We start from the raw sequence: 113,452 nt of genomic DNA on the forward strand, positions 1-113,452 counted from the left end.
GTCGGCGATCTCACCTGGCCGCCAGCCGAGCACGTCCCGCAGCAGCAGTGCCGCCCGCTGCCGCGGCGGCAGGTGCTGGATCGCCGCCAGAAAGGCCAGCTCGATCGTCTCCCGCTCGACGGCCGTCTCCTCGGGTGCCAGCCGGTCCGGGAACGGCTGCAGCCACGGGATGTCGGTCCGGGGCGGCAGCCCTTCGGTCGCATCCGACGGCGGCCGCAGGTCCTGGGGGAGCGCCCGCCGGGCCGTGCCGTCGAGGAAATCGAGACAGGCGTTCGTGGCGATGCGGTAGAGCCATGCGCGCACGCTGGAGCGGCCCTCGAACCCGTCGATCGCCTTCCACGCGCGCAGGAACGTCTCCTGCACCATGTCCTCGGCCTCGTCGAACGAGCCGAGCATCCGGTAGCAGTGCACGCGCAGCTCGCGGCGGTGGCGTTCGGCCATCGCCGCGAACTCGTCGTGGGGGACGGTCATTCGCCGCGCAGCAGCTGCTCGAACGGCACCGGATCCGCGAACGGGTCTGCCGCCGCGGCGGCGGGCCGGGCCGCGACGAGGTCGGCGAGCTCGCCCGCGGCGCGGGCGATCCGCCGGTCCAGCGCAGGCACGCCGGCTGCGCCGCCCGCCCAGTCCTCTGGGGCCGCGAACACCGCGGTGGGCACGACCACCGCGTGCAGGTAGGCCATGAGCGGGCGCACCGCGTGTTCGAGGGCGAGCGAGTGGCGGCCCGTGCCCCCGGTGGCTGCGATCAGCGTCGGCTTCCCGTCGAGCGCGCCGTCTTCCAGCGCGTCGAAGAGCAGCTTGAACAGGCCGTTGTAGGAGGCGGAGAACGTGGGCGTGACCGCGATCAGCCCGTCGGCGCCCACCACCGCGTCCACCACCGGGCGCAGGCCCGGCGCGACGAAGCCTGTGAGCACCGCGTCCACCAGCTCGTGGGCGTGCTCGCGCAGCTCCACGACCTCGACCTCGGCGTTCACCCCGTTCTCGGCCAGCGCCGCGGTGGTGGCCGCGGCCAGCCGGTCGGCGAGCAGCCGCGTCGACGACGGGACGCCGATCCCCGAGGTCACGACCGTGATCTTGCGCGTCATGCCGGCACCTCCTGGGCCGCCTTCAGGCTCTCGTGGGTCGGCGCGTCCGGGACGTGCGCCGGCGTGCGCGCGGCGAACTCCTTGCGCAGCACCGGGATCACGTCCTCACCCAGCATGTCCAACTGCTCCAGCACCGTCTTCAGCGGCAGGCCCGCGTGGTCCATGAGGAACAGCTGGCGCTGGTAGTCGCCCGCGAACTCGCGGAAGGTCAGCGTCTTGTCGATGACCTGCTGCGGGCTGCCGACGGTCAGGGCGGTCAGCTCGGAGAAGTCCTCGAGCGACGGGCCGTGGCCGTAGACCGGGGCGTTGTCGAAGTACGGCCGGAACTCGCGCACGGCGTCCTGGGAGTTCTTCCGCATGAACACCTGCCCGCCGAGTCCCACGATCGCCTGGTCGGCCGCGCCGTGGCCGTAGTGCTCGAACCGGCGCCGGTACAGGTTCACCATCCGCCGGACGTGCCCGGCGTCCCAGAAGATGTTGTTGTGGAAGAAGCCGTCGCCGTAGAAGGCGGCCTGCTCCGCGATCTCCGGGCTCCGGATCGAGGCGTGCCACACGAACGGCGGCACCCCGTCGAGCGGGCGCGGCGCGGACGTGAAGCCCTGCAGCGGCGTGCGGTGCTTGCCCTCCCAGTCGACGACGTCCTCTCGCCAGAGCCTGCGCAGCAGCGCGTAGTTCTCGACGGCCAGCGAGATGCCGTCGCGGATGTCCTGGCCGAACCAGGGGTAGACCGGCCCGGTGTTGCCGCGCCCGAGCATCAGGTCGACGCGCCCGTCGGACAGGTGCTGCAGCATCGCGTAGTCCTCGGCGATCTTCACCGGGTCGTTGGTGGTGATCAGCGTGGTGGCCGTCGACAGCAGCAGCCGCTTCGTGCGCGCGGCGACGTAGCCGAGCAGCGTGGTGGGGGAGGAGGGCACGAACGGCGGGTTGTGGTGCTCGCCGGTCGCGAAGACGTCCATTCCCACCTCCTCGGTCTTCAGCGCGATGGCGACCATCGCCTTGATCCGCTCCGCCTCGGTGGGCGTGCGGCCCGTCGTCGGGTCGGGTGTGACGTCACCGACGGAGAAGACGCCGAACTGCATCTCCATCTCGATCCCTGCCTCCGGTAGTTGCATCTGCAATCACCTGGCCCCAACGCGCGGGTCGACGAGTTCATGCCCGGACCGTGCTCGGTGCCACACCCCGCTCCCGCTTGAACGCCGCGCTGAACGTGAAGGCGTCGGAGTAGCCGACCCTGCGCGCCACCGCCCCGACCGTGACCTCGGGATCGGCGAGGTACTCGGCGGCGAGCGTCATCCGCCAGCTGCGCAGGTAGGCGAGCGGCGCGTCCCCGACGAGCTCGCGGAACCGCTTCGCGAACGCCGCCCGTCCCGACCCACCCCGCGCCGCCAGCTCCTCCACCGTCCAGCGCCGGGCCGGGTCGGCGTGCAGCGCCTCGAGGGCCGGGCCGACCACCGGGTCGGCCAGCGCGGTGAACCAGCCGGGCCGCTCCGGCGCGCGCCGCTCGAACCACGCGTGCAGGGTGCAGCTGAGCAGCCAGTCGAGGAGCCGGTCCCGGACCGGGGCGGGCCCGCCGCCCCCGCGATCGAGCAGCTCGAGCAGGGTCACGCAGTCCGGATCCTCCGCCGCGACGACGGCGATCGCGGGCAGGGCGCTGGTCAGCCGGGTCCCGCCGGTCCGCGTGCGGTAACCGCAGATGATCAGAGACGCGCCGCCGTCGCCAGCCCGGACCGTCACCGAAGGTCCGGGCTGGACCATCGCCATCCCACCGGGCGCGAGTGCCCCGCCCTCCGCGACGACCTCGCCTGCGAGCACGCCGCACAGCACCAGCGGCGAGCCGACGGGCACCGTGTACTCCTCGTCGGGGCCGAGCCGGGCGCGCAACACCGCGCCTTCGTGGGGCCGGACCCCACGGAGCAGGGCCTCCAGGACCGTCACGATCCCGGAGCCTAGGCCGTGTTTAGGAAGTCCGGGTCGATGGGCTTCGTGATCCAGGCGGCCGCTGGCAAGGCGGAGGCGCGAGCCGTTGTATTGGAATACCCGGTCGTGCCGACAACGCAGCCAGCGGTCGCCTGGGCGCGAAGACCGCGATCCGGACTTTCTAAACGCGGCCTAGTGCGGTGGACGCGCACACATCCCCCGCGGACGCGCGAGCATGGCCGCGGCGGGCGCCCGCGAGATCCACTGAACGGCATGAACGCAGATATCTCAGTGCTGGCCGCGAGCGGGAAGTCGGGCCGGCGGGTGGTCGCGGCACTGCGGGCGGCCGGGCACACGGTGCGGGCCGCGTCCCGGACCGCGGAGGTCCGCTTCGACTGGCAGGACCCGCGCACCTGGCCCGCGGTGACCGACGGGGCGGGAGCGCTCTACCTCGTCGCCCCCGAGGACCCCGCCCCGGTGCGGCAGTTCGTCGACCTCGTGCAGGAGTCGGGCGTGAAGCGCGTCGTGCTTCTCTCGGGCCGGGCGAGGGAGGTGTGGGGTGACCGTTTCGGGCACGCCATGGCGGCGGCCGAGGACGCCATCCGGGGCAGCGACCTGAGCTGGACGATCCTGGGGGCCAACAACTTCATGCAGAACTTCACCGAGGACCTCTGGTACGAGCCGCTGCTGGCCGGCAGGCTCGCCCTGCCCACCGGCGGGGTGCCCGAGCCGTTGGTCGACCTCGATGACGTCGCCGCGGTCGCGGCGAGGCTGCTCACGTCCGACGAGTACGCGGGCCGCACGGTCGAGGTGTCGGGTCCGGCCGCGCTGACGTTCGCCGAGGCCGTGGCCACCATCGCGGCCGCGGCCGGCCGGCCGATCCGGTTCGAGGAGCTCACCCCTGCGGCATACGCGGACGAGCTGCGCGCGGCAGGCCTCGATGAGGAGTGGGTCGCGTTGCTGGGCGGCTTGCTCGAGCTGATGCGCGAGGGACACGTCGCCGCCCCCACGACCGGGGTCGAGGACGTGCTGGGCCGGCCACCGCGCTCGTTCGCGGACTGGGTGGCGGAGATCGCACCCAGCGGGGTGTGGGGGAGCTGATCTCTGTCGGTGGGTCCGTGCATGATGCCCCCGGTCGAGTGAGGGGAGCAACGGATGACGGACGCACCGGCAGCGCTGTCGGAGCAGGACCTGGCGGCAGCACGCGCAGAGCTGGCGGAGGGCAGGCCGTTCCCGGTGTGGTTCACCGCGGCGGCCGTCGGGGTGCCGGTGGGCGGCTCGGCGAAGGTCGTGTCGATCGGCGAGCCGGCCGAGGGCGACTTCGTCGAGGTCCGGCCCACCGGCACCAAGGACACGGTGTTCTGCTCGCCGAACGAGCTCACCCGCACCCGGCCGCCGCGGCGGCGGGCGCAGAAGGCCGCAGACAAGGTGGCGGACATGCCGGCGGAGAAGCCGCTGCCTGCCCCGACGCCGCCTGCCCCGAGATCACCCGCACCGAGGCCGCAGGCCCGTCAGGAGAGCCGCGCCCCGTCGCCGGACCGCAACGGCTCCTCGCCTGCCGCCGAGGAGCAGAAGCCGGCGCGTCCCCGCACCGTCGCGCGCCCCGCCGAGGTCACCGTCACGCTGAGCAGCACGGTCGAGGGCGAGTGGACGGTGGAGGTCGTCACCGGGCGCAAGCGCACCGTGCGGCCAACGCCGGTGCAGTCCGCCGAGGTGGCCAAGGCCGCCCGGTCCCTGCCCCCTGCCGTTGCCGAGGCGATCGAGTCGTCACTCGCGGCGGCCCGGCAGCGCCAGATCGAGCGGGTGGAACGGCTGCGGGCCGAGCTCGACGCGGCGCAACGAGCTCTGCAGGACCTGTCGGGCTGACGGCGGCCGCGTGAGCGCAGGCGTCAGGACTGCGGGCCCACCGGCTTGCGCAGGACGTTGCCCGTGGCGCGCCCCTTGCGGGCCAGCCGGGCGGCCGTGCGCAGGGTGCGGCGCGGCAGTTCGAGCACGTCGACCACGGCCCGGTAGCGCCACCCCGGCACCGAGAGGGTGCGTCCCTTCGCGAGGTCGGTGAGGCAGGTGTCCACCACCGCCGACGGGTCCAGCCCGTCCCGGGACGCGTCCGGGGGCGCGGGGAACATCGCGTTCCGCAGCTGGCCCGCCACCAGCGCGATCATGCGGACGCCGGTGCCCTCGAGCGAGGAGGCGACCGTATCGGTGAACGACAGCACCCACGCCTTGCTCGCGGCGTACGCGTCGCCCTTCCCGGCGAGGTACCCGGCGAAGCTCGCCACGTTGATCACCGCGCCCCGGTGCCGGTCGATCATCCCGGGCAGCGCGGAGCGGGTGAGCCGCATCAGCGCCGTGATGTTGACATCGATCTCGGCCTGCAGCTTCGCGACGTCGGCCACCGTGAACTCGGTCTCGCCGCTGACGCCCGCGTTGTTCACGAGCATGTCGACCGGCCGGTCCCGGTCCTCCAACCGGGCCTGCACCGCGGCGAGACCCCTTTCGTCGGTCAGGTCGGCCACCAGCACCTCGACGTTCCTCCCCGGCCCGCGGAGGAACGTCGCGACGCGCTCCAGCCCTGTCTGGTCGCGGTCGACCAGCACGAGGTCGTGGCCGTCGTGGGCGAGCCGCGAGGCGAAGGCGGAGCCGAGCCCGCGGCTGGCACCGGTGACGAGGGCGATAGGCATGACCGGGAGGCTAATGCCCCGGGGCCGGAGCCCGGCTGTGCCCCCGCAACCGGACAACGACGACATGTGCCGCCATCACCAGCTGGACGACCACGTAGCCCACCGCCACCGGTAGCGCCGCCGTCGCGGCATCGTCCGGAGCACCGCCGGCCACCGGCACGAAGAGGACGGTCACCAGCACCAGGAACGTGCTGGTGAGGTGCAGCCGCGCGTACGCCATGCCGCGCCCCGATGCGGTGCGCACCCCGAGCTCGTGCACGACGATCAGCCGGAACGCCTGCCCGAGCAGCAGCAGGCGGAGCACATCGGCCGCCGCCGCATACCCCGCACCGAAGACCGACAAGCCCGGCCCCGCGAGCAGCGCGCCCACCGCGAGCAGCGGCAGGAAGATCACCAGGAGGCGCCTCCGGGCCGAGGACGCCAGCTCCGCGGCGCGTTCCGGCGCTCTGGCCCAGATGGCGGTGAGCGAATGCGTGTAGTAGGTGGCGGCGGTCTCCAGGACGACCGTTGCCTGCCACGCGACGAAGAACGCCGCACCGATCTCCGGCCCGAACCGCAGGATCACGACCAGCGGCACCTGGTTGAGCAGCAGGGTGTATCCCATCTGGGCCGCCGCCGTCGGTCCGAGGAAGCCCACCACCTCCGACCGGCCGGGCATGATCCCACCGCAGGCTTTGCGGCCGTAGCGGCGCACGGCCACCAGTAGGACGACGGAACCGACGGCGATCCACACCACGATCGGCCCGACCCACGACAGGACGACCCCCTGCGCGCCGAGCGCGGTGCCCAGCACGACGAGCAGGGTGATCCGCACGACCGCGAACAGGCCGTTGCGCCACACGCACCACCATGGCTTGCCGATCGCCACGAGGATGTAGTCGTGGACGACGAACGCGCCCCAGCCCGCGGCCGCGAGCGTGAACAGGCACACGCCGACGGAGAGCGACCCGTCCACACCGGCGGCGGTGCGAGCCAGCTCGGGTACCGCCAGCACATAGCCGAGGCCGACGAGCCCGGCCAGCGGCATGATCAGCAGCAGGCTCCGCCACACCAGCGGTGGGGCGTGGCAGCCCGCGACCGGGAGCCAGCGCATCAGCCCGAGGCCGAGGTTCAGCTGCGTGATGCCCGCGATCAGGATGAAGGCGGACACGACGGCGGCCGCGAGTCCCACTTCGGCCTGCGGCAGGAGGCGGGCGGCGATGAGCCAGCTCGCGAGTCCCGCCAGCGCGCCGAGCGCGGAACTGATCGACATGGCGGCGCCCCCGCCCGCCTGGCCCGTCGATTTCGTGCCATCGCCCGCCGCGCCCGGGAGTGCGAACACGATCGGCTGGGTCGGCAGCTCTGCGATCACGAACCCGCCGCGCTGCGCCGACGGCGAGCCCGCCAGTCGGAGGGGCGTGGTCGCCACCTCGGTGCACGGGAGCCCCGCAGGGCGCCGGCGTGATCGCGCCTGCGGGCGCGTTGGCAGCACGATCGGAACCGTCGGGCTCGGATCGAGAGGGGTCGCGTGTCGTTCCCGCTCTGTCACCGGGCCGCTCCCCATCGCGACGGCATTGATCGCTACCTCCCGCACCCGCAATAGCAGTTGCGTCACCCTATCGGGGTAGCAAATCGAGCGTTAGGGGACCCTTAGTTCTGCACGCAAGGTCCTGGTCACGCCGTTGAGGGGATGCCGGCATCAGGCTTTCGGGTTGACGACCGCGTCCAGCGCGGCCAGGGCCTCCCGCCGGGCCACCGAGATCGTGTCGGGGCGGGGGAAGCGGTGGGCGATGTCGAGCCGGTCGAGCGCGGCGCTGCAGACGCCGAGGACGTCGGCGCCTCTGGCCGGAGCGGATGGCCGCCAGTGCGGCTCGGCGCGCCTCGGCGTCGTACGCGCGATCAGTGTCGCGTTCGCCACCGACGATTTCCGCGACGCGCTGGTGCCCCCGGTGGGATTCGAACCCACACTGGACGCTGTTTGAGAGCGCGGCCTCTGCCGTTGGGCTACGGGGGCTGACCGGTCACAGACTTTAGCGCGTGCCTGCTGTTGGACACTTTCCACCCTGCCACCGGATCGGCGGGATCACAGTTCGGCCAGGCAGACGGCCGGTATTCTGAATCCTTCCGGTACAACCCCCGGCGAAGGAGAGCAGCCCTGTGAGCCAGCAGGTGTCCGAGCAGAACTCCGCGGACGAGGCCCGACCGGCCGCCGGTCTGCGCGTGCTCGTGGTGGAGGACGAGGCCCTCATCCGCCTCGACCTCACGGAGATGCTGACCGAGGAAGGCTACGTCATCGCTGGTGAGGCGGGCGACGGCGAGCAGGCCGTCGAGCTCGCCCGCGAGCTCAGGCCCGACCTGGTCATCATGGACGTGAAGATGCCGAAGGTCGACGGCATCGCGGCCGCGGGGTCGATCGTCGAGGAGAAGATCGCGCCCGTCGTCATGCTGACGGCGTTCAGCCAGCGCGACCTCATCGAGCAGGCGCGGGACGCCGGCGCGATGGCGTACCTGGTCAAGCCGTTCGCGCGGCACGAGCTGGTGCCTGCCATCGAGCTGGCGGTGTCCCGGTTCGCGGAGAAGCGGGCGCTCGAGGACGAGGTGGCCACGCTCACCGACCGGCTCGAGACGCGCAAGACCGTCGACCGCGCCAAGGGCCTGCTGATGACGCGGCAGAGCATGACCGAGCCGGAGGCGTTCCGCTGGATCCAGCGCACCGCGATGGACCGCAGGACCACGATGAAAGCGGTCGCGGAGGCCATCGTCGACGGGTTGGCCGCGCCGAAGTCCTGAGACTCATGAACGTTGCGGTCCGGTAAAGGACGTGCCGTCGATGATGACTCTGTCGCTCGCTTTCCCTTAACGTCCGCCCGTCTCCCGGAACGGGGGGCGAGCGTGGGCGGTCCCGCGGGGAGCCCGGGGGCGGTACGGAAGGACATGGACATGAGTCGGAATCGGAAGGTGCTCGCGCTCGCCGCGACACTGGCCGGAGCCATGGTGCTCGCGGCGTGTGGCGGCGGCGGCGGTGGTGACACCGGCGGTGCCGCGCCGACGCAGCAGCGTGCAGAGCCGACGCAGGCGCCGTTCACGCCGCCGGCCGACGCGGAGCTCCCGGCCGGTGACGGCCAGGGGCAGTGCAGCGGCGACCCGACGATCGCCTACGTCGGCACGATCGCGGGCGCGAACGCGGGGCTGGGCATCGCGATCAAGCAGGCGGTCCAGCTCGCCATCGAGGAGCACAACCAGGCCAACGCAGGCTGCCAGGTCTCCTACAAGGAGTTCGACACCGCCGGCTCCCCGCAGACCGCGCTCGCTCCCACGGTCGCCGCCATCAACGACCCGACGATCCTCGGGATCGTCGGGCTGCCCTTCTCCGGCGAGTCCGAGGCCGTCGGCCCGGCGCTCTCGGAGGCGGGCCTGGTCTCGGTCACCCCGTCCGCCACGCGGCCCGACCTCACGACGAAGGGGTTCACCCACTTCTTCCGCGGCCTGGGCAACGACGCGGTGCAGGGGCCCTCGGCCGCCCGGTTCATCACCGGCACCCTCGGCGCGCAGAGCGTCTGCGTGATCCGCGACGACAGCGCGTACGGCCAGGGTCTCGCCACCGAGCTGACCAACGCCCTCGGTGCTGCCGCCACCTGCCAGGAGGAGGTCAAGACCGGTCAGCGCGAGTTCTCCGCGGCGATCGGCACGATCCAGTCCGGGAACCCGGACGCGATCTTCTACGCCGGCTACTACGACGAGGGTGCCCCGCTCGCCCAGCAGCTGCGCGACGCCGGCATCGAGGCCGACATCGTCGTGCCGGACGGCGTGAAGGACCCGATCTTCGTCCAGAACGCGGGTGAGGCGTCCGACGGCGTCTACATGACCTGCCCGTGCCTGCCCGGCGACGTGTTCCCCGAGTTCACCGGGGCCTACAAGGCACGCTGGAACGTCGACCCGCAGACGTACTCGGCCGAGGCGTACGACGCCACGACGATCCTGCTGCGCGGCCTCGACCAGGGCATCGCCGACCGTCCGGCGCTGCTCGAGCACGTGCGCAACTACCAGGGCCAGGGCCTGACCAAGCGGTTCCAGTGGAACGCGAACGGTGAGCTGAACGAGACACCGGTGTGGAGCTATGTCGTGAAGGACGGCCAGATCCAGCGGCTGTCGCCGATCGAGTAGCGGCACGAGTCAGGCGTCAAGTAAAGCGGTGACTACGAGCGCGGCCCCGGACGGCTCCGGGGCCGCGCCCGTAGTCACTTGAAGACGGGAAACACCCCCTGTGATCACCCACGTCACGAGCGTGCTCGCGCAGGACCCGCTGATCGACTTCAACTTCGAGTTGCTGGTCGACCGGTTCTGGGCCAACACCATCGACGGCCTGTCCTACGGCTCCATCTACGCCCTGGTGGCAATCGGATACACCCTGGTCTACGGCGTCCTACGATTGATCAACTTCGCGCACAGCGAGATCTTCGTCATCGGCGTCTTCGCCGCCTACTTCGCGTTCGTCGCAATGGGGTTCAGCCCCGGTCAGTCGCCCGACCTGGGGATCGTCGCGCTGGTCGGGTCGCTGCTGCTCGCCGCGCTGGTGGCGATGGCCGCGTCGGGCGGTGCCGCCGTGCTGCTGGAGCGGATCGCGTACCGGCCGCTGCGGAAACGGGGCGCCCCCTCGCTGGTCTTCCTGATCACCGCGATCGGCGCGTCGTTCGCCATCCAGCAGATCTTCCTGATCACGCTCGGCGCCAACTCGCAACCGACGATCCGGCTGCTGCGCCCGACCGAGGTGTTCGAGGTCTTCGGCGCGCGGGTCACGAACATCCAGATCATGACGGTCGTCGCGGCGATCGTGCTGATGGTCGTCGCCGACACGTTCGTCAACCGCACCCGCCTCGGGAGGGGCGTCAGGGCGGTGTCCCAGGACCCGGCGACGGCCACGCTGATGGGCGTCAACCGCGAGCGCGTCTTCATGCTCACGTTCCTGCTCGGCGGCGTGCTTGCCGGCGCGGCCGCGCTGTTCTACATCATGACCATCCCGGCGGCGGCGGTGTACAACGGCGGCTTCCTGCTCGGCATCAAGGCGTTCACCGCCGCGGTGCTCGGCGGGATCGGGAACCTGCGCGGCGCCCTGCTCGGAGGGCTGGTGCTGGGCGTCGTCGAGAACTACGGCCAGTCGTTCTTCGGCGGCGAGTGGCGCGATGTCATCGCATTCGTGCTGCTGATCATCGTGCTGATGTTCCGGCCGACCGGCATCCTCGGTGAGTCGCTCGCGAAGGCGCGCGCATGAACGCCGCACACGCCGCCGCCACGAAGGTGCCGTTCGGCACGCGGCTGCGGGACTGGTGGGGTTCGCTGGACCGCTGGCAGCAGTGGGCGGTCATCATTCCCGCCGTCGTGCTCATCTACCTGCTGCCCGTGCTCAACCCGCCGCTGCTCACCACGGAGCCGGGCACCGACTTCCAGATCACGCTGTTCAACGCGGCGCGGATCGCGCTGATCGCGATCGGACTGAACATCGTGGTGGGGCAGGCGGGGCTGCTCGACCTCGGCTACGTCGGCTTCTTCGCCGTCGGCGCATACACGACGGCGGTGTTCTCGAGCCCCGACTCGTTCCTCGCCACCGAGTACCCGTGGCTGGCCTGCATCCCGCTGGCGATGTTCGTCACGGCGGTGTCCGGGCTCATCCTCGGCGCCCCCACGCTGAGGCTGCGCGGCGACTACCTCGCGATCGTCACCCTCGGGTTCGGCGAGATCGTCCGGCTGCTCGCCGACAACCTCGATCCGCTGCGCGGCCAGCGCGGCTTCAGCGCCATCCCCGGCCCCGAGGTCGCACGCGCGGACGGCTCGCAGATCTTCACCTCCACGGACGGCACGCCGTGGTACTGGCTGACCGTCACAGTGATCATCGTGGTGCTCATGTTCGTGGGCAACCTCGAGCGCAGCCGCGTGGGCAGGGCGTGGGTGGCCATCCGGGAGGACGAGGACGCCGCCGAGGCGATGGGTGTGCCGACGTTCCGGTTCAAGCTGTGGGCCTTCGCGATGGGTGCCACCGTCGGCGGGCTGTCCGGCTCGATCTACGCCGGGCAGATCGGCTTCATCAACAGCCAGGGCTTCGACATCATCACGTCGATCCTGTTCCTCGCCGCCGTGGTGCTCGGTGGGTCGGGCAACAAGGTCGGGGTGATCCTCGGCGCGTTCATCATCGTCTACATCCCTGACCGGTTCCAGGTGATCGCCCAGTACCGGTTCCTGATCTTCGGGCTGGCCATCATCGTGCTCATGATCTTCCGCCCGCAGGGCCTCCTCGGTGCCCGCCAGCGCCTGCTGACCTACGGCCGGCAGGCCTACCAGCGCCTGATCGGCAAGGGGGAGCAGATCAGCAGCGAGAGCGCGCTGGGCAAGCACGAGGAAGGGGTGCTCCGGTGACCCGCCCCGAGCCGCCCACCGAGGAGATCTCGGCCGAGCCGCCGGAGGGCGGTCTCGTCGCCGAGCTGCAGCGGATGACGCCGCAGGAGCGGGCGGCGCACGAGCGGGAGGTGGCGGCAGCAGCCGCCACCGATCGGGAGATCGCCGTCGGCGTCGGCGACACGCTGCTCGAGCTGCGCGACCTCACGATGCGCTTCGGCGGCCTGACCGCCCTCGACGCCGTGTCCTTCTCGATCCAGCGTGGCGAGATCCTCGGGCTGATCGGGCCGAACGGCGCGGGCAAGACCACCTGCTTCAACGCCATGACCGGCGTATTCCGCCCGACGTCGGGCGATGTGCTCCTCGAGGGACGCTCGATCAGCCGCCGCCACCGCTACGAGATCACCCGGCTCGGCATCGCGCGGACGTTCCAGAACATCCGGCTGTTCGGTGAGATGACGGCGCTCGAGAACGTCATGGTGGGCACGGACGCCCGCCACAAGACGAGCGTCCCGGGGGCCGTCTTCCGCATGCCGCGGCACTACGCCGAGGAGCGGGCGGGCGTCGAGAAGTCGATGGCCCTGCTCGAGTTCGTCGGCATCGCCGACCGTGCCGCGGAGAAGGCGCGCAACCTGCCCTACGGCTACCAGCGGCGGCTGGAGATCGCGCGTGCGCTCGCCACCGAGCCGAAGCTGCTGTGCCTCGACGAGCCGGCCGCCGGCTTCAACCCCGCGGAGAAGGACGACCTGGTCGCCCTGATCCGCAAGATCAGGGAGGACGGGTACACCGTCCTCGTCATCGAGCACGACATGAGGGTGGTGATGGGCGTCACCGACCGCATCGTCGTCCTCGAGTTCGGACGCAAGATCGCTGACGACGAGCCGGAGGCGATCCGCGAAGACCCCGCCGTCGTGGCGGCGTACCTGGGGGTGCCCGACGATGGCTCTGCTTGAGCTGGACGGCGTGGCCGTGCACTACGGGCGCATCCAGGCGCTCTCGGACGTGTCGGTCACGGTGGAGGCAGGCGAGATCGTGGCCCTGATCGGCGCCAACGGTGCCGGCAAGACCACCACGATGCGGGCCGTCTCCGGGCTGTTGCCGCTGAGCGCGGGCCGGGTGGTCTTCGAGGGCGAGGACATCACGCGGCTGCGGGCCGACCTGCGGGTCCGCCGCGGGATCTGCCAGGCGCCGGAGGGTCGCGGCGTGTTCCCGGGCCTCACGGTGCTGGAGAACCTCGACATGGGGGCCTACAGCCGCAAGGACCGGCGCACGGCCGCCTACCGCGAGGACCTGGACCACGTGTTCGAGCTGTTCCCGCGCCTCGCGGAGCGGCGCAACCAGGCGGGCGGCACCCTGTCCGGCGGCGAGCAGCAGATGGTCGCGATCGGCCGCGCGCTGATGGCGCGGCCCCGGGTGCTGCTGCTCGACGAGCCGTCGATGGGGCTCGCGCCGCAGATCATCCAGCAGATCTTCCGGATCATCAGCAGCATCAACGCCGACCGGGGCACCACCGTGCTGCTGGTGGAGCAGAACGCGAGCCAGGCCCTCGCCCTCGCGCACCGGGCGTACGTGCTGGAGACGGGGCGGGTGGTGCAGCACGGCACCGGCCGTCAGCTGCTCGACGATCCTGCCGTGCGCAACGCTTACCTCGGCGTGGCCTGATCATTCGGCCGTCCGGGTCAGAACCCGGACGGCCGGGTGTCCCGGTGCAGGCAGGTCAGCTTCGCCGTGCAGGTGCGCCTGCCCTCGGCGTCGGTGATCACGATCTCGGTGGTGGACGTGCTGCGGCCGACGTGGATCGGCCGGGCCACCCCGGTGACCAGCCCTTCTGTGGCCGATCGGTGGTGGGTGCACGCGAGCTCGAGGCCGACCGGGAACCGGTCGGGCAGCGCGTGCAGCGCCGAGAGCGTGGAGCCGAGCGTCTCGGCCAGCACGGCGTTGGCGCCGCCGTGCAGCAGCCCGAACGGCTGGCGGTTGCCTGCCACCGGCATGGTGCCGACCACCTCGTCGAGGCTCAGCGAGACGAACTCGATGCCCATCAGCTTGGGGAGCTGCTCGGGTGCGTCGGGAAGCGTGAGCTCGGCCGGGTCGATGGGCATTCCGGCACCCTATGTCAGCCCCATCCGACGCTGACGTCGGTAGCGCCGAGCAGGGCGGCGTAGCGCGCGGCGGGTGCGTGCACCGCCTCGCGGACCGCGGCGGGGAGCTCGCTGAACGGGCGGATGGTGACCGCGAGCTCCCCGTCGCGCCGCTCGTGCTCCCACACCGCGGCCACCGCCCCGTCGACGACGAGGACGGGGGAGATCCAGCCCGCGGTGCGCGACACCTCGGACGTGCGTTCCGGCGGTACCGCGCGCTCGCGGTGGGAGCGCGGCGCGATCACCCATGGGTCGAAGCCGGGGAGCAGCACGACGTCCCCTTCCGGGGAGTCGGGAACGGCGGCGAGCTCGTCGGCGTCCTCGGCGCGGACGACGAACCCGGCCTCGCCGTCGACCTCGACGGCGGTGAGCGCGTCGGCGTTCTCCCGGAACCAGCGCCGGGCAGGGGCAGGCTGGTCGCCCCACCAGCGGGCGACGTCGACCGCGGTGGCCGGCCCGTTGGCGGTGAGGAAGCGCAGCAGCACCTCACGGTTGGCCGCGGACGGGTCGATCGGCCGCAGCGGGCGCCCGAGCCATGCCGCCGGGTTGACGAACGAGACCGCGCCGTCCGTGGACGGCCCGGAGCAGAGCAGGCCACGGCTCGCCGCCGGTTTGAGCACGGCGCCCCAGCCGGTGGAGAGCGGGGCGGCGAGTGCCGGGTCGCCGAGCCGAGCGGTGATCGCGGCTGCGAGCTCGGCCCTGCTGAGCGGCTCGGCGCCGAGCACCTCGCCGACGGCCTCGGTGATCGCGTGCACCTGCTCCCCGGTGACGCCGTGCTCACGCTCGTACGAGGGCGGGAAGCGACGGCGCGACTCGTAGTCGGTGCGCGCACCCACCCAGACGTCGAGCTCGTCGGCGGGCAGCAGGTGCAAGGTGCCGCGCATGGCCCACGTGCGCACGAGCGACCGGTCGCGCCACAGCGCCGTGTCGAGGTCGGGCGGGGTGGCGCTGCGGATGCCGGCGATCAGCTCGGTGCACGACGCCACCTGCGCATGCAGCCCGCAGACCCGCCGCGCCACGGCGAGCGCGTCGGCCGCGGGCTCGACGAGGAGCTGCCGCCGCAACCGCCACCGCACCACTTGCCGCCATGTCACCTTCACGGTGCGATCCCAGCACAGGAGCCCGACCGGAAGGGAAGGGAGCTCGGGAGGCTACGGCTTGTGCGTCACGAAGATCGCAGTGCCGGGGAAGAGACGGCCTCGCAGGGGGGACCACTGGCCCCACACGGTCTCCCGGTCCTCCGGCCACTCCGGTTCCACCAGGTCGTCCAGCACCAGGCCGGCGGCGACGGTGTCGCGGACGCGGTCGCCCAGTGTGCGGTGGTGCTCCACGTAGGTGGCGTGGCCCTCGGCGTCGATCTCGACGTAGGGGGTGCGGTCGAAGTAGGACTGCTGGACGGTGAGCCCGTCGGGGCCGGGATCGTCGGAGAACATCCAGCGCATGGGGTGGTTGACGGCGAACACCCAGCGGGCGCCCGGGCGCAGCACCCGCGCGACCTCGCGCATCACTCGCTCCGGCTCGGCCACGAACGGCACGGCCCCGAACGCGGAGCAGGCGGCGTCGAAGGAGGCGTCGGCGAACGGCAGGCGCTCGGCGCCCGCCTGCACGAGTGGTACCGCCAATCCGGTGGCGGCACTCAGCGTGGCTGCGTGGCGCAGCATCCCGGCGGACAGGTCGAGCGCCACGGGGCGGGCACCCTGCGCGGCGAGCCACCGTGAGCACGGCGCCGAGCCGCAGCCGACCTCCAGCACCCGCAGACCGGTGACGTCGCCGAGCAGGCGGGCGTCGGCCTCGCGCAGGCCTTCCGGGCACCACATGAAGTCGGCCTCGCCGATGTCGCGGCCGTGTTCTGCCAGGTAGTCGTCGGCGTCGGCGTCCCACCACATCCGGCTCGCGCGCTCCGACTCGGCGCTGCCCACCTCCCGGCGGGCCACCCCGGCCGTCCCCAGCAACTCTTCGGCGCTCACCTGGGAATCATCAGGGAAGGTTGGCGGTTGAGCAGGGGGTACCCGCATTGCCCTGCTGATCGGGCGGCGCGTAGCATGATACTCGCGTTGTGGTCAACGTCGCGGGTACGACGCGCGCTTCGCTCCGACCACGCATCGCGATGTTTTCCACGATCCACGACTAAGGGTGACAGCACCACGTCACGAGACGTACCCAACACAGACCGCACCACCAGACCATCCACCACCGGAGCACCCCACTACATGTCCACCGACACCACCGCCGCCCCGACCACGCCGCAGGTCGCCGTCAACGACATCGGGTCGGAGGAGGATTTCCTCGCCGCCATCGACCAGACGATCAAGTACTTCAACGATGGCGACATCGTCGAAGGCACGATCGTCAAGGTCGACCGTGACGAGGTCCTGCTCGACATCGGCTACAAGACCGAGGGCGTCATCCCCTCGCGCGAGCTCTCCATCAAGCACGATGTCGACCCCGCTGAGGTCGTGTCGGTCGGTGAGTACGTCGAGGCCCTCGTTCTCCAGAAGGAGGACAAGGAAGGCCGCCTGATCCTGTCCAAGAAGCGCGCGCAGTACGAGCGCGCGTGGGGCACGATCGAGGCCCTCAAGGAGGCCGACGAGCCTGTCGAGGGCACGGTCATCGAGGTCGTCAAGGGCGGCCTGATCCTGGACATCGGGCTCCGCGGCTTCCTGCCGGCCTCGCTGGTCGAGATGCGCCGCGTCCGCGATCTGCAGCCGTACGTCGGCCGCAAGATCGAGGCCAAGATCATCGAGCTCGACAAGAACCGCAACAACGTGGTCCTGTCGCGCCGCGCATGGCTGGAGCAGACCCAGTCCGAGGTCCGCAGCGAGTTCCTCAACCAGCTGAAGCAGGGCCAGGTCCGCAAGGGCGTGGTGTCCTCGGTGGTCAACTTCGGTGCGTTCGTCGACCTCGGTGGGGTCGACGGCCTGGTGCACGTCTCCGAGCTGTCCTGGAAGCACATCGACCACCCGAGCGAGGTCGTCGAGGTCGGCCAGGAGGTCACGGTCGAGGTCCTGTCCGTGGAGATGGACCGCGAGCGCGTCTCGCTGTCGCTCAAGGCCACGCAGGAAGACCCGTGGCGGCTGTACGCCCGCACCCACGCGATCGGGCAGATCGTGCCGGGCAAGGTCACCAAGCTCGTCCCGTTCGGCGCCTTCGTGCGCGTCGAGGAGGGCATCGAGGGCCTGGTGCACATCTCGGAGCTGGCCGAGCGCCACGTCGAGATCCCGGAGCAGGTCGTGCAGGTCGGCGACGACTGCATGGTCAAGGTCATCGACATCGATCTCGACCGGCGGCGCATCTCGCTGTCGCTCAAGCAGGCCAACGAGGGCATGACGGTCGACACCGAGTTCGACCCCACCCGCTACGGCATGGCAGCCGAGTACGACGACCAGGGGAACTACATCTACCCCGAGGGCTTCGACGTCGACACCGGCGAGTGGAAGGAAGGCTTCGAGACTCAGCGCGAGGCCTGGGAGAAGGAGTACGCCGAGGCGCACACGCGCTACGAGCAGCACATCGCGCAGATCCGCAAGACCGCCGAGGCGGAGGCCGAGGCGGCCGCCGACGGCGGGGCTGCCAACTACTCGTCCGGTGGGGAGGCGGCCCCGGCGCAGACCGGCGGCTCGCTCGCCAGCGACGAGCAGCTGGCCGCGCTGCGGGAGAAGCTGTCCGGCGGAGCCTGATCGCAAGATCGCTATGACGGCCCCGGTGACCACTGGTCACCGGGGCCGTCCCGCGTTCGGGGCAAGGTTTGTCACGGTTCGGTGAGCGAGCGGGCGCGTCGGGTGATAACCGCCCTGTTCCGATCTAACGTGGAGACCATGCGCGGGGCGGGAGGCGGGCGCGCCGCGCGGGCGCTGCTCGCTGTCGCGCTCGCGCTGGCGATCGGTGGGTGCAGCACCTCTGAGGCCGAGCCGACGGCCGTGCCGACCTTCCCGACGGCCGCCGAGCAGGGGCCGGCCACCACGGCGGCCGACGACGGCCGCGTCATCCCGGTCGACTGCGGCCGCATCCTCGGCGCCCCCGATCTCGAGGCCGTGATGGGGCTCCCGCTGGGCTCGGTGTCCGTGCGCACCACCATCGGGGTCCCCCAGCCGGCCGTGGGCCGCGTCGAACGGGTCTCCTGTCGCTACACCCGCGTCGGCGACGGTGGCGGCAGGCCGCTGCTGGACCTCAACGCCACCGCCTACCGGGACGCCGCGGCCGCCTCCGCCCAGTGGCAGGTGAACGTCAGGGCGGAGTCGGGGGAGCGGCGTGACGTACCGCTCGGCAGCGCACCGGGTGTGCTCTTCGAGAAGCGGGGCCAGGCCGTGCTGATGGTCGCCCACTCCACGAGCAACCTGACGCTCGTGCTGCCGGACCAGCCGCTGCCCGGCGGGAAGACCCGCGCCGACGCGCTGGTGGACCTCGCCCTGCGGATACTCCCGGCCGTCTCGGCGGAGCCGGCGGCCGCACCCCCGCCGAACGAGCCGATGTCGCAGGCCGGCGCCGACCGATGATCCTGGCCGTGTCCCGCGGATCTCGACCGCGGGATTCGCGCCCAGATGGCCCCTGGCTGCGTTGTCGGCCCGACCGGGTATCTCGATACAACGGCTCGGGCCTCCGCCATGCCAGGAGCCATCTGGATCACGAATCCCATCGCCCGAGACCCACGGGACGCGGCCATGTAACCTCCCGCCGTGCTGCGCGTCGGCCTCACCGGGGGCATCGGATCGGGCAAGTCGACGGTCGCGCGCCGCCTGGTCGAGCGCGGCGCGGTTCTCGTCGACTCCGACGTGCTGGCCCGCGAGGTCGTCGCCCCCGGCACCGAGGGGCTCGTCGAGGTGGCCGCCGCGTTCGGCGACGGCGTGCTGGACGCATCCGGTGCCCTCGACCGGGCGGCGCTGGCGGCGGTCGTGTTCGGCGACCCGGCCGCCCTGCAACGGCTCAACGCGATCGTGCACCCGCGGGTGCGGGATCGGTCCACCGAGCTCATCGCCGCGGCTCCCGCGGACGCCGTGGTCGTACAGGACATCCCGCTGCTCGTCGAGAACGGCATGGCGCCGCTCTTCCCGCTGGTGGTCGTGGTGCACGCCGACGCGGAGGAGCGGGTGCGGCGGCTCGTGCGGCGCGGCCTGCCCGAGGCGGATGCCCGCGCACGGCTCGCCGCCCAGGCGAGCGACGACGCGCGCCGGGCGGCCGCCGACGTCTGGTTGGACAACTCCGGTGACGAGCGCGATCTCGACGCCGCGGTCGACGCGCTCTGGGAGCGGCGGCTCGTCCCGTTCGAGGTGAACCTGCGGGAGCGCCGGGCCGTCTCGGCCGGCGCGCCGCGGCTCGTCGGCCCGGATCCGGATTGGCCCGCCGCGGCAGAGCGCCTGCGGGCGCGCGTGGCCGCCGCGGTGGGTGAGCGCGGCCGCGGCGTGGCGCACATCGGGTCCACCTCGGTGCCCGGACTGCCCGCCAAGGACGTCATCGATCTGCAGCTCGGGGTCGAGTCGCTCGCCGACGCCGACGCCGTGCGCGACGACCTGCAGGACGCGGGCTTTCCGTGGCACCCGCGCATCGACCACGACAACCCGAGGCCGGCCGGCTCGCCGGTCTGGCCCAAGCGGGTGCACGGCAGCGCGGATCCGGGGCGGGTCGTGAACCTGCACATCCGCGAGATCGGCTCGCCCGGGTGGCGCTACGCGCTGCTCTTCCGCGACTGGCTGCGCGCCGACGCCGCGGCCCGCGCGGAGTACCTCGCCGTCAAGCTGACGGCGGCCGAACGGTACGCGGAGGACCCCGACGCCGACCGGTACGTCGAGGTGAAAGAGCCGTGGTTCGACGCAGCTTCGAGACAGGCCGACGATTGGGCCGCAACTTCCGCATGGGTCCCGTCGTTGGACTGAACGGAGGATGCTGCCGGTAACAGACCGGAGTAGTCCGTCGATGGAGGAGGCAAAGCATCTCCGTTCGGGTGAAGGGCGAGCTGTCGGGGAGGGGCGAGGAGTGACCGCTTCGGTCTCCCAGCGTGCCGATCTCGACGACGACGCGTCGGACGGCACCGAGCTGGTGCAGCGGCCCAGCCTCAGCACGCCTGCTGAGCTGCGTGTGGACTTCGGGGCCCACCTCGAAGCCAACTACCAGCGTCTCGTCGCGCAGCTGTACGCCATCACGCTCAACCCGGGCGAGGCCCACGACGTCGTGCAGGACGCCTACTCCCGGGCGTGGCGCAGCTGGGTGGCGATCGGTCGCACCCCCGACCCGAGCGCGTGGATCCGGCGCGTCGCGGTCCGTTCCACCATCCGCAGCTGGCGGGGAGCGCTGGCCCGCTTCGGGATCGGTCGTCCGCGGGCCATCGGCACCGGCGTCGACGACCGCACCCGGGCCATCCTCAGGTCGCTGGCTCGGCTGTCGCCCGCGGAGCGGCGCGCGGTCGTCCTGTTCCACATGGCCGGTGCCACGGTCGAGGAGATCGCGGCCATCGAGCAGGCGTCCGAGACGCTGGTCCACGCCCGGCTGACGCGCGGCCGCCACGTCGTCACGGAGGGGATGGCCGACGTGCTCCCCGACGTGCTGGGCGACGCCGCCGCCACCGGTTACGCCCCCGGCTACGGGCTCGACGGTGCCGGGCCGGCGAGATCCGATGACCACGGGCTCGACGACCCCGATGCCCACAATCCCGCTGCCCACGACTACGAGGGAGGTCGTCGGTGACGGACGGCTACGAGCGCATCACCGACGAGCTGCGCAGGCTCGACGACGAGCTGGCGACCGCTGTCACGCTCCCCTCGGTGGACACGGTCATCCGTCGGGCGCGCACGCTCAACCGGGCCAGCACCGCGGCCGCGGCGGCGGTCCTCACCGTCGGCGCGCTGGGCGCCACAACGGCGGTCGCCCAGCTCACGGTGCCGAGCCAGGCCATCGACCCGGCCGCAGCCATCTCGGCCGACACCGGGCCGTCCACGCGGGTCGGGGCCGGGGCGTCGCTGCCCGTCGAGGAAGAGCCCACGTCCTCCACCGAGGAGACGACCTCGGAGGACGCACCCGTCGAGGACCCGGTCCCGGCTCCCGCGCCCGGTCCCGACCCGGCGCTCGCCGCGCCGCCCCCGCCCGTGCTCCCCCCGCCGCCTGCCGTCGTCCCCACCACCGCGTCGTCGCCGCAGACCACCACCACGCGGAGGACGGAGAACAACGACGAGGGCGACGAGGACGAGACGTCCAAGCCGACGAAGCCGACCAAGCCGCCGAAGCCCACGTCGAAGCCCCAGCCGACCAGCGACCCGGACCCGACCAAGGACCCCACGGAGACGAACGACCCCGAGCCGACCTCGGAACCCGACCCCCCGACCTCGGGCTAGGGACGCTCCTTCCAGCTCAGCTCGATCCCGAACGTCGCGAGCCATGCGTTCAGGTCGTGGTCGTGGCTCGCCAGTCCGTCCACGGCGCGGTAAGCGGTGTGCATCGCCGACTCGGCCGCGGCGGGAGCGAGCAGGCCGAGCGCCACTGCCGCCACGAACTCGTCGACGTCCACCACGGTCGCGTCGTGGCCCGTGCGCACCACGATGTCCAGGTAGTGGTCGGTGAGCACCCAGCGCCCGCCGTCCCGGACGATCTGGCAGATGTCGAGGTAGAAGTCCTGCTCCCGGGCATGGCCCGGGTTCCACCACCAGTCCGTCACGCACAGGCCGAGATCGGGCAGGAGCCATGACTCCACCCAGTGCGCCGTGGGCCGGTTGACCATCGCCCGGCTCATGTAGAGGCCGAACGGCGTCTCGCGGAACTCGTCGACGGGGCGCCGGAAACCCTTGGTGTCGGTGTTCACGCGGGCCGGGACGTCGAAGGTCACGGTCTTCGGCGGGTGCACGGAAACCGATGCTGCCAGTTCTTGTCGGGCCCAGCTCGTACCCTGGACGGCGTGGCATTCGCGACTGAGGTTCCCGGCAGCGCCGCGCTCCCGGACGTGCCGGTGGCGCACTCGGAGTTCCGCCCCGTCGGGGAGATCCCCCGCACGGGCGGCCGCTTCGAGGTCGTCAGCCCGTACCGGCCCGCGGGCGACCAGCCTGCCGCCATCGAGGAGCTGGAGCGCCGGATCAATGCCGGTGAGCAGGACGTCGTGCTGCTCGGTGCCACCGGCACCGGCAAGTCGGCCACCACCGCGTGGCTGATCGAGCGGCTGCAGCGGCCCACGCTCGTGATGGCGCCGAACAAGACCCTCGCGGCGCAGCTGGCCAACGAGCTGCGCGAGATGCTGCCCAACAACGCCGTCGAGTACTTCGTCTCGTACTACGACTACTACCAGCCCGAGGCCTACATCGCGCAGACCGACACCTACATCGAGAAGGACTCCTCGATCAACCAGGACGTCGAGCGCCTGCGCCACTCGGCCACGATGAACCTCCTGTCCCGGCGCGACGTCGTCGTGGTGGCCTCGGTGTCCTGCATCTACGGCCTGGGCACGCCGCAGTCCTACCTCGACCGGTCGGTGAAGCTCGAGGTCGGTGCCACCGTCGAGCGCGACACGCTGCTCCGTGCGCTCGTCGACGTCCAGTACACCCGCAACGACCTCGCGTTCGCCCGGGGCACGTTCCGGGTCCGCGGCGACACCGTGGAGATCATCCCAGCCTACGAGGAGCTCGCGATCCGCATCGAGTTCTTCGGCGACGAGGTCGAGGCGCTCTACTACCTGCACCCGCTCACCGGCGACGTCCTGCGCCAGGTCGACGACGTGCGCATCTTCCCTGCCACCCACTACGTCGCCGGCCCGGATCGGATGGAGCGCGCCGTCCGCGACATCGAGGCAGAGCTCGAGGAGCGGCTCGCGGAGTTCGAGCGGCAGGGCAAGATGCTCGAGGCGCAGCGGCTGCGGATGCGCACCCAGTACGACCTCGAGATGATCCGCCAGGTCGGGTTCTGCTCCGGCATCGAGAACTACTCGCGCCACATCGACGGCCGCGGCGCCGGCTCCGCGCCCGCCACGTTGATCGACTATTTCCCCGACGACTTCCTGCTGGTCATCGACGAGTCCCACCAGACGGTCCCGCAGATCGGTGGCATGTACGAGGGCGACATGTCGCGCAAGCGCAACCTCGTCGAGTTCGGGTTCCGGCTGCCGTCGGCGGTCGACAACCGGCCGCTCACGTGGGAGGAGTTCACCGACCGGATCGGCCAGACGCTCTACCTGTCCGCCACGCCCGGCCCCTACGAGCTCTCCCGCACGGGCGGGGAGTTCGTCGAGCAGGTCATCCGCCCCACCGGCCTCGTCGACCCGAAGGTCGTGGTCAAGCCCACCAAGGGCCAGATCGACGACCTGGTCCACGAGATCAGGGAGCGCAGCGACCGCGACGAGCGCGTGCTGGTCACCACCCTCACCAAGAAGATGGCGGAGGACCTCACCGACTACCTGCTCGAGCTGGGTATCCGGGTGCGCTACCTGCACTCCGAGGTCGACACGCTGCGCCGGGTGGAGCTGCTGAGGCAGCTGCGGCTCGGCGAGTACGACGTGCTGGTCGGCATCAACCTGCTCCGCGAGGGCCTCGACCTTCCCGAGGTCTCGCTCGTCGCGATCCTCGACGCCGACAAGGAGGGCTTCCTCCGTTCCGGCACGTCGCTGATCCAGACGATCGGCCGGGCGGCCCGCAACGTGTCGGGCGAGGTGCACATGTACGCCGACAAGGTCACCGAGTCGATGCAGTACGCCATCGACGAGACCGACCGCCGCCGCGCCAAGCAGGTCGCCTACAACGAGGCCAACGGCCTCGATCCGCAGCCGCTGCGCAAGAAGATCGCCGACATCCTCGACCAGGTCTACCGGGAGGCCGAGGAGGTCCCCGTCGGCGGGTCCGGGCGCAACCAGTCCCGTGGCAAACGCGCCGCGGGCGAGCCCGGCCGCGCGCCGGCCGCCGCCAGCTCGGGCATCGTCGCCCGGCGCGACACCGCCAACATGCCCCGCGCAGAGCTGGCCGACCTGGTCCAGCAACTGTCCGACCAGATGCTCGCCGCGGCCCGCGACCTGCAGTTCGAGCTCGCCGCCCGGATCCGCGACGAGATCGCGGACCTCAAGAAGGAGCTCCGCGGGATGGACGCGGCCGGGATCCGCTGAGGCCGTCCCGGCTCCGGATGGGCGGTGGCCGCCGGGGGCGGGGCAGGCCGTGATCGTCGGGTGGGTGCGCCAACGGCCGGATATGGCCGTGTGCGCACCCACCTGGTGATCTTGCGCTCTCGTGTCGTCGTGATCGTCGCTCGGGTGCGTTGACGGCCGGATGTGGCCGCCTGCACACCGGGACGCTGATCATGGGTGCGGATGAGGGCCGGCGCCGCAGGGGTGGGCGTCGTGCGGGGCCACGGTCGGGCTACCGTGGCGGGGGAGCTAGGTAGGGGAGGGAGACAAGCGTGACGGTTGTCGGCGCGTCGACCGCACGCACGCCAGTCGCTCCGCGGCTGCTCCAACTTCTCCGCACGCCGTCGCGCGTCGTGCCGGTCACCGTGCCGCTCCTCGCGCTGGCGCTCGCGGGGCTCGTGGCGCACACCGGCGGCCGGCACATCGACCTGGAGGTCTACCGGTTCGGGGTGCAGGCCTGGCTGGCAGGCGGGGACCTCTACGGACCCTTGCCCGTGACCTCGGGGAACATCGCGCTGCCGTTCATCTACCCGCCGTTCGCGGCACTGCTGATGGTGCCGCTCGCGGTCGTGCCGTGGGTCGTCGCGTGGGTGGGGCTGCTCGGGCTCTCGGCGCTGTCGCTCGGCGCCACCCTGTACGTCTTCGCGCGGCGGCTGTGGCCGTCCGGCGGGCGGGCCGGCGCCCTGTCGGTCGCGTCGATCGCGCTGCCGCTCGCGCTGGTCGTTGAACCGGGGCGGGCCATCGACTTCGACCACCCCGTCCCTGGCCGTCCGGCGCTCGGGCTCGAGCCGGTGCTGCAGACGATCGAGTTCGGGCAGATCAACCTCGTGCTGATGGCGCTGGTCGCCCTCGACTGCCTGGTCGCCAGGCCGAAGTGGCCGCGCGGCATGCTCATCGGTGTCGCCGCGGCGATCAAGCTGACGCCCGCGGTCTTCGTGCTGTTCTTCCTCCTGCGCCGGGACTACCGCGCCGCTGCCACGTCTGCCGTCTCAGGGATCGTCGCCACCGTGATCGGGTTCGTCGTGGCGCCCACGCAGTCGTGGGAGTTCTGGTCCGACCCGGCCGGCGGGGTGAGCGGCTCGCCGTTCTTCACCAACCAGACGTTCGAGGCGATGCTGGTTCGGGCCGGGGTCGACGGCACGCCGCGCACCGTCGCATGGCTCCTGCTGTCGGTCGTGCTGCTCGCGCTCGCCGCCCCCGCGATCCGGCGGGCGCCCGCGCCGCTGGCGCTCGTCACGCTCGCGGCCGTCGGGCTGCTGGTCTCCCCGACGTCCTGGTCGCACCACTGGGTGTGGGTGGCGCCCGCGCTGCTCGTCGCCGCGGCCACCGCGTGGGCGCAGCGGTCGGCCGTGTGGACGGCGGTCACGGTGGCGATGGCGGCGGTCTTCGTCGTCGCGCCACACCAATTCGTCCACCCCCGCGGCGGGGAGCAGGAGCTGACGTGGACGCCGCTGCAGCAGGCCGTCGACGGTACCTACGTGTGGTTCACCGTCCTGCTGATCGTCCTGCTGTGGTTCTCGCAGCGGTCCCGGGCGAAAGCCTCCCCATGACCGAGGACACGGCGATGCACGACGAGCTCGTCGCGTACTGCCTGGCCAAACCGGGCGCCGTCGAGGACGAGCCGTGGGAGGGCGACGTCGTGGCCAAGGTCGGCGGGAAGATCTTCGCGTTCCTCGGTGGCGGTGGGCTGGGCGTCAAGTGCGGTGCGACCGAGGACGAGGCCGCGGAGCTGCGCCACCGCTACCCGGAGCACGTCACGGTGATGCCCTACATCGGCCGGCACGGCTGGAACAGCGTGCGGGTCGACGGCACGATCCCGGACGAGGAGCTGCGCGAGCTCGTCGACGAGTCCTACGACGCGATCGTCGCCAAGTTGCCGAAGCGGCTTCGCCCGACTGGGGGATGACGCGGCAAACTGCAACCCATGGCGATCCCCCTCCAGATCACTGTGGACGCGCGCGACCCCAGGCGGCTGGCCGCGTTCTGGGCGGTGGCTCTCGGGTACGTGCTGCAGCCGCCGCGGCCGGGATATCTCGTGAGCAGCGGCGACGGCGCGCGGGAGGAGCAGTACACCGCGATCGTCGACCCCGCGGGCATCGGGCCGCGGATCCTGTTCCAGCGCGTGCCCGAGCCGAAGAAGCTGAAGAACCGCGTGCACCTCGACGTCAACGCCGGGCACGGTGCCCTGGACCGGCGGGCGGCCGTGCGGTCGCACATGTCCCAGCTCGTGGCCGCGGGCGCCAGCATGGTGCGGGAGATGCGGGAGGAGAGCGGCTGGTGGATCGTGCTCACCGATCCCGAGGGGAACGAGTTCTGCCTGCAATGAGCGAGCGGAGCGAGCGCGCGAAGCGCCGGCTGAGCGTCAGCGAGGCCGAGCGGTGAGCGAGTCCGCCTCTGCGCGCAGCGCGTCGAGCACGCTCGCGACGGCGGGCCGTTCCGCCGTGCTCGTGCGCACCACCGCCTCCACGAGCCGGCCCGCGCGGACCCCGGCGAGCGGACGTACGACGAGCCTGCGGCCACCACGGTCGTCGGTGGAGTAGCGGGGCAGCAGCGCGATCCCGTGCCCGGCCGCCACCAGCTCCTCGGTGACGGCGAAGTCGTTGATCCGCTGCACCACCCGCGGCGTGGAGCCGGTGGCAACCGCGAGCGATCGCAGGATGTCGTCGACGGGCCAGCCGACGCCCACGCTGATCCAGTCCTCACCTGCGAGCTCCTCGAGCCGCAGCCGTCTCCGCCGCGCGAGCCGCTGCCGCGGTGGGAGCGCGACGTCGAGCGGTTCGCGCAGCAACGGGACGACGAGCCACCGGGTGGTGGGCGGCGGGGGCGCCGTCTCGTCGCGGTGGCTCACCACGACGTCGAAGTCGGCGGCGAGGGCGGGCACGTCGGTGGGGGTCATGTCGACGTCGCGGCACAGCAGATCGACGCCGGGCATCGCGTTCACGCGCCGCAGCAGCCCCGGGAGCAGCATCCGCGCCCCGGACGGGAACAGGGCGACCCGCACCTGTCCACGCGGCTCCGTGCGCAGCCGCTCCACCGCGGCCTCGGCCCGCGCGAGCGCGGTGAGCACCCCCTCGGTCTCGGCGACGAGCGCGTGCCCGGCGTCGGTGAGGCGCAGCCCGCGTCCCGCCGGCTCGGTGAGCGGCATGCCGACCTCCTCGGCGAGCGCCTTGAGCTGCTGGGAGATCGCGGACGGGGTGAACGAGAGCGCGGCGGCGACCGCCGTGACCGAGCCACGGTCGGCGAGCTCACGCAGCACCCGCAGCCGCTGGACGTCCATGAAGCGATCCTAAAGAGTCGTTTCAGAACATTTCGCTGGTCTGTGTGGTCGTCAGCCCGAAGACTGCGAGGACGTGACCATCCGCCACCGCCTGCTCGCGGGGTTCGTCGCCATCCTCTGGGGCGGGAACTTCATCGCGATCCACGTCGGGCTGGAACACTTCCCCCCGCTGTTCCTGGCCGGGATCCGGTTCCTGGTGCTCGCCGTGCCGACGGTCCTGCTGGTGCCGTGGCCCCGGGTGCCGCTGCGCTGGTTGCTGGGGTACGGGGTCGGGTTCGGCACCGTGCAGTTCATCTTCCTGTTCATCGCGATGGACATCGGGATGCCGACCGGGCTCGCGTCGCTGGTGCTGCAGTCGTCCGCGCCGTTCACGGTGCTGCTCGGGGCGCTGCTCCTGCGCGAGCGGATCTCGCCGCGGCAGGGGATCGGCATCTCGATCGCGCTGCTCGGGTTCGTGGCGATCGCGGTGTCGCGGGCACAGGTGGCCGCCGTGCTTCCGGTGCTGCTCACCCTGCTCGGGGCGCTGGGCTGGGCGTTCGGCAACCTCGCCAGCCGCCTTGCCGCGGCGCCGAACCCGATGCACCTGACGTTGTGGGCGTCGGTGGTGCCACCGATCCCGCTGCTGGCGATGTCGCTGATCTGGGAGGGCCCGGCAGCGGGCTGGGAGGCGGTGCGCGCCGCCGTCACACCCGCGGGCCTGCCCGGCGTCGTGGCGCTCGGGTACATCGCGGTGCTGGGCACGCTGATCGGATCGGGGCTCTGGGTCGGGCTGATGCGGCGGTACCCGGCCGGGGTAGTGGCGCCGTACTCGATGCTCGTGCCGGTGGTGGGTATCGGGCTGGCCGCCACGTTGCTCGGCGAGCGGCCGAGCGTGGTGGAGCTGGTGTCCGCGGCGGTCATCGTCGGGGGCGTGCTGCTGGGCACGCCACGTCCCGCGCCGATCGTGGTGTCGACGAAGAGCATCGCGCCTGCCTAGTGTGAGCCCGGGTGATGCTCATGAGTGCGGACGAAGGGGTCTGCGCGCTCCGGCCGGGCACGGATATCGGCCGGCACGCTCGCATGCTCGCCCGCGTCCACGACGCGCTGCTCTCCGGCGACCGGCCGCCTGCCGCGCCGCGCCGGCTCGTCGCGCGGTCCTGGGAGCGGGTGCGGGCGCAGGGCGTCGATCCCGACCTCGGCCATCCGTCCGGCCCGTTGCCTCCGACCGAGGTGGAGCGGCGCCGGGTGGGGAACCCGCTGCAGCGGGTGCTGCCCGAGCTGCGCGCCGCGCTCACGTCGGTGGCCGACGACGCCACGCACATCATGGTCATCACCGATGCCGAAGGCAGGCTGCTCTGGCGGGAGGGGGCGGCGCAGGTGCGCCGCCGCGCCGACCGGCTCGGCTTCACCGAGGGCGCCGACTGGTCGGAGGCCAGCGTCGGCAGCAACGCCATAGGCACCGCCCTCGCCGAGGCGGCCCCCGTGCAGATGTTCGCGGCCGAGCACTTCGTGCGGTCCCACCACGTCTGGACCTGCACCGCCTGCCCCGTGCACGACCCGCGCTCCGGTGAGCTGCTGGGTGTGGTCGACGTCAGCGGGCCTGCGCACACCGTGCACCCCACGACGGTTGCGCTGGTCGGCACCGCGGTGAAGCTCGCGGAGGCGAGCCTGTGGCGTCAGCACGAGGGTCGGCTCGAGGCGCTGCGCGGGCTCGCGGCCCCGATCCTCTCCCGCCTGCGGGGCGCGGGCCTCGTCGTCGACGAGCACGGCTGGGTCGCGGCCGCCACCGGCATGCCGAGCGTGGAGCGCGTCGCGGTTCCGCGGGCCGGCCGGCCGGTCTCGGTGCACGGCGTGGGCATGCTCGTGCCCGAGCCGGTGCCGGGCGGGTGGCTGCTGCGGGTGGAGGACGCCGCCCGGATCCGCCTCACCCTCGACCTCGACGCCCGCCCGCCGCGGGCCGTCGTCGACGGGTCGGCGCGCTGGGTGCACCCGTTGTCCACGCGGCACGCCGAGGTCCTCGTGCTGCTGGCCACCGCAGGCCCGGCGGGGATGGACGCCGGCGCGCTGTCGTCGGCGCTCTACGGCGATCGCGACCACCTCGTCACGGTCCGCGCCGAGATGTCGCGCCTGCGCCGGTCGCTGGGCGGCCTGCTGCTCGCCCGGCCCTACCGGATCGCTCCCGAGGTCGAGGTGTCCGCGCCCGACCCGGCCGCGTCGGCGCTGCTGCGCGGCTCCACGGCGCCGGGCGTACGCCGGCTCGCCGCAGGTCGCTAACCAGATTCCAGGCAGTCACGCATGCGGCGGAGATCGGCGGCGATGTTCCGGTGCACCTGGCGGGCGAGCAGCGGGGTGGCCCACCCGAAGAACCTGCCGGGGCTGCCGGTGGCGCGGATCGTCACCAGGGTTCCGTCGGCGTGTGCCTCGAGCTCGTAGCGGACGGTCATCGGGAACGGGCGGTCGACCTGCAGCTCGACCAGCCGGTCCGGTTCGTGCCGGGTGACGACGTAGCCGTAGGTGAACCGGCGGCCGAGGAACCGTGCGGTCCGAACGACGGTCGCTCCCTCGACGAGCGGGCCGGGTTGCGCCGGGGTGCTGGCGGTGATGCCGCCGGTCCACCGCAGATCGTTGGCGGGGTCGAACATGAACGCGGCGACCTCGGCCGGGGAGCGGTGCACCACCACGCTCGGCCGGACATCAACTGTCATGGCGGGCCCATCAGCGCTAGTCGGGGTCGGGGAAGTCGGACCGGCGCTCCTCGAGGTGGTCCTGGGAGATGAGTGTCCTCCGGCCCGCCCGGCGTTACGGGGCGAGCCGGGTGCAACCTCCGTGCAACTGTTGTCCTGCCGCCCAGATCAAAGTGAGGTGGATCACGCGGGGCGCCGGGGCCTCGCGGAGCCTCGGAGGCGTGGGTGCAGCAGGGCGGGTCGAACGGGCGGGTGCGGCCGTCCGGTGCGACGGGGCTGCCGGTCGTGGGGGGCTCGGCCGTCGGCATCGTCGCCAACCCGATGTCCGGGCGGGACATCCGCAGGCTCGTCGCGCAGGCCTCGGTCTTCCCGAACGCCGAGAAGACCAACATGGCGCTGCGGCTCATCGCTGCGGCCGGTGCCACGGGCGTCGGCCGCGTCCTGATGTCGACAGACGGCATGGGCGTCGCGGCCGGGGTGCTGCGGGCCCGGGACAAGCGCCGTCCGGGGGCCGCGCGGTGGCCCGAGCTGGAGTTCGTCGAGCTCGACGCGATCTCCGGTACGGCCGAGGACACCCGCGTGCTGGTGCGGCGGATGGTGGCCGCGGGGGCGTCGGTGATCGTCCTGCTCGGTGGCGACGGAACGGTCCGGGCGGCCGCCGCGGCGAGCGGGGACGCGGCGCTGCTGCCGCTGTCGACCGGCACGAACAACGCGTTCCCCGAGATGTGGGAGGCGACGGTCGCGGGCACCGCCGCCGGGCTCGTCGCGACCGGCCGGGTTCCGCTCGCCGATGCCAGCTACCGGGCGAAGGCCCTGCACGTGGTCGCGGGCGCGACCCACGAGCTCGCCCTCGTCGACGCCTGCGTCTCGACCGTGACGCACGTCGGCTCACGGGCGCTCTGGCAGCCGGCCACCTTGCGCGAGCTCTACTGCGCCTTCGCCGAGCCGCACGCCATCGGCCTGTCCAGCGTCGCCGGGTTGCTGCACCCGGTGAGCCGCACGGCGCCGGGTGGGGTGGTCGTCCGGCTCGCCGAGGACTCGACGCAGACCGTGCTGGCCCCGATCGCGCCCGGGGTCGTCGCGCCGATCGGCGTGCGGTACGCCGGCCCGCTCGCAGCAGGCCGGCCACATCCGGTCGAGCTCGAGCGCGGCACCGTCGCCGTCGACGGCGAGCGGGAGATCGAGTTCGGGCCGTCGACCCCCGTCACCGTCACGCTCGCGCCCGACGGGCCTCGCGTGCTCGACGTGCGCACCGTCCTGGCTGCCGCGGCGCAGCGGCGGCTGCTCGAACCAGGTGTTCTGGAGGTCACATGAAGGCGGCACGGTTCCACGGCAGGGGCGACATCCGCGTCGACGACGTCCCGGACCCGCAGGTCGGGCCCGGTCAGGTCGAGGTCAGCGTCGACTGGTGCGGCATCTGCGGCACCGACCTGCACGAGTTCCTCGAAGGCCCGATCTTCATCCCGAACAGGGGCGCGCCGCACCCGATCACCGGCGCCGAGTTGCCGGTCGTGATGGGGCACGAGTTCGCGGGCGTCGTGTCCGCGGTCGGCACCGGCGTGACGGGCGTGCGGGAGGGTGACCGGGTCGCCGTCGAGCCGTACTACGTGTGCGGCGAGTGCGTCGCCTGCGCGTCGGGGCGCTACAACATCTGCCGGAAGCTCGGGTTCGTGGGCCTCTCCGGCCCGGACGGTGGGTTCGCCGAGCGGTGCGTGGTGGACGCGCGCTGGGTGCACCCGCTCGGCGACATCCCCACCGACATCGGGGCCCTCGTCGAGCCGCTGGCCGTCGGGTACCACGCCGTGCGGCTCTCGGGACTGCGGCCCGGTGGGACGGCGGCCGTCTTCGGGGCCGGGCCGATCGGCCTCGTGACGACGGCGGCGCTGAAGGCAGCCGGAGCGGGAAAGGTCGTCGTGGTCGAGCCCGCGGCAGCGCGCAAGGCGAAGGCGGCCGGGGCGGGCGCGGACGAGATCCTCGACCCGGCCGGCACCGATGTGCCCGACGCGATCCGCGACCTCACCGGGGGCGGAGCGGACGTCGCGTTCGAGTGCGCGGGCGTCGACGCCGTGCTGGCGGCCGCGATCGGCTCCGTGCGGCCCGGCGGCACCGTCGTGAACGTCGCGATCTGGGGCCACGTGCCGCGGGTGGCGATGAACGACCTCGTGCTGTCGGAGGTCAGCGTGATCGGCTCGCTGGCCTACTGCGGCGACCACGCCGACACGATCGCCCTGCTCCGCGACGGGAAGGTCGACGCAGAGCAGTTCATCACCGGCCGGATCGGCCTGGCCGACCTCGTCGACGGCGGCTTCCGGGAGCTGATCGACAACAAGGAGGAGAACGTGAAGATCCTCGTCTCGCCGAAGGAGCTGTAGATGACCGGAACGCTGTCCACCCCCACGTCCCAGGAGCTCACGCCCGACCAGCTCCTCCAGGCCTACCGCGTGATGCGGACGATCCGTGACTTCGAGGAGCGGGTGCACGAGGAGTTCGCGGGCGGCGACATCCCCGGGTTCGTGCACCTGTACGCGGGTGAGGAGGCGTCCGCCGCTGGGGTGTGCGCCCACCTCGACGAGCGCGACGCCATCGCCTCCACCCACCGCGGTCACGGCCACTGCATCGCCAAGGGCGTGGACGTCGCGGCGATGATGGCCGAGATCTACGGCCGCAGCACCGGGTCGTGTCGCGGCAAGGGCGGCTCGATGCACATCGCCGACCTGTCCAAGGGCATGCTCGGCGCGAACGGCATCGTCGGCGGCGGCCCGCCCCTCATCTGCGGCCGCGCGCTGGCGTCCAAGCACAAGGGCGACGGCGGGGTCGCGGTCGCGTTCTTCGGCGACGGCGCCTCGAACCAGGGCACCACGCTCGAGTCGTTGAACCTGGCCACGGTCTGGAACCTGCCCGCGATCTTCGTGGCGGAGAACAACGGTTACGCCGAGTCGACGTCGTCGAGCTGGTCGGTGGCGAGCGACGACATCGCCGACCGGGCCGCCGCGTTCGGCATGCCGGGCGTGATCGTCGACGGGTTCGACTTCTTCGCCGTGCACGAGGCGGCGGGCGAGGCGATCGCGCGGGCCCGTGACGGCGGTGGGCCGACGCTGATCGAGGTCAAGTTCACCCGCTACTTCGGCCACTTCGAGGGAGACCAGCAGCTCTACCGCGGCGCCGAGGTCGCCGACGCCCGCGAGCGCCTCGACTGCCTCAAGCGGTTCCGCGCGCGCGTCACCGACGGTGGGCAGCTCTCCGCCGACCAGCTCGACGGGATCGACTCGGAGGTCGCCGCCGCCATCGACGAGGCCGTCGTTGCCGCCAAGGCGGCGCCGAAACCCGGCCCGGACGACCTGCTGACCGACGTCTACGTCTCGTACTGATCGGAGGGACTCGAGATGGCACGCAGCATCACCTACCGCGAAGCGATCAACGAGGCGCTGGCCCAGGAGATGGAGCGCGACGAGCGCGTGATCGTCATGGGCGAGGACAACGCGGGCGGCGAGGGCTCGCCCGGTGAGATGGACGCGTGGGGCGGGGTCCTCGGCGTCACCAAGGGCCTGTACGGGAAGTTCCCGGGGCGGGTGCTGGACACCCCGATCTCGGAGTCGGCGTTCATCGGCGCGGCGATCGGGGCCGCGACCGGCGGGCTCCGCCCGGTGGCCGAGCTGATGTTCATCGACTTCATGGGCGTCTGCTTCGACCAGATCTTCAACCAAGCCGCGAAGTTCCGGTACATGTTCGGCGGCAAGGCCGTCACGCCCGTCGTGATCCGCACGATGTGGGGTGCCGGCCTGCGGGCCGCCGCGCAGCACTCGCAGTCGCTGCTGCCGGTGTTCACGCACGTACCTGGCCTGAAGGTCGCGGCGCCGTCCAACGCGTACGACGCCAAGGGGCTGATGATCCAGTCGATCCGCGACGACGACCCGGTGATCTTCGCCGAGCACAAGATGCTCTACGACACCTCGGCGGACGTACCGGAGGAGAGCTACGCGATCCCGTTCGGTGAGGCGAACATCGTGCGCGAGGGGGACGACGTCACGATCGTCGCGATCGGGCGGATGGTGCACATGGCGCTGGAGGCGGCCGAGGAGCTGGCCGGTTCCGGCGTGCAGGCCGAGGTGATCGACCCGCGCACCACCAGCCCGCTCGACACCGAGACGATCCTGGAGTCGGTGGAGAACACCGGCCGCCTGGTCGTCGTCGACGAGTCGAACCCGCGCTGCTCGCTCGCCACGGACATCGCGGCGACCGTCGCACAGGACGCGTTCGGGTCGCTACGCGCGCCGATCCAGCTGGTGACCGGCCCGCACACGCCCGTGCCGTTCTCCGACTCGCTGGAGGACCTGTTCATCCCGGACGCGGCGAAGATCGCCGGTGCGGTGAAGAGGGCGGTGGACTATGCCCGATGACCGCATCCAGCGGGTGACGATGCCCAAGTGGGGCCTGTCGATGAAGACGGGCAAGATCGTCGACTGGTTCGTGTCGGAGGGCGACACGGTCGCCAAGGGCGACGACATCGTCGACATCGAGACCGACAAGATCGCCGGCACCCTGGAGTCGCCGGTCGAGGGGCCGGTGCGGCGGATCATCGCCGAGCCGGGCACGGACCTGCCGGTCGGGGCGGTGCTCGCCGTCGTCGCCCCGGCGGACGTGCCCGACGCCGAGATCGACGCCGTCGTCGAGGAGGCGAAGGCGGCCGTCGCGTCCGGGGCCCTCGAAGCCGACGACGAGCCGGAGCCGCAGCTCGTCGAGGTCGGCGGGCGGACGATCTCCTACCTGGTGCTGGGGCCCGATGACGCAGGTGATCCCGTCGTGCTCGTGCACGGCTACGGCGGGGACAAGAACTCCTGGTTGTTCGTGCAGCAGCCCCTCGCGGAGGAGGGGCACCGGGCGGTCGCGCTGGACCTGCCGGGGCACGGCGCGTCCACCAAGGACGTGGGCGACGGGTCGCTGCAGACGCTCACCGAGACCGTCTCCGGGTTCCTCGACGCGCTCGGCATCGGCCGGGCGCATCTCGTCGGGCACTCGCTCGGCGGGGCCGTCGTGGCGGCGGTGGCGAAGGCGGCGCCGGGGAAGGTGGCGTCGCTGACGCTGATCGCCCCGGCCGGGTTCACGCCGGAGGCCGACGCGGAGTACCTGCGCGGGTTCGCGGCGGCGTCCTCGCGGCGGGAGCTGAAACCGCTGGTCGGACGGCTGTTCGCGGACGAGGCCCTCGTCACGCGCCAGCTCGTCGACGACCTGCTGCGCTACAAGCGGCTCGACGGCGTCGACAAGGCGCTCACGGCCGTGCTCGGCACCCTCCTCGACGGCGACCGGCAGGCGATCGACACACCGGCGCTGCTGGCGGGCGTTGACGTGCCGGTGACGGTGGTGTGGGGCGCGTCCGACCGCATCGTTCCGCTGCCGGAGGGGGTGGAGCTGACCCGGGTGGCCGCCGGGCACATGCCGCACATGGAGGCTCCCGGCGAGGTCCTCGCGGCCGTCCGGGCTCGCCTCTGAAGGGTCGTGAGTGGATACGCGCGCTCCAGCACGCGTATCCGCTCACGACCTACTCGGCGAAGGCCTCCCGCAGGGTGTCTTCCTGGTCCTTGGACAGGTTGGTGAACAGCAGGTCGGCACGCTGGCCTGCGAAGGCGTCCTGCACCTTGTCGCGGACGGCGTCGGACGTGAGCACGAACAGCGCCGACGTGCCGGGCGTGATCTGGTCGCGGGTCCGTTTGATGAACTCGTCGTCGATGCCGACATCGGAGAGGGTGCCGACCAGCGCGCCCGCCGCGGCGCCGATCGCCGCGCCGAGCAGCGGCACCAGGAACAGCAGGCCGAACAGCATGCCCCAGAAGGCGCCACCGAGCGCGCCGGCACCTGCCAGGTTGTGCAGCTGGCGGGTCTTGGGCTTCTTCGCGTCGGCCGGCCAGGACACCGTCGCAGCGTCGTGGACCGTGATCAACTGCTGTTTCGACAGGCGCTCGAGGGTGTTGACGGCCTTCTCGGCGCCGTCGGGAGTGTTGAAGCGCCACACGGAAAGGGTGGACATCGCTCTCCTTCTTCGCCGGGCTCCGGGTGGCGCCGATCGTGTTGGTTGGGGCCTTCGGCCTGCCTCCTCCGGAGGGGGTGAGACGTCCTAGAAGTCGACCTCGTCCCGGATCAGCGGACAGGTCATGCAGTGCCCACCACCGCGCCCGCGGCCGAGCTCGGCGCCGACGATCGTGATGACCTCGACTCCTGCCTTGCGCAGGAGCGAGTTGGTGTAGGTGTTGCGGTCGTAGGCGAACACCACACCGGGCTCGACGGCGACGAGGTTGTTGCCGCTGTCCCATTGCTGGCGCTCGGTGGCGTAGGCGTCACCGCCGGTCTCGATCACGCGGAGCGCGGGCAGGTTCAGGGCTTCGGCCACGACGTCGACGAAGGCGAGCTTCTCCTCGGTGACCTCGACCGGGTCCCGGTCGCCAGGGCGCAGGGTGAAGGCGTGGATGCCGTCGACGATGTTCGGGAAGACCGTCACGCAGTCGCGGTCGGCGAAGGTGAAGACCGTGTCGAGGTGCATCGCAGCGCGCAGCTTCGGCATCCCCGCGACGATCACGCGCTCAGCCGCCTCGTTCTCGAAGAGGGCGGCGGCGAGCTGCGTGATCGCCTGTCGCGAGGAGCGCTCACTCATCCCCACCAGCACCACACCGTTGCCGACCGGCATCACGTCGCCGCCCTCGAGCGTGGCAAGGCCCCAGTCCCGCTCCGGGTCGCCCCACCAGATCGTGGCGCCCGCGAAGTCGGGGTGGAACGTGTAGATGGCCTTCATCAGCAGCGTCTCGTCCTGGCGGGCCGGCCAGAACAACGGGTTGAGGGTCACGCCGCCGTAGAGCCAGCACGTCGTGTCGCGCGTGTAGAGCGTGTTGGGCAGCGGCGGCATCAGGTACTCCGGCACCCCGGCGCTCTCGCGGGCGAGCGCGATGTAGCCCGGCCGGAAGCCGTCGGGCAGATCGACGGTGGACAGGCCGCCGATCAGGTACTCCGCCAGCGTCCGCTCGTCCAGGCTCTCCAGAAAGGCGCGGGTGTGGTCGACGAGGCCGAGGCCGACCTCGTTGGGGACGATCTTGCGGTCGAGCAGCCACGCCTTCGCCTCGGGGACCGCCATCGTCTCGCTGAGCAGGTTGTGCAGCTCGACGACCTCGACGCCCCGCTCGCGCATCTTGCTCATGAAGTCGAAGTGGTCGCGCCGGGCGTTCTGCACCCACATGACGTCGTCGAACAGCAGCGCGTCGCAGTTGGTGGGGGTCAGGCGGGTGTGGGCGAGCCCCGGCGCGCAGACGAGCACCTTGCGCAGTGTTCCCACCTCGGAGTGGACACCGAAGGTAGCTGCTTTGAAGGTTGTTGCCGAGTCGGGTGTCGGGATCGGGTTGGCCATGGGTGAGCTCCTCCTAGATGGTGATCAGGCCCGTGGCGAGCCCGGCGATTCCGAGGACGGCCAGTACGACGGCGACGATGAACAGGACCAGCTCCGCCGGGGAGAACACGCGCCGGTGCTGCTCGCGGCGCGCCATGACGAACAAGATCGTGCCCGGGGCGTAGATGATGAACGAGAGCAGCAGGAACTCCAGGCCCGCGGCGAAGATGAGGAACGTGGTGTAGACGACCGCGATCACGGCGAACGCCAGCTCCTTGCGGCGGGTGCCCCCCGCAGCGCCGATCTGCAGGGCGTATCCGGCGGCCAGCAGGTAGGGGATCAGCGAGAGCGAGCTGCAGAGCTTGAGCGTGAACGTGAAGGCGTCGTCGGAGAAGAGCGTGATCGCCAGCACGGCGGTGATGAGCACGCTGGTCATGACGAGCGCGGCCACCGGCACGCCGTGCGCGTTCTCGCGCCGGAGGAAACGCGGCATGTCGTCGTCCTTGGCGGCGACGAACAGCACCTCGGCCGCCATGAGCGTCCACGCCAGGTAGGCGCCGAGCACCGAGACGATCAGCCCGATGCCGATGAACCCCGCGCCCCACGGACCGACCACGGACTCGAGCACGCCCATCATCGACGGCTGCCGCAGCTCGGCCAGGTCGCCGCGGGGCAGCGAACCGTAGGACAGCAGCGTCACGGAGGCGAACAGGGCGAGCACGCTGAGGAAGCCGAGCACGGTCGCGCGGCCGACGTCGGAGCGCTTCTGCGCGTACCGGGAGTAGACGCTCGCCCCCTCCACCCCGAGGAAGACGAACACCGTGATCAGCATGGTCGCCCGCACCTGCTCGTACAGCCCGCCGAACGACCGGTCCTCGCCCCAGAAGTTGGCGGCGAACACGTCGGCCCGCAGTGCGACGGCCAGCACCACGACGAACACGAGGATCGGCACGAGCTTGGCGATCGTCACGATCCTGTTGATCGCGGCCGCCTCCTTGACGCCGCGCAGGATCAAGAAGTGGAAGGCCCAGACTCCGACCGCCGAGACGGCCACCGCGATCAGCGTGTCGCCCTCCCCGAACCCGGGGACGGCCACGCCGAGCGTCGATTTGATCAGCACCCAGTAGCTGACGTTGCCGACGCAGGCGCTGGCCCAGTACCCGAAGGCGGAGAAGAAGCCGGGGAACTCGCCGAACCCGGCCTTGGCGTACGCGTAGACGCCTGCGTCGAGCTCCGGCTTGCGGACCGCGAGGGTCTGGAACACGAACGCGAGCATGAGCATGCCGACGCCCGCGATCACCCAGGCGATCACCGCGCCCAGCACGCCGGTGGCCTGCGCGAAGTTGCGCGGCAGCGAGAAGACGCCCGCGCCGACCATCGACCCGACCACCATCGCGGTCAGGGTCATCAGCGGCATCTTCTGCTGTGCCTTGACGTCGGTGCTGGTCATCGGGGGACTCCCCTCATGCGTCGGCCGGCTCGGCCTTCTCGACCTTGAAGCCGGTGAACCCGTAGGTCACGCTCAGCAGTGGGCTCGCGATGTTGAAGAAGCAGAAGGGCAGGTAGACCAGGGTCGGTACGCCCAGCACGGCGCCCATGAACGCTCCGCAGGAGTTCCATGGCACCAGCGGCGAGGTGACGGTGCCGCTGTCGGCGGCGAGCCGGGACAGGTTCGTCGGGGCCAGGCCGCGTTTGGCGAACTCGGCCCGGTAGACCTTGGCCGGCATGACGAGGGCGATGTACTGGTCGCCTGCGACGACGTTGAGCCCGAACGCGGTGGCGAACACGGTCAGGAACAGCCTGCCGGTGCCCTTCGCGGCCCGGATCATCGGATCGATCAGCCGGCCGATCAGCCCGAACTCCTCGAGCAGCGTGCCGAACGTGACCGCGCCGATGATCAGCCACAGAGTGAGCAGCATGCTGTCCATGCCGCCGCGCGAGAGCAACTGGTCGATGTCGGCGATGCCCGAGTCCATCGAGAAGCCGGTCGCCATCGCCTGCCACACGGCCGTGATTCCGGCGCGCACCGGGTTGAGACCGGGATCGGCGACGAAGTCGCGCACGACCGCGTACTGCGTGAACACCCCGAGGGCACCGGCGAAGAGCGCCGCGGCCATCAGTGCGAGCGAGGCGGGGGCCTTGCGGACCGACAGCACGACCAACAACAACAGCGGCAGCAAGTTCAGCGGGGTGATCCAGTAGATGTCGCCGATGGCGCTCAGCTCGCTGCCGGTGTCGCCGACGTCGGTCGCCGCGGGCCCCCAGAACAGGCCGATCAGCAGGAACAGCACGAACCCGATTGCGAAGGCGGGCACCGAGGTCCAGGCCTGCCGCTTGATGTGCTCGTAGACGTCGACCTTGACGAGCTGGGCGGTCAGGACGGTGGTTTCCGAGAGCGGGGAGAGCTTGTCGCCGAGGTAGGCACCCGAGATCACCGCCCCGGCCGTGATTCCCGGTGAGATGCCGAGCATCGCCGCGATGCCGACCAGCCCGACGCCGATCGTGCCCGCTGTGGTCCACGAGCTGCCGATCGACATCGCGATGATCCCGCAGATCAGCGCGGTCGCGGCGTAGTACCAGGTGGGCGAGAGCACCTGGATCCCGTAGTAGACGAGCGTCGGGATCGTGCCCGACAGGTTCCAGGTGCCGATCAGCGCACCGACGGCGAGCAGGATGAAGATCGCGCTGGTGATCGAGGAGACCGCGCGCTGGCCTGCGGCCTGGATGTCCTCCCAGCGGTGCCCGTTCTTCAGCACCACCAGTGCGGCGATCATCGCGCACAGCACCAGCGCCACCTGGATCGGACCGTCGAGCGCGTCGAGGCCGAACAGCGCCAGCGACCCGCCGATCAGCACGACCAGCGCGACCAGCGGGATGACGGCATCGGCCAGTGACGGCTCGCGTACGGCCCGACGGGTGACGGCGTCTGTCACGGCGTGAACGGTGCGGCATCCCGGCGCTCCTCGGCCTCCTCCGCTGCGGGGGAGACGTGCGCGGCGCGAACGCCTGCCGACGAGGTCAGCAGCGCGTCCGCCCATCCGGCGCGCGGGTCCGTGTCCACCAGCAGGGCCTTGGCGAGGAGCGTCAGCGGGATCGCGAGGACGGCCCCCACCGGGCCGAGCAGCCAGCCCCAGAACACCAGCCCGACGAAGGTGATGGTGACCGAGAGACCGACGGCGTCGCCGATGAAGTGCGGTTGGACGAGGGAGGTGACGACGAAGTTGAGCACGGTGTAGATCACGATCACGACCAGCATCAGCCGCCAACCCCCGATGAGCAGGGCGAGGATCGCGGGCGGCAGGACGCCCAGGAAGAACCCGACGTAGGGGATGTAGTTCGTGATGAACGCCAGCAGTCCCCACAGCACCGCGAGCGGGATGCCCAGCATGGCCAGCGCGATGGTGTCGAGGACCGCGAGCCCCAGCCCGAAGATGGTGGTGACGACCAGGAAGCGCCGGGTTCCCGCGGAGAAGCGACCGAGCGCCTCGGCGATGCGCGGGCGATCCCGGCCGATCATTGCGATCCGCGCCCCGCCACCCGACGACTCGATGCAGAGGAACAGCATCAGGGACAGCAGGAACACGACGTTCGCGGCGAGGCCGGCCAGCCCGGCCAGCAGCCCTCCGATGAGCGCGATGATCCTCCGTAGGTCCAGCTCGCCCGCGATCCCCCGCAGCTGCTCCGGCCCCACGCCGAGCTCACGCAGCGCCCTGGTGCCCCCACCCACGAGTGCGTTCGCCGACGAGGCGTACTGGGGGAGGAGCGTCGCCAGCCGGGACACCGAGACCAGGAGCACACCTGCCAGGACGAGGACGACCGCGTAGACGGTCAGCAGCAGAACGGTCGTCGACAGCCACCCGGGTACGCCGACGCGTCGTAGCCACTGATCCACCGGCCTGACCACGATGACGATGACGAGCGCCAGGAACGCGGGGCCGATCAGCCATGCGGTCGCCTGCACCCCCGCGGCCACGACCGTGGCCGCCGCGGCACCGACGAGGACGACGAAGGCTCGTGGTAGCGCGCTCGGTCGCGGCGGCGCTCCCACCGGCGGTGGTGCGAGCTGCCGAGGCGGTGCCGGATCGCTTGTCGCCGGATCACCGGTCGTGGTCGCGCCCACGGCTCAGGTCCGGCGGGCCGAGCGGGCGGCGAACGCGCCGAAGATCGAGACGGTGAGCAGTCGGACGACGAGCAGCACGGGCCAACTGCCTGCCCCGTACCGACCGCCGGATGGTGCGCGCCGCTCTCGGCCGACGGGAGCGGGACCCGTGGCGGCCGATGTGACCCCGTCGGCGCGGGCGTCGTCCGATTCGGGTGGCGTGGACGTCGGCGTGGACACGGCGCTCTCCTCTTGCGGATGGACGTCGTGGCCGTGCCGACGCTCGCAGGCGGGGTGCCACGACCCGTGAGGAGCATGCTCGTGTGACCACGCCCTGAGCGTCGTCCGCACCGGATGAGGTCGGGTGTCCGCCATCGTCCGAAAGCGCTGGGACCAGCAGTCCCGCTGGTTCACCCCGCCCGCTGATGGCTGAGCCGGCCCCTGCCACCCGCCCTCCATCTCATCCTGCGGGGACGACGCAGGCGCATGCCGGCCCGAGGACGGTGACGCCACTGCGGTCCAGCACGACGCCCGGAGAACGCACCGCGGGAAGGAGTCGCAGCGTGACATCGCGATGCTATGAGTTCCGGGTGGCCGGGCGGCTGTCGGAGCACACCCGTGGAGCGTTCCCGGACATGACCGTGCTCGACGTCCCACCAGAAACGATCATCCGCGGGGAGGTCATCGACGATTCCCACATGCACGGCGTGCTGGCGCTGATCCAGAACCTGGGCTTGCGCGTCGTGTCCGTGAACCAGGTCGCCGACCTGGAGCGCTGATGCGGCGGCGATTCGTGCGAGGGGACGCACGATGCGGTCGCCGGATCAGGGCGGGTCCGGGGCGAGGATGCCGCGCCGGCGCGCCGCGGCCACCGCGTCGCGGCGGGAGTTGACGCCGAGCTTGCCGTAGAGCGCGCGGACGTGGGTCTTCACCGTGCTGTGCGACACGGTGAGGTCGAGAGCGATCTCGTCGAACGACCGCTGCGTGGGCAGCATGGTCAGCACTGCTCGCTCCCGGTCGGTCAGCGACACCGGCTGGGTGTCGGTGCCGAGCGCGTTGCGCGCCGCGAGTACCCGCAGCGCTGTCGTCTCCCGGTCACCGAAGCTGCCCAGGTGCCTCGTCAGCAGGTCGATGACCTCCGGGGGGCCGGTCGCCAGCGGCCGCAGCACATCCATGGTCTCCGACAGCGCCAGTGCGTGGTCGAGTTCCCGACGGGCCTGGGGGCGGCGTTCTCCACGCAGCGCGAGCTGACACCCGAGCACCCTGCCTTCCACCAGCGTCCAGGGCAGCACGACCGGCACGGCGCCGTCCAGCAGCCGGACGAGGGCATCGCCCGCCGCTCTGGGACGGCCGAGCCCGGCCAGCTGCCGGGCGCGCAACAGCAGCACCTCGCCGACCGGGCCCAGCTCGTCCTCTGCCCATCTCAGGACGGTGCGGGCCACGCTGCCGTGGCCCTGCACCGTCGCGGCGCGGTGCTCGAGCAATGCGACGATCGCGGGGATCTCGGCCGCGCCCGGTCGGCCGGCGGCCACCCCACGTGCTTCCCGGAGCTCGTTCAGGCCCTGGTCGCTGTGCCCGATGTCGGACATCGCGGCCCCGCGCAGGGCGGTGCGCAGCACGACCAGCTGATCGGAGAGCTGCGGAGGTGATCCGCCCGGGATCTCGGTCGGAGCCAGCGCGAGGCACGCGGCAGGCTCGGCGCGCAGCAGCGCCCCGTACGCACGCATCGTGGATGACCATGCGGCACCGATGGTCGCCCGCCACGTCGAATCGGCGAGCTCCGCGTCGGCCGCCGAGGCCAGCGTGGTCATCCGCCGGTAGTCGCCTTCCGCGGCGGCGATCGCCCCGAGCACGATGAGTCCGAGCGCAACGAGGTAGATGTGGTGCTGCTGCCGCGCTTGGGCGAGCGCGGTCTCGGCGACGTCGCGCGCCTCGTGATGCCGGCCGTCGGCCAGCAGCCCGATGGCGTCGTGCAGCATCGCCATCGCGCCGAGTCCCAGGTGCGCCGCGGCACCGAAGCCGGTTTCGTCGGTGGTCCGTGGGCTCGGATCGCCGGCGACGATGGCCCGCCGGGACCGGACGAGATTGCGCAGGGCGAGCAGGTCAGGCGGCGGATCGGGTGGCCACCACGACGCGGCGTCGGCGAGGTGGGCGTCGGCCGCCGCGATCGCCCCAGCCTCGGTCGCGACCAGGGCGGCGACCAGTGCGAGCCTGGGCTCGCTGCCGAGGCGGACATCACCCAGCTGCTCGAGGGCCTCACGAACCACCGCGTGCTCGCCGGCTGCGATGAGCGCGGTCGCCTGCTGGCACAACAACTGTGCAACCCGCTCGGCGTCCCCGCCCTGGCGTGCGTGCGCGAGGGCGGGGACCGGTTGCCCGGCAGCGGCGAACCAGTCGGCGGCCCGGCCGTGCAGCCGCGAGATCAGGTCGGGACGCCGCCGTTGCAGGTCCGCCCGCAGATGTGACCTGAGCAAGGGATGGATCCGATACCAGCGACGGTCCTCGCCCATGCTGAGAACGAGCGAGGTCTCCCGCTCGAGGGAGTCGAGCACGACCCCGGCATCCTCGCGGCCCGACAGGGCCGCGGCCAGCGGGGCGGCGAGCTGGTCGCAGACGCTGACGGCTCCGAGCAGCTCGCGGGTCTCCACCGTGAGCCGCGAGAGGATCTCCCCGACGAGGTAGTCCGAGACCGCGCGTCCGCTGCCGACGAAGCCGGCCAGGAACTTGTCGGGGTCCTCGGCCTCGCGCAGCGACACTGCGGCGAGCCGGAGCCCCGCCGCCCAGCCCTCGGTCTCCTCGACGAGGAGACGCACCTGGTCGGGGCGGGCGGGGACGTCCGCAGCGGCAAGCATCGTCCGTGCCTCCGCCACGGAGAACCGCAGCCGGTCGGCGCGGATCTCGGACAGCTCACCCGCCAGGCGCATTCGGGCCAGCGGCAAGGGCGGATCGGTGCGCCCGGACAGGACGACGTGCAGGCCCGGCGGCCGGTCCCGCACCAGCGACGCCAGCCCGTGCAGCGGGTCGGGCGCCGTGAGCTCGTGGACGTCGTCCAGGACGAGCCGCAGCGGACCCGGCGCCGTTCCGATGGCGTCGGCGACGATGGCGAGGAACTCGGGGTTGCGGCTGGGGAGACCGGGGAGGGCGAGATCATGCAGCGCGTTGTCCGCGGGCACCCCCGCGCACGTGCCGAGCGCGGCGAGGATCGCGGCCCAGAAGCGGCGGTCGTTGTTGTCGTCCTCGTCGAGGGACACCCACGCCGTGAGCTCGGGAAGCCGCGCCGCCCACTCGGCCAGCAGCAGGGTCTTGCCGTACCCGGCCGGCGCGCTGACCAGCGTGACCTGCCCGACCGCTGCCTCGTCCAACGCGACCAACAGCCGGGAGCGCGGCACGTAGCTCGGCGGCGGTCGCGGAACCGCCGTCTTCACCACGGGCACTCCCGGACGGAGCACCGCAGCCCACCCCCCTCAGGCTTCGACGAACCGAGAACGCTACCGACCCTGACGCTGGCGACAAGGCCTGTCAGCCATCCGCACCACGCCCGAACAGCCCAGCACAGCGCCAACGGCCGGTGTCCGGGTCCGGGGCTCGCGCGGCAAGAGCCGCGCTCGATCAGGGAGCGCTCGGAAGCCAGACGTGCGCGGCGGTGACCAGAGCCGCCACCCCGACCCGAAGGGTGGGCTCGATCACCGGGGCGTAGAACGGCGAGTGGTTCGACGGCAGGTCGGCCACGACCGCCGCCATGTCGTCGGCACTGGTGGCACCGGCGAAGCGGGCCGGGTCGGCGCCACCGAGCAGCCAGAACACACACGGTGCGCCGCTGCCGGATGCGAGCAACCCGACGTCCTCGCTGCCGGTGACGAGCCCGGGATCGACGACACGGTCCGGTCCGAGCAGCGCCTCGAAAGCGGGACGGGTGCGTGCACACGCCGCGACGTCGTTGACCACGGCGGGAAAGCCGTCGGTCAGCACCACCTCGGGATCACGCGTCGCCCCGGACGCGACGGCCTCGGCCCTGACGATCCGCTCGATGGCGCCCAGCACGCGCTCGCGCACGAGCGGGTCGAACGTCCGGACGCTGAGGCGCAACTCGGCCTCGTCCGGGATGATGTTCTCCTTCGTGCCGGCGCGCAGCACTCCGATCGTGACCACAGCGGTATCGGTGCCCGCGACCTCCCGGGATACCACCGCCTGCAGCCGCATCACCGTCGCCGCGGCCATCACCACGGGGTCGACCGTGGTCTCCGGACGGGAGCCGTGGCCGCCCCGACCGAACATCGTGACCCGCACCCCGTCCGCTGCAGCGAACGCCGGTCCGGGCCGCAGCGCCAGGAAGCCGGCGGGGAACGGCGCCACGTGCTGCCCCAGCACGACGTCCGGGCGTCCGAACCGCTCGAACAACCCGTCGTCGATCATCGCCCGGGCCCCTCGGCCGAGCTCCTCGGCGGGTTGGAAGACCGTTATCAGCGTCCCCGCCCACGCCCCGCGATCCTCCGCGAGCTGTCGCGCAGCGCCGATCAGGCATGTGACGTGGACGTCGTGGCCGCAGGCGTGGAACACGTCGACCGCGTGGCCGAGGTGGTCGACTCCACGGACGTCGCTCGCGTAGGGCAGCCCGGTCTTCTCCTGCATCGGCAGGGCGTCCATGTCGGCCCGCAGCAGTGCGGTGGGGCCGTCCCCGTTGCGCAGGACGCCCACGACTCCGGTGCCGCCCACGCCCGTCGTCGTCTCGAAGCCCAGCGCGCCGAGGCGGTCGGCGACGACCGCGGCCGTCCGGTGCTCCTGGAAGGACAGCTCGGGATGGCAGTGCAGGTCGCGGTAGAGCTCGGCCAGGGCCGGGGTGTCGACGACGCCGACCATGTGGCCTCCATCCTCGCGTCTTGTGCCGGAGCCTAGGGCCACCGGTTCGTCGTCGGGTTCCGCCGATCGGCGGGGACGGAGCTCAGCTCGTGATGTCCTTGCGCTGGAAGCGCCAGATCGCCGCCGCGCCGAGCACCAGCGCGTAGAGCAACGCCGAGAACGCGCCCCGCGTCATGCCGGCCCAGTCCACGGGGTCGCTGAGCAGGCCCGACCACGCGTCGTCGAAGTGCGTGGGCAGGTAGTCGCGCAGGCCCTCCAGGGCGGTGATCTGGTCGAGGATCTGCGACACGATCGACACCATGACCGCCCCGCCCACGGCGCCGAGCGGGGCGTCGGTGGACACCGACAGCAGCATCGCCAGTGCCGCCACCCAGCTCAGGTGCACCGCGAGGTACAGCGCCCCGGACAGCACCCTGACGGTGCCGGGCCCGTAGTCGAGGGACACGCCCGTCGGGCTCACCATGTCGCCCGCGCCGTAGGCGAGGGTGCCCACGGTGAGCGACACGACCGGCAGCAGGAGCAGCGCGGCCAGCGACAGCGCCGCCGCCACCACCGCCTTCTGCCGCAGCAGGCGCGCCCGCGGCACCGGCGCCGCAAGCAGGTAACGCAGGCTCGACCAGGACGCCTCGGCCGCAACCGTGTCGCCGAAGAACAGCGCCACGACCACCACCAGCAGGAACGACGACGACGCGAACATCGCGAACACGGTGAAGTTCAGCCCGCTGCTGGTGGCGAGGTCGACGAGCGTGAGCGAACCCGTCGGCGAGCTGTCCGGGGCCAGCTGGAACGCCACCCACAGCAGCACAGGCAGCACCACGACCAGGCCGAACAACACCTGTGTCCGGCGGCGGCGCAGCTGGCGTTCCAGCTCGACCCGCAACGGCAGCGTCCGCTCGGGACGGAACGCGCGGCGGGTCACCGGCGACGGGGACTTCTTGCGGGTGGCGGGCTCGGTTGCTGGCTCGGTCATGGTGTCCGGTCCTCCCCGACCAGCTGCAGGAACGCGTCCTCGAGGCGCCGGCGCGGGCCGGCCGCCGTCACCTCCACCCCCGCGGTGACGAGCGCCCGCACGGCGTCGGCGCGCGGGGTGCCGTTCAGCTCCGCGTGCACGCCACCGTGGATCACCTCCACCGAACGGACGCCCGCGAGGTCGGAGAGCACCGACGCGGCCCGTTCGGGGGCGTCGACGGTGAAGGTGGCCGCGCCGCCGCCCGCGATGATCTCCTCGGCCGTCCCGTCGGCCACCACCTCGCCGCGGTGCATGACGACGACGTGCGAGCACGTCTGCTCGACCTCGGCGAGCAGGTGGCTCGACACCACGACCGTCCGGCCCTGTGCCGCGTACCGGCGCAGGACATCGCGCATCGCCGAGATCTGGGGCGGGTCGAGCCCGTTGGTCGGCTCGTCGAGCACGAGGAGGTCGGGGAGCCCGAGCATGGCCTGCGCGATGGCCAGCCGCTGGCGCATGCCCTGGCTGTAGGTGCCCACCCGGCGGTCGAGCGCCGCGCCGAGGTCGGCGATCTCGAGGGCCTCCTCGACGTGCGCGTCCGCCGCGGGGCGGCCGGTGGCCGACCAGTACAGGCGCAGGTTGTCCCGGCCGGACAGGTGCGGGAGGAAGCCGGGGCCCTCGACGAACGCGCCGATGCGCGCCAGGACCGGGGCACCGGGACCGACCGGTTCCCCGAACGCGCTGATGCTGCCGGCCGTCGGGCGCACCAGGCCCATGAGCATCCGCAGCACGGTGGTCTTGCCGGCCCCGTTGGGCCCGAGCAGGCCGAGCACGATGCCCTTCTCCACGGTGAACGAGACGTCCTTCACCGCCTGGAATCCACCCGCGTAGGTCTTGGCGATGCCTGTCACGACCAGCGGGGGGCCGTCGCCGTCCGTCGAGTGGGCCGGGTCGCGCCTGCCACGCAGCCGGGCGAACACCCAGCCGGCGGCGGCGAGGGCGAGCACGGCCACGATCCCGATGAGCGGCCCGAGCGGCACGGTCGATGCGGTGGCGCTGGTGCCCGGCACCACCGGCACGGTGAGGTCGCCGGTCATGCCCACCTGCCAGACCGCGGGCTCGACCGGGCCGGTGAAGCCCTGGTCGGTGGTTGCGATCGACACGGCGAGCTGGTTGCCCGACTCGACGGGCGCCACCACGCCGGGCAGCGCCACCGTGACCGTCGCGGGTGATCCGTCGGCGGGCACCGGCACGCGCATCGGTGCGACGGCGCCGCCGAGCAGGGTGCGCCGCCCGTCCGGCGACAGCTCGGTGAGCCGTGCGAACAGCACGGCCTCTGCCTGCGCGGGCTGCCCCGGCACGCGCGAGACGCTCACCTGCACCCGCGGGGCGCCGGCCAGCAGCAGCGAGGCCGGGAGCGGGGCGGTGAGGAAGGTGGCGGACTGGCCCGCCGGGTCGGCCGCGAACGCGGAGATCCGCCCGGCGACGGAGCCGAGCGCACCACCGATGCCGGGCAGCGAGGTGATCGCCGCCGGGTGGCCGCCCGCGGGGTGCACGATCTGCTGCGGGTCGCCCAGCACGGGGAGCGGTGTGGTGAGGAGCGGCGCGGTACCGGGCAGGCCCGGGTAGGCGGGCGCGGCGAGGGTGCGGCTGGTGGGTGTGTTCGCACCGGCGCGGACGCCGCTCTGCACGACGTAGGAGAAGCCGGTGCCCGGGTCGTCGCCGGTGCCCGCGAGGTGGAAGTCGAACCAGTCACCGATGCTGTCGCGGACGGCGTCGCTCGGGGCGGCGCCGTCGTGGCCGCCCGCGAACCACTCCACCTTCACGCGGCCGCCTGCCGCGGCGATCTGCCGGGCCGTGGCGTCGGCCTGGTCGAGGCCGAACAGCGTGTCCTGCTCGCCCTGCACCAGCAGCGTCGGTGCCGTGATCCGGTCGGCAACCGTGGCCGGCGACGAACGGCGCAGCAGTTCCGCCGTGGCGGGGGAGATCCGGCCGGTGGTGGCGGCCTCGGTGTAGGCGGCACAGATCTCGGCGGTGAACCTGCCGCACGGGTTCGCCGCTGTCCCCTGCGTCTGGTCGTTCCCCGCGGAGAAGAGCATCCCGGCCCAGCCGCTCTTGAACACGCCGTCGGGTGCGGCGATGCCCCCGGCCGGCGTGTCGGCGGGGGGTGCGGTCGCGGTGGCGGCGTTGGGGAACAGCGCTTGGCCGAGGTCGTTCCAGGTGATCACCGGGGCGAGCGCGTCGACCCGGGGGTCGTACCCCGCCAACAGCAGCGCGAGCGCGCCGCCGTACGAGCCGCCGGTGACGCCCACGCGCGGGTCGCCCGGTCCGTCCTGCTGCACCTCCGGACGCAAGGCGAGCCGGTCGACGAGCGCACTGGCATCGGCCACCTCGTGGTCGGGGGAGTCGAGCGCGATCTGCCCCGTGCTCGTGCCGAACCCGCGCGCCGACCAGGTGAGCACCACGAACCCGCGTGCCACGAGCGCGCGGGCGTCGGCGTCCACCGATGCCTTGCTCCCGCCGAAGCCGTGAGCGATGAGCACCGCGGGGGCCGGGGTGACGGCCGGCAGGTAGAGCGAGGTGTCCAGCTCGACGCCGTCGGAGGTGGTGACGCGCTCCTCGGTGACCCGGACGTCCGCGGGCGCGGCACCCGTCAACAGCACGCAGCCCACCACGGCGAGTACGACGCTGAGGGCCACTTGGGACGGCCGGGCGCCGCGGGCGAGGTGCACAGGACGACGCTACGGGGTGCCTGTCCCTAGTGTCCTCAGTGCGCTCTCAGGGCGCAGCTGGACCCGGAAGCGTCACCTCGTCGAAGTGCTCCACGCGGGGCTCGCCGTCCAGGAACGGGCCGATGTGGCCGCGCCAGCGGCCGTAGTTCTCCGACTGCCGGAAGCCGACGGTGTGGGCCTCCACGCTGTCCCACTCGACCAGCAGCACGAAGCGGCCGGGGGTCTCGATGCCCTTCGTGAGCCGGGCGTTGCGGAAGCCGGGGGTGTCGGAGACGTAGCGGATGCCCTCGCGGACGGCTGCGGCGAACTCCTCCTCGGTGCCGGGCAGGACGGCGATGTCGGCGATCTCCAGGACCATGTGGGCATCCTCGCACGAGTGGGACCGCGATGATCGGGGCACAGAGCAGCCATGGAGCACTTCACCATCGCCACCGTCGCGGAGCGGAGTGACGACTTCCGCCGAGTTCTCTGGACCGGTGAGCACACCCAGCTCGTGATCATGACGATCCCGCCGGGCGGGGAGATCGGCGAGGAGGTGCACGAGGGCATCGACCAGATCCTCACGTTCGTCAGCGGCACCGCGGAAGCGCGGGTGGCAGGCGAGGCGAAGCCCGTTGAGGCGGGTGACCTGGTGGTCGTGCCGGCGGGCACGAAGCACAACTTCGTGAACACCGGCCCGAACCCGCTGGTCCTGTACACGGTCTACGGCCCGCCGGATCACGCCGACGGAGTCGTGCACCGCACCAAGGAGGAGGCCGACGCCGCCGAGGCGGCCGGCGAGGACGAACCGCCGACCTCCTGACACGCTGGATTCCCCCGACCGGGGGCGGCCGTTCGGGAAGGAACAGTCGTGGCGCAACGGGGCGTGATCGCCGCCGGGCATCCGGCCTCGGCGGCCGCGGGTGCGGCGGCCCTGCAGGCCGGCGGCAATGCCGTGGACGCGGCGGTGGCCTCCGTCCTCACGTCGTTCGTCGCGGAGCCGCTGCTCACCGGCCTGGGTGCGGGCGGCTACCTGCTCGTCGCGCCGCCCGGGCAGCAGCCGCTGCTCCTCGACTTCTTCGTGGAGACCCCCGGCCGTGGAGCGGGCGCGTCCCCCGCACCGATGACCGAGGTACTGGTGACGTTCGAGGGCACCACCCAGCTCTTCGAGGTCGGGGCGTCCTCGTGCGCCACGTACGGGCTGCCGGCGGGCGTCGCCGCGGCGGTGGAGCAGTTCGGCCGCATGCCGCTGGCCGAGCTCACGGCCCCCGCCGCCCGCCTTGCCCGCGCCGGGGTGCGGCTGAACGCGATGCAGGCGTACGTGTTCGAGCTGCTGACCGACGTCGTCGGCTCGACCCCCGAGGCCGCCGCGCGGTTCACGGTGGACGGGCGCCCGCCGCGGGAGGGGGAGCTCCTGCGGGACGAGGAACTGGCCGCCGCGCTCGACCGGCTCGGGGCGGAGGGCGCCGCGCCGTTCTACACCGGCGACATCGGCAGCGCCGTTTCGGATTGGGTGTGCGCCCGCGGCGGCGTGCTGACCCGTGCCGACCTCGAGGCGTACCGCGTCGTGCGCCGGGATCCGCTGCGTGTGGCCTACCGGGGGCGCGAGGTCTTCACCAACCCCCCGCCCAGTGCGGGCGGGCGCAGGCTCGTCCGCGCACTGGCCCATCTCGAGGGCATCGGCCGTGCGCCGGACGTGCTCGAGGTCGCCGCGGCGCTGGAAGCGGCGGCCCTGGCTCCGGCGTCGGTCGACGGGCCGGGCTCCACCACGCACATCTCCGTGCTCGACGCCGATGGCTGGGCCTGCTCGGTGACCTGCTCCAACGGGACGGGCTCCGGGGTGACCGTCCCGGGGACGGGCGTCCACCTCAACAACATGCTCGGCGAACACGACCTGGTCGTGCCCCGCGGCGTCGGCGAGCGGCTGGCGTCGGCGATGGCCCCGACGGTGGTCCGCAACGACGGCGCCGCGGAGCTCGTGGTGGGTTCCGCCGGTTCGAGCCGGATCCGCAGCGCCCTCCTGCAGGTCCTGGTGAACGTGCTCGACCGGGGCGAGTCGCCGCAGCAGGCCGTGGATGCGCCGCGGATGCACGTGGAGCGGGGGAACGTGTACGCCGAGCCGGGTATCGACGTCGGAGCGCTCGAGGGGGCCGGGTATCCCGTCACGCTGTTCGCCGCTCCGAACCTGTTCTTCGGCGGGTGCCAGGCCGTCCGGCGCGACCTCGGCAGCGGAGCACTGGACGGGGGTGCGGATTCGCGGCGGTGCGGCGGGGTGATCGTGGTCTGACCGACGGGGTTACTGCCGCTTCGCCCGGGCTCGCCGCTTCCCCTCGTGCATGGCCGCGACCCGCGTGATCGGGATCGCGTGCCCCTCTTCCAGGAGGTCGGCGGGGAGGATCTGGGGTGCGGGCATGCGCTCGCGCCACGGGTCGGCGTCGCCGAGGAGGTCGACGGCGGTGCGGACGGTGAAGTCGCGGGGCGTCACGTCGTCCAGGTCGTCCCACGCCACCGGGAACGACACCCGCACCCCCGGCCTCACACGCGGGCTGTAGGCCGCGACCACGGTGGCGCCACCCGATCGGGTGGAGTCGACGAACACCTTCCCGTCCCTGTCCTCCTTGATGTAGGCCGTGGTGGCGACGTCGGGGTCGACGCGCTCCGCCCGGGCGGCGAGCGCGCGGGTCGCCGCGGCGGCGTCCTCGAAGCCGACGCCCTCGTCCAGCGGCACGAAGATGTGCAGGCCCTTGGAGCCGCTCGTCTTGACGATGCCCTCGAGCCCGGTGTCCGCGAGGGCCTGTTGCACGAGCCGCGCGGCCCGGACGACGGGCGCGAAGTCGTCGCCCTCCGGCGGGTCGAGGTCGAGGATCAGGTACGTGGGGTGCGTCTCGCCCACCCGCATCAGCGTGGGGTGGTACTCCACCGAGCGCTGGTTGGCGAACCACAGCAACGTGCGGCGGTCGTTCGCCAACGCGTAGCGCACCTCGCGCCGCGACGCCTCGGCCCACACCGTGGTCGTCTCGATCCAGTCCGGCGTGTACTTGGGCACGTTCTTCTGCATGAACGGCTCCTGACCCGGCCTGATCCGGATCACCGACAACGGGCGTTGCCGCAGCTCGGGCAGGATCCGCTCGCGCACCGCGTCGAGGTAGTCGACGAGGTCGCGCTTGGTGGCGTCGGCGCCGTCGAAGAGCGGCTGGTCGAGGTTGGTCAGCTCCACCCCGTCACGCGTCTCCACGGTCTTCGCACGGCTCACCGGGCACTCCTACCACGAGCGGTGCCCTGGGGCCAGGTCACTGGAACACGGCGATGGGGCGCACCGGCAGCGTGCGCGTCCTGGCGTCCCACTTGCCGACCCTCCCGAGGCACCGCGCCCATCCGGGATCGAAGCTCACGTCGCCCTCCGCGCAGACGACGCGGACTCTCGGCCTCCCGGCGGGATCGTCTGTTCCGCCGAAGGCGGCTTCGAGCGTGGTGCTGCGGTCGTCCTGGTCGATGACCTCGAACCAGCCGGAGATCGACACGATCCCCCTCACCTTCCCGAGTCGGATGGGCCGCTCCTCGGGGAGGGAGGCGCTCGGCTCGATCTCCTGCCTGTCCAGGTCCACTTCCACGATCGCGTCCGCTCGCCTCAGAGCATCGATCACCATCGAGATGACGGTGATGGGCTGGGCCTGCTCGATGTACTTCCGGAAAACCTCCTCGGTGACTTCACGTTTGGCGTTCGCCTCCACGACGGAGAGCTGGGTCGACGTGCCGACATGCCGGACGCTGCTGATCCGCTCCTGAACTTCATGTTCCAACGCTGCCCTGTACTTGGGGCCGTGCTGGAGGTAGAGGGCCATGACCTGGTTCCTGGCGAGGTAAACGCTCGTGTCGAGGCGGGGCCCACGGGTGGCGCGTCGCCAGTGCGCCGCCACGATCACCCCCGCCGCCGCCAGCAGGCCTGCCGTGGCCACCCACACCAGCAGCCACGGCCACCACACGGCGAGCCACGCCTCGTCAACGACAGCCACGGAGCTCCTCGAAAGTCGTAGCAAGAGCGGCCAGATCGGAGCCCACGTCGACCGACCGGCCGCCGGTGGTGGCCGCCACCCTGGCCAGCTCCGCCGCGTCGGCCTCTCCGATCCGGATGGTGAAGATCGGCACGTTCCCCGGGGGAGCGAGGCCCGAGAGGAACTGGTCCGCGGAGATCCCGGTGTTGTTGATCCCGTCGGTCATCAGCACGATCGTCACCGGCCGGGCGGGATCCTCCGCGAGCACGCGCCTCGCGATGCCGTAGGCGTGCTCGGTGGCACTCCAGACGGCCGTGCGGTCGTCGAACGCGTCCTCCCCGACGAAGTTGCGCAGGGCCGCCAGCTCAGCTGGGTCACTCACGGCGAACTCGCGTTCGGCCAGTACCTCGCCGCCGAAGCGGATCGCGGTGACCCGCTCCCAAGGGTGGAACCGCACGAACGACGCCTCGCCCACCCCCGTGAGCCGGGCGAAGGCCGCACGCACCTGGGCGATCCGCTCGCCGCGCATCGAGCCGGAGAAGTCCAGGAGGAAGATCACGTGAGCCGGTGGGCGTATTCGGATGTCCTCGTAGTCGGCGAGCAGCGCGTCGATGACCTCGAGGCGGTCCGGGAAATAGAGCGCGTTGCCGGTGGGCGCGGGGAGTTGCGGCAGGCGTGGTACGTCCGGATCGATCGGCCTGCGCAGGGTCTGCTCCATGATCCGCCGCTGTACCGGCTCGCTGCGCAGCCAGCCGACGGCCCGGTCGTACGCGTCGCGCTGCTGGGGGTTGAGCAACACCAGCGGGAACTCCGACTGGATGATCCCGTCCGCCGGGTAGACGATCTCCAGCGGCTCGGCCAGCCGGCCGCCTGCGTTCAGCGACAGCAACGCCGACTCCGGCGCCACCAGCGCGTCCAGCTCGGACTGCCCGGCCACGAAGCCATCGGCGAGCTCCGCGGACGAACCGGCGCCCAGCGCATGGCCGGTGAAGAAGCCGCGGAGCCGGTCGCAGGTGACGTCCTCCGGCCGGAGGGCGCGCCCGGTGCCCGCTGCCGCCGTCGCCACGCCTACCAGCGCCGCCAGCCCGCTTCCCGACCGTCGCGGATCCGCCATCCCGAACCGCAGCTCGCCCGCGGCGGCGCTCGCCGCGATGTCGGCCCACGAGATCGGCCCGTCGGCCGCCAGCCGCTCTGCGGCGGCCCGCTTCATGCCGACGACGATCGGCGACAGCATGATCGAGGTGCTCAGGGGCCGGGCGGCACTGTCGCCCGACGCGGCGTGCTCCAGCTGGAAGTATCTGTCCGACGACAGCCACGCGGCGTCGTGGTGGTACTCGCCGGGCCGCAACGCCCCCTCGGCGTCGAGGCCGTGGGCCATGTCCAGCTGCAGCTCGACGCCCGCCTCGTTGCGCAGGTCGGCCAGCAGCGGCTCGATCCCGGACAGCTCTGGCGTGGCCAGAACGCGCAGGGTCGCATGGGTCGACGGCGTGGCGGTGCAGGCCGGCAGCACCGCGAGTGCCGCGCAGACGGCGGCCAGCAGCCGCATGTGCGCGGCGATCATGGCGGGCAGTCGCCGACGGTCGTGATCATTGCCTCCAAGGTCGGCGCGTCCGGCAACACCGCCCGCGTGTAGCTCGTCGACATCGACGGGGCAGGCACACCACGCTCGGCCAGGAACCGGGGCAGCTCCTCGCTCGACTCGCTGAGGGATTGGTCGAGGAGAGGGCGGTAGCCGAGTTCCAGCGCTCGCCTGCGCAGCACGGGGTCCGTGGCCAGGTGCTGCGCGAGCTGCTGGGCCTCCTCGTTGAGCGCGATCAGCGTCGGCTCGCTCTGGAACGTGACATTCGGGTAGAGCAGAACGCGCTCGTCGTCCACCCCGATGCCCGCTTCGACCCGCCGAACCTGATGGGCGAGGTACTGGTGCTCGTAGATCACGGCGACCGGGAGGATCCCGCGTCCCTCGGGGATGAAGTAGAGGGCGTCCGCGTTGCGGATGGGCAGGCCCTGTTCCCGCAGCAGCGGTTTGATCTGGCGCGCGAGATCGACCGCATCCTGCTCCGATTCGGGTATGCCACCGCGGGTGACGTACGCGACCAGCCCGAGGTAGGTCGCCGCACTGTTGGCGGCGCAGACGTCCGGGGTCTGGGCAAGAACGGTGTTGCCGTTCGTGAAACCGTGTGTCGCGATACCGAGGTCGTTCCACGACCGGCCGGCGCGCGCCAGGTCGAGGAATCGTGCGAGGTCGAGGTCGTAGTAGTGGGGGAGCGCGCTGTCCTGGTTCGCTTGCGGCGTCGCGACGCCGGCGGCGCGCAGCGTCTCCGCGTACTCCCGGTAGGTGGCGAGCACGATCGGACTGACGAACACGCGGTGCGGGGACGCGTACGCCTGCTCCGCCTGCCTGCGCCGGGTCACCAGCTCGGCCGTGGGCTGTCCCGACGGAAAGTAGAAGTCGACATCCGACGACAGGACCCGCGCGGACTCGCGGGACCCGAGCCTGGTCAGCCGCAACGCGATGTGGTGGCGCAGCAGCTGCTCCTTGACGACGGCGTCCTCGAGGAACTCGATCTTCGAGCCGCCCACTCCGTCGAGCGTGACCAACCGCTCGAAGGGGAGTGCGGCGGTGCCGGCGGCCACCTGCGCGACGATCCCGACGACCGCGAGCGACATCACGGGAACGAACCGTGACAGGAAGTGACGCCGCCCGTAGAAGGGCGGACGGACGGCCAAGACCGGTTCGGCCGGAGCCGACTCGGACACCACGATCGTCCCCCCGACGTCGCCCGTCATGTCTCACCCGGTTGTCGCCGGGTCATTGCTCCGCGTTACCGGGCTCGCGGGCCGCCTGATGGACTAGAGGCCGTCTCTGTGCGGCCTCTAACGGGGAGCGGGTGGAAGGTGGTGCAGCTCGACGGTGCGGAGGTCGCCGTCGGCGACATCGGCCGTCATCCACGTGAAGGTCGGCTGGCGCCGCCGGTCGGTGGGGGAGCCGGGGTTGAGCAGGCGCAGTCCGGTCTCCGCCGTGGTGTCCCACGGGATGTGGCTGTGCCCGAACACCAGTACGTCGACGCCCGGGTAGGCCCGCGCGCAGCGTCGTTCGCGACCGGCCGCGGCCCCGGTCTCGTGCACCACCGCGAACCGGACGCCGCCGAGCTCGACGCGCGCGACCTCGGGCAGCCGGGCCCGCAGGGCGGCGCCGTCGTTGTTGCCGAACACCCCGACGAGCCGCCGCGTCCTGGCCTCGAGCGCGTCGAGCAGGTCGACCGACACCCAGTCGCCGGCGTGGATCACGACGTCGGCGGCATCGACGGCCGCCCACACCGGTGCGGGCAGGTCCTTCGCCCGCACCGGAAGGTGGGTGTCGGAGATCAGCAGCAGCTTCAGGTCAGTGCACGCCCACGAGGTCGACGACGAAGATCAGGGTCTCTCCCGGCTTGATCGCGGCACCCGCGCCGCGGCTGCCATATCCCAGGTGGGGCGGGATCACGAGCCGGCGGCGGCCACCGACCTTCATCCCCGCCACGCCGCGGTCCCAGCCCGCGATGACGCGCCCGGCGCCCAGCGGGAACTGGAACGTGGAGCCGCGGTTCCAGGAGGCGTCGAACTCCTCGCCGGTGGAGTGCGCCACACCGACGTAGTGCACCTCGACGGTGCGGCCCGGGGTCGCCTCGGGGCCGACGCCGGGGGCGAGGTCCTCGACCAGCAGGTCAGCGGGGGCGGGGCCGTCGTGCGGGTCGACGTCGGGTCGTTGCAAAGCCACGTTCTTTCCTCCTACGGTGGGCGCGTCCAAGCGTGCCAGACACAGGTGCGCGGGGTAGACAGGGGCTCGTGGCCAGCCCTGATGTGCGGCAAGCGGTCGCCGACGCCCCGGACCCGAACCGGTGGAGGGCGCTGTCGGTCACCCTGGTCGCGGGCTTCATGAGCCTGCTCGACGTCAGCATCGTCTCGGTGGCGCTGCCGTCCCTGCAGCAGAGCCTCGGCGCGGAGCCCGCGGCCGTGCAGTGGGTCGTCTCCGGCTACGCGCTCACGTTCGGCCTCGCGCTCGTGCCCGCGGGCCGGCTCGGCGACGCGGTGGGGCGGCGGCGGATGTTCCTCGGAGCGCTGGCGGCGTTCGTCCTGTTCAGCGGGCTCGCAGGCGCGGCATCGAACATCGGGCTGCTCGTGGCCGCCCGGCTCGCGCAGGGCCTTGCGGCGGGCGCGCTGGCTCCGCAGAACTCCGGGCTGATCCAGCAGCTCTTCGGTGGCGCCGAGCGGGGTAGGGCGTTCGGCCTCTTCGGCGCGACCGTCGGGATCTCCACCGCTGTGGGGCCGGTCGTCGGCGGGCTCATCCTCGCCGTGGCGGGCGGCCCGGACGGGTGGCGCTGGATCTTCCTGGTCAACGTGCCGATCGGGGTGGTCGCGCTCGTCCTCGCCGCCCGGCTCATCCCCCGGACCACGGCCGGCCCGGCCGGGCACATCGACGTCGTCGGCGCCCTGCTGCTCGGGGGCGGTGTGCTCGCCGTGCTGCTGCCGCTGGCGGAGGCCGACTCCGGTGGTCTCACCCGGCTGTGGTGGCTGTTCCTCGTCGCGGCGGGGATCGCGGTGCTGTTCGTGCGGTGGGAGCGGCGCGTGATGCGCCGCCACGGTGCCCCGCTGCTCGACCTGCGGCTGCTCTCCAGCACGCGCGGATACGCAACCGGCGCGGCGCTCGGCACCGTCTACTTCCTGGGCTTCTCCGGCATATGGCTGGTGTTCGCGCTGTTCCTGCAGGCCGGGCTGGGTTACACCCCGCTGCACTCCGGGCTCTCGGTCACGGCGTTCGCGCTCGGGTCAGCGGTGTCGGCCGCGGTCGGCGGGCGGCTCGTCGAGCGATTCGGCCGCAGGCTCACCGTCATCGGGCTGAGTGGGGTGCTCACGGGGCTCGTCGCGACGATCGGTGTAGTGCTGGTCGTGCCGGCGGCCTCGTTGACGGCTGCGCTCGTCGTGCCGCTCATGGTGGCCGGGATCGGCGGTGGTCTGGTGATCTCCCCGAACATCACGCTGACGCTCCGCGAGGTGCCGGTGCGCATGGCCGGTTCGGCCGGGGGTGCGCTGCAGACCGGCCAGCGCGTCGGGGCGGCGATCGGCACCGCCGCGCTGCCGGGCGCGTACTACCTGGTGCTCGGCGCCACCGGGCAGGACCACCAGCTCGCCGCGGCGGTGGCCCTGAGCGGCGCCGTCCTCTCGGTGACGGCCGCGCTCGGCATCGCCGTGCGCGACCTGCGGCACGAGCGCGCGGCCCGGCGCCGGTGCACCGAGGAGGAGACCCACAACTACGACCACGCCGCGCACGTTTGACCTCGTGAGTGGTTATGCGCGCTATAGCACGCGTTACCACTCACGACCTCAGGTCGAGGGCCTGCCGGAGGAACTGGACCTGCAGCAGGAGCAGGTTCTCCGCCACCACCTCCTGCGGCGTCATGTGCGTGACGCCCGACAGTGGCAGCACGCTGTGCGGCCGCCCCGCGGCGAGCAGGGCCGAGGACAGGCGCAGCGTGTGGGCGGCCACCACGTTGTCGTCGGCGAGCCCGTGCACGAGCAGCAGCGGCCGGGTGAGCGACGGTGCGTCGCCGATCAGGGACGAGCGGGCGTAGGCATCGGGGTCGGTGTCCGGGCGGCCGAGGTAGCGCTCGGTGTAGTGGGTGTCGTACAGCGCCCAGTCGGTGACCGGGGCGCCTGCAACGGCCGCGTGGAAGACGTCCGGTCTGCGCAGCACCGCGAGCGCGGCGAGGTAGCCACCGAAGGACCAGCCCCTGATCCCGACGCGCGTGAGGTCGAGGTCCGGGTACCGCTCGGCCACCGCGTGCAGCGCGTCGACCTGGTCCCGCAGCACCGGCTCCGCCAGGTCGCCGTGCACCGCCCGCTCGAATGCGGGCCCGCGCCCCGGCGTGCCGCGCCCGTCGACGACCACCACGGCGAAGCCTTGGTCGGCGAACCACTGGCTGGTGAGGTGCGCGCCGCGGGCGGCGAGCACGCGCTGGGCGTGCGGGCCGCCGTAGGGGTCCATCAGGACCGGGAGCCGGGTGCCCGGCTCGTGGCCGGTCGGGAGCAGCACCGCGGTGCGCAGCTCGCGCTCGCCCGCGTTGACCAGCGTGATCCGCGGCGTGAGGCCGGGGAGGTCGGCGAACGATGCGATCGTGCGCTCGGCCCCGCCCCGCTGGACGGTGGTGGTCGTGCCGTCGGTGTCGAGGTCCTGCCGGGTGACCACCAGCGTGCCCGCGACGAGCCGCCCGCTGTGCACGCCCGGGCCGGAGGTGACCGCGGCGAGGCCGTCGGGTCCCCACGTCCAGAGGCCGATCGAGGTGGGGTCGTCGCTCCCGCGGAACAGCACGACGTCGCCGTCGACGTCCGCGACGTCGCGCACCTGCAGCGACGGGGGCGTCACCGGTTTCCCGTCGACGACGAGCCGCAGGCTGCCCTCGAGGTTGCCGACCGTCACGAGCGCACCGGACTCGGTGTGGGCGGGCACGCCGGGGACGATGTCGACCCAGAGCGGGTCGGTCTGCTCGTGCACCGGGGTCGTCGCCCCGGTGTCCGGGTCGACGCGCAGCACCCGCAGGGCCCGCTGGTCGCGCGGCTGGACGACGATCAGCAGGCCGTGGCCGTCCCATGCGGCGTCGGCGAGGTACTCGTCCCGCTCGGTGTCCCACCGCACCGGCACGACCGTGCCGTCGAGCGCGATCACTTCGAGCGTGACCCGGGCGTTGGGCGTGCCCGCCGCGGGATACGCCACGACGGCGGGCTCACGTTCCGGGTTGGCCGGGTCGGCGATGTGCCAGCGCCGCACCTCGGCGTCGTCCACGCGCGCGACCAGCAGCGACTCGCCGTCCGGCGCCCACCAGTAGCCGCGCATCCGGCCCATCTCCTCGGCCGCCACGAAGTCGGCGAGGCCGTAGGTGACGTCCGGGCCGTCCGGTTCGGCGAGCGCGGTGGTGATGCGCGAGGTGATGTCGTGGACGTGCAGCGCCCCGCCGCGGACGAACGCGACCCTGAGCCCGTGGGGGTCCGGCCGCGGGTCGATCACGCCGGCCGGGGTGTCGACGAGGCGCGGGGTGAGCCCGCCCACGAAGTCGGCGAGGTAGAGCCGGCCGGAGAGGGTGAACGCGGCCATGGTGACCGGCCGGTCGGCCGCGTAGCCGACCACGCCGCCCGCCTGCTCCCGGCTGCGTTCGCGGCGGGCCTTCTCCTCGGGCGGCAGGTCCTCGTCGTCGGTCCCGTCAGCGCTGCCTTCCAGGTGCAGCGGGTCGGCGACCAGCCGCTCCTCGCCGGTGCCGAGGTCGAGGGTCCAGAGGCAGGTGAGGGGGTCGGTGCCGCCGCGGCTGCGCAGGAACACCACCCGCTCGCCGTCGGGGGAGACGGTGATGCCGCGCGGGGCGCCGAGGGTGAAGCGACGGGTGCGGGCCTGCCGGCGCGGGAAGCTGTCGGTCACGGGAGGTCAGTGTGCTCCTGGCGAGCGTCAGTCGACGCAGGGCACGCCATCCGCGGTGATCACCGGACGGCTGCTCGTCGTCGGGGCGGAGGTGCCGGACTCGGGCGTGTCGGCCCGCTGCACGATGATCGGGTCGTCGTCGTCGGCGATGCGCCGCGCCGTGGTGGGCGGCGCGGACGGCTGGGTGGTGGGCGGCGATGTCGCCGTCGGGGGTGTGGCGGCCGGCCCGAGCAGCGAGCCGACGAACGTCCGCACTGCGTCGCGGTCGATCTGCACGGCGACGCCGTCGACGGGGGTGCGCAGGTCGGGGCGGCCGGTCGGGATGGTGTGGAAGCTCAACGAGTCGCCGGAGACCCGGCGCATCTGGGCGAGGGCCTGGTCGAGGTTCCAGCCGACGTCCAGCACGACGTATCGGGTGGCGATGTCCACGAGGCGCTGCAACTGCGTGGGATCGCCGAGCGTGCCGGGCGCGAGCACCCGCTGCGCCAGGCTGGCGGCGAAGGCCTGCTGGCGGGCGATGCGGTCGAGGTCGCCGTCCTCGAGCCCGTGCCGCTGCCGCACGAACGCGAGCGCGCCCGGGCCGCTCACCAGTTGCTCGCCCGCCGGCAGATCGACCCCGGAGTAGGAGTCGTGGACGGGGCCGTTCAGGCATACCGGCACCCCGCCGAGCGCCTCGGTGAGCTCGACGAACCCGGCCATGCCGATCTCGGCGAAGTGGTCGATTCGCGCCCCGGTCAGCTGCTCCACCGTGGCGACCAGCGTGCGCCGTCCGGCCTCGCGGGCCTGCCGGTCGAGCTCCGCGCCGTCGATTCCCTGCGCGCGCAGGGCCTCCTCGGCGTCCTGCATCCCGCGGCGGTAAGCGGAATTGATCTTGTGAGTCCCGTGGCCGCCCGCGATCGGGACGAACGAGTCCCGCGGGATCGAGATGGCGGCCGCCCGCTCTCCCGGGTTCGCCGGCACGTGCACGAGGATGATCGTGTCGGTGTGCAGCTGGCCCTCGTCCGGGCCTGCGTGCAGCGCGTCGAGCACAGCGGGAGGGAGCGAGTCGCCCTGCGCGTCGGTACGTGCGTCGAGGCCGACCAGCAGCGCCGTGAACGGCCGGCCCGGCGGCGTGGGGCGCGGTGTCGGGATGGCCGCCACGCTGCTGACGACCGTGGTGTCGACCCGCTGCTGCAGCGACCAGACGAACCCGGTGGTGACGAGTGCTGCGGCGGACGCGAGCGCGGTGACGGCGCGGAGGACCGCGCGCGCCGTGCTTCTTGCGTCCATGTGCACTCCGGGTCGCTGCGGTCGCCCTTCCTGGACCGGCGCCGCGACCGCCCGGGCTGCTCGGCCGCCGTTGCGGCTTCGGTCCACTGTAGTCACGCAATGTTCGACGTGACTGCTCCGAACGGTGCACGTCACACCACCTTTGGCACGTGTCGTCACACGTTCGGTGACCGATGCATGATCAACGCGCTAGGGTCGCCGCCTACTTGACTTTCATCAGGGGGGAGACGCGTTGATGACCGACGTGCAGAGCTCGGCGCGCGAGACGTCGGCGTGGTGGTCGTTCGCGCTGGGGCACGCCCGCCGGTGACGGCTCCCGCCAGAGATCGAGTTATCAACGGCAAGATCACAGCGCAGAACGGACGTTCGTGATGACCGCTCCCCACCAATCCCCGAGGTCGGCCTTCGCCGAACGGCCGTACCCGCAGGAGCCCCACCAGCCGCACCAGCCGGTCCACCCGCCGGTGGCCCCCGGGCAGCACCTGCGCCCGTGGCCGGTGAACCCCGAGCAGCAGCAGCAGCCGCAGCACGGATACCCGGACCAGCCGTACCGGCTGTCCGGCCAGCCGGACCAGCTGTCCGGCCGGGAGGCCGCGGAGGACGAGCTCCGCAGGGCGCAGGCCCGAACGCAGGCCGGGCACACCGGCTACGGTGCCGAGCCCCCGGCGCCGATCTTCGTGCGGAAGAAGCGGTTCGAGGCGCTGGCGTGGACGGCGCTCGTCCTCGGGGTCCTCGGCATCGTCGCCGGTGTCGTCGGTGCGCTCGTCGGTTCGGCGATCATGGTCCTCGAGTACCTCACGATCGGCCTCGCGGCGGTCGGAGCCCTGCTCGGGGTGATCGCGCTCCTCGGCACCCGGAAGGTCCTCGCCGGCATCGGCGCGGTCCTGTGTGCCGGGACGATCGCCGTCGCCATGACGGGCCAGGTGGCCGAGCCGGAGTCCGCGAACGCGCCGGGCGACGCCGCCGCGCAGGACGTCGCCCTCCGCGACTGCACCGTCGTGCGGGACGGCGGCGCCGCGACGGCCGAGGCAACGATCGAGATCACGAACCGCACCGCTGAGCGGCAGTCGTACAACATCAACGTGACCGTGAACGACAGGGGCGGTCCTCGCATCGGCGAGATCAACGCGATCGCCACGGCCGTCGCGCCGGGCGAGAGCGTGGTCCTGTCGGGCGCGCAGTCGAGCGGAACCGTCAGCGGACGGGCCCAGGCCGGGCCCGCTGACTGCCGGATTGCGAGCGTCAACCGCCTGGCGCTGGGTGGCTGACCGCGGACGGCCGTGATCACCAGGAGTGGTGCCATGGCGACAGAACTGTCGCTGTCGCACCCTTCTGATGATCACCGGGGGAGCGCCCTGGAGTCGGCTCCGTCGTCGGTGCAGCCCCCTACCGTCGGCGCCGTGACCACCTCCACGAAAACGCGGGCTATCGCCAGATTCAGCGTCGTCGCGCTCGACTGCCCCGACCCGGCCGCCCTCGCTCGCTTCTACAGCGCACTCACCGGCTGGCCGCTGGATCCACCCGGCCAGTCCGACGGCTGGGTCCAACTCGACCCGCCCGACGGCCGCGGTGCCGCGCTCGCCTTCCAGAAGGTGTCGTCCGAGTACCGCCCGCCGCAGTGGCCCGGCCAGGATGTGCCGCAGCAGCTGCACATCGACTTCGACGTGTCCGACCTGGACGAGGGCGAGCGGGAGGTGCTGGCGATCGGCGCCCGCAAGCACGAGCTGCAGCCCGCGCCGGACCGGTTCCGGATATACCTCGACCCGGCAGGCCACCCGTTCTGCCTCGTGCGGGTCTGAGCGCGACGCCGACCTGCCGCCACCGTGGACCGCCTGCTGATCGTCGACGACACCCGGAGCGACCACGTGGGCCGGTGAACCTGCCGCGATGTCAGCGGCTCGTCGATGATCATTGCCAGAAGCGCACCCTGATCCATCGGAGCTCGAACGGCCTTGCTTGCTTCCGGGAGGACGGGCGCTCGCAAGGCCATCGCTCGGTCAGAATCCCAGCGCAGGCGGGACAGGGCGCTCCCACGGGGCCGATCATCGGGGCCGGGGTGATGTCCTGGCAACACAGCGTGCGCACGCGCGCCCCATGTTGTTGCGAATCCTTCATGTGGACGTCGAAGACTTCGTGTGAGAGTCCGGTGCCGAACTGGTCGGTTACGGGGGTTGTCTCGCGGAAGGCGGGGTTCACGGCACGCGTTGGGAGGCCTGTTCACGCCGTGCTGCGCGTGCTCGGATCGCGTAGTCGTAGAGCCTGCATGGCCAGCGAACGTGGCCGGCCTGCGGGCCTCCGGCGCAGATCTTGCACCGGCCACTGCCGTCATCGGCGTGCTCTCTGATCAGGCGCTCGGCCGATCCGGCCTCACCGGCGATGAACACAACGATCGGATCCTGATCGGCCGCGGTCAACGTCGTCCCCCTTGGTCGCGTTCGGCAGTCGTCTGCCCTCGGGTTCAACGCTATGAAGCGGGAGATGGCGGGGGCCAGAAGTTTGCTCAAGTTTGCCTCAATTGGCAACTTGCGTTGCCTCATGCTTGACGCAGATCTCCTGGCAGAGGCAGCATCACCGCGGATGAGCAAATCTGAGCATCATGCGGCTGACGTTCCTGGGCAAGGCGACGCAGGGCGGCGGGTCTCCGACGTTGTTCGCGACGGACAGGGGTACCTACGTGGTGCAAGGCTGGAAGGTGGCTGATGCGCGTGACAGCGTGGAGATTCCGCAACGTCTACTCGCGTATCTGGAGCCTGACACCTACCTCGGTGCGCTGCTCACGGACACGGGTCGTGCGAGCTTCACCTTGACGGGAAGACCGGTGACCGATCCGGAGGCGCTGTCCCAGATGGACATTCCGGGGCACGAGTCGTGTGTCGAGGTCGCCAAGGAGAAGGAGGTTTGGTTCGGTGGAGTTGCTGCAGGGTGAGGCGTTCGACGCGCTGTTCCGCGACTTCGCTCACCACGCCTTCCACCTGGAGGTGGAGGACAGTTACCACACCCCAGAGGAGTCCGGGCCATTCGAGCTTTTCCTGACCGGCCGGCCGGATGACTTCAAGTGGCACCAGCCCTGGCTCGACCTGGTCCGAGAGGCGACCGCTGTCGGCCGAAGCCTCGCGCGCGTGCGAGTCGTCTCCGTCCCGCACGTCGACTACACCCGATGGGGCCTGGCCGTCGCGGAGCACAACATCGCCGCCGGCGAGGATATCCGCTGGTTGCCCCGCCATCTCATCGATGCGGCGGACCTGCCGGGCGACGACTACTGGTTGTTCGACGACGACCGGGTCGTGTTCACCGTCTTCGAACCCGGTGGACGATTCGCCGGCGGGGCTGCCACGACCGACCCCCGGATCGTCGGCTACTGCCGGGAGGTGCGCGACCGGGTATGGAAGGTCGCAATCCCTCACAGGAGGTACGTCGTCGAGGCTGACTCGCCACTGTGACGAGTTCGGTTCATCAGGCCCGTGAGGCGCTCGGCCAGCGGCTGCGCGACGTCCGGAAGGACGCCCGGCTCATGGGGCGGCAGCTGGCAGAGCTCGCCGGCTGGCACAGCTCGAAGGTGTCGAAGATCGAGTACGGCAAGCAGACGCCGTCGGAGGATGACATCCGGGTCTGGTGCACGCTGGCATCGGCGAGCGATCAGATCCCGGAGCTGATCGCCACTGTGCGCCACATCGAAGCCATGTATGTGGAGTGGCGACGGATGCTCGGTGCGGGCACGCGGCGTCGCCAGCAGATCTCCCGCGACCTTGAAGCTCAGACCAAGCTCATGCGCTGGTACGAGCCGCTCCTGATCCCGGGAATCCTGCACACAGCCGAGTACGCCACGGCAATCATGCGCCGGGTGATCGACTTCTACGGTATCGCCGATGATCTCGAGTCGGGCGTCGCCGGCCGGATGGAGCGGCAGCAGATCCTCTATCGGGGCGACCACCGGTTCCACATCGTCATCGCTGAGCAGGCGCTGCACACCACCGTCGGCGATGCTGCCGTGATGGTTGGGCAGCTCGACCGGATACTCGCTGTAATGGCATTGCCTCGGATGCATTTCGGCGTGATTCCGGTGCATGCCGAGTACCGGGTGCCGACGAACCAGTTCATCATGTTCGACGATCGTCTCGTGCAGGTGGAGACCGTGTCGGCGGAGCTGTCGATCAGCCAGCCGCAGGAGATCGCGCTCTACCTACGCGCCTTCGCTGAACTTGACCGGCAGGCCGTTCACGGGCAGGCGGCCCGGGAACTCGTTGCCGCATCGCTGCAGCGGTTCGCGGAGGTCAGTTCGAGCGAGCCCGATGGTCAGGGCCTTGGCCGAGCCTGACCGCACGGTAGCCAGTGCGCGTCGTCACCAGCCGCGGGCGCGCCATTCGTCCAGGTGCGGCCGCTCGGCGCCGAGCGTCGAGTCGTCGCCGTGACCGGGGTAGAACCACGTGTCGTCCGGCAGCGGCCCGAAGATCCGCTCCTCCAGGTCGTCCATGAGCTGGATGTGGTCCTCGGTGGTCGCGGTCTTCCCGTGCCCGCCCGGAAAAAGGGAGTCGCCGGTCCACAGGTGCGGGTGACCGCCGGGGGACGGATCGCGGTAGACGAGTGCGATCGAGCCGGGGGTGTGGCCGCGCAGGTGCACCACCTCGAGCTCGATCTCGCCGAAGCGGACGGTGTCGCCGTGCTCCACGAGCTCGTCCATCGGGATCGGCAGCTCGGGTGCGTCGAGCGGGTGCGCGATCTGGCGGGTCTGGAACATGCCGGCCACGGCGCCGAGTGCCTGCCAGTGGTCGTGGTGGCGGTGGGTGGTGACCAGGTGGTTCAGCTCGGGACGGCCGTCGCCGGCGCCGATGAGGTCGGCGAGCCGGTCGGGCTCGTTCGCGGCGTCGATCAGCAGCGCCTCGTTCGAGGTGCGGCACACCAGGAGGTAGGCGTTGTTGTCCATCGGGCCCACCGAGATCTTTGTGATGCTGAGGGCATCGAGGTCGCGGCGGATGGCTGCGCCGCCCGGGTCGACATGGCCGGTATAGCGGTCGAGGACGTCCACTCGGACAGACTAGGACCCTGGCCGAGTGGCGGCCCCCGACCGTCACGATCGGATCGCGGTGGGATGCGCGGTTAGCCCGAATCGTTGACAGCAGAACGGTCGCTCGACAACGATCCGTCGACACTCGACCCGGGTGTGACGAGTTCGACGAGGAGCTACCGCGATGGACCCCCACCTGCTCACCCGACGACGTCTCCTCGGTCTCTTCGGCGCGGCCGCGACCGTGCCGGTCCTCTCGGCGTGCGGCAGCAGCGTCGGCGGCTCGGACGGCGGCGGCGCCACCGGTGGCGGCGGCGGAGGCACGGTCAAGGTCGGCCTCGTGGTGCCGCAGTCCGGCGTCTACGCGGCACTCGGCACGGACATGCAGCGCGGCTGGCAGCTCTGGCTCGACCAGAACGGCGGCAAGTTCGGCGACTACGCCGTCGAGACGGTGACCGCGGACGAGGGCGAGACCCCGCAGACGGGCGTACCCGCGGTGCAGAAGGTGCTGCAGAGCGACGGCGTCGACGTGGTCGTCGGCCTGGTCAACTCGGCAACCGCGCTCGGGGTCCGGGACGCCATCACGGAGGCGCGCAAGCTGCTGATCGTCACCAACGCCGGTGCGGAGGACGTCACCGGTGCCCGCCGGACCCCCTACATCTGGCGCACCTCGTTCACCAACGGCCAGATCTCCGCCGCGATGGGCAAGCACCTCGCCGAGTCGGGCTTCTCGGAGGGCGTCTACGCGATCGCGCCCGACTACGCGGCTGGCAGCGAGGTCATCGCACACTTCAAGCGGGCGTTCGAGGCCGGTGGCGGGCGGGTCGTCGGCGAGGTGAAGACGCCGTTCGGCACCACGTCGGACTACCAGCCGTTCCTCACCGGGATCCAGGACTCCGGGGCGCGCGCGACGTTCTGCTTCTTCTCCGGCGCCGAGGCGATCACCTTCGTGCGGCAGTACGCGCAGTTCGGGCTGGCCGGGTCGATCCCGCTCTACGGCTCCGGCTTCCTCACCGAGGGGAACGTGCTGCCGCAGCAGGGCGACGCCGCGCTCGGCGTGCAGAACACGCTGCACTACACCGACCAGCTGGACAACCCGGCCAACAAGGCCTTCGTCGACGCCTACACCACGGCCCACGGCGAGGCGCCGAGCTGCTTCTCGATGGCCACCTTCGACGCGGCCAACGTCCTCAACCGGGCGCTGCGCGGCGCGACCGCCCTCGACGGTGACGCCGTCTCCGCGGCGCTCGGCGGCATCGGCACCGTGGACGACAGCCCGCGCGGGCCGTGGGCGTTCGAGAACCAGACGCCGCGGCAGAACATCTACCTGCGCCGGGTCGACAACGTCGGCGGCAAGCTGGTGAACGCCGTGGTGCAGGACCTCGGTCCGCAGAGCCAGCCAGCGGCGGTCTGATGCTCGTCTCGGTCCTCAACGGGCTCGCCATCGGGTTCCTGCTGTTCATCCTCGCGGTCGGGCTGTCGATCGTGTTCGGGATGATGGACGTGCTCAACCTCGCCCACGGCGCGCTCTTCCTCGGGGGGGCGTACCTCGGCGCCGCGTTCTCCGGCAGCTGGGGCGGCTTCCTCGCCGCGCTGGGCATCGCGGCGGTGGGCGGGCTCATCGCCGGAGCGGTGCTGTCGCTGATGACCGGGCCGCTGCGGCGGCGATCGCACCTGGACCAGGCGTTGCTCACGCTCGGCGTGGCGTTCGTCGTGGCCGAGTTGTTGATCATCGCGTTCGGGGACGACCCGCTGTCGGCGGCCGCCCCGCCCGCGCTGGACGGCTCGGTGACGGTGCTCGGCGCGGTCTACCCGGCCTACCGGCTCGTGCTGATCGGCGTCGGCGCCGTCCTGGCGGTCGCCGTGTACCTGGTCGTGGAACGCACGCGGATCGGCGCGCTGGTGCGGGCCACCGTGGCCGACCGGGACATGGTGGCGACGATCGGCGTCGACAACCGGCTCGTCACCACCGCCGTCTTCGCCGTCGGGTCGCTGCTCGCCACCACAGCGGGCGTGCTCGGCGGACCCATCTACGGGGCACGGCCGGGCCTGGACGCCACCGTGCTGATCCTCGCGCTGGTGGTCGTCGTGATCGGCGGGCTCGGCTCGGTGCGCGGCGCGCTCGTCGGGGCGCTGATCATCGGGCAGGTCGACACGCTCGGCCGGATGCTGCTGCCGGAGCTCGCCTCGTTCGTGCTGTTCGCCGCGCTCGCGCTGGTGCTGGTGCTGCGGCCGCAGGGCCTGTTCGGTGGGCCGGCCGCGGTGGGTGCCCGGTGACGGCCGTGGAGGCACCGGCGGTTCCGGGTGGCGAGGCCGCGGTCACGCCACGGGCGCCGCGCGGCCGGGCCGGGCTCGTCGCGGTGGCCGTGGTGGTCGTGCTCGCCGCGGTGCCGCTGTTCCTCGCGCCGTTCGCCACCACCACGCTCACCCGCATCCTGGTGTTCGCGCTGTTCGCGGTGAGCCTCGACCTGCTCGTCGGCGTGACCGGCCTCCCGTCGCTCGGGCACGCCGCCTACTTCGGCGCGGGTGCGTACGCCGCGGGCTGGGTGTCGATCAACCTGACGGCGGAGGCGCCGGTGCCGCTGCTGGCCGGGGCCGCGGTGGGGGCGGTGGTCGCCGCGCTCACCGGCTGGATCGCGGTCCGCAGCGCCGGGGTCTTCTTCCTGATGCTCACGCTCGCCATCGGTGAGGTCGTGCAGCAGCTGGGCAACACGTGGGAGTCGGTCACCGGCGGGGCGAACGGCCTCACCGGGATCCCGTCGGTGCGCATTGCGGGGTCGCCGCTCGCCAACGCGGGGTTCACCTACTGGTACGTGCTCGCGGTGTTCCTGCTCGGGTTCGCGCTGGTCTGGGTGGTGGCACGGTCGCCGTTCGGGGCGGCGCTGCGGGGGATCAGGGACAACGAGCCGCGGATGCGGGCGATCGGCTACCCGACGTCGATGTACAAGTACGCGGTGTTCGTGCTCGCGGGCGGGGTCGCGGGGCTGGCCGGTTCGCTGCTCGCGGCGCAGGCGCGGTTCGTCGCGCTGCCCGACATGGGCTTCCTGACGGCGTCGTTCGCGCTGCTCGCCGTCGTCATCGGCGGGGCGGGGTCGCTGTGGGGCGCGTGTCTCGGCGCGGCGCTGGTGATCCTCGTCCGCGACGCGCTGGGGCCGAGCCTCGGCGGGCACGGCACGCTGCTGCTGGGCGCGGTGTTCGTGCTGGTCGTCTACGTGCTCCCGCGCGGGGCGGCGGGGATCCGGCTGCGCCGGAGGTCATCATGACGGCGTTGCGGTGCACGGGCCTCGGTCGCTCCTTCGGGGCGCTCAAGGCCGTCGATGGCGTCGACATCGCGGTGGAGCCGGGCGCCCGGCACGCACTGATCGGGCCGAACGGCGCCGGGAAGTCGACGCTGTTCAAGCTGGTCACCGGCACGATGCGGGCCCACACGGGCACGGTGGAGCTGGCGGGCCGCGACGTCACCCGGTTGTCGGAGGTGGCGCGCTGCCGGCTCGGGATGAGCCAGACGATGCAGCACGCGAGCCTGTTCGGGTCGATGACGGGGGCCGAGACGGTCGCGCTGGCGGCCGCAAGGCACGAGGGAGGCCGGATCTCGCCCTTCCCACGCCGGCGTCCCGCGGTGCGGGAGCGGGCCGACGAGCTGCTCGCCGAGGTCGGGCTCGCCGATCGCCGTGACGTGCCGGTGCCTGCCCTTTCCCACGGCGAGCGCAAGCAGCTGGAGGTGGCGCTCGCGCTGGCCTGCCGCCCGTCGCTGCTGCTGCTCGACGAGCCCGCGGCCGGCATGTCGCCCGCGGAGAGCGCGCGGCTGCTCACGCTGCTCTCGGCGCTGCCGAAGGAGATCACGGTGCTGTTCGTGGAGCACGACCTGGACCTGGTGTTCTCCCTCGCCGACTCCGTCACCGTGCTGCACCTCGGGCGCGTGCTGCTCTCCGGCACGCCGGACGAGGTGCGCGCGAGCGAGGCCGTGCGGGAGGCGTACCTGGGGGCGGGGCGCCGGGAGGAGCTGTTCCACACATGAGTTTCCTTCAGGTTCGCGGGCTCGTCTCCGGGTACGACCGGGGCGTCGTCCTGCATGGCGTCGACCTCGACCTGGACGCGGGCGCCGTGCTGGGACTGCTCGGCCGCAACGGCGTCGGCAAGTCGACGCTGATCATGACGCTGGCCGGGCTCGTGCCGCCGAGCGCCGGCTCGATCCTGCTCGACGGTCGTGAGCTGGCCGGGCAGCGGCCGGACCGGATCGCGCGCGCGGGAGTGGCACTCGTGCCGCAGGGCCGCCGGGTGTGGACGACGCTGACGGTGGCGGAGCACCTCGCGCTCTCGTCCCGGTCCCGTGGCGGCACGTGGACGGTCGACACCGTGCTCGACCTGCTGCCCCGGCTCGGCGAGCGCCGCCGCCACTTCGCAGGCCAGCTCTCGGGCGGGGAGCAGCAGATGCTCGCCGTCGCGAGGGCGCTGCTGACGAACCCACGGCTGGTGCTGCTCGACGAGCCGTCCGAGGGGCTCGCGCCCGCCGTCGTCGACCAGATCGCGGGCCTCGTCACCACGATGCGCGACGAGGGGGTGGCGGTGCTGATCGTGGAGCAGGACCTGCACCTCGCGTTCGCCGTGGCCGGGGAGATCGCGGTGATGGCGAAGGGTGTGCTCGTGCACCGGGTGCCGACGCCGGAGTTCCGCCGCGACCCGGACACGGCGTACCGCCTGCTCGGCGTGGCGTGAACACCGCGCCTGCTGAGGCCGCCGTGATGCAGCCGACCGCGGCCCACTGCCGTGCGTCCAGCACCTCGGCGAGCAGCACGAGCCCGGCCAGCGCGCCTGCGACCGGCTCGAGGCTCTGCAGTACGCCGACCGTGCGCGGCGGCAGCCTGCGCAGCGCGGCGAGTTCGAGCGAGTAGGGGAGCACCGCCGACAGGACGGCGACGAGCAGGCCGACGGCCAGCGCGGACGGTCGGAGCAGGTCGGTGCCCGACGCCGAGATGCCGAACGGGAGCGTGACGACGGCCGCCCACGCCACGGCGAGGGCGAGGGTGCCGCGGGCGGCCGTGCCGGCGCGCCTGCTGAGCAGCAGGTAGCAGCCCATGGCCGCGCCCGCGCAGAGCGCGAGGAGCACGCCCGGGAGCGGCAGGGGACCGGAGGACCCGCCGCCCACCAGGAACACCCCCGCGCAGGCGAGCAGCGCCCACCCGGCGTCCAGCGGGCGGCGGGACCCGGCCAGCGCGACCGCGAGCGGGCCGAGGAGCAGCAGCGAGGTCGCGACTCCGAGCGGGAGGTACCGCATCGCGGGATAGACGAGGTTCATCCCGGCGATCGCGGTGCCGAAGGCGACGACCAGCCCGATTGAGCGGGGCTCGGTCGGCAGCCGGGGCCGCATGACCGCCAGCAGGACGAGTGCGGCGAGCCCGAGCCGCAGCGTGACGACGCCGGCGGGCTCCAGCAGGTCGAACGCGCGTTTCCCGACCGCCTGCCCCGCCTGGACGCTGACCACGCTGGCGAGCACGAGCAGCGGGGCGCGGGACATGAACCCACCATCCGGCCGGATTCCGTGAACGTCCAGCTGCGATTTCCTTGGTGTTTTCTTGTAGTCTGGCCTGAATGATCGATCTGCGCAGGCTGCACGTCCTGCGGATGCTCGACGAGCACGGCACCGTCACGGCGGCCGCGGCGGCGCTGTTCCTCACGCCGTCCGCGGTGTCGCAGCAGATCCGGCTGCTCGGCCGGGACGTCGGTGTCGAGCTGCTGGAGCGGGTAGGCCGCGGCGTGCGGCTCACCCCGGCCGCGCGGCTGCTGCTCGGCCACACCGACCGGCTCTACGCCGACTGGGAACGCGTGCTCGCCGAGGTGGCCGCCGCCCCGGCAGGCGGCGCGCTGCGGCTCTGCGCGTTCCCGACCGCGCTCGCCGCACTGGTCGCACCGGCCGCGGCCGCGCTGCGCGGCACGACGGAGGTCGAGCTCACGGAGGCAAGCAACGCGGAGTGCTTCGCGCTGCTGCTCGCGGGTGGGGCCGACATCGCCGTCGTACTGCCCGCCCCGGACGCGCCACCGCGCGACGACCCGCGGTTCGACCAGCAGCCGCTCCTGCACGACCCGTTCGACCTGGTTGTTCCCGCCGGCCACCCGTTCGCGTCCGCGGACGCGGTCGATCTCGCCGATGCCGCCGACGAGGCGTGGATCGGCGCCGACCGGGGTGACGACTCGGCGATCGTCATGGCGGCGTGCAGCGCAGCGGGCTTCGCGCCCCGCATCGCCCACGGCGCGAAGGAGTGGAACTCGGTCGTCGCGCTCGTCTCGCACGGGTTCGGGGTCTGCCTGATGCCGCGGCTCGCGCCGATCCCGGCGCACCACCGCGTCGTGCGGATCCCGCTGCGCGGCGCGCCCGCCCCGTCCCGCACCGTCCTGACCTGCGTGCGCCGCGGCAGCAGGGGGCAGCCGGGGATCGCGCGTGGATTGAGCGCGCTCGCCGCCGTGGGTGCGCAGTCACCGCTCCCGCTCATCGACGCCACCGACGAGGAGCACGATCTCCCCGTGCCGCACAGGCACACGTACCGGCACACCCGCCGGAGCTGATCCGGCTTGCCAGGCGTGCACACCGTCGCGGCACCGGGCACACATCCCGCGGTGTGCACGGACGCCGCGGGATGTGCACGGTCTTCCTAACCCGTTCTCAGCTCCGTTCGGATCGTCACCGCGTCGCGGAGCAGCACCGTGACCGGCGTGCTGTCGACCACCCCCGCCAGCTGTTCCCGCAGGTCCTGGCCGACCTCGCCGTCGACCGTCACCCGCCGGTCGAGCATCGGTGGGGTGCTCGGGTGCACGCCGACGTGCACGGTGACGGCGCCGGGGTCGATGTCCCAGCGCTGCAGGAACGTGCGCACCGACATGGCCGTGCACGCCGAGAGGGACGCCGCGAGCAGGCCGAACGGGGTGGCGCCCGGCGGCTCGGCCCCGGTGCCGTCGGGCACGGCGCAGCTCAGCTCGAACCCGTTGACGCTCAGGTCGGCGGCGTCGCTCTCCGGGGCAGGCAGGCGCGCGACGGACCAGACGTTCGGTTCTCCCACCGGATCAGCGTAGAACCCCGGCGGGAACCCGGCCGCGTCCCCGGACGTCGATCGGGTGTGGGGGATCGGATGGAGACATGGGTGCGGCGGCTGGCGGGCCCGCCGGACGGGCACCGGGTGCGTCGGCCGGTCACCCCTACGGCGCCTACCTCGCCCAGGGCTTCGGGCTGCGGCACCCGGACCGCGTCGCGGGGATGGTGCTCGACTCGCCGCTGCTCGGCCCGCGCGACCTCGCCGTTCAGCGTGCCCACATCCGTGCGCTGCTGTGGGATGGCGCCGCGCCGGACACCGCCCGGCCCGCCGCGTTGCTGCGGGCGCTCGTGGCGGACGGGCTCGTGGCGCCGGACCGCACGGGCGCGGTCGTCCCGCTCGTGTACGAGTTCGCGGGCCCACGAGTGCTCGCGCGGCTGCTCACCGGGGTGCGCGAGGGGCGCACCCGGGCGTGGGAGTGGTGCGAGCGCGCGGGCGCCCGGGAGATCGACGGCCCCGGAACGGGTTTCCTGATGGAGACCGACCTCGTCGCCGGGATCAGCCACGGCGAGCTGCACTACGGGGCGCCGCCGGACGGGCTGCCGCTCGACCCGCAGGTCATGCATGCCGCCATGGCCGCGACGAAACCGCGGTTCACCGGCGAGCCGTACGACCTCCCCTCCGCGCTGCCGGCGTTCGACTGGCCCACCGCCGTCGTCTCCGGTGGCCGGGACGTCCGCACCCCGCGTCCCGTGGCCGAGCGGGTGGCCGAGCTAGCGCCGGACGCGGTCCTCGTCCCGCTGCCCGGCATGGGGCACAGCGCCCTCGACACCCATCCGCTCGCGGCCCTGCACGTCGCCCACGCGGTGGCGGCGGGCGCGCACCGGCGGCTCCCCGGCCTCGCCCCGCGCATCGCGGCCCTGCCCCGCAGGGCGATGTCGGGCCACCTGGGCTCGGTCATCGCCGCGGGCCTTGCCCTCGAGCGCTGGGCACCCCGCAGGGCGCTCGCCGACGCACCCTGTGTCCGCTGACACGCCCGGTCGACGGGACGTGCGGGCCGAGAAGGGGTGCGTGAGCAGGGAAGGGGTGCGTGGCCGGCGGCCGAGGAGCACCCGGTGAGCGGTCGTTCGAACGTGTGTGCGATCCTCGTTCGGGCTGTCCGGCTCCCCGAGGCGGCCGCTCGCCGGGCCGACGCACCGGTTCTGTCGGTGGCCGCGCCTAGCATGGATCGAGGGCCCCCGTCGGCCCTCCACCGGCATCTCAGGAGGCTTCCCCACCGTGGCCGACCGTCTGGTAGTACGCGGCGCCCGCGAGCACAACCTCCGCGGCGTCGACCTCGACCTGCCGCGCGACAGCCTCGTGGTGTTCACCGGCCTGTCCGGGTCGGGCAAGTCCAGCCTCGCCTTCGACACCATCTTCGCCGAGGGACAGCGGCGGTACGTCGAGTCGCTGTCGGCGTACGCCCGGCAGTTCCTCGGGCAGATGGACAAGCCTGACGTCGACTTCATCGAGGGCCTCTCGCCGGCGGTCTCGATCGACCAGAAGTCCACCAACCGCAACCCGCGGTCCACGGTCGGCACCATCACCGAGGTCTACGACTACCTGCGCCTCCTCTACGCCCGCGCCGGTGTGCCGCACTGCCCGGTGTGCGGGCACGTCATCGAGAAGCAGACGCCGCAGCAGATCGTCGACCAGGTGCTCGCCATGGAGGAGGGCAGCCGGTTCCAGGTGCTGGCGCCGGTGGTGCGCACCCGTAAGGGCGAGTTCGTCGACCTGTTCTCCAACCTGCAGGCGCAGGGCTACTCGCGCGTGATGGTCGACGGCACCATCCACCAGCTCACCGACCCGCCGAAGCTCAAGAAGCAGGAGAAGCACGACATCTCCGTGGTGGTCGACCGGCTCTCCGTCAAGGAGTCGGCCAAGCAGCGCCTCACCGACTCGGTGGAGACCGCGCTCCGGCTGGCCGACGGGCTGGTCGTGCTCGACTTCGTCGACCTCCCCGACGACGATCCGCATCGCGAGGTCCGGTTCTCGGAACGGATGGCCTGCCCCAACGGCCACCCGCTGTCGCTCGACGACCTCGAGCCACGCACGTTCTCCTTCAACTCGCCCTACGGTGCGTGCCCCGAGTGCACCGGGATCGGGATCAAGAAGGAGGTCGACCCGGAGCTGGTCGTCCCGGACCAGGAGGCGAGTCTCGCCGACGGCGCGATCGCGCCGTGGGCGGGCGGGCAGACGGCGGAGTACTTCGGCCGCCTGCTGGAGGGGCTGTCCCGTGCGGTCGGGTTCCGGATGGACACCCCGTGGCGCAAGCTGCCCGCCACCGCGCAGAAGGCGGTGCTGCACGGCACCCAGGACCAGGTGCACGTCCGCTACCGCAACCGCTACGGCCGCGAGCGCTCCTACTACGCCAACTTCGAGGGCGTCGTCCCGTTCCTGGAGCGGCGGCTCGACCAGACCGACTCCGAGTACGCGCGCGAGAAGTACGAGGGGTACATGCGCGACGTGCCGTGCCCCGCGTGCAAGGGGGCGCGGCTCAAGCCCGAGGTGCTGGCCGTCACGCTCAAGCACCGCAGCCAGGGCGACCGGTCCATCGCCGAGGTCACCGCGATGTCGGTGGCCGAGTGCGCGGAGTTCCTCGACGGCATGCAGCTCGACCAGCGCCAGGCGGCGATCGCGGGCCGGGTGCTCAAGGAGGTGCAGGCGCGGCTGGGCTTCCTGCTCGACGTGGGCCTCGACTACCTCTCGCTCGACCGCGCCGCCGGCACCCTGTCCGGTGGCGAGGCCCAGCGCATCCGGCTGGCCACCCAGATCGGGTCCGGTCTGGTGGGCGTGCTGTACGTGCTGGACGAGCCGTCGATCGGGCTGCACCAGCGCGACAACCGGCGGCTCATCGAGACCCTCAGCCGACTGCGCGCCCTCGGCAACACGCTCATCGTCGTCGAGCACGACGAGGACACCATCCGGCACGCCGACTGGGTCGTCGACATCGGCCCGGGAGCGGGGGAGCACGGCGGGCAGATCGTCCACAGCGGCCCGGTCGCCGAGCTGGAGGCGCACGACACCTCGCTCACCGGCGCCTACCTGTCCGGCCGGCGCTCGATCCCGGTGCCCGACATCCGCCGTCCGCGCGACCGCAAGCGCCAGCTCACGGTCGTCGGGGCGCGGGAGCACAACCTGCGCGGCATCGACGTCGACATCCCGCTCGGCTGCCTGGTGTCGGTCACCGGCGTGTCCGGCTCGGGCAAGTCCACGCTGGTCAACGACATCCTCGCCACCGTGCTGGCCAACAAGCTCAACGGCGCGCGGCAGGTGCCGGGGCGCCACACGCGCATCACCGGGCTCGACGGGCTCGACAAGCTGGTGCGGGTCGACCAGTCACCGATCGGGCGCACCCCGCGGTCCAACCCGGCCACCTACACCGGCGTGTGGGACAAGATCCGCACGCTGTTCGCCTCCACCACCGAGGCGAAGGTGCGTGGCTACCAGGCCGGCCGGTTCTCGTTCAACGTCAAGGGCGGCCGCTGCGAGGCGTGCTCGGGCGACGGCACGATCAAGATCGAGATGAACTTCCTGCCGGACGTCTACGTGCCGTGCGAGGTCTGCAAGGGCGCCCGGTACAACCGCGAGACCCTCGAGGTGCACTACAAGGGCAAGACGGTGGCCGACGTCCTCGACATGCCCATCGAGGAGGCGGCCGAGTTCTTCGCGCCGATCACCTCGATCGCCCGCTACCTGCGCACCCTCGTGGACGTCGGGCTCGGGTACGTGCGGCTCGGGCAGCCGGCACCCACCCTGTCCGGCGGTGAGGCGCAGCGCGTCAAGCTCGCGTCCGAGCTGCAGAAGCGGTCCAACGGCCGCACGATCTACATCCTCGACGAGCCGACCACCGGCCTGCACTTCGAGGACATCCGCAAGCTCCTCGACGTGATCAACGGCCTCGTCGACAAGGGCAACTCGGTCATCGTCATCGAGCACAACCTGGACGTCATCAAGACGTCCGACTGGATCATCGACATGGGCCCGGAGGGCGGCTCGGGCGGCGGCACGGTGATCGCCGAGGGCACTCCGGAGCAGGTGGCCGCCAGCCCGGCGAGCTACACGGGCCATTTCCTGAAGGGCCTGGTCACGCCGGAGGAGGCCCCGGCTCCCAAGACCACCCGGCGGAAGAAGGCCGCCGCCGCGAGCTAGTGTCCCGAACCGGAAGTCCGGTGCATAAATCGGCGGATCCAGGTTTCCGCTGGGTGTGCCGGCGGGCCGGCCTCGTACCGGGCGTACTCGGCCGGTTCGCCGGTGCGCCCAGCGGGAAGCTGGGCCGTCGAGTTATGTGGTGGACTTCCGGTTCGGGACACTAGGCACGGGCCCCGCTCAGGGCCCGGTCACAGCCGCTTCGCCGACCGCAACGACCGCGAGTAGTACCCGCCGTCGTCGAGCAGGGACGTGCCACCGAGGTCACCGAGCGTCGGACCGTCGGCGCGCACCCGGCTGGAGACGAACCGATGCCCGCCCGACTCGTCCCGCCCCAGGTAGATCGCCACGTGGTCGGTCCGGCCGTCGACCGTCTTGTCCAGGTCGAAGAACAGCAGGTCACCGGCCTGCAGCACGCCGAGGTTCGTCGGGATCCCGCCGGTGTCGGGCAACAGGGTGACACCCGGCCCGACCTCGGACATCGCCCGCGCCCGCCGCGGCAGTCCCGGTCCCCGCTCGTTCGTGGGGATCAGCGGATATCCGGCCCGGAAGCCGTAGACGAGCCGGACGAAGCCGGAGCAGTCGGCGGTCCCGTAGCGCACCGGGTCGGGCTCGCGCCTCGCGCCGTCCGCGAAGGTCCAGTCGACGCCGAGATAGTCGTAGAAGTCGTTGCTCTCGATGGGCGGCCGGCCCGGCGGCGGAGGCGGGCCGAAGCTCGCGTCGCCCTTGAACCGCACCTCCTGGGCATCCCGCTCCTCCGGTGCGCCGTCCAGGTAGTCCTTCGCGAACGCCAGCACGTCGGGCTCGGTGCTGCCGAGGTGGGTCTGCAGCCAGTCGCGCACCCATGGCGCGTTCTCGTCCTCCGGGTTCCATTCCTCGGGCAGCAGCCGCACCCACACCCGCGTGGTCACGGCCCGGCCGGGGAACTGGGGCTCGGCGAACGTACGCTCCGGCCCGTCAAGGGTGACGGTGCGCGCGCCGTCGGTGAAGGTGGCGAGCACTGTGCCCGCCGCGTCGACGACCGTGGAGCGAGCGGGCTCCTCACGCCGGAGGAAACGCAGGTCCGAGACCGGCGTGCCCGACAGCGAGGAGGCGGCGGCCGACGGGGCCTGCGGCAGCAGCCGCACCTGATCGCCGCGCACCAACCCGACGGCGATCCCGCCGACGCCGACGACGACGGCCAACACGCCCATGACGACCCGGCGCCCGGTGCGCGCGCTCACAGGGCCGTCACCGCCCCGAGCACCAGCCCGCTCGCCAGCACCCCGTAGCTGGTCAGGCTCACCGCCGACGTCGCAAGCACGGTGGCCAACGGTGGCTGCCGCACGAGCTGGTAGGCCACCAGCCCCGGGATCACGAAGCCGAGCGTCTCGTGCGCGAAGATCAGCGGGTAGTCCCGCTGGACCAGGAGGAACAGGGCGGTCGAGAGCAGCACCGACAGCAGCATCACGGCCGCGAACAGCCGCTTGCCGTAGAGGATCATCACCCGCTGCAGGCCGCGCACCCCGACATAGGTGATCACCGTGACGCCTGCGATCACCGCGACCTTCCACCCGTCCTCGACGAGGGTGAGGGCCAGCCAACCGGGCGTGATCATGCCGCCCGGCGAGAGGTTGGTGGTGAGGTAGCAGATGAGCGCGAGCAACAGCCCGATCGCCAGCGCGATGGTCGCTGCCTGCGGCGCGAGAGTGCCGGCGAACATCAACCCACCTCGGACGGTACGGCCCGGGGCAGCGCGGCGATGCGGGAGAGCAGCACCTCACCCTGCCCGTGAATGTTGCCGACCGCGACCACGCTGCCGTCGCCCTCCGGCCCGAACGCGACCTCGTCCAGGAACGCGTCAATGTCGAGATCACCGCCGAGGTCGACCACCCGGTCGGTCAGCTTCCGGGGCACCGCGGTCCGTGCGCTGTGGGTCTGCTCCCCGATCAGGACGATCCGGTCCGGCAGGATCCGGCCGGTCAGCTCGCCCATCTGCCGGTTGCGCTCGATGCGGTCGGGCCGGCAGTTGATCACGACCGTGAGCGGGTCGTAGAGCAAGCCACGGTCCTCGAGCAGGTGGATGTTCATCAGCGTCGACTCGGGGTCGTTCGCGGCGAAGATGTTCGCGAAGGCGAGATAGCCGCGGTCGGTGACGTAGGTGTCGACGGTGACCGTGCCGGGATCGGGGCGGGCCGCGACCATCCCGGCCATGGCCTCACCGCGGGCGACGCCGCACATCTGCGCCACGGCCAGCGCGATCGCCACGTTCTCCTTGAACGTGATCCAGCGGAACCGCTCCATCTCCTCGTCCCGCACGGAGTCCGGGTTCACCGCGACGAGCTCGCAGTTCCGCTTGTCGGCCTCCTCCTGCAGGATGTGCAGCCGGTCCTGCTCGGCGGTGACGCAGATACCGCCCACCGGCATCGAGCGCGACAGGGATCGCGCCACATCGTCGAGAGTGGGGCCCATCTCGTCGAGGTGGTCCTCCCGCACGTTGCAGATCACGCAGATCGTGGAACGGACCAACTTCCTCTCGTTGATCTCCTGCAGGTCCGGGAGCACGGCCATGCACTCGATCACCAGCGCGTCCGGCTGCAGGGCCGCGGCCCGCCGGACGATCCCGATCTGCTCGACGATGTTGGCGAGGCCGAACTTGCGGTGGATCGGTTCCTCCGTGCCGTCCGGGAACACGAAGCGGGCGGCCGTACCGGTGGTCTTCGCGACCGTCCGCAGGCCTCCGCCGCGCAGCGCGCCGGCACACAGCCGGGTGATGGAGCTCTTACCGCGGATGCCGTTCACGACGACCCGCTGCGGGATCGAGTTCAGTCGCCGGTGGTGGCCTCGCTGCTCGACCAGCCCGGCCAGCAGGAGCAACAGGCAGCCACCGACGTACACGCCGAAGAGGAACGTCACGAGCGGACTTCCTCATCGAGGCGGGCGTGCGCCGCGACGAACCGGTTGGTCGCCGCGACGGCGGTGCCGAGCTCGTCGAGGCGCTGCGGAGCGAGCGGGGGCACCTCGTCCCCGGCGGCCAGCCGTTCGACGTGCCGGGCCAGCCGGCGGGCGGGCAGGACGACCGTGACCAAGGTCCACGCGAGTGCCCCCATCGCCACGCTTGCGCTCACCGCGATCACGACGATCGTGCCCCGCCGGCTGCCATCGTCCGCGAACGCGGCGATGGCGACGTCCTGCTCCTCGATGAGCACCCATCCGAGATCGGTGGGTGCGCCCGGAGGGCTCACGAGCCGGGCCGCGGCGACCCGACCGTCCGCCAGCTGCTCGGCCCTGGGCGAATCCGTGGGCACCGTCCCGGCGAGAGCCTCGAGCGCCGGGTCGTCCAGTGGTGCGAACGCGGTGTACCCGCCGCTGTCGAGCACGGTGGCTCGCTGCGGGTCGACCACGCGAGTGGACCCGCCCGCGCGGATCACAGCGTTGAGCGCGCGCGGGTCGAATTCGGCCACGAGCACACTCGCGCCGTCCCGCATCGGGGTCGACGCGCGGACGAGCGGCTCGCTACCGGCGGTGTTGGCCTGCACGACCCGTGACTCGGATGGCAGGGCGGTGACCGGTTCGCCGAGCGGGAGACCTGCGGTCGCGATCGGCCTGCCCGCTCTGTCGACGACCGAGACCGACCGGAACAGCGGCTGGGCCGCGAGGATCTGCCCGGCGGTGTTGGCGGGATCGGTGACAACGCCACCGGTCGGCGGGTCGGCCGCCCGTTGCAGCGCGGCGAGCCCGCCACGCACTGCGGAGTCCAGTTCCGCGGCCCGCTCGTCGGCCCGCACACCCACCTCGCGGACGAGCTCGGCTGGGGCCGGCACAGCTCCGCCGACGGTTGCGGTCGCGGCCACCACGACCCAGCCGAGGACCAGCAGGGCGGCCAGGCACGGTGCCACGGCCAGCGGAACCCCGAGAGAACGGGAGCCGCGCCGGCCGAGCCGGCTGCCGCGGAACCGGTACAGGGCCAGCGCGACACGGTCGAGCTCGGCGACCCGCGCACGCGACACGACCAGCTCGACACGCCCCTCGATAGCCATCCGGGCCATCGCCGCGCCGAATCGCCGGACCGGTGCTACGAGACCGGCCCACACCAGGACATACCCGACGGCTGCCACCACCACGAGGGTTCTGGGGAGCCACCAGTCCGGCCACCCGCCGCCGCCGACCGCGATGGCGCTGAGCGCAGCCGCACCGGCGAGCAGCGCGAGCAGTGCGACGAGCGGCCCGCCGCTCACGCCTGCCGGGAAGCGGGGCCGCAGGAAGGGTGTGAACGACGGGGCGGAGACCACCCTCATCTGAAGCGGGATCGTGGGGGGGCCCGAGATCCTCCTCCTCATTTGCGGCGGGATCGTCGGCGGGGAGCTGGGCGCGCTCAACGAGCGTGTCCCTTCGAACGGCTCCCGGTGCCGTCCTGTCACCAGATCACTTTTGAGTTCGAATCCGGCCTCGTCGCCACGGGACGCAGCGCGCAGCGCCTCGTCCAGGTCGACCTCGGCCCAGTGCGGGATTACTTCGCCCGCGGCAGCACGCACGCGTCCTCCACGTCCTTTCGGGGACGGAGGGGCGGGAGCGTGGGGGAGCGCCGCCCGAACCGTCCGCTCGGACAGCGCCGCGCGCGCCGAACTGTTACATGGCGCGAAGCCGCCGCCGATCGCACGAACGGCACTCTCGTCCCATAGGTCGGGCGCAGGGATCTACGTGCGGATCTCCAAGGACCGGCCGGGGCCGGGCTCGGGGTGATTCGTCAGCGTCGTGACTGCGACGCGCTGGTCAGGTCGTTTTGGCTAGGGGTAGTCGGCGCGGGTGCGCTGGTGATGGTGTCAGGTGATCACCGGACGCCGAAGGCCGTTCTGCGGGCATACGATGCCATTCAGGTTGCTGATCTTGAGGAGCGTGGGATGGTCCTGGCGGCGACGGTCCAGGAGTTGCCTCACGCGCGCGGACCCCGCGGCGCCACACGATGGGCGTGGTCGCGAACATGATCCACACGGGCACCGTGCTGTCCCGTCGCCGGTTGTTTCTCGGGCTGGGTGCCGTGGCGGTGGTCGGGGCCGGAGCGACGTCCTGCGCAGCTGCCCGGCAGCAATGGACCCACAACCTGGGAGGCCGACTCCGGGGTCTCGCCGCGGGTGACGGCGTCGTTTTCGCCGCGGGGGCCGACGACAATAGGTCGGCGGCGGCGATCGACGTCCGGACCGGTGAGGCCCGGTGGACCTACGAGATGACATCGGCGGTGAACGGCCCCATCACCGTTGACGACCTCGTGATGGTCGACGACCGCTACGGCGTCCACGCCCTCGACGCCGCCACCGGCACCCGGCGTTGGATGGACGAGGAGGCGTGGTTGGTCGACGCGGGCGACGGGATTGTGCTGTGCGGCCACGAAACCCCCGACAACGGATACACGCTCACCGCCGTCGACGCGGCCAGCGGGGAAGCACGCTGGATCGTCCCGCTCGGCCCGAGCCCCGGCGACCCCGCGGCCATCGCGGGGAGCCGCGTGCACATCGGCTCCAGCGAAGTCCTGCACACCCTCGACGCGGCCACCGGCGCGACGGTGTGGGAGCAGCCGCTGCGCCACTCGACGGACCCGGTGGGGATCACCGTCGCCGGCGCGGTTGTATGTTGCGCCGAGGATTTCCGCCCCGGGGGCACCTCCTCTATCAGAGATTTGATCGAGTACGGCTCCATCTCGCAGGTCGGGTTCGACGCGGCCTCCGGCCGGCAACTGTGGCGCCGCGCAGATGAGGAATGGGCCACCGCGCATGCCAGCACCCTCTGCATCTCCGCTCGCTCCTACGAAGTGGTGGCGTGGGACGCGGCGACCGGCGCGACGCGCTGGACGGTCTACCCGCTCAACGACGCACCCGCCACGATCGGCGCCGCGCCCGTCGTGGCGGGCGATTCCTGCCTCCTCGCCTACTACCGGCTCTCCACGCAGCGCACCACGACGGACGGCGCCCCGGACATGCAGGTCGTCGTCCTCGCCCTCGCGGCCGACACCGGGGAATCACGCTGGTCCGCCGAGATCGATCTCGGCGCTTACCCCGAGACGCCCAAGCAGGATCCTCAGCTAGCTCTCACGGTCGTCGGCGACACCGTGGTGGTCGGCCACGACCGGGGAACAGTTGTGGGAATCGCCTGACGTTTGCTCGCCATGCGGCTCACGGCGATGCCCGCGCCGCCACGAGCGAAGAGCGTCCGCGCAGCTCTCAGGGTTGGTGCGGACCGCGGCGACACGGCGAACCGCCGCGGGACTGCTGAGCGCGGCGGGTTCGGCGTGGATGTCTCAGCCGTCGGTTTCCACGATCATGTGGCCGGTTCTCCACCGACGATGAGGGCGAACGGGCCCGCGCTCGTGCCTGTCGTCGCCGCGATCTTCTCGCTGGCCGTGCCCGGCCGGTAGATCGTCATCGTCGATGGCGGTCAACACCGGCTCCACGTCAAAGTGTTCCAACCTGCGATTTGACAGGTTCGGACGAGAGTGCCGTTCATCCAACGGCTACTGGTAGCTCACCGCCTCTGGCCGCACGACGATCACCACGCGGTGGGCGGCGTCTCCGGGCGGGCCGTCGAGCTCCAGGCCGTAGCGCTTCGCCAGTTCCGCGAAGAACGCCGCGCCCGGGTCGGGATCGATTCGCTCCACCGTGCCGCGCACCTCGAGGTAGCGGTACGGCTTGTCCGGGTCGTTCACCGACATCGCGATGCGCGGCTCGGCGGTGACGTTGCGGTACTTCTGGCGGGTCGTCGTGTTGGTGAACCGCAGGAACTCGCCGTCCCACGAGAACCACATCGGGTTGGCCTGCGGGGTGCCGTCCGGGCGGACGGTGGCGAGGTGCCCGAACAGCGGTCGGGTCAGCAGGTCCTCGTACTCGGCCGGGATCAACGCACGGCTCCTTCGCGGGTGTCACGTTCGACCCAGGTCATGTCGGGGTAGCGGTCGCCGGCGGGCTCCAGCGCGCCGAGCCGGGCGAGTTCGGCCGGTGTCAGCGTGACGTCGAGCGCGCCGGCGTTCTCCTCCAGGTAGCGCACGCGCTTGGTGCCCGGAATGGGGACGACGTCCTCGCCCTGCGCGAGCAGCCACGCCAGCGCGACCTGTCCCGGTGTGGCGTCGTGGGCCGCGGCGATCTCCCGGACGGCCCCGACCGTCTCCAGGTTGCGCTCGAGGTTCTCCCGCTGGAACCGCGGCAGGGTGCGGCGGAAGTCGTCGTCGGCGAACTCGGTGGGCAGGGCGCCGGTCAGCAGGCCCCTCCCGAGCGGGCTGTAGGGCACCAGGCCGATGCCGAGCTCCCGGCACGCCGGCAGGACGGCTCGCTCGATGTCGCGGCTGAACACCGACCACTCGGACTGCACGGCCGCGATCGGGTGGACGGCCGCGGCGCGCCGGATCGTCTCCGCGGAGCTCTCGGAGAGCCCGAGGTGACGCACCTTCCCTTCCGCGACGAGCTCGGCCATCGCGCCGACGGTGTCCTCGATCGGCACCTCGGGGTCGGGCCGGTGCAGGTAGTACAGGTCGATGTGGTCGACGCCGAGCCGGCGCAGGGACGCGTCGCAGGCCCGGTGCGCGTAGGCGGGGCTTCCGTCGACACCGCGCGGGTAGCCGTCCTCGCCGGTCAGGATGCCGAACTTGGTGGCGAGCGTGACCTCGTCCCGCCGGTCGGTGAGCACTGTGGCGAGCAGCTCCTCGTTGTCGCCGGCGCCGTACATGTCGGCGGTGTCGAGGAGGGTGACGCCGAGGTCGAGGGCCCGGTGCAGGGTTGCGATCGCCTCACCGCGGTCGGGCGTGCCGTACGCGAAGCTCATGCCCATGCAGCCGAGGCCGAGCGCGCTCACGGGGAGCGGTCCGAGGGCGCGGGTGGGTAGGGACACGGGTGTCTCCTGAGGTGAAGGGTGATGGGGCAGACGAGCGGTGGGCTACGGCTGCGCGTGCCCGCCGTAGGCGGCGATCTTGAACTCGATCGTGTCGAGCGCGAACGTGAGCTCCTGGATCTGCGTACGCACCGCGTCGCGGTGGGCGAGCATCATCCGCAGCCGTTCCGGCACGCTCGCCTCGCCCTCGGCGACGAGGGCGATGTAGCGCTGCAGATCGCGGATGGACATCCCGGTCATCCGCAGCCGGTTGAGGAACACCACGCGGGCGTAGTTGCGGGCGTCGTACACCCGGTACCCCGCGGTATCGCGGGCGACCGAAAGCAGCCCGATCCGCTCGTAGTACCGCAACGTGTGGGCGGAGACGCCGGTGCGCTCGGCCATCTCGGCGATGGTGAGAGTCGCGTCCGGGGCGGGTACCGCAGCGTCCTGCCGCTGGAGGCGGTCGAGGGCGGCGTCCACCGATGCGGTCATGGCGACGACGCTATGCCTTCGAGCGCGCTCTAACGCAAGCCTCTACCAGCCGACTGGGAGGTGGTGCACGCCATAGATGTTGGAGTCGGTGCGCATCGGCACCTCGGCCGGCTCGCAGTCGAGCCGCAGCGTCGGGAACCGGGTGAGCAGTGCGGGAAACGCCACCCGCATCTCGACGCGGGCCAGCTGCTGGCCGAGGCACTGGTGGATGCCGTGGCCGAGCGTCAGGTGGCCGGGCGCGCCGCGGCGCAGGTCGAGGACGTCCGCGTCGGAGTACCGGCGCGGGTCGCGGTTGCCGGCCCCCATCGCGAGCGTCACCGACTCGCCGGCCCGGATCACCTGGCCCTCCACCTCGACGTCCTCGAGCGCCACGCGAAGGCCGGTGTGCCCGACCGTCAGATAGCGCAGCAGCTCCTCGACGGCCGGCTCGACGACGTCGGGGTCCGACCGCAACACCGCGAGCTGGTCGGGATGGCAGAGCAGCGCGAACGTTCCGAGGGCGATCATGTTCGCCGTTGTGTCGAGGCCAGCTCCGAGCAGGAAGGCGCCGACGCCCGCGAGCTCGTCGTCGTTCAGGTCGGTCTCGGTCAGGCTGCTGAGGATGTCCTCGGCCGGGTGGGCGCGCTTGGCTCGTACCAGACCCAGCAGGTATTCGTGGAGCGCGCCCATGGCCGCGCCCATCGCCTCGAGCGTGCTGCTGTGGCTGGTCACCGTGAACACATGGCGCTGGAAGGTGTCGCGGTCCGCGTAGGGCACGCCGAGCAGCTCGCAGATGACGAGCGCGGGTATCGGTCTCGCGAACGCGGTCACGAGGTCTACCGGAGACCCGTCACGCTGCATCGCGTCGAGGTGCTCGGCGGCGATCTCCTCCACCCGTTCGGTGAGTGCCCGCATGCGGCGCACCGTGAAGTAGCCGACGAGCGGGCGGCGCAGGCGGGTGTGCTCCGGTGCGTCGATCCCCGTCAGATCACCGACGGCGGCCGGCGGTAGCTCGGGCGGCGCGCCCTCCATCGGCAGGTGCGCGAGTTCGTAGCGGGAGCTGAATCGGCGGTCGGCGAGCACGGCGCGGCAGGCGTCGTAGCCGGTGGCCAGCCAGCCGTCGTGGCCGTCTGGGTAGGTCATCCGCACCAGCGGGTGGCGCTCGCGGATCTCGGCCAGCTCAGGCGGCGGGTCGAACGGCCGGTCCGGGTGGCGGAGCGTCGGCAGGGTGGTGATGCGCGGGACGAGGGTGTCTGTCATGTCGATGCTCCGTTCAGATGCGGTTGTAGCGGCGGATCGCCCAGACGTAGCTGACCGTGGCGATGGCGGTGCTCCACGCGAGGGCCGCGACGGCGGCGCCGCCGACCGGCGTGCCCATGAGCAGGCCGCGCACGGTCTCGATGACCGGGGTGAACGGCTGGTACTCGGCGAACCAGCGCAGCACGGCCGGCATGGAGTCGGTCGGGACGAACCCGCTGCCGAGGAAGGGCAGCAGCATGAGTGGCATGGGGGTGTTGCTCGCGGTCTCGACGCTCGCCGCGCTCACGCCGAGCGCGACGCCGAGCCAGATCAGCGCGAAGGAGAAGGCGGCGATCACGCCGATGGCGGCCAACCATCCACCGACGCCCGCGACCGGGCGGAACCCGACGAGGACCGCGACGCCGGCCACCACGGCGACCGACAGCATCGTCTGGACCATGCTGCCCAGTACGTGCCCCGTCAGCACGGACGGCCGGAAGATCGCCATCGTGCGGAACCGGGCGATGATGCCCTCGGTCATGTCCATCGCCACCGAGACGGAGGTGCCGCTGACGGCGGTGCCCACGGTCATCAGCAGGATCCCTGGGGCGACGTAGGTGGCGTAGTCGCCGCGGTCGCCGCCGAGCCCGGCGCCCAGCGTGCCGCCGAGGACGTACACGAACAGCAGCAGGAAGATCACCGGCATCCCGACGAGCATCAGCGTCATCGAGGGGTAGCGCTGCAGGTGCCGCAGCTGGCGGCGCAGCATCGTCGAGCAGTCACGCAACGCGAGGGTCGCGGTCATCGGGAAGTCACCTCCGCGGCCGGTCGCCCGGTGAAGGCGAGGAACACGTCGTCGAGGTCGGGGGTGTGGACGGACAGCCGGTCGGCCTTGACGCTGAGACGGTCCAGCTGGTCGAGCAGGTCGCGGATCTCGTGGGCGGTGCCGCCGCTGGCCACCTGTAGGGCGAGGGCGGCGTCGTCGCGGACGGCACCGGCCAGCACCCGCGCGGCCGCGTCGTAGCCTGCGGCGTCGGGGAAGGTCAGCCGGACGTGCCCGCCGGGTACGAGGCTCTTGAGCTCGTCGGCCGTGCCGGAGGCGACGATCCGGCCGTGGTCGAGCACCGCGATCCGGTCGGCGAGCTGGTCGGCCTCCTCCAGGTACTGGGTGGTGAGCAGGACCGTGACGCCGGTGGCGGCCAGCTCGCGGATCATCTGCCAGAGCGCGCGGCGGCTGCGCGGGTCGAGCCCGGTGGTCGGCTCGTCGAGGAAGAGCACCCGCGGACGGCCGACGAGGCCCATCGCCAGGTCGAGACGCCTGCGCATGCCGCCGGAGTAGGTGGCAGCGGGCTTGCGGGCCGCCTCGACCAGGTCGAAGCGGTCGAGCAGGTCACGGGCCCGCTGCCGGCCGTCGGCCCGGGACAGGTGGTGCAGGTCGGCCATCAGGAGGAGGTTCTCCTCGCCGGTGAGCAGCCCGTCGACGGCGGAGAACTGGCCGGTCACGCCGATCGCCGCGCGAACCGCGTCGGGATCGCGGGCCGGGTCGTGGCCCGCGACGCGCGCGCTCCCGCCGTCAGCGGTGACCAGCGTCGCGAGGATGTTGACGATGGTGGTCTTGCCTGCGCCGTTCGGCCCGAGCAGGGCGAAGATCGAGCCGGCCGCGATGTCGAGGTCGAGGCCGTCGAGCACCACCGTCTGGCCGTACGCCTTGCGCAGGCCGCGCGCGCTGATCGCCGGTTGGCGGGACATGTCGGGTCTCCTCATCGGGTGGCTGGTGCCTCGGGGCGCCGGATGACGACGTCGCCGAGTGACGTGCGGGCGCGGACTGTGGCGATCTCGTCGGAACGGTCCGGGCCCTCGGCCTCGTCGAGGGCGTTGCGCACCACGCCGAGGCGCGACCGGACGTCGAGCCGCGCGGCCGTGCCGGGGCGGATACCGATCTCGATGCGGCCGTTCGCGGTTTCGAGGGACATGTCGCCGCGCACGATCTCGTCGACGCGGATCTCGCCGTTGGAGGTCGTGGCCTTGACGTCGGCCAGCGCGGTGCCGACGGAGATGTCGCCGTTGGCGGACCGGCAGGTCAGGCCGCCTCCCACCGTGCCGACCTCCGTGGCGCCGTTGAGGTTCTTGATCGTGGTGGTGCCGGCGATCTCGCCGATCCGCACGGCGCCCGCGGAGTTGATCTCGGCCGCTCCGCCGATCCGGCCCACGGTCACCCGGCCGTGGGTGGAGAGCGTTGCGGGTCCGGTCCGGTCGAAGGTGAGGTCGCCGACCGAGGTCGTGAAGCGGCAGGCTCCGAGCTCTCCGGAGGCGTGCACCTCGGCGATCGACGCCTCGCCGCGCACGTCGGAGCCGGCAGGCAGTTCGATCTCGACGTCGAGCGCGCCGCCCGTGCGGAACGGGCTGAGGCTGCGCCACGAGCGGTGGGCGCGGATCTCGAGGCGGCCGTCGGTGAACTCGGTGCGAATCCGCTCCGCCGCCTCGACGTCGTCCGAGTCGGACGGGTTGCGCGGCGCGATCGTGACGACGGTGTCGGCGCGGTCGCCCGCTCGCAGCCGGACGTCGGCGATGACGAGGTTGAGCGTGACGGTGATCGGTTCCGGGGTGGCGAAAGTGGGCATGGCAAAGCCCTCCCTTGTCAGGAGTGGTGGATGGAGAAGTGCGTGTTAGCGGACCCAGCCGGTCAGGCTCTGGCCCCCGCGTGAGGTGCGGCCGGTGGGCTGAGCGGCACCGCGATCGTCGGGCGTGAGCGCCGCCATGGCCGCGCGGACCAGCCACGCGTTCACCGACATGCGCTCGCGGCCCGCGGCCTCTTCGACGCGGGACTTGAGCGAGTCGGGCAGCCGCAGGTTGATCCGGGTCATGGCGCCGTCGTCGATTCCGGGGCCGCCGAGATCGGGCGGTGCGACGCCGCCGGCGCCACCCCCCATCGCGCCGGCGGCGTCGTGGTCGGTGGCGAGGGCGGTGTCGTCGGCAGGGGGCAGGGCGACGGCGAAGCCTGGTTCCCGCCCGCGCAACCGCATCTCGACGGACCCGGGCGCCAGCTCCCGGGTGATCTCGTCGGCCGCATCGGACAGGGCTTCCAGCAGCACGAGCCGGACGGCGGACTCCAGCGGAGCGGTGAGCCGTTCGGCGAGCGCCTGGGCGTCGTCGCCGCCTGCGGCAGCGGCGACCCCGAGCTCGTGGCGCAGCCGCTCCACATGCGGCGTCAGGTCCATGGGTGCCACAGTGGCACCATCATGGTGCCAAGTCAAGCGCGAGGTGGTGCCAAGTGTGGTGCCGGGGCAGACTGGGGCCGTGTTGATCGGGCTGCTCGGCGCCGTCGAGGCGATGCGGGACGGCGCTTCCGTCCCGCTCGGCGGGCTGCGCGTGCGCGGGCTGCTGGCCCGGCTCGCCCTCGATGCCGGGCACCCGGTCGCGCTGCCGACGCTCGTCGACGACCTGTGGGGGGATGCGCCGCCGGGCAGTGCAGCCAACGCGCTGCAAGCGCTGGTGTCCCGGCTGCGCCGCGCTGTCGGTGCCGACCTCGTCGCCACCGCGGCCGGTGGCTACCGCTTCGCGGTGCCGCCGGACGCGGTGGACGCGGCACGGTTCGGCGAGCTGGTCGCCGCCGGGACCGGGGCGGGCGACCCCCACGCCGGTCACGCGCTGCTCGGGCAGGCGCTCGGGCTCTGGCGCGGCCCGGCCCTCGCCGACGTGCGGGAGCTGCCGTTCGCGGAGCCCGCGGCACACCGCCTCGCCGAGCGGCGGGCCGTGGCGGTGGACGAACGAGCCCGGCTGGCACTGCTGATCGGCGAGCCGGCCGCGGAGATCGACGCGCTCACCGCCCAGCTCGACGCCACGCCGCTGCGCGAGACCACAGCCGCGGTGCTCGCCAGGGTCCTGCACGCCGCGAATCGTCAGGCCGATGCGCTCGCCGTGCTGGATCGGACCCGCAGGCGACTGGCCGAGGAGCTGGGGGTCGACCCGGGGGCGGAGCTCGAGGACGCCCGGCTCGCGGTGCTACGGGGTGCCTCGACCCCGGCACGCCGACCGGTGCGATCGCCGGTTCCGGCGCTGACCAGCTTCGTCGGACGCGAGCGCGACGTGGTGCGCGTCCGCGACCTGCTCGCCACCGTCCGGCTCGTCACGCTCATCGGCCCCGGCGGCGCGGGCAAGACGCGGCTGGCACGGGAGGCGGTCGCGAGCAGAGCCGCCGGAAGAGCCGACGAGTACCGGGTGGCCGAGCTCGCCGCGCTGACCGACGCCCACCAGCTCCCGGCCGCGGTGCTCGCCGCCGCAGGCGAACCGGAGCTCGTGGTCCGCTCCGCCGAGGCTCCCGAGCCGGACACCACCGCACGGCTCGTCGCTGCGCTGACCGGCCGCCGGATCGTGCTGGTGCTGGACAACTGCGAGCACCTCGTCGACGCGGTGGCCGCACTAGCCGAGTCGCTGCTGCACGCCTGCACCGGCCTTCGGGTGTTGGCCACCAGCCGGGAGCCGCTCGGCATCGTGGGCGAGGTGCTTCACCCCGTCGACGCGCTCACCACGACCGACGCGATGCGGCTGTTCGCCGACCGCGCCGCGGCCGTGTGCCCGGGGTTCGCCCTCACCCCGGACGTGGCGCCTGCTGTGGCCGAGATCTGCCGCAGGCTCGACGGCCAGCCGCTGCCGATCGAGCTGGCCGCGGCGAGGCTGCGCACGCTGTCGGCCGCTGAGATCGCCTCGCGCCTCGACGACCGGTTCCGGCTGCTCACGTCCGGTGCACGCACCGCACTTCCGCGGCACCAGACCCTGCGGGCCGTGGTCGACTGGAGCTGGGACCTGCTCAGCGAGCCGGAACGGGCGGTCGCCCGCAGGCTCGCGGCGTTCGCGGGCGGTGCCACCGCCGATGCGGCGGAGCGGGTCTGCGCCGGCCGTCCCGTGGCCGGGGACGTGTTCGGGTTGCTCGCGTCGCTGGTCGACAAGTCGATCGTGGTCGCCGTGCGGCAGCCCGACGGCGCGCCGACGCGCTACCGGATGCTGGAGACGATCCGCGAGTATGCGGGCGAGCGGCTCGACGAGGCGGGGGAGCGTGCCGTCGCCGAGGCGGCGCACCTCGCGGTGCTGTTCGAGCTCGTCGAGGCCGCCGAGCCGCACCTGCGCGGGGCCGACCAGCTGCCGTGGCTGACCCGGCTGCGGGCCGAGGCCGAGGAGCTCGACATCGCGCTGCGGCGCGTGGTCGCGGCGGCGGACGCGGCGAGCGGCCACCGGCTGGTGGCGGGGCTGGCATGGTCGTGGATCATCCGCGGCCTGTTCGAGGACCTGACGCGCTGGCTCGGTGCGCTGCTGCCGATGGATGGGCCAGCGCCGGCGTCGGTGCGCGCGCTCAACTGGGCCTACGAGGCGCTCCAGAGCGCCATCCGGGGCGATGGCAGCGGGGAACTGGACGCGGTCACGGCCGCGGTGGCGTCGGCCGACGAGCTGCCCCGGCCGCTGCACCCGACGCTCCAGCTGACGTGGCCGATCCACACGCTCTTCGTCGACTCGGACGACGGACCGATCCGGCGGCTTGCCGCCGAGGCGGAGGATCCGTGGGTACGCGGGTTCGCGTTCAACACGCTGGCCCTTGCCGCGGAGAACGACGGCGAGCTCGATGAGCAGCGGCAGCTGTTGCGCGCCGCCCATGAGGCGTTCCGGCTCATCGGCGACCGCTTCGGGCTGGGCATGGTGGTGCACTCCCTCGGCGAGCTGGAGGACATCGCGGGGGAGTACGAGGCAGCGGCGAGTGCCTACGACGAGTCGATCGCGCTCGCGGCGGATCTGGGCAACACCGACGACCTGCCGCTGTTCGAGAGCAACCGGGCGATGCTCGAGGCGCGCCGCGGCGACCTCGGGTCGGCCCGCGCCCGGATCCGCGATGCGCTGGATCTGCACGCGCCCCGGCTCGGCAACGACGGAGCGTTGCTCATCTCGCTCTCGCACATCGAGCGGATGGCGGGGGACCTGGACCGGGCCCGACACCACCTCGAAGCCGCTGCGGCGACCGACGGAACCGACCGTCCCCACCGGCGGACGAGCCTGTGCATCGCGAGCGCCGCCATCGAGGTGGCGGCGGGTGACCTCGCGGCCGCACGGGCGTGCGTCACGGAGGCCGTCGCGGCATCGGTGGAGACGCGGGACGGTCCGGTGATCGCGCGCGTCGCCGAGGTGGCTGCAACCCTCGCGCTGGCCGAGGGCGACCCCGCAGGCGCCTCCCGGCTGCTCGGGATCGCCGCAGCACAGCGCGGGGCCGTCGACCTCGGCAGCCCGGAGGTGCTGGCCTCGTACGACCACGTCCGCGCCGCGCTCGGCCGCGCAGCGGACGAGGAGGTGCGGCGCGGTCTCGAGATGGCGCGCGACGAGGGCCGCGCCGCCCTCGTCGCGTACGCCGGCGAGCAGGCGGCTCAGGTTCGGCGCTGGTAGAGCGCTACCGCGAGCGGCGCGAAGATCGCGATGAGCACGGCGGAGGCCAGCAGCGCCGCCGTCGCGTGCCCGGCCACCGGCCCTCCGGTGAACAGCCCGCGTACGGCGTCGGACAGCTTCGACACCGGGTTGAGCTCCACGAACCCGCGCAACCACGACGGCATCGTGGCGGCCGGGACGAACACGTTGCTGCCGAACGTGATGGGAAGCATGATCAGCGCGCTGAGGCCCTGCACGGAGCGCGGCTGGCGTACGACCATCGCCAGCGCGGTGAACACCCAGCACAGGCCGAACGCGAACACCGTCACCAGGCCGAGCCCGGCGAGCACCGCGAGCGGGTCGGTGCTGAACCGGAACCCGAGTAGCACGCCGAGCCCGAGCATGATCAGCCCGGACGTCAGGTACCGCACGAGGTCGGCCCCGATCGCGCCCAGCAGGGGTGCCGACCGCGCGATCGGGAGACTGCGGAACCGGTCGAAGATGCCCGTGCTCAGGTCGTCGGCGAGCGCCACCCCCGTGCCGGCCGATGCGAACACGAACGTCTGCACGAGCACGCCGGGCAGTGCGAACTGCAGGTACGTGCTGGGGTCGCCGGAGATCGCGCCGCCGAAGACGAAGACGAACAGCAGCAGGAAGATGACCGGCTGCAGCGTGACGTCCAGTAGCGCCTCCGGCGAGTGGATCGTCTTGACGATGCCGCGCCACGCGAGTGTGGCGCCGTGCCGCAGCGCCGACGGGACGCGGGGCGCCGCCGGTCCAGGGGGTGCGGCGGTGCGGGGTGCGGTGTCGGTCGTGGCGGTCACGCGGCCTCCTCGTCGGAGTCGGTCTCCGGGCTGTCCGCGCTCGCGGCGCGCCCGGTCAGGGTCAGGAAGACGTCGTCGAGGCTCGGCAGCCGCAGGCCGAGCTCGGCGACCGGGATCCAGGCCTCGTCGATCCGGGCGCCGAGCCGGTGCAGGACGGCGGTGCCGGCGCCGGGGACGACGAGCTCACCGGCGGGATCGACGATCGGTTCGATCCCGGGTGCCGCCTCGGCGACCAGCGCCGCGACGCGCGGCAGGTCCTCGCGGTGCAGCGGTCGCACGTGCAGCCGCTGCCCGCCGACCTCCGCCTTCAGCGTGGCCGGGGTACCGGCGGCGATCACCCGGCCGCGGTCGAGCACGACGAGGTCGTCGGCGAGCTGGTCGGCCTCCTCGAGGTACTGGGTGGTGAGCAGCACCGTGACGCCGTCGGCGACGAGCGCGCGCACGGCGTCCCACACCTCGCCGCGGTGGCGGGGGTCGAGCCCGGTGGTCGGCTCGTCGAGGAACAGCACCTCCGGCCGGCCGACGAGGCTCACCGCGAGGTCGAGCCTGCGCCGCATGCCGCCCGAGTAGGTGCGCACGCGCCGCCCGGCCGCTTCGGTGAGCCCGAACCGCTCGATCAGATCGGCCGCCCTCGCCCGCGCCTCGCGACGGGGGAGGTCGAGCAGCCGGGCGACGAGCACGAGGTTGTCGGTGCCGGTCAGCGTGTCGTCGACGGCGGCGTATTGCCCGGTGACGCCGATCAGCCTGCGTACGGTCGGGGCGTCCCGCACGACGTCGTGCCCGAGGATGCGGGCGTGCCCGCCGTCGGGGCGCAGCAGGGTGGTGAGCACGCGCACCGACGTGGTCTTGCCCGAGCCGTTCGGGCCGAGCAGGCCGAGCACGGTGCCGCGGCGGGCGGCGAAGTCGACGCCGGCGAGCGCCGTGGTCTCCTTGAAGTTCTTCACCAGGCTCTCGGCCTGGATGACGTGGTTCATGCCTGCGAGGCTGCTTGCCGGCGCTGACAGCGCGTTGATATTCCGCTGACAGCGCCGGCGCACTCACCGGAGGCGGTAGAAGCGGAAGAACATGTCGTCCACCGGCAGCACCTCGATGTCGGTGAAACCGGCGTCGCGCGCGTAGCGGCGCAGGATGTCCGGCCGCATCACCGTGCCGGTGCCGACGGAGCCGGGGTGCGCGAGCCCGTCCGGCAGGCAGCAGGTGATGCTCCAGCCGTACATGAGCTGCTCGACCTCGTCGCCGGGCGCGGTGAACGTCTCCGCCACCCGCTCGTCGACGACGAGCACGACTCCGTCGGATGCGGCGATCCGGCGCATCGTCGCGAGCACCGGGACGGGGTCGGACATGTCGTGGACGCACTCGAACGCGGCCACCAGGTCGAAGCGACCCTCTGCTGTGGCGGCGTCCGCGCAGTGGAACCGCACCCGGTCGGAGACCCCGGCCTCGACCGCGTTCTGCCGGGCTATGTCGATGGACGGACCGTCGACGTCGTAGCCGTCGACGGTCACGCCGGGATGAGCGAGCGCGATGCCGATCGACGACCAGCCGTACCCGCAGCCGACGTCGGCGATCCGCCCGCCGCGCTCCAGCACGGCGCGGATCTCGGGGACGGACGGCAGGTACTCGCGCGGCAGCGCGCCGAGGAACAGCGGCCGGTTGGCCGCCGCCTGGCCCTCGCGGGCGTCGGCGCCGAACTGCGCCCATGACACGCCGCCGCCCGACCGGTAGGCGCCGACGAGCGCGTCGAGGTGCTGCCCGAGGCCGCCCACCATCCGGGCCAGCGGCAGGACGTGGTTCGGGCTCAGCACGTCGGTGAGCACCTCGGCGTGCCCGGCCGGGAGCCGGAAACGCCGCTCGGCCGGTGCGGCGGCCGGGTCGTCGACCGTGAGCACCCCGGCCACGGCCTGGTGCTCCAGCCACTCGCGGGCGTAGCGCTCCGCGGTGCCGGTGCGCGCGGCGAGCTCCGGCGCGGTCATGGGCTCGGCGGCGAGGACGCGGTAGTAGCCGAGGCGGTCGCCCAGGTAGGCGGCCTGGACGAGCTGGGCGCCGAGCACGGCACCGAAGAGCCGCTCGCCGAACTCCTCCGCGGTCGCGGTGGGCGAAGTCTCGGTGGTGGTCATGACTGCTCCTCAACGGGTCGGGGGTGGAACCACAAGGCGAACCGGACGATCGGGACGAACCCGATGGCCTCGGCAAGGGGACGGCTGAAGTCGGAGAAGATCCCGGAGTGCCACAAGTCGGGCCGCGCCCGAAGCCGCGCCCTGGCATGCCGCGCCCAGTGGCCGCGGCCGCGCGCGGCCGGGAGGGTGGCGCCGAACGCCAGGCTCGCCAGCCCGTGCTCGACGAGGTGCGCGGACACCGACACCGGGTGGCCTGCGTCGTCGTGCGAGATCCGGAACGTCAGCCGGTCGTCGACGAGCAGTGCCGTGTCGAGCAGAGCCGGACCGCCGCGCTGCGCCGGCAGCGGGTAGGCCTCGACCGCGACGTCCTCCCACACCGCCAGCTCTGGCGCGGTGCGGACGACGTGCGGCTCGGGTGCGGGCGGCGGGACCGGCGCCATGTCGGCGGGTGGGCGCAGTAGGAGCGGCGGGTGGCCCATCAACGACCAGCCGCGCCCGCGCAGGTCGGGCGTCGGCCAGAGGCTCCACAGCATGAGGTTGCCGGTGCCACCGGCCAGGTACGGGTCGAGCTCGTCGAGCAGCGCGTCCCAGTCCCGCGGCGGGGCGAGCAGGACGACGGCGTTGAAGAAGCCGGTCTCGTGGCCATGGTCGGCCACGACGAACCGGTCGGTACGCGCGACGATCCCGCCCGCTGCCGCCGCGAACGCCACGTTCTGCTCGGCCCAGTGGTACACGAAGGTCCGGCAGAGCGAGTCGGCATGCGGCGTCGCGCGCTCCCAGCCGTCGGTGAGGTGCTCCACTGCGGGCGTACTGGTCATGACGGCGACGCTAGGAACGCCGCCTGTCGGACCGCTGTCACATGGCTTTCACGACGAGCACTGCTATCGCCGACGCCCGGCCGGCAGCACAATCGCGGCATGGGGGCCGCGAGCAGCGCAGATATCGCTCTCGGCGTGCTCGGACCGCTGCTCCTGCATAGCCCGGACGGCGACCGGATCCCGCTCACCAGCGGCCGGCAACGACGGCTGCTCGCGGCGCTCGCCCTGCACATGGGGGTGGAGGTCGGGTGCGGAGCCCTCGCCGAGCTCGTGTGGGGCGACGAGCGGCCTGCCGACCCGGACGCCGCCCTGCAGACCAACGTCGCGCGCCTGCGCAGGCTGCTGCCCGCCCCGGTCATGATCGAGACCGGGGCGCGGAGCTACCGGCTGGTGATCGCCGCGGGCGACCTCGACTCGCGCCGGTTCGCCGCGCACCTCACCCGCGCCGCGGAGGAGCCGGACCCCGTCGCACGGCTCGCCGAGCTGGACGCGGCGCTCGCCCTGTGGCGCGGCCGTCCGTTCGCCGATCTCGACGATCCGGCCGCCGAGCCCGAGGTCGCACGGCTCTCGGGACTTCGTGCCGCCGCCGTCGAGCAGCGGGCGGAGGCGCTGCTCGCCGCTGGCCGTGCGGGCGCCGCGGTCGCGGTGGCGGAAGCGCTGGTGGCGGCCGACCCCCTCCGGGAGGGCGCCGTGGCCGTCCTGATGCGCGCACTGGTCGCGACCGGCCGGCCCGCGGATTCGCTTCGGGCGTACGCAGGGCTGCGCCGGGAACTGGCCGAGCAGCTGGGCCTCGATCCGTCCCCTGAGCTGCGCGCCCTGCACGAGCGGGTGCTGCGCCGGGAACCGGCCGCGCCGGTGCCGGGCCCGCCGAGGCCGGCATCGCCGGCCGTCCCGGTCAGCTCGTTCGTCGGACGCGACGCCGACGTGGCCCGCGCCGCCGAGTTGCTGGACGCGCGCCGGATCGTCACCCTCCGCGGCCCAGGTGGGGTCGGCAAGACCCGGCTGGCCCGCCACGTAGCGGCCGCCGTCGCCGACCGGTATCCCGACGGCGCCCTCGTCGTGGAGCTCGGCGCGGTCCGTTCCGAGGCGGTGGTCGGCGCGGTGGGCGCCGCGCTGCGGCTGTCCGACCCCGGCTCGGGCCGCCTCCTCGACCGCATCGTGGAGGTGCTCGCCGTGCGCAGGCAGTTGCTCGTCATCGACAACTGCGAGCACGTCCTCGACGCCGTGGCCGCACTGGTCGAGGCCGTGGTGGTGGGCGCGCCGGGCGTGGACGTCCTTGCCACGAGCCGGGAGGCGCTGCGCGTGGACGGCGAGCAGCTGTTCGGAGTCGAGCCGCTGCCGCCGGCACCGGCCGCTGAGCTGCTGGCCGATCGGATCGCCGCTGCCGGCGGGGCGGCATCGGCCGACGCCGGGCTCGTCGAGCTGGTCTGCGCCCGGCTCGACGGGCTGCCGCTGGCGCTGGAGCTCGCCGCGGCCAGGGTGCCCGCGCTCGGCCTTGCCGGGCTGCTCGACGCGCTCGACGCGCCGCTCGACTCGCTCGGGCCCGGCCGCCGCACGGCAGCACAACGGCACAGGTCGCTGCGCGACGTCGTCGCATGGTCCTACGGCTTGCTGGACGACGAGCAGCGGGCGTTGTTCGTCAAGCTCGGAGTGTTCGCGGGAGCGGTGGAGCGGGATGCGGTCGTCGCGGTGTGTGGTGACGCTGCAGCGCTGCCCGAACTCGTGGAGCGGTCGCTCGTCGTCCGCCATGGCACGCGCTTCGGCATGTTCGACACGCTGCGGGCGTTCGGCCGCGAACGGCTGGCGTCCGACCCGGCGGCGGCGCAGCTGCGCGCCCGCCACGCCGCATGGGCACTCGGGCTCGCCGCTGACGCTGCGGCCGCGCGGTCGCGGGCCGACGAGCCGGCCGCCGTCCACCGTCTCACCGCGCACCTCGCGGACATCCGGCGGGCTCACGCGTGGCTGTGCACGCACGGCCCACTGGAAGATGTGTTGCGGCTCGGGGTCGTCTGCGCCGAGCTGGGCATCCAGCAGGCTCGGGGAGACCTCGTGCGGATGGCAGACGATGCTCTCCGTACGGCGGGCTGCGATCCCGACGCCGACGATCCGGCGGCCGACGAGCAGGTCGCGTTGCACCCGCTGCTGCCCCGGTTGCTCGGCCTGTCCGCCTCTCCGCGATGGCAGCGAGGCGACGTCGAGGGCGCCGAGCGACGCTGCCTGCGTGCACTCGCTCTCGCGGAGCGGCTGGGCGACCCTCTGCTCGCCCGTGAGGCGTACGAGGGACTCGGCAACACCGCGATGTTCCGCGGCGAGTTGGAGCCCGCGGCGGAGCATTGCCGCCGCGCCGCGGACCTGTCCCGGGCGGCCGGCGATGACACGACGCTGATGATGGCGCTGACCGACCTGGTCATCATCACGGCATATGCAGGTCAGGACCCGCTCGCCGCCGCCTACGAGACGGAGACCACCGCGCTCGCGGAGCGGATGGGTTCCTCGGTCGCCCGCGGGTGGGCGGCCTACGCGGCGGGGGAGCGGCGCGCGGAGATCGGGGACCCGGATGCCGCACCCTTCCTGGAGCGCGCCGTCGTGCTCGCCGAGGAGGTCGACGCGGCGTTCCTCGCCGGGGTCGCGCGGCACACCCTGCTCACCACGGCCGCGCGGGTGGGCGATCCCGCAGAAGCCCTCGCCCGGTTCGGGCCGCTGCTCGACATCTGGCTCGGCATGGGGTCGTGGACCCAGCTGTGGATCGCCGTGCGGGCGATCGCGGAGGCGCTGTCCCGGCTCGGTCACCATCGTGACGCCGCCGTTCTGCTGGGCGCCATGCGGGCGAGCCCGCGCGCCACGACCGCGTACGGTGCCGACTCGACACGCGTGCGCACCGTCGTGGACGCCGCTGCCGCCGCACTCGGACCCGAGTTCGAGCGTCTCGTCGCCCATGGAGCCGCACTCGGCGACACCGGCGCACTCGCGCTCGCCCGGTCTTTGGCAGGCGGCCGGGTCTGAGCGCGGCACCGGAGGACGCACCTGGTACCCTCCGGAATGCGACCACCCTGTCGCGCGTTGTGGTGCGCGTCAGGGCGACAAAGCGGAGCCCCGCTCCCACCCGCCACCCCCAGGGTGTCCGGGTCCGGTCCGCCGGCGAGCCGTACGGTTCGTCGGCCCGACCAACGGGTCTTCGCTCCGTCGCACCCCACGACGTCGATACGAGGAGACCCCATCAGCACAGAGACGCGCATCAACGACCGCATCCGCGTTCCCGAGGTCCGCCTGGTCGGGCCGAACGGGGAGCAGGTCGGCATCGTGCGCATCGAGGACGCCCTGCGGCTCGCGCAGGAGGCCGAGCTCGACCTCGTCGAGGTCGCGGCCCAGGCCCGCCCGCCGGTCTGCAAGCTCATGGACTACGGGAAGTTCAAGTACGAGAGCGCGCAGAAGGCCAGGGAGTCCCGCCGCAACCAGCAGCTCACCACGATCAAGGAGCAGAAGCTCCGGCCGAAGATCGACAAGCACGACTACGAGACGAAGCGCGGGCACGTACGGCGCTTCCTCGAAGGCGGCAACAAGGTCAAGGTCACGATCATGTTCCGCGGCCGCGAGCAGTCCCGGCCCGAGCTCGGGTTCCGGCTGCTGCAGCGGTTGGCTGAGGACATCGCCGACCTCGGTACGGTCGAGGCCGCGCCCAAGCAGGACGGGCGGAACATGACGATGGTGATCGCTCCGAACAAGAAGCCGGCAGCTCGCCCGCGTGCCACGGCCCCCGCAGGGCCGGCGGACGCGCCGGAGAGCTGACGGCTCCACGGAACGCCCGGTACGACAAGCTCGACGTCCCTGCCCCAGTGGGCGTCAACGGTGAACGGAACTGTCATGCCCAAGAACAAGACGCACAGCGGGATCGCCAAGCGGGTCAAGATCACCGGCCGGGGCAAGCTGCTGCGCCAGCAGACCGGCCTGCGGCACCGCCTCGAGGTCAAGTCGAGCAAGGAGACACGCGACCTGTCCGGCGTCGTGCCGGTGAACAAGGCCGACGTCAAGCGCGTCAAGAAGATGCTCGGCCGCTGACGGACGCGATCTCCCCTCCCGCCTGACCGGTGCGCGGCCAACCCGCCACCGGCCCGACATTAAGGAACACCCTCATGGCACGCGTGAAGCGCGCGGTCAACGCTCAGAAGAAGCGTCGCACCACCCTCGAGCTGGCCAGCGGCTACCGCGGGCAGCGGTCGCGCCTGTACCGCAAGGCGAAGGAGCAGATGCTCCACTCGCTCAACTACGCCTACCGCGACCGGCGCGCCAAGAAGGGTGACTTCCGGCAGCTGTGGATCACCCGCATCAACGCAGCGGCCCGCGCCAACGGCATGACCTACAACCGCTTCATCCAGGGCCTCAAGGTCGCGGGTGTCGAGGTCGACCGCAAGAACCTGTCGGAGATCGCCATCAGCGACCCGGCCGCCTTCACCGCGCTCGTCGAGCTCGCCCGCGCCAACGTGCCCGCCCAGAACGGGAGCGCCGCCTGAGCGCTCGCGCCGCCCAGGCCGAACCGCCCGGCACCGAACGCACCCCGCGCGTCGTCGCAGCCCGCAAGCTGCTCCGGCGCGCGGCGCGTGATCGGGCCGGGCGGTTCCTCGTGGAGGGGGCGCAGGCGGTCCGGGAGGCCGTCCGGTACGGCCACGTGCGCGAGCTGTTCGTCACGGACGCGGCCGCCGACCGGCACCCCGACCTGGTGGAAGCGGCCGCTGGCGCGGGCGCGCGGATCAGCCCGGTCACCGAGCGCGCCGCGGCCGCACTGTCGGACACCATCACCCCGCAGGGTCTGGTGGCCGTCTGCGACCTGCTCGACGTCCCCGTCGCGGAGGCGCTCGGTGAGCGCCCGTCGCTCGTGGCGGTGTGCGCCGGCATCACGGACCCGGGCAACGCCGGCACCGTGATCCGGGTGGCCGACGCCGCGGGCGCCGACGCCGTGCTGCTGGCGGGTGACACCGTCGACCCGCACAACGGCAAGGCGGTCCGCGCCTCCACCGGCAGCGTCTTCCACCTGCCGCTCGCACGCGACCGCGACGCCGCGGCCGTGCTGGACGCCTGCTCCGCCGCCGGCCTCACCCTGCTCGCCGCCGACGCCGCGGGCGAGCTGGACCTGCACGAACCCGCCGCCCGGCCGGTGCTCGCCGGGCCGGTGGCCTGGGTGTTCGGCGGGGAGGCGCACGGCGTGCCCGCCGACCTCGCGGCGCGCGCCGACCACCGCGTCCGCATCCCCATCCACGGCCGCGCGGAGAGCCTGAACCTGGCCACCGCCGCCGCCGTCTGCCTCTACGCGAGTGCTGCCGCACGTCGCGGATAGGATCGTTGCACCATGAGTGAGAGCACGGACCTCGACGTCCCCAGCGGTGTCACCAGCCTGCTGGACCCCGACGCGCTGAAGGCTGCAGTCGCGGCCGCCGAGCGGGCGTTCGCCGAGGCGTCCGACCTCGCCGAGCTCGCCGCCGTGCGCCCGGCGCACCTGGGCGATCGCGCCCCGATCCTGCTGGCCCGCCGTGAGCTCGGCTCTCTGCCCGGGCCGGAGCGCGCCGAGGCCGGCAAGCGCGTCAATGCCGCACGGCAGCAGGCGCAGGAGGCGTTCGACGCCCGCCGCGTCGTGCTCGTCGAGGAGCGCGACGCGCGCGTGCTCGCCGAGGAGGCCGTCGACGTCACGCTGCCGTGGGACCGGGTCCCACGCGGCGCCCGCCACCCGATCACGCAGATCGCCGAGCGCATCGCCGACGTGTTCGTCGCGATGGGCTGGGAGGTGGCCGAGGGGCCAGAGGTCGAGTCGTCATGGCTCAACTTCGACGCGCTGAACTTCGGCAAGGACCACCCGGCGCGCACCATGCAGGACACGTTCTACCTGGGTGAGTCCGAGAACTCCGATACGGTGCTGCGCACCCACACGTCGCCGGTGCAGGTCCGCGCGCTGCTGGAGCGGGAGCTGCCCGTGTACGTCGTGTGCCCCGGGCGCACGTTCCGCACCGACGCGCTGGATGCCACCCACACCCCGGTCTTCCACCAGGTCGAGGGCCTCGCGGTGGACCGCGGGATCACGATGGCGCACCTCAAGGGCACGCTCGACGCATTTGCCCGCGCCATGTTCGGCGCGGAGTCGCGCACCCGGCTGCGGCCGTCGTTCTTCCCGTTCACCGAGCCGTCCGCCGAGGTCGACGTCTGGTTCCCGGAGAAGAAGGGTGGAGCCGGCTGGGTCGAGTGGGGCGGCTGCGGCATGGTCAACCCCAACGTCCTGCGCGCCTGCGGCATCGACCCGGATGTGCACTCCGGGTTCGCGTTCGGCATGGGGTTGGAGCGCACGCTCCAGTTCCGCAACGGCATCCCCGACATGCGTGACATGGTCGAGGGCGACGTGCGGTTCAGCCGCGCGTTCGGCGTCTGAGTCTGCCCCGGAGGGCGAAGAGTGCGTGTTCCGCTGTCCTGGCTCGCCGAGCACCTCGGTGAGCTCCCGCCTGCCGACGACACCGCCGAGGCGTTCGTGCGCGTCGGGCTCGAGATCGAGGACGTCCACGAGCCACCGGAGCTGACCGGCCCGATCGTGGTCGGGCGGGTGCTGGAGTTCGAGGTCCTCGAGGGGCTCAAGAAGCCCATCCGCTGGTGCCAGGTCGACGTCGGCGAGAAAGTGCGCGGCATCATCTGCGGCGCGGCCAACTTCGCGGCGGGCGACCTCGTCGTCATCGCGCTGCCGGGGGCCGTGCTGCCCGGGCCGTTCCCGATCTCATCGCGCAAGACCTACGGCCACGTCTCCGACGGCATGATCGCCTCCGCCCGCGAGCTCGGCCTCGGCTCCGACCACGCCGGCATCATGGTGCTGCCTCCCGGCACCGCAGAGCCAGGCGACGACGCGCTGCCCCTGCTCGGGCGCGACGACGCGGTGCTCGAGCTGGCCATCACCCCCGACCGCGGCTACTGCTTCTCGGTGCGAGGGCTCGCCCGCGAGCTGGCCGGCTCCCTCGACATCGACTTCAGCGACCCGGCCGGCCGGGTCGCCGTGCCCGCCGCCGAGGGCGACGCCTGGCCCGTTGAGCTCCCCGACCCGGGCTGCGCGCGGTTCGTCGCCCGCCGCGTCGACGGCGTCGACCCCGCCGCGCCGTCGCCGTGGTGGATGCAGCGCAGGCTCCTCGCGGCCGGGATGCGGCCCATCTCGCTGATCGTCGACGTCACCAACTACGTGATGCTCGAGCTCGGGCAGCCCCTGCACGCCTACGACGCCGCCCGGCTGTCCGGTCCGATCGTCGTGCGCCGCGCGCAGGCGGGGGAGAAGCTCGTCACCCTCGACGACGTCGAGCGCACGCTCGAGCCCGATGACCTGCTCATCACCGACGACTCGGGGGCAATCGGGCTCGCGGGCGTGATGGGCGGCGCGTCCACGGAGATCGCCGGGCCTGGCGAGGACGGGCGCATCGATGTCCTCATCGAGGCCGCCCACTTCGAGCAGGCCGTGATCGCGCGCGCCGCCCGGCGGCACAAGCTGCCGTCGGAGGCGTCGAAGCGGTTCGAGCGGGTGGTCGACCCCGAGCTGCCTCCCGTGGCCGCCGAGCGGGCCGCGCAGCTGCTCGTCGAGCACGGCGGCGGCACGCTCGCCGCGGGCCGCACCGATGCGGGCGCCGCACCGCAGCAGACGCCCGTGCGGATGCCGATCGACCTGCCCGATCAGGTCGCAGGCAGTACGTACGCGCCGGGGGCAACCGTGCGCCGGCTCACCCAGATCGGATGCGCCGTCGACCTGCTGACCGGCGACGACGGCCGCGCGCGCGTCGTCGCGCGCCCGCCGTCATGGCGGCCCGACCTCGTGCAGCCCGCCGACCTGGTGGAGGAGGTGCTGCGCCTCGAGGGCTACGACACGATCCCGTCGGTGCTGCCCCCCGCCCCTGCCGGCCGCGGGCACACACCGGGCCAGGAGCGGCGCCGGGCCGTGTCACGGGCCCTCGCTGAGGCCGGGTACGTCGAGGTGGAGCCCTTCCCGTTCGTCGGGCCCTCCGCGTGGGACGCGTTCGGGCTGCCCGCCGACGACGTGCGCCGCCGCACCGTCCACGTCCTCAACCCGCTCGATGCCGAGCGCGCCGAGCTCGCCACCACCCTGCTGCCGGGGCTACTCGAGACGCTGGTGCGCAACCGCTCCCGCGGCGCAACCGACCTCGCGCTGTTCCACGTCGGGCAGGTCGTGCTGCCGCACGCCGAGCCGAAGCCGATGCCCGACCCGGACGTCACCGGCCGACCGTCCGACGCCGAGCTGGCCCAGATCGAGGCTGCCCTGCCGGCGCAGCCGCTGCACGTCGCCGCGGTGCTCGCGGGTGAGCGCGAGCAGCGCGGCTGGTGGGGGCCGGGACGGGCGTCCGGGTGGGCCGACGCCGTGCAGGCGGCGCGGCTGGTCGGCCAGGCGGCGGGCGTCGAGCTGCGGGTCACCGCGGCCGCGCTGCCACCGTTCCACCCCGGCCGGTGCGCCGCCCTGCGCGTCGGCGACTGGATCGTCGGGCACGCGGGCGAGCTGCACCCGAAGGTCGTGGAGGCGCTCGGGCTGCCGGCGCGAACCTGCGCCATGGAGCTGGACCTCGACGCGATCCCGCTGACCGACCGCAGGCCGACGCCGAAGGTGTCGCCCTACCCGCCGATCGCGGTCGACGTCGCGCTCGTGGCCGATGCCACCGTGCCCGCGGCCGACATCGCCGACACACTGCACGACGGTGGCGGCAACCTCCTCGAGGACGTCCGCCTCTTCGACGTCTACACCGGCGAGCAGGTCGGCGCCGGACGCCGGTCGCTGGCGTTCACGCTCCGGTTCAGGGCCCCCGACCGCACTCTCACCAGCGAGGAGGCCAACGAGGCCCGGGACGCGGCGATCGCACTCGCCGAGCAGCGGCACGCGGCGGTGTTGCGCGGCTGAGCGCCGCTCGTGCGCCGCCGGTGGCTCCGCGCCCTCTTCAAGCCGCGAGGCCGTAGGGCCTCCGGTGGCGCCGCGCAGTGTGCGGGGTCGCCCCTCACGACTCAAGGGCGCCTGCGGCGTCGCTTCGCGATCGCTGTATCTACCCACCCCCGCCGGCTCCGCAGGCTCCGCCGGCTTACCGTCCCCCGGTGCGACCCTTGACTCGCGAGCCTCTGCGACCCCTGGGGCAGACGTAGCGGGCAGGCCAAGGGCCTGCCCCTGGGCGCGCGGCGCCACCGGAGGCGGTCCTGGCGGGCATGATCGAGGCTTCGGCGCGGAAACGGGCGAAAACGACCCGGGAATGCGCCGAACTGCTGATCAAGTCGCCATTCCGGGGACAATGCGGCGATCAAGGCGAAATGGTCGCTAGATGATCTCTGATCGCGACCATCAGCCCTTGATCGTTGCGCTGACCTGCCAGTATCGGGTGCAGGTGGTCGTGGTCACCGCACTGGTGCACCGGCACTAGCCGGGCAGGCGCGAGAGCGCGGCCTCTGCGGCGGTCCGCCACTCCTCGTCCGAGGGGACGGTGCCCGACACCAGGATCGTGACGAGGTACCGCTCGCCCGCGAGCTGCAGGGTGGGCCCCGCCGCGGTGCCGATCACGGCAGCCCCGGCGCCGACCCCCGGCAGCTCGCGCCGTCCCGCCACGTCCTCGGCGCGGACGTAGTCGGCGGGAGTGCCCGTGCGCACCCCGTACACGTTGACCAGCGCGACCGGTTCGGCCCCGGCCGCAACGACGCAGCCGGCGCTGCGCGAACCGTCGCCGCGGTCGACCGTGCCCTGTTCCGGCGGCTGCACCGGCAGGTCGACGAGCTCGCCGAACTCCGCCGCGGTCAGCAGGCACTCGTCGGCCAGCACGTCGGCGTCGAGCCCGTCGATGCGCGGCCCCGCCGGCGCGGCCGACCCCGCGACGACAGTGGTGCATCCCGCGCCGACGAGCGGCAGCACGAGCGCCATCACCACTCCGCACACCCGCGCCCGCCACACGCAGCGACGGTAACCAGCCACCCCCGGGCTCCGGGCCCGTTCCGCGCAATTTCACCCCTGGCCACGCCCGCGAGTCGCGGTCTGGGTGCACGCGAGTCGCGGTCTCGGTGTGGGCAGGTCGGGGCGGAAGCCGGGCGTAGTGATTCTTCCGAGGTCGACGTCAGCGCCCTCGGGAGGGCGCCGAATCACGTCTCGGAATGATCAGCTGCGCGTCAAGCGCCCAGGTGGCGCATGGCCTCGCGGCGGGCGAGCGGCGAGAGCTCCGGGTGGTCGTCGACGAACGTGCGGACCCAGTCCGGGTCGACGCGGGCGTGCTGGCGCAGGGCCCAGCCGATGCCCTTGCGGAGGAAGAAGTCGGGGTCGGCGATGTTGGCCTCGATCGCGTCGGTGAGCAGCGCGATGTCGATCGACCCTGCCGCCTGGAGCTGGCAGATGACGGATGTGCGGCGCAGCCAGCGGTCCGGGTCGGTGATCCACGCGCGGATCACGGGGCGCAGCTCCTCGGGGTGTGCCCTGAGCAGCGGGCCGATCCGGCGGCTCGCGATCTCGTCGGTGAAGTCCCACCATGAGCCCGTGACGATCCAGTGCCGCAGCAGCGGCACCCACGACGGGTCGAGCCACTGCAGGTACCGGCGGTGGCCGGTGAGTGACAGGGCGAGGTAGCGCTCCTCGCGGAACTCCGCACCGTCCCACAGCCCTCGCACCACGGCGACGAGCGATGCGGGGTCGGCGAGTGGAAGCGCCGCGACGGCATCCTTCAGCAGCCGCTCGCGGGCCGGCTTCGCCACCCCGCGGAACGGCATCTCCGACTTCATGTACCGCTGCATCTCCAGCGCCGCGGACGGGTCTGCCTGCGCGGCGAGATCGGCCCGCAGCCGCTCGACGATCGGGTGCACGCCGGCACCGTACGGCCTGGCCCTGTACCGCTCGATCCCGACGGCGTGGTTCAGTCGCCTGCCGGCCCGGTGGCCCTGTCGAACGTCCGCGCCCAGCCGCGCACGTGGTCGAGCAGCTCGGGCGGCGAGACCACCTCGAAGTCCGCGCCGATCGCCCCGAGCATCATCGCCGGCCAGTCCAGCGAGTCGACGCGCATGCGCAGCCGGCACCGCCCGTCGCCGGCGTCATCGGCGGTGCCCCAGCGGTCCACCAACTTCCGCACCCGCCCGGTGGGCGCGTCGACCAGCACGTCCACGGTCCAGCCGGGCACCTGCTCCGTCGACGCCCGCACGAACGCGGCGGCGTCCTCCGCGGGCAGCGTGCGGGGCAGGAACCGGGCGCCCGTGGTCTGCGGAGCGTCGATCCGGTCGACGCGGAAGCTGCGCCAGTCGTGGCGGCCCAGGTCGTAGGCGACGAGGTACCAGCGACGCCCGAGCGACACCAGCCGCAGCGGTTCCACGTGCCGGTCGGTGCGCTTGCCGGACCTCGCGGTGTAGCCGAACTCGAGCCGCTCGGTGTCGCGGCACGCCTGCGCGAGGGCGGTGAGCACGGCCGGGTCGGTGCTGGGTGCTGTGTTGCCCCAGGTCACCGGCACCGTCATGGCTCGCAGCGCGTCGACGCGGCGCCGCAGCCGGGGCGGCATCACCTGCACCACCTTGGTGAGCGCGCGCACCGACGACTCGGCGATCCCGGCCACGCCGCCCTGCGCTGCGGCCTGCAGTCCGACGGCGAGCGCTACCGCCTCCTCGTCGTCCAGCACGAGCGGCGGGAGCGCGGCACCAGGGGCGAGCTGGTACCCGCCGTCGACGCCGCGGCTCGCCTCGACGGGGTAGCCCAGCTCGCGGAGGCGATCGATGTCGCGCCGCAGCGTCCGCACCGAGACGGCGAGCCGATCGGCCAGCTCCGGCCCCGGCCAGTAGCGGTGGGTCTGCAGCAGGGACAGCAGCCGCAGCGTCCGCGAGCTCGTGTTCGCCATGTCCCCAGATTCTCGCCAATTGAGGTCAGGAAGTGGCACTTGAGGGTCATAACGTAGTCCTCAACAGCACCGATACCGAGAGCGAGAAACCCGATGACCAGCACCCAGGAGGCCCCCGTCATGACCACCATCGCGCTGACCGGAGAGCGTGCGGACATCCTCGAGACCCTCACGGTGCACCGCCAGTTCCTGCGGCACACCGTGCAGGGGCTCACCGACGACCAGGCACGGCAGCGCACCACGGCGAGCGAGCTGACCCTCGGTGGACTGATCAAGCACGTCGCCGAGACCGAGCAGAGCTGGGCGGAGTTCATCCTGAACGGGCCCGATGCGCTGGGCGGCGGCGACGTCGACTGGAGCGAGCCCACCCCTGAACTCGTCGAGCAGTACACCGCGGGCTTCCGGCTGCTCCCCGACGAGACCCTTGAAGGCGTGCTCGCCCGCTACGACGAGGTCGCCCGGCGCACCGACGGGCTCGTCGCCACCGTCGACCTCGACCTCTCCCACCCGCTGCCCGAGGCGCCGTGGTTCCCGAAGGGCGCCACCCGCTCTGCACGCCGCGCCTTCCTGCACATCGTCGCCGAGACGGCCCAGCACGCCGGGCACGCCGACATCATCCGCGAGTCCCTCGACGGCCAGAAGACGATGGGCTGACACCCGCCAGCCCGGCCGGTCCATGATCAGCAGCCGGGCGCGCTCCCGGCCGAATGCGGCCGCAGCTGCTCCAATCTGATGATCATGGCCTGTTGAGCCGACCCAGGCCCATGATCACCAGTCAGGCGCGAAGCCGGCCGGATGTGACCGGCGGCGCGCCGATCCGGTGATCAAGCTGGGGTCGCACATCGCCAACTATGTTGCATCGGCTTGCGTCGGCGTGCATAGTCATACGCATGGTGCGGGTAGCGGTGGCAGGCGCGAGCGGGTACGCCGGGGGAGAGCTCCTCCGGCTCCTGCTCGCGCATCCGGACGTGGAGATCGGGAGCCTCACGGCGGGCGGGAGCGCGGGCACGCGCCTGGGGGCGCACCAGCCCCACCTGCTCCCGCTGGCCGATCGCGTGCTGGAGGACACCACCGCCGAGACCCTCGCGGGCCACGACGTCGTCTTCCTCGCGCTCCCGCACGGGAAGTCCGCGGAGCTGGCCGCGCAGCTCGGTGACGACACGGTTGTGATCGACTGCGGCGCCGACCACCGGCTCGCCGACCCGGCCGCGTGGGAGCGCTGGTACGGCGGCGCGCACGCGGGCAGCTGGCCGTACGGGTTGCCCGAGCTTCCCGGCGCCCGGGATGCGCTCCGGGGCGCGAAGCGGGTCGCCGTTCCCGGCTGCTATCCCACGGCGGTGAGCCTTGCGCTCGCTCCGGCCTTCGCCGCCGGGATCGCGGAACCCGAGGTCGTCGTCACGGCCGTCACCGGCACGTCCGGCGCGGGCAAGTCGCTCAAGCCACACCTGCTCGGCGCCGAGGTGATGGGCTCGCTGTCGGCGTACGGGGTGGGCGGCGTGCACCGGCACACCCCGGAGATGGTGCAGAACCTGTCGGCCGCCGCCGGCGCGCCCGTCTCCGTGAGCTTCACGCCGGTACTGGCCCCGCTGCCGCGCGGCATCCTCGCCACCTGCACGGCGCGCACGAGCGTGACGGCGGCCGAGGCGGTCGAGGTCTACGCGAAGGCATACGCCGACGAGCCCTTCGTGTACCTGCTCCCCGAAGGCAGCTGGCCCGCCACCGCGGCCACGCTGGGCGCGAACACCGTCCAGCTGCAGGTCACGGTCGACGCGGACGCAGGCAGGCTGGTCGTTGTCGCCGCGATCGACAACCTGACGAAGGGCACGGCCGGCGGCGCGATCCAGTGCATGAACCTGGCGCTCGGCCTGCCCGAGACCGCGGGCCTGCCGCTGACGGGTGTCGCGCCGTGAGCGTCACGCAGCCCAAGGGCTTCCGGGCCGCAGGTGTCGTCGCAGGCATCCGCACCGGCGAGGGTCCCGACCTCGCCCTCGTCGTCAACGACGGCCCTCAGCACGCCGCCGCGGGTGTCTTCACCCGCAACAAGGTCAAGGCCGCCCCGGTCCTGTGGTCGGAGCAGGTGCTCGCCACCGGCAGGCTGCGCGCGGTCGTGCTCAACGCAGGCAACGCCAACGCCTGCACCGGCCCGGAGGGCTTCCAGACCGCCCACGCCACCGCGGAGAAGGCGGCCGAGCTGCTCGGGTGCGGGGCGATCGAGGTCGCGGTGTGCTCCACCGGCCTGATCGGCTCGCAGCTGCCCCGCGACAACGTCCTCGACGGGGTCGCGGCCGCGCACACCGCACTCGGGGCCGACGCCGCGGGCGGCCTGGCCGCCGCCACCGCCGTGATGACGACCGACACCGTCGCCAAGGAGGCCGCTCACACCGACTCCGCGGGCTGGCGCATCGGCGGGTTCACCAAGGGAGCGGGCATGATCGCTCCCTCGATGGCCACGATGCTCACGGTCATCACCACCGACGCCGTGCTCGACGCACCCGCCCTGGACGCGGCCCTGCGCCCCGCCGTGCGCGTGAGCTTCGACCGGCTCGACATCGATGGCTGCATGTCCACCAACGACACCGTGCTGCTGCTCGCCTCGGGCGCCTCAGGGGTCGTCCCGGACGCCGAGGCGTTCGGCGCCGCGCTGACCGACCTGTGCAAGGACCTGGCGCGGCAGATGCAGGCCGACGCAGAGGGCGTCACGAAGCGGATGACGATCAACGTCACCGGTGCCGCGTCGGAGGACGACGCGGTGACGGTCGCCCGCACGGTGGCCCGCGACAGCCTCGTCAAGACCG

At 72.4% G+C, this 113,452-nt stretch carries 107 protein-coding genes, 1 tRNA gene and 1 pseudogene (2 of these 109 only partly in view); 53 read left to right on the forward strand and 56 right to left on the reverse strand.

The genetic code is table 11. The features are described from left to right. The 4 genes from K1T35_RS15840 to K1T35_RS15855 form a co-directional block, all read right to left on the reverse strand. Positions 1–471, reverse strand: partial view of a sigma-70 family RNA polymerase sigma factor gene (locus K1T35_RS15840; protein WP_220260916.1) — the 5' end (the start) only. Its footprint begins 522 nt before the window's first position; only the first 471 of its 993 coding nucleotides appear in the window; its start codon is at positions 469–471; the stop codon falls past the left edge of the window. Then, complete coding sequence (locus tag K1T35_RS15845; RefSeq protein WP_220260917.1) at positions 468–1,082, reverse strand: CE1759 family FMN reductase; 615 nt, start codon at positions 1,080–1,082, stop codon at positions 468–470. The genes K1T35_RS15840 and K1T35_RS15845 overlap by 4 nt, the downstream gene beginning before the upstream one ends. Next, complete coding sequence (locus tag K1T35_RS15850) at positions 1,079–2,161, reverse strand: LLM class flavin-dependent oxidoreductase (RefSeq protein WP_220262630.1); 1,083 nt, start codon at positions 2,159–2,161, stop codon at positions 1,079–1,081. Before K1T35_RS15850 ends, K1T35_RS15845 begins: the two co-directional genes overlap by 4 nt. Positions 2,162–2,231: 70 nt before the next feature. Beyond that, positions 2,232–3,017 (reverse strand): AraC family transcriptional regulator, encoded by a 786-nt coding sequence (locus K1T35_RS15855; protein ID WP_255621955.1) that lies wholly within the window; start codon positions 3,015–3,017, stop codon positions 2,232–2,234. Between the two features lie 255 nt (positions 3,018–3,272). Here K1T35_RS15855 and K1T35_RS15860 point away from each other — a divergent pair, with 255 nt between their 5' ends. Both K1T35_RS15860 and K1T35_RS15865 read left to right on the forward strand, forming a co-directional pair. Then, a complete protein-coding gene (locus tag K1T35_RS15860; RefSeq protein ID WP_220260918.1) occupies positions 3,273–4,100 on the forward strand; it encodes an NAD(P)H-binding protein in 828 nt (275 codons plus the stop codon). A 54-nt stretch (positions 4,101–4,154) separates the two neighbouring features. Continuing rightward, positions 4,155–4,865: a DUF6319 family protein gene (locus K1T35_RS15865; RefSeq protein WP_220260919.1), complete on the forward strand. Its 711-nt coding sequence runs from the start codon at positions 4,155–4,157 to the stop codon at positions 4,863–4,865. Positions 4,866–4,888: 23 nt separating this feature from the next. Here the strand turns inward: K1T35_RS15865 and K1T35_RS15870 are convergent, their stop codons facing one another. The 4 genes from K1T35_RS15870 to K1T35_RS15885 all read right to left on the reverse strand — a co-directional run bounded on the left by K1T35_RS15870 (position 4,889) and on the right by K1T35_RS15885 (position 7,673). Further along, positions 4,889–5,680: an SDR family oxidoreductase gene (locus K1T35_RS15870; RefSeq protein WP_220260920.1), complete on the reverse strand. Its 792-nt coding sequence runs from the start codon at positions 5,678–5,680 to the stop codon at positions 4,889–4,891. A gap of 10 nt (positions 5,681–5,690) precedes the next feature. Next, entirely contained in the window at positions 5,691–7,088 is a 1,398-nt protein-coding gene (locus K1T35_RS15875) for a lipopolysaccharide biosynthesis protein (RefSeq protein WP_220260921.1), read from the reverse strand. 270 nt (positions 7,089–7,358) lie between these two features. Beyond that, positions 7,359–7,577 carry a hypothetical protein gene (locus K1T35_RS15880; protein WP_220260922.1) on the reverse strand — a complete coding sequence of 73 codons (219 nt, stop codon included), beginning with the start codon at positions 7,575–7,577 and terminating at the stop codon, positions 7,359–7,361. Between the two features lie 20 nt (positions 7,578–7,597). Then, positions 7,598–7,673: transfer RNA gene (locus K1T35_RS15885), tRNA-Leu, on the reverse strand. A gap of 143 nt (positions 7,674–7,816) precedes the next feature. Between K1T35_RS15885 and K1T35_RS15890 the strand changes: the two genes are divergently transcribed. The 6 genes from K1T35_RS15890 (at position 7,817) to K1T35_RS15915 (ending at position 13,708) form a co-directional block, all read left to right on the forward strand. Further along, positions 7,817–8,449: an ANTAR domain-containing response regulator gene (locus K1T35_RS15890; protein ID WP_220260923.1), complete on the forward strand. Its 633-nt coding sequence runs from the start codon at positions 7,817–7,819 to the stop codon at positions 8,447–8,449. Positions 8,450–8,599: 150 nt separating this feature from the next. Continuing rightward, positions 8,600–9,823, forward strand: coding sequence for a branched-chain amino acid ABC transporter substrate-binding protein (locus tag K1T35_RS15895; RefSeq protein ID WP_220260924.1), 1,224 nt, complete (start codon positions 8,600–8,602; stop codon positions 9,821–9,823). 103 nt (positions 9,824–9,926) lie between these two features. Beyond that, entirely contained in the window at positions 9,927–10,928 is a 1,002-nt protein-coding gene (locus tag K1T35_RS15900) for a branched-chain amino acid ABC transporter permease (protein WP_255622598.1), read from the forward strand. Continuing rightward, positions 10,925–12,067, forward strand: a complete 1,143-nt coding sequence (locus K1T35_RS15905; protein WP_220260925.1) for a branched-chain amino acid ABC transporter permease — start codon at positions 10,925–10,927, stop codon at positions 12,065–12,067. Before K1T35_RS15900 ends, K1T35_RS15905 begins: the two co-directional genes overlap by 4 nt. A 74-nt stretch (positions 12,068–12,141) precedes the next feature. Next, entirely contained in the window at positions 12,142–12,999 is an 858-nt protein-coding gene (locus tag K1T35_RS15910; protein WP_220262633.1) for an ABC transporter ATP-binding protein, read from the forward strand. Continuing rightward, the gene (locus K1T35_RS15915; protein ID WP_370645509.1) at positions 12,992–13,708 is read left to right on the forward strand and encodes an ABC transporter ATP-binding protein; all 717 of its coding nucleotides are present in this window, start codon (positions 12,992–12,994) and stop codon (positions 13,706–13,708) included. The genes K1T35_RS15910 and K1T35_RS15915 overlap by 8 nt, the downstream gene beginning before the upstream one ends. Before the next feature lie 17 nt (positions 13,709–13,725). On the opposite strand, the gene K1T35_RS15920 is transcribed toward K1T35_RS15915, so the two are convergent. Genes K1T35_RS15920 through K1T35_RS15930 form a run of 3 tightly spaced genes read right to left on the reverse strand, consistent with a single transcriptional unit; the run spans position 13,726 to position 16,199 of the window. Beyond that, the gene (locus tag K1T35_RS15920; protein WP_220260927.1) at positions 13,726–14,145 is read right to left on the reverse strand and encodes a hotdog fold thioesterase; all 420 of its coding nucleotides are present in this window, start codon (positions 14,143–14,145) and stop codon (positions 13,726–13,728) included. Positions 14,146–14,159: 14 nt separating this feature from the next. Further along, positions 14,160–15,278: a winged helix DNA-binding domain-containing protein gene (locus K1T35_RS15925; protein WP_220260928.1), complete on the reverse strand. Its 1,119-nt coding sequence runs from the start codon at positions 15,276–15,278 to the stop codon at positions 14,160–14,162. 57 nt (positions 15,279–15,335) lie between these two features. Then, positions 15,336–16,199, reverse strand: a complete 864-nt coding sequence (locus K1T35_RS15930) for a class I SAM-dependent methyltransferase (RefSeq protein ID WP_220260929.1) — start codon at positions 16,197–16,199, stop codon at positions 15,336–15,338. Between the two features lie 195 nt (positions 16,200–16,394). Here K1T35_RS15930 and rpsA point away from each other — a divergent pair, with 195 nt between their 5' ends. From rpsA to K1T35_RS15955, 5 genes are all read left to right on the forward strand, one after another. Then, a complete protein-coding gene (gene rpsA, locus K1T35_RS15935) occupies positions 16,395–17,861 on the forward strand; it encodes a 30S ribosomal protein S1 (protein WP_220260930.1) in 1,467 nt (488 codons plus the stop codon). A gap of 138 nt (positions 17,862–17,999) precedes the next feature. Further along, a complete protein-coding gene (locus K1T35_RS15940; protein WP_220260931.1) occupies positions 18,000–18,677 on the forward strand; it encodes a hypothetical protein in 678 nt (225 codons plus the stop codon). Between the two features lie 180 nt (positions 18,678–18,857). Further along, positions 18,858–20,051, forward strand: a complete 1,194-nt coding sequence (coaE, locus tag K1T35_RS15945; RefSeq protein ID WP_220260932.1) for a dephospho-CoA kinase — start codon at positions 18,858–18,860, stop codon at positions 20,049–20,051. A 100-nt stretch (positions 20,052–20,151) separates the two neighbouring features. Next, positions 20,152–20,859 (forward strand): RNA polymerase sigma factor, encoded by a 708-nt coding sequence (locus K1T35_RS15950; protein WP_220260933.1) that lies wholly within the window; start codon positions 20,152–20,154, stop codon positions 20,857–20,859. Continuing rightward, a complete protein-coding gene (locus tag K1T35_RS15955; RefSeq protein WP_220260934.1) occupies positions 20,856–21,503 on the forward strand; it encodes a hypothetical protein in 648 nt (215 codons plus the stop codon). The genes K1T35_RS15950 and K1T35_RS15955 overlap by 4 nt, the downstream gene beginning before the upstream one ends. On the opposite strand, the gene K1T35_RS15960 is transcribed toward K1T35_RS15955, so the two are convergent. Then, positions 21,500–22,009 carry a DUF402 domain-containing protein gene (locus K1T35_RS15960; protein WP_220260935.1) on the reverse strand — a complete coding sequence of 170 codons (510 nt, stop codon included), beginning with the start codon at positions 22,007–22,009 and terminating at the stop codon, positions 21,500–21,502. The two genes, K1T35_RS15955 and K1T35_RS15960, sit on opposite strands and share 4 nt — an antisense overlap. Positions 22,010–22,060: 51 nt before the next feature. On the opposite strand from K1T35_RS15960, the gene uvrB reads away from it, so the two are divergent. The 4 genes from uvrB (at position 22,061) to K1T35_RS15980 (ending at position 26,588) form a co-directional block, all read left to right on the forward strand. Further along, positions 22,061–24,244 carry an excinuclease ABC subunit UvrB gene (gene uvrB, locus K1T35_RS15965; protein ID WP_304940856.1) on the forward strand — a complete coding sequence of 728 codons (2,184 nt, stop codon included), beginning with the start codon at positions 22,061–22,063 and terminating at the stop codon, positions 24,242–24,244. Between the two features lie 290 nt (positions 24,245–24,534). After that, positions 24,535–25,812 carry a glycosyltransferase 87 family protein gene (locus K1T35_RS15970; RefSeq protein WP_220260936.1) on the forward strand — a complete coding sequence of 426 codons (1,278 nt, stop codon included), beginning with the start codon at positions 24,535–24,537 and terminating at the stop codon, positions 25,810–25,812. Further along, positions 25,809–26,168 (forward strand): MmcQ/YjbR family DNA-binding protein, encoded by a 360-nt coding sequence (locus K1T35_RS15975; protein WP_255621956.1) that lies wholly within the window; start codon positions 25,809–25,811, stop codon positions 26,166–26,168. The genes K1T35_RS15970 and K1T35_RS15975 overlap by 4 nt, the downstream gene beginning before the upstream one ends. 18 nt (positions 26,169–26,186) lie before the next feature. Next, entirely contained in the window at positions 26,187–26,588 is a 402-nt protein-coding gene (locus K1T35_RS15980; protein WP_220260937.1) for a VOC family protein, read from the forward strand. Positions 26,589–26,624: 36 nt separating this feature from the next. On the opposite strand, the gene K1T35_RS15985 is transcribed toward K1T35_RS15980, so the two are convergent. Beyond that, a complete protein-coding gene (locus K1T35_RS15985) occupies positions 26,625–27,539 on the reverse strand; it encodes a LysR family transcriptional regulator (RefSeq protein ID WP_220260938.1) in 915 nt (304 codons plus the stop codon). 73 nt (positions 27,540–27,612) lie between these two features. On the opposite strand from K1T35_RS15985, the gene K1T35_RS15990 reads away from it, so the two are divergent. Next, complete coding sequence (locus tag K1T35_RS15990) at positions 27,613–28,515, forward strand: EamA family transporter (protein ID WP_220260939.1); 903 nt, start codon at positions 27,613–27,615, stop codon at positions 28,513–28,515. Between the two features lie 20 nt (positions 28,516–28,535). Further along, positions 28,536–29,792, forward strand: coding sequence for a GAF domain-containing protein (locus K1T35_RS15995; RefSeq protein ID WP_255621957.1), 1,257 nt, complete (start codon positions 28,536–28,538; stop codon positions 29,790–29,792). Here K1T35_RS15995 and K1T35_RS16000 read toward each other — a convergent pair. Beyond that, a complete protein-coding gene (locus K1T35_RS16000) occupies positions 29,789–30,223 on the reverse strand; it encodes an SRPBCC family protein (protein ID WP_220260940.1) in 435 nt (144 codons plus the stop codon). The genes K1T35_RS15995 and K1T35_RS16000 overlap by 4 nt on opposite strands. Before the next feature lie 204 nt (positions 30,224–30,427). On the opposite strand from K1T35_RS16000, the gene K1T35_RS16005 reads away from it, so the two are divergent. Genes K1T35_RS16005 through K1T35_RS16025 form a run of 5 tightly spaced genes read left to right on the forward strand, consistent with a single transcriptional unit; the run spans position 30,428 to position 35,689 of the window. After that, on the forward strand, positions 30,428–31,516 hold the full coding sequence (locus tag K1T35_RS16005; RefSeq protein WP_255621958.1) for an NAD(+)/NADH kinase: 1,089 nt from the start codon (positions 30,428–30,430) through the stop codon (positions 31,514–31,516). Continuing rightward, entirely contained in the window at positions 31,513–32,574 is a 1,062-nt protein-coding gene (locus tag K1T35_RS16010; RefSeq protein ID WP_220260941.1) for a 2,3-butanediol dehydrogenase, read from the forward strand. The genes K1T35_RS16005 and K1T35_RS16010 overlap by 4 nt, the downstream gene beginning before the upstream one ends. After that, the gene (locus tag K1T35_RS16015; RefSeq protein WP_220260942.1) at positions 32,575–33,570 is read left to right on the forward strand and encodes a thiamine pyrophosphate-dependent dehydrogenase E1 component subunit alpha; all 996 of its coding nucleotides are present in this window, start codon (positions 32,575–32,577) and stop codon (positions 33,568–33,570) included. It abuts the gene before it with no gap. A 15-nt stretch (positions 33,571–33,585) separates the two neighbouring features. Continuing rightward, positions 33,586–34,599: an alpha-ketoacid dehydrogenase subunit beta gene (locus K1T35_RS16020; protein ID WP_220260943.1), complete on the forward strand. Its 1,014-nt coding sequence runs from the start codon at positions 33,586–33,588 to the stop codon at positions 34,597–34,599. Beyond that, positions 34,589–35,689 (forward strand): acetoin dehydrogenase dihydrolipoyllysine-residue acetyltransferase subunit, encoded by a 1,101-nt coding sequence (locus tag K1T35_RS16025; protein WP_220260944.1) that lies wholly within the window; start codon positions 34,589–34,591, stop codon positions 35,687–35,689. The genes K1T35_RS16020 and K1T35_RS16025 overlap by 11 nt, the downstream gene beginning before the upstream one ends. Before the next feature lie 49 nt (positions 35,690–35,738). On the opposite strand, the gene K1T35_RS16030 is transcribed toward K1T35_RS16025, so the two are convergent. The 6 genes from K1T35_RS16030 to K1T35_RS16055 form a co-directional block, all read right to left on the reverse strand. After that, positions 35,739–36,224: a DUF1269 domain-containing protein gene (locus tag K1T35_RS16030; RefSeq protein WP_220260945.1), complete on the reverse strand. Its 486-nt coding sequence runs from the start codon at positions 36,222–36,224 to the stop codon at positions 35,739–35,741. An 87-nt stretch (positions 36,225–36,311) separates the two neighbouring features. Beyond that, the gene (locus K1T35_RS16035) at positions 36,312–37,589 is read right to left on the reverse strand and encodes an arginine deiminase (RefSeq protein ID WP_220260946.1); all 1,278 of its coding nucleotides are present in this window, start codon (positions 37,587–37,589) and stop codon (positions 36,312–36,314) included. Between the two features lie 13 nt (positions 37,590–37,602). Further along, entirely contained in the window at positions 37,603–39,018 is a 1,416-nt protein-coding gene (locus K1T35_RS16040; protein ID WP_220260947.1) for a basic amino acid/polyamine antiporter, read from the reverse strand. 13 nt (positions 39,019–39,031) lie between these two features. Further along, positions 39,032–40,501, reverse strand: coding sequence for a Na+/H+ antiporter NhaC (gene nhaC, locus K1T35_RS16045; RefSeq protein ID WP_255621959.1), 1,470 nt, complete (start codon positions 40,499–40,501; stop codon positions 39,032–39,034). Next, a complete protein-coding gene (locus tag K1T35_RS16050) occupies positions 40,498–41,616 on the reverse strand; it encodes an AI-2E family transporter (protein ID WP_220260949.1) in 1,119 nt (372 codons plus the stop codon). Before K1T35_RS16050 ends, nhaC begins: the two co-directional genes overlap by 4 nt. 75 nt (positions 41,617–41,691) lie before the next feature. Beyond that, positions 41,692–41,907, reverse strand: a complete 216-nt coding sequence (locus K1T35_RS16055) for a hypothetical protein (RefSeq protein ID WP_220260950.1) — start codon at positions 41,905–41,907, stop codon at positions 41,692–41,694. 323 nt (positions 41,908–42,230) lie between these two features. On the opposite strand from K1T35_RS16055, the gene K1T35_RS16060 reads away from it, so the two are divergent. Beyond that, on the forward strand, positions 42,231–42,446 hold the full coding sequence (locus K1T35_RS16060) for a hypothetical protein (RefSeq protein ID WP_220260951.1): 216 nt from the start codon (positions 42,231–42,233) through the stop codon (positions 42,444–42,446). Positions 42,447–42,491: 45 nt separating this feature from the next. Here the strand turns inward: K1T35_RS16060 and K1T35_RS16065 are convergent, their stop codons facing one another. The 5 genes from K1T35_RS16065 to K1T35_RS16085 form a co-directional block, all read right to left on the reverse strand. Continuing rightward, on the reverse strand, positions 42,492–45,095 hold the full coding sequence (locus K1T35_RS16065) for a LuxR C-terminal-related transcriptional regulator (protein ID WP_220260952.1): 2,604 nt from the start codon (positions 45,093–45,095) through the stop codon (positions 42,492–42,494). A 181-nt stretch (positions 45,096–45,276) separates the two neighbouring features. After that, on the reverse strand, positions 45,277–46,524 hold the full coding sequence (locus K1T35_RS16070; RefSeq protein WP_220260953.1) for an amidohydrolase: 1,248 nt from the start codon (positions 46,522–46,524) through the stop codon (positions 45,277–45,279). An 82-nt stretch (positions 46,525–46,606) separates the two neighbouring features. Further along, positions 46,607–47,494, reverse strand: a complete 888-nt coding sequence (locus K1T35_RS16075; protein ID WP_220260954.1) for an ABC transporter permease — start codon at positions 47,492–47,494, stop codon at positions 46,607–46,609. Further along, a complete protein-coding gene (locus tag K1T35_RS16080) occupies positions 47,491–50,205 on the reverse strand; it encodes an alpha/beta fold hydrolase (RefSeq protein WP_220260955.1) in 2,715 nt (904 codons plus the stop codon). The genes K1T35_RS16075 and K1T35_RS16080 overlap by 4 nt, the downstream gene beginning before the upstream one ends. 46 nt (positions 50,206–50,251) lie before the next feature. Then, complete coding sequence (locus K1T35_RS16085; RefSeq protein WP_220260956.1) at positions 50,252–50,563, reverse strand: antibiotic biosynthesis monooxygenase; 312 nt, start codon at positions 50,561–50,563, stop codon at positions 50,252–50,254. Positions 50,564–50,614: 51 nt separating this feature from the next. Between K1T35_RS16085 and K1T35_RS16090 the strand changes: the two genes are divergently transcribed. Beyond that, a complete protein-coding gene (locus K1T35_RS16090) occupies positions 50,615–51,007 on the forward strand; it encodes a cupin domain-containing protein (RefSeq protein ID WP_220260957.1) in 393 nt (130 codons plus the stop codon). Positions 51,008–51,055: 48 nt separating this feature from the next. Further along, on the forward strand, positions 51,056–52,471 hold the full coding sequence (locus tag K1T35_RS16095; RefSeq protein ID WP_220260958.1) for a gamma-glutamyltransferase: 1,416 nt from the start codon (positions 51,056–51,058) through the stop codon (positions 52,469–52,471). A gap of 9 nt (positions 52,472–52,480) precedes the next feature. On the opposite strand, the gene ligD is transcribed toward K1T35_RS16095, so the two are convergent. From ligD to K1T35_RS16125, 6 genes are all read right to left on the reverse strand, one after another. Then, positions 52,481–53,437, reverse strand: coding sequence for a non-homologous end-joining DNA ligase (gene ligD, locus K1T35_RS16100; RefSeq protein WP_255621960.1), 957 nt, complete (start codon positions 53,435–53,437; stop codon positions 52,481–52,483). Positions 53,438–53,474: 37 nt separating this feature from the next. Further along, positions 53,475–54,026, reverse strand: a complete 552-nt coding sequence (locus tag K1T35_RS16105; RefSeq protein ID WP_220260959.1) for a hypothetical protein — start codon at positions 54,024–54,026, stop codon at positions 53,475–53,477. Between the two features lie 157 nt (positions 54,027–54,183). Then, positions 54,184–55,737 (reverse strand): VWA domain-containing protein, encoded by a 1,554-nt coding sequence (locus tag K1T35_RS16110; protein ID WP_255621961.1) that lies wholly within the window; start codon positions 55,735–55,737, stop codon positions 54,184–54,186. Then, on the reverse strand, positions 55,734–56,963 hold the full coding sequence (locus K1T35_RS16115; RefSeq protein ID WP_255621962.1) for a hypothetical protein: 1,230 nt from the start codon (positions 56,961–56,963) through the stop codon (positions 55,734–55,736). The genes K1T35_RS16110 and K1T35_RS16115 overlap by 4 nt, the downstream gene beginning before the upstream one ends. 87 nt (positions 56,964–57,050) lie before the next feature. Further along, entirely contained in the window at positions 57,051–57,557 is a 507-nt protein-coding gene (locus K1T35_RS16120; RefSeq protein ID WP_220262641.1) for a metallophosphoesterase, read from the reverse strand. Position 57,558: 1 nt separating this feature from the next. Continuing rightward, positions 57,559–57,933 carry an FKBP-type peptidyl-prolyl cis-trans isomerase gene (locus tag K1T35_RS16125; protein ID WP_304940857.1) on the reverse strand — a complete coding sequence of 125 codons (375 nt, stop codon included), beginning with the start codon at positions 57,931–57,933 and terminating at the stop codon, positions 57,559–57,561. 68 nt (positions 57,934–58,001) lie between these two features. On the opposite strand from K1T35_RS16125, the gene K1T35_RS16130 reads away from it, so the two are divergent. After that, positions 58,002–59,489: an MFS transporter gene (locus K1T35_RS16130; protein ID WP_255621963.1), complete on the forward strand. Its 1,488-nt coding sequence runs from the start codon at positions 58,002–58,004 to the stop codon at positions 59,487–59,489. 40 nt (positions 59,490–59,529) lie between these two features. Here the strand turns inward: K1T35_RS16130 and K1T35_RS16135 are convergent, their stop codons facing one another. Further along, positions 59,530–61,620 (reverse strand): S9 family peptidase, encoded by a 2,091-nt coding sequence (locus tag K1T35_RS16135; RefSeq protein WP_220260960.1) that lies wholly within the window; start codon positions 61,618–61,620, stop codon positions 59,530–59,532. A gap of 27 nt (positions 61,621–61,647) precedes the next feature. Beyond that, positions 61,648–62,889 carry an LCP family protein gene (locus K1T35_RS16140; RefSeq protein ID WP_220260961.1) on the reverse strand — a complete coding sequence of 414 codons (1,242 nt, stop codon included), beginning with the start codon at positions 62,887–62,889 and terminating at the stop codon, positions 61,648–61,650. A gap of 371 nt (positions 62,890–63,260) precedes the next feature. Between K1T35_RS16140 and K1T35_RS16145 the strand changes: the two genes are divergently transcribed. Together K1T35_RS16145 and K1T35_RS16150 are read left to right on the forward strand one after the other, a co-directional pair. After that, positions 63,261–64,157 (forward strand): hypothetical protein, encoded by an 897-nt coding sequence (locus tag K1T35_RS16145; protein ID WP_220260962.1) that lies wholly within the window; start codon positions 63,261–63,263, stop codon positions 64,155–64,157. A 132-nt stretch (positions 64,158–64,289) separates the two neighbouring features. Continuing rightward, entirely contained in the window at positions 64,290–64,688 is a 399-nt protein-coding gene (locus K1T35_RS16150) for a VOC family protein (protein WP_255621966.1), read from the forward strand. Positions 64,689–65,081: 393 nt separating this feature from the next. Here the strand turns inward: K1T35_RS16150 and K1T35_RS16155 are convergent, their stop codons facing one another. Beyond that, a complete protein-coding gene (locus K1T35_RS16155; RefSeq protein WP_220260964.1) occupies positions 65,082–65,303 on the reverse strand; it encodes a hypothetical protein in 222 nt (73 codons plus the stop codon). Positions 65,304–65,485: 182 nt separating this feature from the next. On the opposite strand from K1T35_RS16155, the gene K1T35_RS16160 reads away from it, so the two are divergent. The 3 genes from K1T35_RS16160 to K1T35_RS16170 are packed head-to-tail and all read left to right on the forward strand — an operon-like array spanning position 65,486 to position 67,204. Continuing rightward, positions 65,486–65,815 (forward strand): hypothetical protein, encoded by a 330-nt coding sequence (locus K1T35_RS16160; protein WP_220260965.1) that lies wholly within the window; start codon positions 65,486–65,488, stop codon positions 65,813–65,815. After that, positions 65,796–66,329 (forward strand): DUF6879 family protein, encoded by a 534-nt coding sequence (locus K1T35_RS16165; RefSeq protein ID WP_220260966.1) that lies wholly within the window; start codon positions 65,796–65,798, stop codon positions 66,327–66,329. Before K1T35_RS16160 ends, K1T35_RS16165 begins: the two co-directional genes overlap by 20 nt. Continuing rightward, positions 66,326–67,204 carry a helix-turn-helix transcriptional regulator gene (locus tag K1T35_RS16170; RefSeq protein ID WP_220260967.1) on the forward strand — a complete coding sequence of 293 codons (879 nt, stop codon included), beginning with the start codon at positions 66,326–66,328 and terminating at the stop codon, positions 67,202–67,204. Before K1T35_RS16165 ends, K1T35_RS16170 begins: the two co-directional genes overlap by 4 nt. 24 nt (positions 67,205–67,228) lie before the next feature. Here the strand turns inward: K1T35_RS16170 and K1T35_RS16175 are convergent, their stop codons facing one another. Beyond that, entirely contained in the window at positions 67,229–67,912 is a 684-nt protein-coding gene (locus tag K1T35_RS16175) for an MBL fold metallo-hydrolase (RefSeq protein WP_220260968.1), read from the reverse strand. A gap of 163 nt (positions 67,913–68,075) precedes the next feature. On the opposite strand from K1T35_RS16175, the gene K1T35_RS16180 reads away from it, so the two are divergent. The 5 genes and pseudogenes from K1T35_RS16180 to K1T35_RS48870 form a co-directional block, all read left to right on the forward strand. Next, entirely contained in the window at positions 68,076–69,305 is a 1,230-nt protein-coding gene (locus K1T35_RS16180) for an ABC transporter substrate-binding protein (RefSeq protein ID WP_220260969.1), read from the forward strand. Next, positions 69,305–70,168, forward strand: coding sequence for a branched-chain amino acid ABC transporter permease (locus tag K1T35_RS16185; protein WP_220260970.1), 864 nt, complete (start codon positions 69,305–69,307; stop codon positions 70,166–70,168). Before K1T35_RS16180 ends, K1T35_RS16185 begins: the two co-directional genes overlap by 1 nt. Next, positions 70,165–71,154, forward strand: a complete 990-nt coding sequence (locus K1T35_RS16190; RefSeq protein ID WP_220260971.1) for a branched-chain amino acid ABC transporter permease — start codon at positions 70,165–70,167, stop codon at positions 71,152–71,154. The genes K1T35_RS16185 and K1T35_RS16190 overlap by 4 nt, the downstream gene beginning before the upstream one ends. Next, a complete protein-coding gene (locus K1T35_RS16195) occupies positions 71,151–71,909 on the forward strand; it encodes an ABC transporter ATP-binding protein (protein ID WP_220262644.1) in 759 nt (252 codons plus the stop codon). Before K1T35_RS16190 ends, K1T35_RS16195 begins: the two co-directional genes overlap by 4 nt. Next, positions 71,906–72,373: pseudogene (locus tag K1T35_RS48870) on the forward strand (ABC transporter ATP-binding protein); the annotation flags it as partial. The gene K1T35_RS16195 and the pseudogene K1T35_RS48870, both read left to right, overlap by 4 nt. 55 nt (positions 72,374–72,428) lie before the next feature. On the opposite strand, the gene K1T35_RS16200 reads toward K1T35_RS48870, so the two are convergent. Continuing rightward, on the reverse strand, positions 72,429–73,406 hold the full coding sequence (locus K1T35_RS16200) for a DMT family transporter (protein WP_220260972.1): 978 nt from the start codon (positions 73,404–73,406) through the stop codon (positions 72,429–72,431). Between the two features lie 74 nt (positions 73,407–73,480). On the opposite strand from K1T35_RS16200, the gene K1T35_RS16205 reads away from it, so the two are divergent. Further along, positions 73,481–74,452 carry a LysR family transcriptional regulator gene (locus K1T35_RS16205; protein WP_220260973.1) on the forward strand — a complete coding sequence of 324 codons (972 nt, stop codon included), beginning with the start codon at positions 73,481–73,483 and terminating at the stop codon, positions 74,450–74,452. 86 nt (positions 74,453–74,538) lie between these two features. Here the strand turns inward: K1T35_RS16205 and K1T35_RS16210 are convergent, their stop codons facing one another. Further along, complete coding sequence (locus tag K1T35_RS16210) at positions 74,539–74,943, reverse strand: OsmC family protein (RefSeq protein ID WP_220260974.1); 405 nt, start codon at positions 74,941–74,943, stop codon at positions 74,539–74,541. A gap of 77 nt (positions 74,944–75,020) precedes the next feature. Here K1T35_RS16210 and K1T35_RS16215 point away from each other — a divergent pair, with 77 nt between their 5' ends. Both K1T35_RS16215 and uvrA read left to right on the forward strand, forming a co-directional pair. Further along, the gene (locus K1T35_RS16215) at positions 75,021–75,944 is read left to right on the forward strand and encodes an alpha/beta fold hydrolase (RefSeq protein ID WP_220260975.1); all 924 of its coding nucleotides are present in this window, start codon (positions 75,021–75,023) and stop codon (positions 75,942–75,944) included. A gap of 247 nt (positions 75,945–76,191) precedes the next feature. Further along, on the forward strand, positions 76,192–79,104 hold the full coding sequence (gene uvrA / locus K1T35_RS16220) for an excinuclease ABC subunit UvrA (RefSeq protein ID WP_220260976.1): 2,913 nt from the start codon (positions 76,192–76,194) through the stop codon (positions 79,102–79,104). A 188-nt stretch (positions 79,105–79,292) separates the two neighbouring features. Here the strand turns inward: uvrA and K1T35_RS16225 are convergent, their stop codons facing one another. The 4 genes from K1T35_RS16225 to K1T35_RS16240 are packed head-to-tail and all read right to left on the reverse strand — an operon-like array spanning position 79,293 to position 83,378. After that, complete coding sequence (locus tag K1T35_RS16225; protein ID WP_220260977.1) at positions 79,293–80,324, reverse strand: NlpC/P60 family protein; 1,032 nt, start codon at positions 80,322–80,324, stop codon at positions 79,293–79,295. Next, the gene (locus K1T35_RS16230; RefSeq protein WP_220260978.1) at positions 80,321–80,803 is read right to left on the reverse strand and encodes a poly-gamma-glutamate biosynthesis protein PgsC/CapC; all 483 of its coding nucleotides are present in this window, start codon (positions 80,801–80,803) and stop codon (positions 80,321–80,323) included. Before K1T35_RS16230 ends, K1T35_RS16225 begins: the two co-directional genes overlap by 4 nt. Next, entirely contained in the window at positions 80,803–81,996 is a 1,194-nt protein-coding gene (pgsB, locus tag K1T35_RS16235) for a poly-gamma-glutamate synthase PgsB (protein WP_220260979.1), read from the reverse strand. The genes K1T35_RS16230 and pgsB overlap by 1 nt, the downstream gene beginning before the upstream one ends. Then, the gene (locus tag K1T35_RS16240) at positions 81,993–83,378 is read right to left on the reverse strand and encodes a HAMP domain-containing protein (RefSeq protein WP_220260980.1); all 1,386 of its coding nucleotides are present in this window, start codon (positions 83,376–83,378) and stop codon (positions 81,993–81,995) included. The genes pgsB and K1T35_RS16240 overlap by 4 nt, the downstream gene beginning before the upstream one ends. 683 nt (positions 83,379–84,061) lie before the next feature. Between K1T35_RS16240 and K1T35_RS16245 the strand changes: the two genes are divergently transcribed. Continuing rightward, positions 84,062–85,228: a PQQ-binding-like beta-propeller repeat protein gene (locus K1T35_RS16245; protein ID WP_220260981.1), complete on the forward strand. Its 1,167-nt coding sequence runs from the start codon at positions 84,062–84,064 to the stop codon at positions 85,226–85,228. A 357-nt stretch (positions 85,229–85,585) separates the two neighbouring features. On the opposite strand, the gene K1T35_RS16250 is transcribed toward K1T35_RS16245, so the two are convergent. Genes K1T35_RS16250 through K1T35_RS16285 form a run of 8 tightly spaced genes read right to left on the reverse strand, consistent with a single transcriptional unit; the run spans position 85,586 to position 91,862 of the window. Further along, positions 85,586–85,969, reverse strand: a complete 384-nt coding sequence (locus tag K1T35_RS16250; RefSeq protein ID WP_220260982.1) for a PPOX class F420-dependent oxidoreductase — start codon at positions 85,967–85,969, stop codon at positions 85,586–85,588. Further along, on the reverse strand, positions 85,966–86,952 hold the full coding sequence (locus K1T35_RS16255) for an aldo/keto reductase (protein ID WP_255621969.1): 987 nt from the start codon (positions 86,950–86,952) through the stop codon (positions 85,966–85,968). The genes K1T35_RS16250 and K1T35_RS16255 overlap by 4 nt, the downstream gene beginning before the upstream one ends. A 45-nt stretch (positions 86,953–86,997) precedes the next feature. After that, positions 86,998–87,426, reverse strand: coding sequence for a MerR family transcriptional regulator (locus tag K1T35_RS16260; protein WP_220260983.1), 429 nt, complete (start codon positions 87,424–87,426; stop codon positions 86,998–87,000). Positions 87,427–87,468: 42 nt separating this feature from the next. Beyond that, the gene (locus K1T35_RS16265; protein WP_220260984.1) at positions 87,469–88,665 is read right to left on the reverse strand and encodes a cytochrome P450; all 1,197 of its coding nucleotides are present in this window, start codon (positions 88,663–88,665) and stop codon (positions 87,469–87,471) included. Between the two features lie 13 nt (positions 88,666–88,678). After that, positions 88,679–89,449: an ABC transporter permease gene (locus K1T35_RS16270; protein ID WP_220260985.1), complete on the reverse strand. Its 771-nt coding sequence runs from the start codon at positions 89,447–89,449 to the stop codon at positions 88,679–88,681. Next, entirely contained in the window at positions 89,446–90,393 is a 948-nt protein-coding gene (locus K1T35_RS16275) for an ATP-binding cassette domain-containing protein (protein WP_220260986.1), read from the reverse strand. The genes K1T35_RS16270 and K1T35_RS16275 overlap by 4 nt, the downstream gene beginning before the upstream one ends. 11 nt (positions 90,394–90,404) lie before the next feature. Next, positions 90,405–91,265: a DUF4097 family beta strand repeat-containing protein gene (locus K1T35_RS16280; RefSeq protein WP_220260987.1), complete on the reverse strand. Its 861-nt coding sequence runs from the start codon at positions 91,263–91,265 to the stop codon at positions 90,405–90,407. A 45-nt stretch (positions 91,266–91,310) separates the two neighbouring features. Next, positions 91,311–91,862 (reverse strand): hypothetical protein, encoded by a 552-nt coding sequence (locus K1T35_RS16285; protein ID WP_220260988.1) that lies wholly within the window; start codon positions 91,860–91,862, stop codon positions 91,311–91,313. Between the two features lie 79 nt (positions 91,863–91,941). On the opposite strand from K1T35_RS16285, the gene K1T35_RS16290 reads away from it, so the two are divergent. Further along, positions 91,942–95,067 carry a BTAD domain-containing putative transcriptional regulator gene (locus K1T35_RS16290; RefSeq protein WP_220260989.1) on the forward strand — a complete coding sequence of 1,042 codons (3,126 nt, stop codon included), beginning with the start codon at positions 91,942–91,944 and terminating at the stop codon, positions 95,065–95,067. Here K1T35_RS16290 and K1T35_RS16295 read toward each other — a convergent pair. From K1T35_RS16295 to K1T35_RS16310, 4 genes are all read right to left on the reverse strand, one after another. After that, positions 95,049–95,870: an ABC transporter permease gene (locus tag K1T35_RS16295; protein ID WP_220260990.1), complete on the reverse strand. Its 822-nt coding sequence runs from the start codon at positions 95,868–95,870 to the stop codon at positions 95,049–95,051. The two genes, K1T35_RS16290 and K1T35_RS16295, sit on opposite strands and share 19 nt — an antisense overlap. After that, complete coding sequence (locus K1T35_RS16300) at positions 95,867–96,844, reverse strand: ATP-binding cassette domain-containing protein (protein ID WP_220260991.1); 978 nt, start codon at positions 96,842–96,844, stop codon at positions 95,867–95,869. Before K1T35_RS16300 ends, K1T35_RS16295 begins: the two co-directional genes overlap by 4 nt. Positions 96,845–96,907: 63 nt before the next feature. Then, positions 96,908–97,987 carry a bifunctional 2-polyprenyl-6-hydroxyphenol methylase/3-demethylubiquinol 3-O-methyltransferase UbiG gene (locus K1T35_RS16305; protein ID WP_220260992.1) on the reverse strand — a complete coding sequence of 360 codons (1,080 nt, stop codon included), beginning with the start codon at positions 97,985–97,987 and terminating at the stop codon, positions 96,908–96,910. Then, positions 97,984–98,805, reverse strand: a complete 822-nt coding sequence (locus tag K1T35_RS16310; protein WP_220260993.1) for a hypothetical protein — start codon at positions 98,803–98,805, stop codon at positions 97,984–97,986. The genes K1T35_RS16305 and K1T35_RS16310 overlap by 4 nt, the downstream gene beginning before the upstream one ends. A gap of 99 nt (positions 98,806–98,904) precedes the next feature. On the opposite strand from K1T35_RS16310, the gene K1T35_RS16315 reads away from it, so the two are divergent. The 7 genes from K1T35_RS16315 (at position 98,905) to pheT (ending at position 107,716) form a co-directional block, all read left to right on the forward strand. Beyond that, positions 98,905–101,808: a BTAD domain-containing putative transcriptional regulator gene (locus K1T35_RS16315; RefSeq protein ID WP_220260994.1), complete on the forward strand. Its 2,904-nt coding sequence runs from the start codon at positions 98,905–98,907 to the stop codon at positions 101,806–101,808. A 198-nt stretch (positions 101,809–102,006) separates the two neighbouring features. Beyond that, complete coding sequence (infC, locus tag K1T35_RS16320; RefSeq protein WP_255622600.1) at positions 102,007–102,591, forward strand: translation initiation factor IF-3; 585 nt, start codon at positions 102,007–102,009, stop codon at positions 102,589–102,591. A gap of 75 nt (positions 102,592–102,666) precedes the next feature. Further along, on the forward strand, positions 102,667–102,861 hold the full coding sequence (gene rpmI / locus K1T35_RS16325; RefSeq protein ID WP_220260996.1) for a 50S ribosomal protein L35: 195 nt from the start codon (positions 102,667–102,669) through the stop codon (positions 102,859–102,861). Between the two features lie 74 nt (positions 102,862–102,935). Beyond that, positions 102,936–103,313 carry a 50S ribosomal protein L20 gene (gene rplT, locus K1T35_RS16330; RefSeq protein WP_220260997.1) on the forward strand — a complete coding sequence of 126 codons (378 nt, stop codon included), beginning with the start codon at positions 102,936–102,938 and terminating at the stop codon, positions 103,311–103,313. After that, a complete protein-coding gene (locus K1T35_RS16335) occupies positions 103,310–104,134 on the forward strand; it encodes an RNA methyltransferase (RefSeq protein ID WP_220262646.1) in 825 nt (274 codons plus the stop codon). Before rplT ends, K1T35_RS16335 begins: the two co-directional genes overlap by 4 nt. A gap of 12 nt (positions 104,135–104,146) precedes the next feature. Beyond that, the gene (pheS, locus tag K1T35_RS16340) at positions 104,147–105,214 is read left to right on the forward strand and encodes a phenylalanine--tRNA ligase subunit alpha (protein WP_220260998.1); all 1,068 of its coding nucleotides are present in this window, start codon (positions 104,147–104,149) and stop codon (positions 105,212–105,214) included. A gap of 21 nt (positions 105,215–105,235) precedes the next feature. After that, on the forward strand, positions 105,236–107,716 hold the full coding sequence (gene pheT / locus K1T35_RS16345; RefSeq protein ID WP_220260999.1) for a phenylalanine--tRNA ligase subunit beta: 2,481 nt from the start codon (positions 105,236–105,238) through the stop codon (positions 107,714–107,716). A gap of 504 nt (positions 107,717–108,220) precedes the next feature. Here pheT and K1T35_RS16350 read toward each other — a convergent pair. From K1T35_RS16350 to K1T35_RS16360, 3 genes are all read right to left on the reverse strand, one after another. Continuing rightward, on the reverse strand, positions 108,221–108,745 hold the full coding sequence (locus tag K1T35_RS16350) for a hypothetical protein (protein WP_220261000.1): 525 nt from the start codon (positions 108,743–108,745) through the stop codon (positions 108,221–108,223). 212 nt (positions 108,746–108,957) lie between these two features. Continuing rightward, positions 108,958–109,641, reverse strand: coding sequence for a DNA alkylation repair protein (locus K1T35_RS16355; protein WP_255621973.1), 684 nt, complete (start codon positions 109,639–109,641; stop codon positions 108,958–108,960). 50 nt (positions 109,642–109,691) lie between these two features. Then, positions 109,692–110,657 (reverse strand): YafY family protein, encoded by a 966-nt coding sequence (locus K1T35_RS16360; RefSeq protein WP_220261001.1) that lies wholly within the window; start codon positions 110,655–110,657, stop codon positions 109,692–109,694. 93 nt (positions 110,658–110,750) lie between these two features. Here K1T35_RS16360 and K1T35_RS16365 point away from each other — a divergent pair, with 93 nt between their 5' ends. From K1T35_RS16365 to argJ, 3 genes are all read left to right on the forward strand, one after another. Continuing rightward, complete coding sequence (locus tag K1T35_RS16365; protein ID WP_220261002.1) at positions 110,751–111,311, forward strand: DinB family protein; 561 nt, start codon at positions 110,751–110,753, stop codon at positions 111,309–111,311. A gap of 236 nt (positions 111,312–111,547) precedes the next feature. Further along, entirely contained in the window at positions 111,548–112,567 is a 1,020-nt protein-coding gene (argC, locus tag K1T35_RS16370) for an N-acetyl-gamma-glutamyl-phosphate reductase (protein ID WP_220261003.1), read from the forward strand. Continuing rightward, positions 112,564–113,452, forward strand: the 5' portion of a protein-coding gene (gene argJ, locus K1T35_RS16375; protein WP_220261004.1) for a bifunctional glutamate N-acetyltransferase/amino-acid acetyltransferase ArgJ. It continues 272 nt past the right edge of the window; 889 of the gene's 1,161 nt are visible here — the first part of the coding sequence; the start codon lies at positions 112,564–112,566; the stop codon falls past the right edge of the window. The genes argC and argJ overlap by 4 nt, the downstream gene beginning before the upstream one ends.

The organism is Pseudonocardia sp. DSM 110487 (genome assembly GCF_019468565.1).
In the GTDB taxonomy this organism is placed as follows: Bacteria; Actinomycetota; Actinomycetes; order Mycobacteriales; family Pseudonocardiaceae; genus Pseudonocardia.

What these genes read in the sequence shown, in the direction of transcription:
- K1T35_RS15845 (WP_220260917.1), bottom strand. Translation starts at nt 1,082, where the DNA reads ATGACGCGCAAGATCACGGTCGTGACCTCGGGGATCGGCGTCCCGTCG.
- K1T35_RS15850 (WP_220262630.1), bottom strand. Translation starts at nt 2,161, where the DNA reads ATGCAGTTCGGCGTCTTCTCCGTCGGTGACGTCACACCCGACCCGACG.
- K1T35_RS15860 (WP_220260918.1), top strand. Translation starts at nt 3,273, where the DNA reads ATGAACGCAGATATCTCAGTGCTGGCCGCGAGCGGGAAGTCGGGCCGG.
- K1T35_RS15865 (WP_220260919.1), top strand. Translation starts at nt 4,155, where the DNA reads ATGACGGACGCACCGGCAGCGCTGTCGGAGCAGGACCTGGCGGCAGCA.
- K1T35_RS15870 (WP_220260920.1), bottom strand. Translation starts at nt 5,680, where the DNA reads ATGCCTATCGCCCTCGTCACCGGTGCCAGCCGCGGGCTCGGCTCCGCC.
- K1T35_RS15895 (WP_220260924.1), top strand. Translation starts at nt 8,600, where the DNA reads ATGAGTCGGAATCGGAAGGTGCTCGCGCTCGCCGCGACACTGGCCGGA.
- K1T35_RS15905 (WP_220260925.1), top strand. Translation starts at nt 10,925, where the DNA reads ATGAACGCCGCACACGCCGCCGCCACGAAGGTGCCGTTCGGCACGCGG.
- K1T35_RS15910 (WP_220262633.1), top strand. Translation starts at nt 12,142, where the DNA reads ATGACGCCGCAGGAGCGGGCGGCGCACGAGCGGGAGGTGGCGGCAGCA.
- K1T35_RS15920 (WP_220260927.1), bottom strand. Translation starts at nt 14,145, where the DNA reads ATGCCCATCGACCCGGCCGAGCTCACGCTTCCCGACGCACCCGAGCAG.
- K1T35_RS15930 (WP_220260929.1), bottom strand. Translation starts at nt 16,199, where the DNA reads ATGCGGGTACCCCCTGCTCAACCGCCAACCTTCCCTGATGATTCCCAG.
- rpsA (WP_220260930.1), top strand. Translation starts at nt 16,395, where the DNA reads ATGTCCACCGACACCACCGCCGCCCCGACCACGCCGCAGGTCGCCGTC.
- K1T35_RS15940 (WP_220260931.1), top strand. Translation starts at nt 18,000, where the DNA reads ATGCGCGGGGCGGGAGGCGGGCGCGCCGCGCGGGCGCTGCTCGCTGTC.
- K1T35_RS15975 (WP_255621956.1), top strand. Translation starts at nt 25,809, where the DNA reads ATGACCGAGGACACGGCGATGCACGACGAGCTCGTCGCGTACTGCCTG.
- K1T35_RS15980 (WP_220260937.1), top strand. Translation starts at nt 26,187, where the DNA reads ATGGCGATCCCCCTCCAGATCACTGTGGACGCGCGCGACCCCAGGCGG.
- K1T35_RS15985 (WP_220260938.1), bottom strand. Translation starts at nt 27,539, where the DNA reads ATGGACGTCCAGCGGCTGCGGGTGCTGCGTGAGCTCGCCGACCGTGGC.
- K1T35_RS15995 (WP_255621957.1), top strand. Translation starts at nt 28,536, where the DNA reads ATGAGTGCGGACGAAGGGGTCTGCGCGCTCCGGCCGGGCACGGATATC.
- K1T35_RS16000 (WP_220260940.1), bottom strand. Translation starts at nt 30,223, where the DNA reads ATGACAGTTGATGTCCGGCCGAGCGTGGTGGTGCACCGCTCCCCGGCC.
- K1T35_RS16010 (WP_220260941.1), top strand. Translation starts at nt 31,513, where the DNA reads ATGAAGGCGGCACGGTTCCACGGCAGGGGCGACATCCGCGTCGACGAC.
- K1T35_RS16015 (WP_220260942.1), top strand. Translation starts at nt 32,575, where the DNA reads ATGACCGGAACGCTGTCCACCCCCACGTCCCAGGAGCTCACGCCCGAC.
- K1T35_RS16020 (WP_220260943.1), top strand. Translation starts at nt 33,586, where the DNA reads ATGGCACGCAGCATCACCTACCGCGAAGCGATCAACGAGGCGCTGGCC.
- K1T35_RS16025 (WP_220260944.1), top strand. Translation starts at nt 34,589, where the DNA reads ATGCCCGATGACCGCATCCAGCGGGTGACGATGCCCAAGTGGGGCCTG.
- K1T35_RS16030 (WP_220260945.1), bottom strand. Translation starts at nt 36,224, where the DNA reads ATGTCCACCCTTTCCGTGTGGCGCTTCAACACTCCCGACGGCGCCGAG.
- K1T35_RS16035 (WP_220260946.1), bottom strand. Translation starts at nt 37,589, where the DNA reads ATGGCCAACCCGATCCCGACACCCGACTCGGCAACAACCTTCAAAGCA.
- K1T35_RS16040 (WP_220260947.1), bottom strand. Translation starts at nt 39,018, where the DNA reads ATGACCAGCACCGACGTCAAGGCACAGCAGAAGATGCCGCTGATGACC.
- K1T35_RS16070 (WP_220260953.1), bottom strand. Translation starts at nt 46,524, where the DNA reads ATGGTCGGCGTCGTCGACACCCCGGCCCTGGCCGAGCTCTACCGCGAC.
- K1T35_RS16075 (WP_220260954.1), bottom strand. Translation starts at nt 47,494, where the DNA reads ATGACCGAGCCAGCAACCGAGCCCGCCACCCGCAAGAAGTCCCCGTCG.
- K1T35_RS16085 (WP_220260956.1), bottom strand. Translation starts at nt 50,563, where the DNA reads ATGGTCCTGGAGATCGCCGACATCGCCGTCCTGCCCGGCACCGAGGAG.
- K1T35_RS16090 (WP_220260957.1), top strand. Translation starts at nt 50,615, where the DNA reads ATGGAGCACTTCACCATCGCCACCGTCGCGGAGCGGAGTGACGACTTC.
- K1T35_RS16105 (WP_220260959.1), bottom strand. Translation starts at nt 54,026, where the DNA reads ATGGCCCTCTACCTCCAGCACGGCCCCAAGTACAGGGCAGCGTTGGAA.
- K1T35_RS16110 (WP_255621961.1), bottom strand. Translation starts at nt 55,737, where the DNA reads ATGATCGCCGCGCACATGCGGCTGCTGGCCGCCGTCTGCGCGGCACTC.
- K1T35_RS16115 (WP_255621962.1), bottom strand. Translation starts at nt 56,963, where the DNA reads ATGACGGGCGACGTCGGGGGGACGATCGTGGTGTCCGAGTCGGCTCCG.
- K1T35_RS16140 (WP_220260961.1), bottom strand. Translation starts at nt 62,889, where the DNA reads ATGGACGCAAGAAGCACGGCGCGCGCGGTCCTCCGCGCCGTCACCGCG.
- K1T35_RS16145 (WP_220260962.1), top strand. Translation starts at nt 63,261, where the DNA reads ATGACCGCTCCCCACCAATCCCCGAGGTCGGCCTTCGCCGAACGGCCG.
- K1T35_RS16160 (WP_220260965.1), top strand. Translation starts at nt 65,486, where the DNA reads ATGCGGCTGACGTTCCTGGGCAAGGCGACGCAGGGCGGCGGGTCTCCG.
- K1T35_RS16180 (WP_220260969.1), top strand. Translation starts at nt 68,076, where the DNA reads ATGGACCCCCACCTGCTCACCCGACGACGTCTCCTCGGTCTCTTCGGC.
- K1T35_RS16185 (WP_220260970.1), top strand. Translation starts at nt 69,305, where the DNA reads ATGCTCGTCTCGGTCCTCAACGGGCTCGCCATCGGGTTCCTGCTGTTC.
- K1T35_RS16195 (WP_220262644.1), top strand. Translation starts at nt 71,151, where the DNA reads ATGACGGCGTTGCGGTGCACGGGCCTCGGTCGCTCCTTCGGGGCGCTC.
- K1T35_RS16200 (WP_220260972.1), bottom strand. Translation starts at nt 73,406, where the DNA reads ATGTCCCGCGCCCCGCTGCTCGTGCTCGCCAGCGTGGTCAGCGTCCAG.
- K1T35_RS16205 (WP_220260973.1), top strand. Translation starts at nt 73,481, where the DNA reads ATGATCGATCTGCGCAGGCTGCACGTCCTGCGGATGCTCGACGAGCAC.
- K1T35_RS16215 (WP_220260975.1), top strand. Translation starts at nt 75,021, where the DNA reads ATGGGTGCGGCGGCTGGCGGGCCCGCCGGACGGGCACCGGGTGCGTCG.
- K1T35_RS16230 (WP_220260978.1), bottom strand. Translation starts at nt 80,803, where the DNA reads ATGTTCGCCGGCACTCTCGCGCCGCAGGCAGCGACCATCGCGCTGGCG.
- K1T35_RS16240 (WP_220260980.1), bottom strand. Translation starts at nt 83,378, where the DNA reads ATGAGGGTGGTCTCCGCCCCGTCGTTCACACCCTTCCTGCGGCCCCGC.
- K1T35_RS16245 (WP_220260981.1), top strand. Translation starts at nt 84,062, where the DNA reads ATGATCCACACGGGCACCGTGCTGTCCCGTCGCCGGTTGTTTCTCGGG.
- K1T35_RS16260 (WP_220260983.1), bottom strand. Translation starts at nt 87,426, where the DNA reads ATGACCGCATCGGTGGACGCCGCCCTCGACCGCCTCCAGCGGCAGGAC.
- K1T35_RS16265 (WP_220260984.1), bottom strand. Translation starts at nt 88,665, where the DNA reads ATGACAGACACCCTCGTCCCGCGCATCACCACCCTGCCGACGCTCCGC.
- K1T35_RS16270 (WP_220260985.1), bottom strand. Translation starts at nt 89,449, where the DNA reads ATGACCGCGACCCTCGCGTTGCGTGACTGCTCGACGATGCTGCGCCGC.
- K1T35_RS16275 (WP_220260986.1), bottom strand. Translation starts at nt 90,393, where the DNA reads ATGTCCCGCCAACCGGCGATCAGCGCGCGCGGCCTGCGCAAGGCGTAC.
- K1T35_RS16280 (WP_220260987.1), bottom strand. Translation starts at nt 91,265, where the DNA reads ATGCCCACTTTCGCCACCCCGGAACCGATCACCGTCACGCTCAACCTC.
- K1T35_RS16285 (WP_220260988.1), bottom strand. Translation starts at nt 91,862, where the DNA reads ATGGACCTGACGCCGCATGTGGAGCGGCTGCGCCACGAGCTCGGGGTC.
- K1T35_RS16300 (WP_220260991.1), bottom strand. Translation starts at nt 96,844, where the DNA reads ATGAACCACGTCATCCAGGCCGAGAGCCTGGTGAAGAACTTCAAGGAG.
- K1T35_RS16305 (WP_220260992.1), bottom strand. Translation starts at nt 97,987, where the DNA reads ATGACCACCACCGAGACTTCGCCCACCGCGACCGCGGAGGAGTTCGGC.
- K1T35_RS16310 (WP_220260993.1), bottom strand. Translation starts at nt 98,805, where the DNA reads ATGACCAGTACGCCCGCAGTGGAGCACCTCACCGACGGCTGGGAGCGC.
- K1T35_RS16315 (WP_220260994.1), top strand. Translation starts at nt 98,905, where the DNA reads ATGGGGGCCGCGAGCAGCGCAGATATCGCTCTCGGCGTGCTCGGACCG.
- rpmI (WP_220260996.1), top strand. Translation starts at nt 102,667, where the DNA reads ATGCCCAAGAACAAGACGCACAGCGGGATCGCCAAGCGGGTCAAGATC.
- rplT (WP_220260997.1), top strand. Translation starts at nt 102,936, where the DNA reads ATGGCACGCGTGAAGCGCGCGGTCAACGCTCAGAAGAAGCGTCGCACC.
- pheS (WP_220260998.1), top strand. Translation starts at nt 104,147, where the DNA reads ATGAGTGAGAGCACGGACCTCGACGTCCCCAGCGGTGTCACCAGCCTG.
- K1T35_RS16360 (WP_220261001.1), bottom strand. Translation starts at nt 110,657, where the DNA reads ATGGCGAACACGAGCTCGCGGACGCTGCGGCTGCTGTCCCTGCTGCAG.
- K1T35_RS16365 (WP_220261002.1), top strand. Translation starts at nt 110,751, where the DNA reads ATGACCAGCACCCAGGAGGCCCCCGTCATGACCACCATCGCGCTGACC.
- argC (WP_220261003.1), top strand. Translation starts at nt 111,548, where the DNA reads ATGGTGCGGGTAGCGGTGGCAGGCGCGAGCGGGTACGCCGGGGGAGAG.